The organism is Microtetraspora sp. NBRC 13810, assembly GCF_030268685.1.
Classification (GTDB): domain Bacteria; phylum Actinomycetota; class Actinomycetes; order Streptosporangiales; family Streptosporangiaceae; genus BSRQ01.
In genome coordinates, this window is sequence record NZ_BSRQ01000005.1 from 170,879 (window position 1) to 283,198 (window position 112,320).

General features: G+C 71.9%; 107 protein-coding genes and 1 pseudogene (2 of these 108 only partly in view). 66 read left to right on the forward strand and 42 right to left on the reverse strand.

Annotation, left to right across the window (positions count from 1 at the left end):
• Nucleotides 1-303 carry the 3' portion of a DUF4245 domain-containing protein gene (locus QSK26_RS12565; RefSeq protein ID WP_285775252.1) on the forward strand. The gene continues 246 nt to the left of window position 1, outside the view, so the window shows 303 of its 549 coding nt (coding positions 247-549); its start codon lies off the left edge, out of view; its stop codon occupies nucleotides 301-303.
• 81 nt (nucleotides 304-384) lie between these two features.
• On the opposite strand, the gene QSK26_RS12570 is transcribed toward QSK26_RS12565, so the two are convergent.
• From QSK26_RS12570 to QSK26_RS12580, 3 genes are read right to left on the reverse strand one after another with little or no spacing between them, the layout of a single operon-like run.
• The gene (locus QSK26_RS12570) at nucleotides 385-618 is read right to left on the reverse strand and encodes an exodeoxyribonuclease VII small subunit (RefSeq protein ID WP_285775253.1); all 234 of its coding nucleotides are present in this window, start codon (nucleotides 616-618) and stop codon (nucleotides 385-387) included.
• Nucleotides 619-627: 9 nt separating this feature from the next.
• Entirely contained in the window at nucleotides 628-1,860 is a 1,233-nt protein-coding gene (gene xseA / locus QSK26_RS12575) for an exodeoxyribonuclease VII large subunit (RefSeq protein ID WP_285775254.1), read from the reverse strand.
• Between the two features lie 47 nt (nucleotides 1,861-1,907).
• Nucleotides 1,908-3,116, reverse strand: coding sequence for a hypothetical protein (locus tag QSK26_RS12580; protein WP_285775255.1), 1,209 nt, complete (start codon nucleotides 3,114-3,116; stop codon nucleotides 1,908-1,910).
• A gap of 101 nt (nucleotides 3,117-3,217) precedes the next feature.
• Between QSK26_RS12580 and QSK26_RS12585 the strand changes: the two genes are divergently transcribed.
• Nucleotides 3,218-4,183: a 4-hydroxy-3-methylbut-2-enyl diphosphate reductase gene (locus QSK26_RS12585; protein ID WP_285775256.1), complete on the forward strand. Its 966-nt coding sequence runs from the start codon at nucleotides 3,218-3,220 to the stop codon at nucleotides 4,181-4,183.
• A gap of 24 nt (nucleotides 4,184-4,207) precedes the next feature.
• Here QSK26_RS12585 and QSK26_RS12590 read toward each other — a convergent pair whose 3' ends face one another.
• The 4 genes from QSK26_RS12590 to QSK26_RS12605 all read right to left on the reverse strand — a co-directional run bounded on the left by QSK26_RS12590 (nucleotide 4,208) and on the right by QSK26_RS12605 (nucleotide 7,851).
• Entirely contained in the window at nucleotides 4,208-5,131 is a 924-nt protein-coding gene (locus QSK26_RS12590) for a sugar kinase (RefSeq protein WP_285775257.1), read from the reverse strand.
• On the reverse strand, nucleotides 5,128-5,745 hold the full coding sequence (locus tag QSK26_RS12595; RefSeq protein ID WP_285775258.1) for a bifunctional 4-hydroxy-2-oxoglutarate aldolase/2-dehydro-3-deoxy-phosphogluconate aldolase: 618 nt from the start codon (nucleotides 5,743-5,745) through the stop codon (nucleotides 5,128-5,130). The genes QSK26_RS12590 and QSK26_RS12595 overlap by 4 nt, the downstream gene beginning before the upstream one ends.
• A gap of 81 nt (nucleotides 5,746-5,826) precedes the next feature.
• Nucleotides 5,827-6,444 (reverse strand): DUF6542 domain-containing protein, encoded by a 618-nt coding sequence (locus QSK26_RS12600; RefSeq protein ID WP_285775259.1) that lies wholly within the window; start codon nucleotides 6,442-6,444, stop codon nucleotides 5,827-5,829.
• 93 nt (nucleotides 6,445-6,537) lie between these two features.
• Nucleotides 6,538-7,851, reverse strand: coding sequence for a DNA recombination protein RmuC (locus QSK26_RS12605; protein WP_285775260.1), 1,314 nt, complete (start codon nucleotides 7,849-7,851; stop codon nucleotides 6,538-6,540).
• Nucleotides 7,852-7,978: 127 nt separating this feature from the next.
• Between QSK26_RS12605 and ychF the strand changes: the two genes are divergently transcribed.
• Nucleotides 7,979-9,067 (forward strand): redox-regulated ATPase YchF, encoded by a 1,089-nt coding sequence (gene ychF / locus QSK26_RS12610; protein ID WP_285775261.1) that lies wholly within the window; start codon nucleotides 7,979-7,981, stop codon nucleotides 9,065-9,067.
• Nucleotides 9,068-9,081: 14 nt separating this feature from the next.
• On the opposite strand, the gene QSK26_RS12615 is transcribed toward ychF, so the two are convergent.
• A complete protein-coding gene (locus QSK26_RS12615; RefSeq protein WP_285775262.1) occupies nucleotides 9,082-9,522 on the reverse strand; it encodes a cytidine/deoxycytidylate deaminase family protein in 441 nt (146 codons plus the stop codon).
• Nucleotides 9,523-9,575: 53 nt separating this feature from the next.
• On the reverse strand, nucleotides 9,576-10,250 hold the full coding sequence (locus QSK26_RS12620) for a RibD family protein (RefSeq protein ID WP_285775263.1): 675 nt from the start codon (nucleotides 10,248-10,250) through the stop codon (nucleotides 9,576-9,578).
• A 535-nt stretch (nucleotides 10,251-10,785) separates the two neighbouring features.
• Here QSK26_RS12620 and QSK26_RS12625 point away from each other — a divergent pair.
• The 9 genes from QSK26_RS12625 to QSK26_RS12665 all read left to right on the forward strand — a co-directional run bounded on the left by QSK26_RS12625 (nucleotide 10,786) and on the right by QSK26_RS12665 (nucleotide 26,761).
• Nucleotides 10,786-11,802, forward strand: a complete 1,017-nt coding sequence (locus QSK26_RS12625) for a conjugal transfer protein (RefSeq protein WP_285775264.1) — start codon at nucleotides 10,786-10,788, stop codon at nucleotides 11,800-11,802.
• A gap of 83 nt (nucleotides 11,803-11,885) precedes the next feature.
• Entirely contained in the window at nucleotides 11,886-12,152 is a 267-nt protein-coding gene (locus QSK26_RS12630) for a hypothetical protein (protein ID WP_285775265.1), read from the forward strand.
• A gap of 125 nt (nucleotides 12,153-12,277) precedes the next feature.
• Complete coding sequence (locus QSK26_RS12635; RefSeq protein WP_285775266.1) at nucleotides 12,278-15,409, forward strand: TcpE family conjugal transfer membrane protein; 3,132 nt, start codon at nucleotides 12,278-12,280, stop codon at nucleotides 15,407-15,409.
• 31 nt (nucleotides 15,410-15,440) lie between these two features.
• Complete coding sequence (locus tag QSK26_RS12640; protein WP_285775267.1) at nucleotides 15,441-17,927, forward strand: ATP-binding protein; 2,487 nt, start codon at nucleotides 15,441-15,443, stop codon at nucleotides 17,925-17,927.
• Nucleotides 17,924-20,353, forward strand: a complete 2,430-nt coding sequence (locus QSK26_RS12645; RefSeq protein ID WP_285775268.1) for a type IV secretion system protein — start codon at nucleotides 17,924-17,926, stop codon at nucleotides 20,351-20,353. The genes QSK26_RS12640 and QSK26_RS12645 overlap by 4 nt, the downstream gene beginning before the upstream one ends.
• Before the next feature lie 2 nt (nucleotides 20,354-20,355).
• Nucleotides 20,356-21,024, forward strand: a complete 669-nt coding sequence (locus tag QSK26_RS12650) for a hypothetical protein (RefSeq protein WP_285775269.1) — start codon at nucleotides 20,356-20,358, stop codon at nucleotides 21,022-21,024.
• Nucleotides 21,021-22,106, forward strand: a complete 1,086-nt coding sequence (locus QSK26_RS12655) for a C40 family peptidase (protein WP_285775270.1) — start codon at nucleotides 21,021-21,023, stop codon at nucleotides 22,104-22,106. The genes QSK26_RS12650 and QSK26_RS12655 overlap by 4 nt, the downstream gene beginning before the upstream one ends.
• 14 nt (nucleotides 22,107-22,120) lie before the next feature.
• Nucleotides 22,121-22,510, forward strand: coding sequence for a (deoxy)nucleoside triphosphate pyrophosphohydrolase (locus tag QSK26_RS12660; RefSeq protein ID WP_285775271.1), 390 nt, complete (start codon nucleotides 22,121-22,123; stop codon nucleotides 22,508-22,510).
• 2,688 nt (nucleotides 22,511-25,198) lie between these two features.
• A complete protein-coding gene (locus QSK26_RS12665) occupies nucleotides 25,199-26,761 on the forward strand; it encodes a hypothetical protein (protein WP_285775272.1) in 1,563 nt (520 codons plus the stop codon).
• Between the two features lie 288 nt (nucleotides 26,762-27,049).
• Here the strand turns inward: QSK26_RS12665 and QSK26_RS12675 are convergent, their stop codons facing one another.
• Nucleotides 27,050-27,640: a TetR/AcrR family transcriptional regulator gene (locus tag QSK26_RS12675; RefSeq protein ID WP_285775273.1), complete on the reverse strand. Its 591-nt coding sequence runs from the start codon at nucleotides 27,638-27,640 to the stop codon at nucleotides 27,050-27,052.
• Nucleotides 27,641-27,866: 226 nt separating this feature from the next.
• On the opposite strand from QSK26_RS12675, the gene QSK26_RS12680 reads away from it, so the two are divergent.
• The 3 genes from QSK26_RS12680 to QSK26_RS12690 all read left to right on the forward strand — a co-directional run bounded on the left by QSK26_RS12680 (nucleotide 27,867) and on the right by QSK26_RS12690 (nucleotide 29,959).
• The gene (locus tag QSK26_RS12680) at nucleotides 27,867-28,667 is read left to right on the forward strand and encodes an alpha/beta fold hydrolase (RefSeq protein WP_285775274.1); all 801 of its coding nucleotides are present in this window, start codon (nucleotides 27,867-27,869) and stop codon (nucleotides 28,665-28,667) included.
• A gap of 113 nt (nucleotides 28,668-28,780) precedes the next feature.
• A complete protein-coding gene (locus QSK26_RS12685; protein WP_285775275.1) occupies nucleotides 28,781-29,257 on the forward strand; it encodes a quercetin 2,3-dioxygenase in 477 nt (158 codons plus the stop codon).
• A gap of 126 nt (nucleotides 29,258-29,383) precedes the next feature.
• Nucleotides 29,384-29,959 carry a dihydrofolate reductase family protein gene (locus QSK26_RS12690; protein ID WP_285775276.1) on the forward strand — a complete coding sequence of 192 codons (576 nt, stop codon included), beginning with the start codon at nucleotides 29,384-29,386 and terminating at the stop codon, nucleotides 29,957-29,959.
• Between the two features lie 115 nt (nucleotides 29,960-30,074).
• Here QSK26_RS12690 and QSK26_RS12695 read toward each other — a convergent pair whose 3' ends face one another.
• A complete protein-coding gene (locus QSK26_RS12695) occupies nucleotides 30,075-30,677 on the reverse strand; it encodes a TetR/AcrR family transcriptional regulator (RefSeq protein ID WP_352244320.1) in 603 nt (200 codons plus the stop codon).
• 166 nt (nucleotides 30,678-30,843) lie between these two features.
• Here QSK26_RS12695 and abc-f point away from each other — a divergent pair, with 166 nt between their 5' ends.
• Both abc-f and QSK26_RS12705 read left to right on the forward strand, forming a co-directional pair.
• On the forward strand, nucleotides 30,844-32,445 hold the full coding sequence (abc-f, locus tag QSK26_RS12700) for a ribosomal protection-like ABC-F family protein (protein ID WP_285775277.1): 1,602 nt from the start codon (nucleotides 30,844-30,846) through the stop codon (nucleotides 32,443-32,445).
• Nucleotides 32,442-33,326 carry a Vgb family protein gene (locus QSK26_RS12705; RefSeq protein ID WP_285775278.1) on the forward strand — a complete coding sequence of 295 codons (885 nt, stop codon included), beginning with the start codon at nucleotides 32,442-32,444 and terminating at the stop codon, nucleotides 33,324-33,326. Before abc-f ends, QSK26_RS12705 begins: the two co-directional genes overlap by 4 nt.
• 2 nt (nucleotides 33,327-33,328) lie before the next feature.
• Here QSK26_RS12705 and QSK26_RS12710 read toward each other — a convergent pair whose 3' ends face one another.
• Complete coding sequence (locus QSK26_RS12710; protein WP_285775279.1) at nucleotides 33,329-33,760, reverse strand: ATP-binding protein; 432 nt, start codon at nucleotides 33,758-33,760, stop codon at nucleotides 33,329-33,331.
• A 172-nt stretch (nucleotides 33,761-33,932) separates the two neighbouring features.
• On the opposite strand from QSK26_RS12710, the gene QSK26_RS12715 reads away from it, so the two are divergent.
• Entirely contained in the window at nucleotides 33,933-34,790 is an 858-nt protein-coding gene (locus QSK26_RS12715) for a helix-turn-helix domain-containing protein (protein WP_285775280.1), read from the forward strand.
• Complete coding sequence (locus QSK26_RS12720; RefSeq protein ID WP_285775281.1) at nucleotides 34,783-34,986, forward strand: DUF397 domain-containing protein; 204 nt, start codon at nucleotides 34,783-34,785, stop codon at nucleotides 34,984-34,986. Before QSK26_RS12715 ends, QSK26_RS12720 begins: the two co-directional genes overlap by 8 nt.
• Before the next feature lie 47 nt (nucleotides 34,987-35,033).
• Here QSK26_RS12720 and QSK26_RS12725 read toward each other — a convergent pair.
• A pseudogene (locus tag QSK26_RS12725) lies at nucleotides 35,034-35,180 on the reverse strand (succinate dehydrogenase/fumarate reductase iron-sulfur subunit); the annotation flags it as partial.
• Between the two features lie 485 nt (nucleotides 35,181-35,665).
• Between QSK26_RS12725 and tgmA the strand changes: the two are divergent.
• From tgmA to QSK26_RS12745, 4 genes are all read left to right on the forward strand, one after another.
• Nucleotides 35,666-35,887, forward strand: coding sequence for a putative ATP-grasp-modified RiPP (gene tgmA / locus QSK26_RS12730; RefSeq protein WP_285775282.1), 222 nt, complete (start codon nucleotides 35,666-35,668; stop codon nucleotides 35,885-35,887).
• Nucleotides 35,874-36,836: an ATP-grasp ribosomal peptide maturase gene (tgmB, locus tag QSK26_RS12735; RefSeq protein WP_285775283.1), complete on the forward strand. Its 963-nt coding sequence runs from the start codon at nucleotides 35,874-35,876 to the stop codon at nucleotides 36,834-36,836. The genes tgmA and tgmB overlap by 14 nt, the downstream gene beginning before the upstream one ends.
• Nucleotides 36,833-38,005 carry an ATP-grasp peptide maturase system methyltransferase gene (gene tgmC, locus QSK26_RS12740; protein ID WP_285775284.1) on the forward strand — a complete coding sequence of 391 codons (1,173 nt, stop codon included), beginning with the start codon at nucleotides 36,833-36,835 and terminating at the stop codon, nucleotides 38,003-38,005. The genes tgmB and tgmC overlap by 4 nt, the downstream gene beginning before the upstream one ends.
• Nucleotides 38,006-38,126: 121 nt before the next feature.
• On the forward strand, nucleotides 38,127-38,249 hold the full coding sequence (locus tag QSK26_RS12745) for a DUF397 domain-containing protein (RefSeq protein WP_285775285.1): 123 nt from the start codon (nucleotides 38,127-38,129) through the stop codon (nucleotides 38,247-38,249).
• A gap of 78 nt (nucleotides 38,250-38,327) precedes the next feature.
• On the opposite strand, the gene QSK26_RS12750 is transcribed toward QSK26_RS12745, so the two are convergent.
• From QSK26_RS12750 to QSK26_RS12770, 5 genes are all read right to left on the reverse strand, one after another.
• Nucleotides 38,328-39,092, reverse strand: coding sequence for a succinate dehydrogenase/fumarate reductase iron-sulfur subunit (locus tag QSK26_RS12750; RefSeq protein ID WP_285775286.1), 765 nt, complete (start codon nucleotides 39,090-39,092; stop codon nucleotides 38,328-38,330).
• 2 nt (nucleotides 39,093-39,094) lie between these two features.
• Nucleotides 39,095-41,005, reverse strand: coding sequence for a fumarate reductase/succinate dehydrogenase flavoprotein subunit (locus QSK26_RS12755; RefSeq protein ID WP_285775287.1), 1,911 nt, complete (start codon nucleotides 41,003-41,005; stop codon nucleotides 39,095-39,097).
• A 13-nt stretch (nucleotides 41,006-41,018) separates the two neighbouring features.
• Nucleotides 41,019-41,822: a succinate dehydrogenase subunit SdhC gene (gene sdhC / locus QSK26_RS12760; protein WP_285775288.1), complete on the reverse strand. Its 804-nt coding sequence runs from the start codon at nucleotides 41,820-41,822 to the stop codon at nucleotides 41,019-41,021.
• Between the two features lie 346 nt (nucleotides 41,823-42,168).
• Entirely contained in the window at nucleotides 42,169-43,353 is a 1,185-nt protein-coding gene (locus QSK26_RS12765; RefSeq protein WP_285775289.1) for a PP2C family protein-serine/threonine phosphatase, read from the reverse strand.
• A gap of 32 nt (nucleotides 43,354-43,385) precedes the next feature.
• Nucleotides 43,386-44,321 carry a LysR family transcriptional regulator gene (locus QSK26_RS12770; protein ID WP_285775290.1) on the reverse strand — a complete coding sequence of 312 codons (936 nt, stop codon included), beginning with the start codon at nucleotides 44,319-44,321 and terminating at the stop codon, nucleotides 43,386-43,388.
• A gap of 196 nt (nucleotides 44,322-44,517) precedes the next feature.
• On the opposite strand from QSK26_RS12770, the gene QSK26_RS12775 reads away from it, so the two are divergent.
• Genes QSK26_RS12775 through QSK26_RS12785 form a run of 3 tightly spaced genes read left to right on the forward strand, consistent with a single transcriptional unit; the run spans nucleotide 44,518 to nucleotide 47,929 of the window.
• Nucleotides 44,518-45,273 (forward strand): succinate dehydrogenase cytochrome b subunit, encoded by a 756-nt coding sequence (locus QSK26_RS12775; RefSeq protein WP_285775291.1) that lies wholly within the window; start codon nucleotides 44,518-44,520, stop codon nucleotides 45,271-45,273.
• Nucleotides 45,273-47,198 carry a fumarate reductase/succinate dehydrogenase flavoprotein subunit gene (locus QSK26_RS12780; RefSeq protein WP_285775292.1) on the forward strand — a complete coding sequence of 642 codons (1,926 nt, stop codon included), beginning with the start codon at nucleotides 45,273-45,275 and terminating at the stop codon, nucleotides 47,196-47,198. Before QSK26_RS12775 ends, QSK26_RS12780 begins: the two co-directional genes overlap by 1 nt.
• On the forward strand, nucleotides 47,195-47,929 hold the full coding sequence (locus tag QSK26_RS12785) for a succinate dehydrogenase/fumarate reductase iron-sulfur subunit (RefSeq protein ID WP_285775293.1): 735 nt from the start codon (nucleotides 47,195-47,197) through the stop codon (nucleotides 47,927-47,929). The genes QSK26_RS12780 and QSK26_RS12785 overlap by 4 nt, the downstream gene beginning before the upstream one ends.
• 75 nt (nucleotides 47,930-48,004) lie before the next feature.
• Here QSK26_RS12785 and QSK26_RS12790 read toward each other — a convergent pair whose 3' ends face one another.
• From QSK26_RS12790 to QSK26_RS12805, 4 genes are all read right to left on the reverse strand, one after another.
• On the reverse strand, nucleotides 48,005-48,526 hold the full coding sequence (locus QSK26_RS12790; RefSeq protein ID WP_285775294.1) for a hypothetical protein: 522 nt from the start codon (nucleotides 48,524-48,526) through the stop codon (nucleotides 48,005-48,007).
• 78 nt (nucleotides 48,527-48,604) lie between these two features.
• Entirely contained in the window at nucleotides 48,605-49,483 is an 879-nt protein-coding gene (locus QSK26_RS12795; RefSeq protein ID WP_285775295.1) for an SDR family NAD(P)-dependent oxidoreductase, read from the reverse strand.
• 338 nt (nucleotides 49,484-49,821) lie between these two features.
• On the reverse strand, nucleotides 49,822-50,370 hold the full coding sequence (locus tag QSK26_RS12800) for a Clp protease N-terminal domain-containing protein (RefSeq protein ID WP_285775296.1): 549 nt from the start codon (nucleotides 50,368-50,370) through the stop codon (nucleotides 49,822-49,824).
• A 3-nt stretch (nucleotides 50,371-50,373) separates the two neighbouring features.
• On the reverse strand, nucleotides 50,374-50,607 hold the full coding sequence (locus QSK26_RS12805; protein WP_285775297.1) for a helix-turn-helix domain-containing protein: 234 nt from the start codon (nucleotides 50,605-50,607) through the stop codon (nucleotides 50,374-50,376).
• Between the two features lie 103 nt (nucleotides 50,608-50,710).
• On the opposite strand from QSK26_RS12805, the gene QSK26_RS12810 reads away from it, so the two are divergent.
• On the forward strand, nucleotides 50,711-52,399 hold the full coding sequence (locus QSK26_RS12810; RefSeq protein WP_285775298.1) for an ABC transporter ATP-binding protein: 1,689 nt from the start codon (nucleotides 50,711-50,713) through the stop codon (nucleotides 52,397-52,399).
• 1 nt (nucleotide 52,400) lies between these two features.
• Entirely contained in the window at nucleotides 52,401-54,143 is a 1,743-nt protein-coding gene (locus QSK26_RS12815; RefSeq protein ID WP_285775299.1) for an ABC transporter ATP-binding protein, read from the forward strand.
• On the opposite strand, the gene QSK26_RS12820 is transcribed toward QSK26_RS12815, so the two are convergent.
• A complete protein-coding gene (locus tag QSK26_RS12820; RefSeq protein WP_285775300.1) occupies nucleotides 54,136-56,202 on the reverse strand; it encodes a S9 family peptidase in 2,067 nt (688 codons plus the stop codon). The two genes, QSK26_RS12815 and QSK26_RS12820, sit on opposite strands and share 8 nt — an antisense overlap.
• 68 nt (nucleotides 56,203-56,270) lie before the next feature.
• Here QSK26_RS12820 and mshB point away from each other — a divergent pair, with 68 nt between their 5' ends.
• From mshB to QSK26_RS12845, 5 genes are all read left to right on the forward strand, one after another.
• On the forward strand, nucleotides 56,271-57,179 hold the full coding sequence (gene mshB / locus QSK26_RS12825) for an N-acetyl-1-D-myo-inositol-2-amino-2-deoxy-alpha-D-glucopyranoside deacetylase (protein WP_285775301.1): 909 nt from the start codon (nucleotides 56,271-56,273) through the stop codon (nucleotides 57,177-57,179).
• Nucleotides 57,180-57,190: 11 nt separating this feature from the next.
• Nucleotides 57,191-57,637: a DUF6113 family protein gene (locus tag QSK26_RS12830; RefSeq protein WP_285775302.1), complete on the forward strand. Its 447-nt coding sequence runs from the start codon at nucleotides 57,191-57,193 to the stop codon at nucleotides 57,635-57,637.
• Nucleotides 57,638-57,790: 153 nt separating this feature from the next.
• Entirely contained in the window at nucleotides 57,791-58,207 is a 417-nt protein-coding gene (locus QSK26_RS12835; protein WP_285775303.1) for a hypothetical protein, read from the forward strand.
• Between the two features lie 327 nt (nucleotides 58,208-58,534).
• Nucleotides 58,535-59,476 carry an MBL fold metallo-hydrolase gene (locus QSK26_RS12840; protein ID WP_285775304.1) on the forward strand — a complete coding sequence of 314 codons (942 nt, stop codon included), beginning with the start codon at nucleotides 58,535-58,537 and terminating at the stop codon, nucleotides 59,474-59,476.
• 53 nt (nucleotides 59,477-59,529) lie between these two features.
• Nucleotides 59,530-59,901 carry a VOC family protein gene (locus QSK26_RS12845; protein ID WP_285775305.1) on the forward strand — a complete coding sequence of 124 codons (372 nt, stop codon included), beginning with the start codon at nucleotides 59,530-59,532 and terminating at the stop codon, nucleotides 59,899-59,901.
• Here the strand turns inward: QSK26_RS12845 and QSK26_RS12850 are convergent.
• Nucleotides 59,892-60,722: a TrmH family RNA methyltransferase gene (locus QSK26_RS12850; RefSeq protein WP_285775306.1), complete on the reverse strand. Its 831-nt coding sequence runs from the start codon at nucleotides 60,720-60,722 to the stop codon at nucleotides 59,892-59,894. The two genes, QSK26_RS12845 and QSK26_RS12850, sit on opposite strands and share 10 nt — an antisense overlap.
• Nucleotides 60,723-61,051: 329 nt before the next feature.
• On the opposite strand from QSK26_RS12850, the gene QSK26_RS12855 reads away from it, so the two are divergent.
• From QSK26_RS12855 to QSK26_RS12880, 6 genes are all read left to right on the forward strand, one after another.
• A complete protein-coding gene (locus QSK26_RS12855; RefSeq protein WP_285775307.1) occupies nucleotides 61,052-62,815 on the forward strand; it encodes an ATP-binding protein in 1,764 nt (587 codons plus the stop codon).
• Nucleotides 62,812-63,228 carry a roadblock/LC7 domain-containing protein gene (locus QSK26_RS12860; protein ID WP_285775308.1) on the forward strand — a complete coding sequence of 139 codons (417 nt, stop codon included), beginning with the start codon at nucleotides 62,812-62,814 and terminating at the stop codon, nucleotides 63,226-63,228. Before QSK26_RS12855 ends, QSK26_RS12860 begins: the two co-directional genes overlap by 4 nt.
• Nucleotides 63,225-63,587, forward strand: a complete 363-nt coding sequence (locus QSK26_RS12865; RefSeq protein ID WP_285775309.1) for a DUF742 domain-containing protein — start codon at nucleotides 63,225-63,227, stop codon at nucleotides 63,585-63,587. Before QSK26_RS12860 ends, QSK26_RS12865 begins: the two co-directional genes overlap by 4 nt.
• On the forward strand, nucleotides 63,565-64,170 hold the full coding sequence (locus QSK26_RS12870; protein ID WP_285775310.1) for a GTP-binding protein: 606 nt from the start codon (nucleotides 63,565-63,567) through the stop codon (nucleotides 64,168-64,170). The genes QSK26_RS12865 and QSK26_RS12870 overlap by 23 nt, the downstream gene beginning before the upstream one ends.
• Nucleotides 64,167-65,405: a cytochrome P450 gene (locus tag QSK26_RS12875; protein ID WP_285775311.1), complete on the forward strand. Its 1,239-nt coding sequence runs from the start codon at nucleotides 64,167-64,169 to the stop codon at nucleotides 65,403-65,405. Before QSK26_RS12870 ends, QSK26_RS12875 begins: the two co-directional genes overlap by 4 nt.
• A 96-nt stretch (nucleotides 65,406-65,501) precedes the next feature.
• Nucleotides 65,502-65,861 (forward strand): YciI family protein, encoded by a 360-nt coding sequence (locus QSK26_RS12880; RefSeq protein WP_285775312.1) that lies wholly within the window; start codon nucleotides 65,502-65,504, stop codon nucleotides 65,859-65,861.
• Between the two features lie 48 nt (nucleotides 65,862-65,909).
• On the opposite strand, the gene cysS is transcribed toward QSK26_RS12880, so the two are convergent.
• The 5 genes from cysS to QSK26_RS12905 all read right to left on the reverse strand — a co-directional run bounded on the left by cysS (nucleotide 65,910) and on the right by QSK26_RS12905 (nucleotide 77,003).
• On the reverse strand, nucleotides 65,910-67,304 hold the full coding sequence (cysS, locus tag QSK26_RS12885) for a cysteine--tRNA ligase (RefSeq protein WP_285775313.1): 1,395 nt from the start codon (nucleotides 67,302-67,304) through the stop codon (nucleotides 65,910-65,912).
• Nucleotides 67,305-67,361: 57 nt separating this feature from the next.
• Complete coding sequence (locus QSK26_RS12890; RefSeq protein ID WP_285775314.1) at nucleotides 67,362-69,185, reverse strand: sigma factor-like helix-turn-helix DNA-binding protein; 1,824 nt, start codon at nucleotides 69,183-69,185, stop codon at nucleotides 67,362-67,364.
• Between the two features lie 73 nt (nucleotides 69,186-69,258).
• Complete coding sequence (locus QSK26_RS12895) at nucleotides 69,259-71,337, reverse strand: UvrD-helicase domain-containing protein (RefSeq protein ID WP_285775315.1); 2,079 nt, start codon at nucleotides 71,335-71,337, stop codon at nucleotides 69,259-69,261.
• Nucleotides 71,338-71,355: 18 nt separating this feature from the next.
• The gene (locus QSK26_RS12900) at nucleotides 71,356-76,098 is read right to left on the reverse strand and encodes a hypothetical protein (protein WP_285775316.1); all 4,743 of its coding nucleotides are present in this window, start codon (nucleotides 76,096-76,098) and stop codon (nucleotides 71,356-71,358) included.
• A gap of 155 nt (nucleotides 76,099-76,253) precedes the next feature.
• Nucleotides 76,254-77,003, reverse strand: a complete 750-nt coding sequence (locus tag QSK26_RS12905) for a class I SAM-dependent methyltransferase (RefSeq protein WP_285775317.1) — start codon at nucleotides 77,001-77,003, stop codon at nucleotides 76,254-76,256.
• Nucleotides 77,004-78,903: 1,900 nt separating this feature from the next.
• Here QSK26_RS12905 and QSK26_RS12910 point away from each other — a divergent pair.
• The 3 genes from QSK26_RS12910 (at nucleotide 78,904) to QSK26_RS12920 (ending at nucleotide 80,745) form a co-directional block, all read left to right on the forward strand.
• Entirely contained in the window at nucleotides 78,904-79,809 is a 906-nt protein-coding gene (locus QSK26_RS12910; RefSeq protein ID WP_285775318.1) for an N-acyl homoserine lactonase family protein, read from the forward strand.
• Entirely contained in the window at nucleotides 79,806-80,264 is a 459-nt protein-coding gene (locus QSK26_RS12915) for a MarR family winged helix-turn-helix transcriptional regulator (protein WP_285775319.1), read from the forward strand. Before QSK26_RS12910 ends, QSK26_RS12915 begins: the two co-directional genes overlap by 4 nt.
• 73 nt (nucleotides 80,265-80,337) lie before the next feature.
• Nucleotides 80,338-80,745, forward strand: a complete 408-nt coding sequence (locus QSK26_RS12920) for an SRPBCC family protein (protein WP_285775320.1) — start codon at nucleotides 80,338-80,340, stop codon at nucleotides 80,743-80,745.
• Between the two features lie 81 nt (nucleotides 80,746-80,826).
• Here QSK26_RS12920 and QSK26_RS12925 read toward each other — a convergent pair whose 3' ends face one another.
• Nucleotides 80,827-81,909, reverse strand: coding sequence for an ABC transporter substrate-binding protein (locus QSK26_RS12925; protein WP_285775321.1), 1,083 nt, complete (start codon nucleotides 81,907-81,909; stop codon nucleotides 80,827-80,829).
• An 82-nt stretch (nucleotides 81,910-81,991) separates the two neighbouring features.
• Complete coding sequence (locus tag QSK26_RS12930) at nucleotides 81,992-82,213, reverse strand: putative acetyltransferase (RefSeq protein WP_285775322.1); 222 nt, start codon at nucleotides 82,211-82,213, stop codon at nucleotides 81,992-81,994.
• 107 nt (nucleotides 82,214-82,320) lie between these two features.
• Here QSK26_RS12930 and fdxA point away from each other — a divergent pair, with 107 nt between their 5' ends.
• From fdxA to QSK26_RS12945, 3 genes are all read left to right on the forward strand, one after another.
• Complete coding sequence (gene fdxA, locus QSK26_RS12935) at nucleotides 82,321-82,647, forward strand: ferredoxin (RefSeq protein ID WP_285775323.1); 327 nt, start codon at nucleotides 82,321-82,323, stop codon at nucleotides 82,645-82,647.
• A gap of 64 nt (nucleotides 82,648-82,711) precedes the next feature.
• On the forward strand, nucleotides 82,712-83,791 hold the full coding sequence (gene dapC / locus QSK26_RS12940) for a succinyldiaminopimelate transaminase (protein ID WP_285775324.1): 1,080 nt from the start codon (nucleotides 82,712-82,714) through the stop codon (nucleotides 83,789-83,791).
• An 11-nt stretch (nucleotides 83,792-83,802) separates the two neighbouring features.
• A complete protein-coding gene (locus QSK26_RS12945) occupies nucleotides 83,803-84,459 on the forward strand; it encodes a DUF4178 domain-containing protein (protein WP_285775325.1) in 657 nt (218 codons plus the stop codon).
• Here the strand turns inward: QSK26_RS12945 and QSK26_RS12950 are convergent.
• On the reverse strand, nucleotides 84,434-85,840 hold the full coding sequence (locus QSK26_RS12950) for a hypothetical protein (protein ID WP_285775326.1): 1,407 nt from the start codon (nucleotides 85,838-85,840) through the stop codon (nucleotides 84,434-84,436). The genes QSK26_RS12945 and QSK26_RS12950 overlap by 26 nt on opposite strands.
• A 152-nt stretch (nucleotides 85,841-85,992) precedes the next feature.
• On the opposite strand from QSK26_RS12950, the gene QSK26_RS12955 reads away from it, so the two are divergent.
• Nucleotides 85,993-86,649 carry a response regulator transcription factor gene (locus tag QSK26_RS12955; RefSeq protein WP_285775327.1) on the forward strand — a complete coding sequence of 219 codons (657 nt, stop codon included), beginning with the start codon at nucleotides 85,993-85,995 and terminating at the stop codon, nucleotides 86,647-86,649.
• On the forward strand, nucleotides 86,646-87,812 hold the full coding sequence (locus tag QSK26_RS12960) for a sensor histidine kinase (protein WP_285775328.1): 1,167 nt from the start codon (nucleotides 86,646-86,648) through the stop codon (nucleotides 87,810-87,812). The genes QSK26_RS12955 and QSK26_RS12960 overlap by 4 nt, the downstream gene beginning before the upstream one ends.
• Here the strand turns inward: QSK26_RS12960 and QSK26_RS12965 are convergent.
• Entirely contained in the window at nucleotides 87,800-88,636 is an 837-nt protein-coding gene (locus QSK26_RS12965) for a hypothetical protein (RefSeq protein ID WP_285775329.1), read from the reverse strand. The genes QSK26_RS12960 and QSK26_RS12965 overlap by 13 nt on opposite strands.
• Before the next feature lie 118 nt (nucleotides 88,637-88,754).
• On the opposite strand from QSK26_RS12965, the gene QSK26_RS12970 reads away from it, so the two are divergent.
• From QSK26_RS12970 to QSK26_RS12985, 4 genes are all read left to right on the forward strand, one after another.
• Nucleotides 88,755-89,588 carry a 2,3,4,5-tetrahydropyridine-2,6-dicarboxylate N-succinyltransferase gene (locus tag QSK26_RS12970; protein WP_285775330.1) on the forward strand — a complete coding sequence of 278 codons (834 nt, stop codon included), beginning with the start codon at nucleotides 88,755-88,757 and terminating at the stop codon, nucleotides 89,586-89,588.
• 94 nt (nucleotides 89,589-89,682) lie between these two features.
• Nucleotides 89,683-90,738 carry a succinyl-diaminopimelate desuccinylase gene (gene dapE, locus QSK26_RS12975; RefSeq protein ID WP_285775331.1) on the forward strand — a complete coding sequence of 352 codons (1,056 nt, stop codon included), beginning with the start codon at nucleotides 89,683-89,685 and terminating at the stop codon, nucleotides 90,736-90,738.
• 228 nt (nucleotides 90,739-90,966) lie between these two features.
• A complete protein-coding gene (locus QSK26_RS12980; RefSeq protein WP_285775332.1) occupies nucleotides 90,967-91,761 on the forward strand; it encodes an LOG family protein in 795 nt (264 codons plus the stop codon).
• Nucleotides 91,762-91,793: 32 nt separating this feature from the next.
• Nucleotides 91,794-92,375 (forward strand): LOG family protein, encoded by a 582-nt coding sequence (locus QSK26_RS12985; RefSeq protein ID WP_285775333.1) that lies wholly within the window; start codon nucleotides 91,794-91,796, stop codon nucleotides 92,373-92,375.
• 47 nt (nucleotides 92,376-92,422) lie between these two features.
• On the opposite strand, the gene QSK26_RS12990 is transcribed toward QSK26_RS12985, so the two are convergent.
• Nucleotides 92,423-92,812, reverse strand: coding sequence for a hypothetical protein (locus QSK26_RS12990; protein WP_285775334.1), 390 nt, complete (start codon nucleotides 92,810-92,812; stop codon nucleotides 92,423-92,425).
• An 81-nt stretch (nucleotides 92,813-92,893) separates the two neighbouring features.
• Between QSK26_RS12990 and QSK26_RS12995 the strand changes: the two genes are divergently transcribed.
• Nucleotides 92,894-93,607: a hypothetical protein gene (locus QSK26_RS12995; protein WP_285775335.1), complete on the forward strand. Its 714-nt coding sequence runs from the start codon at nucleotides 92,894-92,896 to the stop codon at nucleotides 93,605-93,607.
• Between the two features lie 30 nt (nucleotides 93,608-93,637).
• The gene (locus QSK26_RS13000) at nucleotides 93,638-94,219 is read left to right on the forward strand and encodes a DNA-3-methyladenine glycosylase I (protein WP_285775336.1); all 582 of its coding nucleotides are present in this window, start codon (nucleotides 93,638-93,640) and stop codon (nucleotides 94,217-94,219) included.
• 99 nt (nucleotides 94,220-94,318) lie between these two features.
• Here QSK26_RS13000 and QSK26_RS13005 read toward each other — a convergent pair whose 3' ends face one another.
• Together QSK26_RS13005 and QSK26_RS13010 are read right to left on the reverse strand one after the other, a co-directional pair.
• Entirely contained in the window at nucleotides 94,319-95,107 is a 789-nt protein-coding gene (locus tag QSK26_RS13005) for an enoyl-CoA hydratase-related protein (RefSeq protein WP_285775337.1), read from the reverse strand.
• Nucleotides 95,108-95,117: 10 nt separating this feature from the next.
• Nucleotides 95,118-95,900: a PaaX family transcriptional regulator gene (locus QSK26_RS13010; protein WP_285775338.1), complete on the reverse strand. Its 783-nt coding sequence runs from the start codon at nucleotides 95,898-95,900 to the stop codon at nucleotides 95,118-95,120.
• A 181-nt stretch (nucleotides 95,901-96,081) separates the two neighbouring features.
• Here QSK26_RS13010 and QSK26_RS13015 point away from each other — a divergent pair, with 181 nt between their 5' ends.
• Together QSK26_RS13015 and QSK26_RS13020 are read left to right on the forward strand one after the other, a co-directional pair.
• On the forward strand, nucleotides 96,082-96,249 hold the full coding sequence (locus QSK26_RS13015; RefSeq protein WP_285775339.1) for a DUF3117 domain-containing protein: 168 nt from the start codon (nucleotides 96,082-96,084) through the stop codon (nucleotides 96,247-96,249).
• Nucleotides 96,250-96,373: 124 nt separating this feature from the next.
• On the forward strand, nucleotides 96,374-97,798 hold the full coding sequence (locus QSK26_RS13020; protein ID WP_285775340.1) for a leucyl aminopeptidase family protein: 1,425 nt from the start codon (nucleotides 96,374-96,376) through the stop codon (nucleotides 97,796-97,798).
• On the opposite strand, the gene QSK26_RS13025 is transcribed toward QSK26_RS13020, so the two are convergent.
• Nucleotides 97,782-98,432 carry an O-methyltransferase gene (locus QSK26_RS13025; RefSeq protein ID WP_285775341.1) on the reverse strand — a complete coding sequence of 217 codons (651 nt, stop codon included), beginning with the start codon at nucleotides 98,430-98,432 and terminating at the stop codon, nucleotides 97,782-97,784. The genes QSK26_RS13020 and QSK26_RS13025 overlap by 17 nt on opposite strands.
• Before the next feature lie 170 nt (nucleotides 98,433-98,602).
• On the opposite strand from QSK26_RS13025, the gene sigE reads away from it, so the two are divergent.
• From sigE to QSK26_RS13050, 5 genes are all read left to right on the forward strand, one after another.
• Nucleotides 98,603-99,301: an RNA polymerase sigma factor SigE gene (gene sigE / locus QSK26_RS13030; RefSeq protein ID WP_285775342.1), complete on the forward strand. Its 699-nt coding sequence runs from the start codon at nucleotides 98,603-98,605 to the stop codon at nucleotides 99,299-99,301.
• Entirely contained in the window at nucleotides 99,298-99,963 is a 666-nt protein-coding gene (locus QSK26_RS13035) for an anti-sigma factor family protein (protein ID WP_285775343.1), read from the forward strand. The genes sigE and QSK26_RS13035 overlap by 4 nt, the downstream gene beginning before the upstream one ends.
• On the forward strand, nucleotides 99,960-101,042 hold the full coding sequence (locus QSK26_RS13040; RefSeq protein ID WP_285775344.1) for a sigma-E factor regulatory protein RseB domain-containing protein: 1,083 nt from the start codon (nucleotides 99,960-99,962) through the stop codon (nucleotides 101,040-101,042). The genes QSK26_RS13035 and QSK26_RS13040 overlap by 4 nt, the downstream gene beginning before the upstream one ends.
• A gap of 80 nt (nucleotides 101,043-101,122) precedes the next feature.
• The gene (locus tag QSK26_RS13045) at nucleotides 101,123-102,865 is read left to right on the forward strand and encodes a S1C family serine protease (RefSeq protein ID WP_285775345.1); all 1,743 of its coding nucleotides are present in this window, start codon (nucleotides 101,123-101,125) and stop codon (nucleotides 102,863-102,865) included.
• A 113-nt stretch (nucleotides 102,866-102,978) separates the two neighbouring features.
• A complete protein-coding gene (locus QSK26_RS13050) occupies nucleotides 102,979-103,323 on the forward strand; it encodes a sec-independent translocase (RefSeq protein WP_285775346.1) in 345 nt (114 codons plus the stop codon).
• A gap of 135 nt (nucleotides 103,324-103,458) precedes the next feature.
• Here the strand turns inward: QSK26_RS13050 and modA are convergent, their stop codons facing one another.
• Nucleotides 103,459-104,268, reverse strand: a complete 810-nt coding sequence (modA, locus tag QSK26_RS13055; protein WP_285775347.1) for a molybdate ABC transporter substrate-binding protein — start codon at nucleotides 104,266-104,268, stop codon at nucleotides 103,459-103,461.
• A gap of 224 nt (nucleotides 104,269-104,492) precedes the next feature.
• Here modA and QSK26_RS13060 point away from each other — a divergent pair, with 224 nt between their 5' ends.
• Nucleotides 104,493-105,191 (forward strand): FAD-dependent monooxygenase, encoded by a 699-nt coding sequence (locus tag QSK26_RS13060; RefSeq protein WP_285775348.1) that lies wholly within the window; start codon nucleotides 104,493-104,495, stop codon nucleotides 105,189-105,191.
• Here the strand turns inward: QSK26_RS13060 and QSK26_RS13065 are convergent.
• Nucleotides 105,173-106,168, reverse strand: a complete 996-nt coding sequence (locus QSK26_RS13065; RefSeq protein ID WP_285775349.1) for an ArsR/SmtB family transcription factor — start codon at nucleotides 106,166-106,168, stop codon at nucleotides 105,173-105,175. The genes QSK26_RS13060 and QSK26_RS13065 overlap by 19 nt on opposite strands.
• Nucleotides 106,169-106,412: 244 nt before the next feature.
• Here QSK26_RS13065 and QSK26_RS13070 point away from each other — a divergent pair, with 244 nt between their 5' ends.
• A complete protein-coding gene (locus tag QSK26_RS13070) occupies nucleotides 106,413-107,606 on the forward strand; it encodes an MFS transporter (protein WP_285775350.1) in 1,194 nt (397 codons plus the stop codon).
• Nucleotides 107,607-107,665: 59 nt separating this feature from the next.
• Here QSK26_RS13070 and QSK26_RS13075 read toward each other — a convergent pair whose 3' ends face one another.
• Nucleotides 107,666-108,298: a TetR/AcrR family transcriptional regulator gene (locus tag QSK26_RS13075; RefSeq protein WP_285775351.1), complete on the reverse strand. Its 633-nt coding sequence runs from the start codon at nucleotides 108,296-108,298 to the stop codon at nucleotides 107,666-107,668.
• A gap of 86 nt (nucleotides 108,299-108,384) precedes the next feature.
• On the opposite strand from QSK26_RS13075, the gene QSK26_RS13080 reads away from it, so the two are divergent.
• The 4 genes from QSK26_RS13080 to QSK26_RS13090 all read left to right on the forward strand — a co-directional run bounded on the left by QSK26_RS13080 (nucleotide 108,385) and on the right by QSK26_RS13090 (nucleotide 110,859).
• Complete coding sequence (locus QSK26_RS13080; RefSeq protein ID WP_285775352.1) at nucleotides 108,385-109,323, forward strand: zinc-binding dehydrogenase; 939 nt, start codon at nucleotides 108,385-108,387, stop codon at nucleotides 109,321-109,323.
• Nucleotides 109,324-109,538: 215 nt separating this feature from the next.
• Complete coding sequence (locus QSK26_RS41785; RefSeq protein WP_352244323.1) at nucleotides 109,539-109,754, forward strand: VOC family protein; 216 nt, start codon at nucleotides 109,539-109,541, stop codon at nucleotides 109,752-109,754.
• Nucleotides 109,673-109,915, forward strand: a complete 243-nt coding sequence (locus QSK26_RS13085) for a VOC family protein (protein ID WP_285775353.1) — start codon at nucleotides 109,673-109,675, stop codon at nucleotides 109,913-109,915. The genes QSK26_RS41785 and QSK26_RS13085 overlap by 82 nt, the downstream gene beginning before the upstream one ends.
• A gap of 62 nt (nucleotides 109,916-109,977) precedes the next feature.
• Nucleotides 109,978-110,859: an arylamine N-acetyltransferase family protein gene (locus tag QSK26_RS13090; RefSeq protein ID WP_285775354.1), complete on the forward strand. Its 882-nt coding sequence runs from the start codon at nucleotides 109,978-109,980 to the stop codon at nucleotides 110,857-110,859.
• Nucleotides 110,860-110,909: 50 nt separating this feature from the next.
• Here the strand turns inward: QSK26_RS13090 and QSK26_RS13095 are convergent, their stop codons facing one another.
• Both QSK26_RS13095 and QSK26_RS13100 read right to left on the reverse strand, forming a co-directional pair.
• Nucleotides 110,910-112,049 carry an Mrp/NBP35 family ATP-binding protein gene (locus QSK26_RS13095; protein ID WP_285775355.1) on the reverse strand — a complete coding sequence of 380 codons (1,140 nt, stop codon included), beginning with the start codon at nucleotides 112,047-112,049 and terminating at the stop codon, nucleotides 110,910-110,912.
• Between the two features lie 75 nt (nucleotides 112,050-112,124).
• Nucleotides 112,125-112,320, reverse strand: partial view of a DUF1003 domain-containing protein gene (locus QSK26_RS13100; RefSeq protein WP_285775356.1) — the final stretch only. The gene runs 290 nt beyond the window's last position; only the last 196 of its 486 coding nucleotides appear in the window; the start codon falls outside the window, past its right edge; its stop codon occupies nucleotides 112,125-112,127.

A 112,320-nucleotide genomic window follows, 5' to 3' on the forward strand; every position in this document is an offset into this window, starting at 1 on the left:
TGGCGGCTCGGGTTCGCCACCGCCGCGCGCTCGCACGCGATGCTCGCGCAGAGCGACGAGAAGCCCACCGGCGAGTTCGCCAACCGGATGGCCAACAGCGACAAGTCCGTCGGCACCCAGACCATCGGCGGCGCCACGTGGGAGCGCCGCGTCCGCGAGGACAAGGACCAGCGCTCCCTCGTCCTCATCACCCCCGACGCCACCGCCGTCGTCACCGGCCAGGCCGACTGGACCGAACTCACCACCCTGGCCGCCACCCTCCACCGCCAGCCCATCCCCACCCCCACCCCCACGCCCTCCTGACCGGCGAAAAAGGGGAGTCACCGGCCGCCGCGCGCCGAAGATCATCGAAAAAGGGGAGACACCGGCCGCCGCGTGCGAAGGTCAGAAGGGCGTCGCGTCGTCGTCGCGGGTGGGGTCGGTGCGGCGGGCCACGGCGGCGGCCAGTTTGACCCTGGCTCCCTGGAGCCACTCCTCGCACACCGCCGCCAGCTTCTCGCCGCGCTCCCACAGCTCGATCGACTGCTCCAGGGTGAGCCCGCCGGTCTCCAGGCGGCGCACCACCTCGGTCAGCTCCTCGCGGGCCTGCTCGTATGAGGGCGCCTTCTCGTCTGCCACGCCCTCACCCTAGCCCGGCTCCCCGGCGGCCTGGGGGACCGTGCCCGGGTGGACGACGGTGATCCGGTCGTCGGGGAAGCGGATGGTGAGCTCGTCGCCGGGGGAGACGTCGTGCGCGCGGCGGACCACGTCTCCCTCGGGGCGCTGCACGATCGCGTAGCCGCGTTCCAGGGTGGCGGCGGGGGAGAGGGCGACCAGCCGGGCGCGCAGGTGCTCCAGGGAGTCCTCGGCGCGGTCGAGGGAGCCGCCCAGGCAGCGGCGGGCGCGGTCCCTGAGCTGGTCCACCTGCTCGGCCCGGCGCTCGATCTCGCGGACCGGGTCGGCCAGCGACGGCCGGGTGCGCACCGACGCCAGCCAGGCCAGCTCGCGGTCGAGCCAGCCGCCGACCGTACGCCGGCCGCGGTCACGGAGCTGGCGGACCAGGGTGAGCTGCTCGCCGACGTCGGGCACGACCTTCTTCGCGGCATCCGTCGGCGTGGAGGCCCGCACGTCCGCGACCAGGTCGAGCAGCGGGCTGTCCTGCTCGTGCCCGATCGCGCTCACCACCGGCGTACGGCAGGCGGCCACCGCCCGGACCAGCGTCTCGTCGGAGAAGGGCAGCAGGTCCTCCAGCGAACCCCCGCCGCGCGCCACGACGATCACCTCGACCTCGCGGTCGGCGTCGAGCTTGCGCAGCGCCTCGGTGACCTCGGTGACCGCGTACGGCCCCTGCACGGCCACCTCCTCGACCTTGAACCGCACGGCCGGCCAGCGGCGCCGCGAGTTCTCCAGCACGTCGCGCTCGGCGGCCGAGTCACGGCCGCAGATGAGCCCGACCGTGCCGGGCAGGAACGGCAGACGGCGTTTGCGGTCGGTCGCGAAGAGTCCCTCGGAGGCGAGCACCTGGCGCAGCCGCTCCAGCCTGGCCAGCAGCTCGCCCACGCCCACCGGCCGGATCTCCAGGGCGGTGAAAGCGAACGAGCCCCTGTTGACCCAGAAATCCGGCTTGACGTGCACGACGACCCGCGCGCCGTCGGCCGGGCGCGGCACGGCCACCTCGTAGACGCCTCGTGGGCAGGTGACCCGCGCCGACACGTTGGCCACCGGGTCGCGCAACGTCATGAACACCGTGCCACCACGGGCGGACAGGTCCGTGATCTGGCCTTCCACCCAGATGGTGCCGAGCTTGCCGATCCAGCCGGCCACCATCTGCAGCACGGTCCGGACCGGCAGCGGCTGCTCGGGCGAGGTTTTCTGCGCCATGCCGGGCAGCCTACGGGTACGGAGGGGTCATCGCCCCTCGCCGTGGGTCAGTTGGCCTCGGCGAGCTTGGCGAGACGGTTCTCGTACATCTTGATGATGTTCGCCCGGTCCAGCGTGGCCTTCTCGTACGCGAGCAGGTCGTTGACCTCGTCCGCGGTCTTGCCCCTCAGACGGGCGCGCAGCGAGGCCAGCGTGAGATCCGCGTACCCGGGCATCGGCTCGGCCGGCGCGACCGAGGCGGTCTCGGCGGTTTCGGCAGGGCTCGCCGTGGTCTCGGTGGGGCTCGCGGCGGTCTCGGTGGGGGCCGGGGCCGGGGTCGGCTCGGCGGCCGGGGTCTTCGGCTTGGCCTTGGCCCTCGGCTTGGCCGCCGCCTTGGCCGCCGCCTTGGCCTTCGGCGCACTCTCGGCCTTCGGGGCGGAGGTCTCGGCCTTGGGGGCGGGGGTTTCGGTCACCACCGTCTCGGCGGGCTCGGCGGCCGGCGCCGGGGCCTCGGCGACCTCGGTCACGGGCGCCTCGACGACCGCTTCCGGCTTGGCGGGCTCGGCCACGGACTCCTCGGCCACGGGCTTGGCGGCCTCGACGGGCTCGGGCTTGGCGGGCTCGATGGACTCGGTCTTCGGCCGGTCGGCGGGCTTCTCCGCCTCGGCGACCGTTTCGACCACGGGCTCGGCCTTCGTTTCGACCGTGGGCTCGGTGGTGTCCTCCGCCTTGGCCGGCTCCGTGGCAGGAGCCTTGACCTCGGCGGCCTTGACCTCCGCCACCGGGGCCTCGGTGGCCTCCGCCGCCGGCTTGGCGGTGGCGGGCTGCTCGGTCGCCGTCTCCTTGGCCTGCTCCTCGGCCTTGGCGGGGGCTTCCGGCTTGGCGGGCTGTTCCGGCTTGGCCGGGGTGAAGATGACCGGGTCGGGGTGGGAGGAGGTGCCGTTGGGCTTGGTCTCCTCGGTGGTCTGGGGGCGCGGGGCGAAGATGACCGGCTCGCGGCGGGCGGGCTTCGCCTCCTCGGCGACGGGCTCCTGGGCCGCCTCCGGGGCAGCGGGGGACTTCGCGGCGCCCTCGGCCGCCTCCTCGCCGCCCTTGCCGACCAGGCGCTTGAGCGTCCCCCGGACACGGTCGCCCAGCAGCAGAGCCTGGCCGACCCCGCTCAGTGTGCTCTGCAGCGCGTACGTCGGCAGATCCTTCGCTTTTTCCTTCGCATCGCGGCCGCCGAACGTATCGCGAACGGACTTGGCGACGTTGCGAACGACGTCGGTGAGAGACATGCCGACTCCTTGGGAGGTGTGATATTAGACGCCTAGTCGCAAAGACTGGCAGAAAGAGCAGGGTGACGGAGCCCGTCTGCGGCTCCACGTAGCATAGAAACATGACGACACAGACCCCCGCGACCCGACGTGTACTCGTGGCCAAGCCGCGTGGTTACTGCGCCGGGGTGGATCGCGCGGTGCAGGCCGTGGAGAAGGCGCTCGACCGGTACGGCGCGCCGATCTACGTGCGGAAGCAGATCGTGCACAACACGCATGTCGTCAAAACACTTGAGGAGCGGGGCGCGGTCTTCGTGGAGGAGACCGAGGAGGTGCCCGAGGGCGCGATCGTGGTGTTCTCCGCGCACGGCGTCTCCCCCGCGGTGCACGAGGAGGCGGCCGGCCGCAAGCTGCGCACGATCGACGCCACCTGCCCGCTGGTCACCAAGGTGCACAATGAGGCCAAGCGCTTCGCGGCCAAGGACTACGACATCCTGCTGATCGGCCACGAGGGCCACGAGGAGGTCGAGGGCACCGCGGGTGAGGCGCCCGACCACATCCAGCTCGTCGACGGGCTCGACTCGGTGGCCGGCGTCCAGGTGCGCGACCCGAAGCGGATCGTCTGGCTGTCCCAGACCACGTTGTCCGTCGACGAGACGACCGAGACCGTGGCCAGGCTGCGCGAGCGGTTCCCCAACCTCATCGACCCGCCGAGCGACGACATCTGCTACGCCACGCAGAATCGCCAGGTCGCGGTGAAGGAGATCGCCCAGGACTCCGAGCTGGTCATCGTGGTCGGCTCGGGCAACTCCTCCAACTCCAAGCGCCTGGTCGAGGTCGCCCTCGACGCGGGGGCCGACGCGTCCTACCTGGTGGACAACGCCTCGTTCATCCGCGAGGAGTGGCTCGACGGGGTGACGACGGTGGGCGTCACGAGCGGCGCCTCGGTGCCGGAGGAGCTGGTGGACGAGGTGCTGGCGCATCTGGCGGCGCACGGTTTCGGCGAGGTCCACGAGGTGGAGTCCGTCGAGGAGAACGTCCGCTTCGCCCTCCCGCACGAGCTGCGCCGCGACCTGCGCGCCGGCTGACACCGCCGAGCACCCGCCGGGCGGTCAGCGCACGGTGGAGCCGTCGCCGAGGTCCAGCAGCGCGAGTTCGGCCCGGGTGGGCAGCCCGTGCCAGTCGCCGTGCGCGGCCACCGCGAAGGCGCCCACCGTGACGGCCCGGCCGAGCCGCCCGGCCGCAGGCAGGCCGTCCAGCACGCCCGACAGGTAACCGGCCACGAAGGCGTCGCCCGCGCCGACCGTGCTCACCGCCTGGACCCGGCGCGCGGGCAGCCGTACGGTCTCGCCGCCCGCGACGGCCTCCGCCCCGTCCGCCCCGTGCTTCACGACCAGCTCGCCGACCCCGGCCGCCGCCACCGCCTCCCGCCCGCCCACCAGGGCCAGCTCGTCGCCGGAGGCGAACAGCAGGTCGGTGTACGGCAGCAGCCCGGCGAGCACGGGCGCGGCCGTCTCCGCGTCCCACAGCCGGGCCCGGTGGTTCACGTCCAGGCTGACCCGGACGCCCGCGTCCCGCGCCAGCCGTACGGCGTGTTCGACGGCGGCGCGCGGGGCGGGGCCGAGGGCCGGGGTGATGCCGGTGACGTGCAGCAGCCGGGGCGGGTCGGCGAGCGCGGCGGAGGCGTCGGCGGCGGACAGGGTGGCGCCCGCCGAGCCGTCGCGGTAGTAGTGGACGCGGGTGATGCCGGCGATCCGGTTCTCCTGGACGATCAGGCCGGTCGGGCGGCCGGGATCGACGCGCACGGCGGTGTCCACCCCTTCGGCGCGCAGCGTGCGCGTCACCAGCAGCCCGAACTCGTCGTCGCCGACCACCCCGGCATACCGCGCCGCGTGCCCCAGCCGGGCCAGGCCGATCGCGACGTTGGCCTCGGCCCCCGCGACGCTCAGGGAGAGCGCGCCGCCCATCCGCAGCGGCCCCTGGCCGTGCAGGGAGGCCATCGTCTCACCCAGCGTGGTCACCTCCGGGCGGCTCATCGCACCGCCGCCAGGAACCGCGCGGCCCGCTCGCGCAGGGCGCCGAGGTCCCCGCCGCGTACGGCGTCGCCGACCAGCGGGGAGCCGACGCCGACGGCGACCGCGCCCGCGTCGAGATAGTCGCCCGCCAGCTCGGCGCTCACCCCGCCGACCGGCACCAGCGGGATCCCGGGGAACGGGTCGCGCAGCGCCCTGACGTGGCCGGGACCGCCGAGCGCGGCGGGGAAGACCTTCACCGCCGCCGCTCCCGCCCGTGCCGCGTGCCACACCTCGGTCGGGGTGAACGCGCCGATCAGCGAGGGCAGGCCCAGCTCCACCGACCGCAGCGCGCCGGGCCCGAGGGCGGGCGTCACGGTGAACGCCGCCCCGGCCGCCGCCGCGGTGTCCGCCTGCTCCGCCGTCATCACCGTGCCCGCGCCGAGCATGACGCCCGCGCCCGTCGCCGCGCCGGCGCGTTCGATCACCGCGGGCGCGTCCACGCCGGTCAGCGACACCTCAAGAAGGGTCACCCCGGCCTCGGCGAGGGTGAGCACGGTGGCGGCGCACGCCGCCGGATCGGCGCCGCGGACGATCGCGACGAGCCGTTCGCGGCGCAGGATGTCGAGGAAGTCCACGATCACACTCTGCCAGGGAGCCGCCGGGCGGGCCGGAGGCGCTCGTCACGCCCTCCTCCGCCGTCGCGGCCGGGAAACGCGTTACTCGGCCGGGTCGCGGTGCTTGCCGTACACGCGGGGCTCGAAGTAGCCCTCCGGCTCCGGGGCGAACGCCTCCTCGTCGCTCACCCGGGGACGCGGCACGTCGGGTCCGCCGCGCGCGCTCCGCAGGTCCTCGCGCAGCGCCCGGACGTTGGACCGCAGGCCGCGGCGCAACGCGACGCCCAGCACCAGGGCGGTGCCGGCGAAGAGCCACGGCGCGCCGCCGGACATGGCGGTGAACAGCCCGAGCCCGAGCGCCTGGAGCATGGACTCCGCGCCCACCGCGCGGACCGCCTCGACGGCCAGCGTGGCCACGAAGAAGACCAGCGGCGGCGTGACCACCAGCGACAGCAGGTCGCGCGGGTTGACCAGGCACACCGCGAGCAGGCAGCCGGCCACGAAGGTCAGGCCGGCCACGTAGGACGCCCCGACGAGGCCCGAGAGCAGGTGGCCCACCAGCGAGGACGCCAGCACTACCGCGATCGCCCCGCGCGCGGTGACCTTGACCCGGATGCCCTGGTCCGGCTTCCTGCCCCGCCCGCCGGTCCCCCGCTGCCCGTCGCGGACGGCCGGCGGCTCGGGCGTGGCGCGGTCACCTCGCTCCCGCCGAGTGCTCATGGTCGCCCCCTCCAGCCTGCCGTCATCCCGTCCATCCCCGTGTCCGCCCCCGCCCGCCCTGAACCGCCTCCGGTGGCGGGCCGGGAACGGGCATCATGACAGGTCGTTCGCCAACTTACCGTTTAGGCTCGCCACCGGGGACGAGCTTGGGTTCTCCATGTCGACCAGCTCAGGGGTGGTGAGCGTACGCGGCAGATCGTCCACCATCTGCGGCTGCTCCAGCTCTCCGTCCACCAGGCCGAGGTCGTTCAGCTTGCGGGCGCTCACCATGACCCGGCTCTCCAGGGAGCCGACCGTCTTGTTGTAGGCGTCCACGGCCCGGGTCAGCGCCCGGCCCAGTGTCTCGACGTTGCGCCCCATGCTGCCCAGCCGCTCGTACAGCTCCTTGCCCAGCTCGAAGACGGCCCGCGCGTTCTCCGTCAGGGCGGCCTGCTGCCAGGCGTAGTGCGCGGTGCGCAGCATCGTGATCAGCGTCGTCGGCGTCGCGATGTGCACCCGCTTGGCCATCGCGTACTCCAGCAGGCTCGGGTCGCGCTCCAGCGCCGGGGCGAGGAACGCCTCCCCCGGGATGAACAGCACCATGAACTCCGGCGCGGGACTGAACGCCTGCCAATAAGCCTTCGAGGCCAGCCGGTCCACATGCTCGCGCAGGTGCCGGGCGTGCGCGTCCAGCCGTACGGTCTGGGTGGACGGGTCCACCGCCTCGGCCGCCTCCAGATAGGCGGCCAGGGAGACCTTGGAGTCCACGATGATGTTCTTGCCGCCCGCGAGCTTGACCACCATGTCCGGGCGGAGCACGCCGTCGGGCGTGGTGACCTGGGCCTGCTCGTCGAAGTCGCAGAACCTCGCCATCCCGGCGATCTCGGCGACCCTGCGCAGTTGCAGCTCGCCCCAGCGGCCCCGCGCCTCCGGGCGTTGCAGCGCCCGCACCAGCGCGCTGGTCTGGGCACGGAGCTGGTCGTTGCTCTGCCGGACGAACTCGATCTGCTGGGTGAGCTCGGCCTGGGCGGCGCGCTGGCCGAGCTGGGTGTCGCGGAGCTGCGCCTCGACCTTGTCCAGGCTCTCCTTGAGCGGGCCGATCATCAGCTCGACCGCCTGCTTGCGCTGCTCCATGTCGCCCGCCGCCTCGGCCCGCGTGATGGCGAGCCTGGTCTCGGCGAGTTCGAGGAAACGCAGGTTGTTGACGTCGAGGGCGCGGGCCGACAGCGCCTGGAACCGGTCGGCGAGCTGCTCCTCCACGTAGGCGACCTTCTCCTCGGCCGCTCTGGCGCGCGCCTCCGCCGCCGCCACCCGGGCGCCCGCCTCGGCGACCGAGGCCGCCGCGCGGGCCCGGCCGAGGAGGAACCCGATGGCCAGTCCGGCGGCGAGGCCGATGAGGAGTTGCAGGGCCAGTGCGGTGACGTCCACACCGGCATGATTCCAGCCCGCCGTGAGCCCCGGCCCTCGCGACACGCCCCGCGCGGCAGGGGATCGGGCCCCCGGGAGGGGGTCACGAGGAGCGATCACCCGGCCGGGCACCGTAAACTCGGCGAACGTGAGCCTGAGCATCGGCATCGTCGGCCTGCCCAACGTCGGCAAGTCCACGCTTTTCAACGCGCTGACCAAGAGCGGCAACGCCCTGGCGGCCAACTACCCGTTCGCCACCATCGAGCCCAACGTGGGCATCGTCGGCGTGCCCGACGCCCGGCTCGCCAAGCTGGCCGAGATCTACACGTCCGTGAAGATCATCCCGGCGAAGGTCGAGTTCGTGGACATCGCGGGCCTGGTGCGCGGCGCCTCCGAAGGGCAGGGCCGGGGTAACCAGTTCCTCGCCAACATCCGCGAGACCGACGCGATCTGCCAGGTCATCCGGGTCTTCAGCGACCCCGACGTCACGCACGTGGACGGCGACGTCGCCCCCGAGCGCGACATCGAGACCATCAACACCGAGCTGATCCTCGCCGACCTGCAGACCCTGGAGAAGGCGCTGCCGCGCCTGGCCAAGGAGTCGAAGTTCAACAAGGACCGCAAGGCGGCGCTCGACGCGGCGGAGGCGGCGGTCAAGGTGCTCGACTCGGGCACCACGCTCTACGCCGGGGCCAAGGCCGCCGGCATCGACCCGGCCGACCTGCGCGAGCTGCACCTGCTCACCGCCAAGCCGTTCCTCTACGTGTTCAACCTCGACGCCGACGAGCTGACCGACACCGGGCTGCGCGAGCGGCTGTCCGCGCTGGTCGCCCCGGCGGAGGCGGTCTTCCTCGACGCCAAGATCGAGTCTGAGCTGGTCGAGCTGCCCGACGACGAGGCGCTGGAGCTGCTCCAGTCGGTGGGCCAGGAGGAGTCCGGCCTGTCGCAGCTCGCCAGGGTCGGCTTCGAGACCCTCGGCCTGCAGACCTACCTCACCGCCGGTCCCAAGGAGACCAGGGCGTGGACGATCCGCAGGGGCGCCACCGCGCCGGAGGCGGCCGGGGTCATCCACACCGACTTCCAGCGCGGCTTCATCAAGGCCGAGGTCATCTCCTTCGACGACCTCGTCGAAGCGGGCTCGATGACGGTCGCCCGGTCAGCCGGCAAGGCCCGCATCGAAGGCAAGGACTACGTGATGCGCGACGGCGACGTGGTGGAGTTCCGCTTCAACGTGTAGTTCCGCTTCTCTCGTCAGAGCAGGTGGGCGTTGGGGGCCTTCGCGGCGGGGGCCAGGGCGGGGAGCTCGACGACCTGGACGCCGGCCGCGGTGAGGAGTTCGGTGCCCTGGCTGCCGGTGACGAAGAGGTCGGGCTCGCGCCAGGCGATCACCACGCGGCGGACGCCGGCGGCGAGGATGAGCTGGGTGCAGGTGCGCGGGCGGGAACGGCGCCGGGAGCAGGGCTCCAGGGAGCTGTACACGGTGGCGCCGGGCAGGCGCGGGTCGTCGCCGGCGAGTTTCGCCAGGGCGGACTCCTCCGCGTGCACGTGCGGGTCGGTCTCCCTGCTGTAGCCGCGGCTGATCTCCTCGCCCCCGGCGTCCACGATGATCGCGCCGACGGAGAAGGCCGTCTCGGCGGGCGGGCACAGGGCGGCCAGGTCGATGGCGGCTCGCAGCCACTCCTCGTCGGTCACCGGCCGGCCTCCTCAGTCGTGTGATGGATCAGGTGTCTTCGGGCGCGTAGGGGTCAGGTGTCTTTGAGGGCGTAGCGGATCAGGACGACGTCGCCCGCCATACGGGTGTCCAGGAGGCGCAGACGGCGGTTCGTCCCGCCGGGGTACTCGGCGGGGTGCAGGAAACGCGGGGCGCCGGGCTGGCCCACCAGCAGGGGGGCAACGGCCACGTGCAGCTCGTCGGCGAGCCCCTGGGCGAGGAAGGCGGTGTGGATCCGGCCGCCGCCCTCCACCAGCAGCCGGGTCACCCCGCGCGCGCCGAGGTCGTCGAGCACGGCCCCGAAGGCGACCGCGTCCCCCATGGCGACCACCTCGGCCGCGTCCCCGTTCAGCGTCTCGCGCAGCCGGGCCGCGCCCGTGTCCGTGGTGTAGACGATCTTCGGGCCGCCGCCCTGCCAGAGGCGGAGTGTGCGGGAGAGGTCGCCGGTCGCCGTGATGGTGATCTTGAGCGGGTGTTCCGGGCGGCCCGCGGCGAGCCGGGCGGCCCGCCGGGCGGGGTCGCGGACCAGCAGCCGGGGGTCGTCGCGGCGCACCGCCTCGGCGCCGACCAGGATCGCGTCCGACTCGGCACGTACCTGGTCGACCCGGTCGAAGTCCTCCGGCCCGGAGAGCAGCAGCCGTTCGGGAGAGGTGTCGTCGATGTAACCGTCGATCGACGTCGCGACGCTCAACAGGACATAGGGGCGCATCAGTCAGGCACGGTACGCCATCCCCGCGCGACCCGGACGCGCGACCCGCCGGTACGCCGCCGGGGTGCGGGGCGGTTTGGAGCGGGTGAGGGGCCTGGCAGGCGACTCGCCGGTGTGTCGCGCGGGTGGGCGGTGTGGGGTGGGTGCCGTCAGGGGGTGTTACGGGCCGGGCGGGACGGTGGTTGTGGCACGGTCCCTGGAGCGCTCCGGGGGGTCGGACGTCGTCCGGGCGGTGGGTGAAGACGCAGGTCGCGACACTCCGGGAGCCGTTTGGACAGCAAGACCTGGCCATTAGGTAATGGACAGGAGCTCTGGCCTGGTATGACCTGCTTTCGGTGGCACCTCGGAGCAGACGGGGACGGCCACCCGAGATGGAGACCAAGTTTGCTCGGTTAGGGTGATGCCTGCAGCATGGGCGTGGCTTTCCTGGAACAATTGGCGGGGCCGCTAGGGTGAATGCTTCACCACCGATAACAGGATCGATAGTAAGACGACACCGCGCCATGCCGGCGGGATCGGCGCGAGCGGAGGCGTGATGGCTCGAAGGTCGATCGTCCAGCAGGATCCTCTGACCGCTGACGACGCGGAGCTGTCGGCATACCCGGAGGAGCCCGAGGAGCGCGCCAAGGGGCGCGGCCGCGGCGCGCCGCGCCGGGGGCGGTGGTCCGGCGGCGGCGGGCGGTGGCTCGTCTGGACCGGCCGGGTGATCCTGTGGGCGCTCATCGTGGTCATCGTCGTCAACGGCGTACGCGCGCCGTTCGAGCGATTCACCCAGGGCCCGGCGGTCACCGGTCCGCAGACCTCGTCGGCCGAATCCGAATTTCCCTCGGACCGCGCCTCGGCATTCGCCAACCAATTCGCCGCGGTTTATTTGAATTTCAATGCCGCGACACCCGATGAAAGGGCGGGAAGGCTCGCCCCCTATCTTCCGGACGGCGCCGACCCGCAATTCGGCTGGGACGGCATCGGCCGTTTGGCCGCGGGCGCGATTCAGCCTTATGGCGTCGAGGTGCTCGGCGCCGCCGACGGAGTGGTCACGCTCACCTTCCAGTCCGGCAACCGGCGGCTGCTGCTCTCCGTGCCGGTGCACTACGCGAACGGGAACTTCGTGGTCTCCGCGCAGCCCGCGGTGCTGCCCGCGCCGGCGCCCGCGCCGCTGCCCCAGCCTCCCGAGCCGGACCGCGACGAGGCCACCGCCAACGAGCTGCGTCCCCAGCTCGCCGGCTTCTTCACCGCCTACGCCTCGGGCGACACCGTCCAGCTCCAGCGCTATGTCGCCGTCGGCGAGACGCTGGACAGCTTCGCGGGCGCGTTCACCTACAGGGACCTCAAGGACGTCGTGGTGCCACCCGGTGGCACCACGAGAGAGATCACCGCGATCGTCGTGTGGGGAGTACCCGCGGGCGCCACGCCCGTGGCCCAGCCCACGGAGGCGGCCGACCCGGCCGCCATGGCCGGCACCCTGGAGCAGGCCTACCGCCTCACCGTCGAGAAGCAGGGCGACAAGTGGTTCGTCAAGGACATCCGTGGCGCCGGCCGGTCCCTGGGTTGAGAGATGACAGAGCCAGGCCCAATCGTGGCTGATCGGTACCCCCGGGAGGACGAGAATTGACTTTCAAGACCATATTGCTGAGCGTGCTGGACCTCGCGGCTCCCGCGTCTCCGACCGCTCCGGCCACCGGTGTGAACACGGAAGGGCTCGCCGACTTCCTCCGCAGCTTCTTCGCGCCGCTGTTTCTCGTGATCGTCTCGGTGGTGGCCCTTTTCTTCCTCTTCACCCGTGAGATCACGAGGTTCGTACAGTTCATCATTCTCGCCGTGGCGATCGGTGTGATCTTCTACGTGCCCAACATCATCGAGGTGACGGCGAGGGCGATCGCGGGAGCGCTAGGCATCGAATGAGGGTTGGAACCGGCTCGGCGCGGTCATTGAAGGATGGGCGACTCTGCGCACCGGAGGGCATGTGACGAGCCGGGCACCAACGAGGGAGCACGACCTTAGGCCCGAGGGGCGGAGAGGAGGACCGCATGGACCTGCCCACGTATACCAACATCTGGCGAATTGAGAAGCGGCTCTACAAGCTGTACGACCTCAAGCTGCCGATGCCGCTCCCGATCGTCTGGATCGGCGTCTTCGCGGGCGTGCTGGTGCCGTGGTCGCTCCTGCTCCTGCTGGTCGGCCTGCCCTTCGAGGCTCCGTGGCACGTGGTCTACCTCGTACCGCCCGGGGTGGTGACCTGGCTGTCCACCCGGCCGGTCATCGAGAGCAAGCGGCTCACCGAGCTGTTGCAGTCGCAGTTGCGCTACATGGGCGAGCCGCGTACCTGGTGCCGTATGGCCCCGGACGCCGAGCCCGCCGAGATCGCGTTCACCGCCCGGGTGTGGCGGGCCGCCCCCAAGCCCGCCGGGGAGCGGGCCAAGGCCAAAGCCAAGGCCCCGCGCCGGGCCAGGCACGCCGCCACGGTGCGCCGCGCCCAGCGCGCCACCGTCAAGGCCCGCCAGGTGCGTCCGGCGGTGGCCGCCGCCGCAGCGGCCGCCGCGACCGCCCCGGTCACCGAGAGCGCCGCGCCGCCCCCTTCCAGGACCCGCCTCGGCTGGGGTTCCCGCGAGGCCGAGGCCGCCGCCCAGCCCCGCGCCGCCTCCCGCGGCACGGGGGAGCCGGCCCGCGCCCGTGGCACGGGGGAGCAGACTCGCGCCCGCGACGCAGGGGAGCCGACTCGCGCCCGTGGCGCGGGGGAGCAGGTCCGCGCCACCTCGCGCGGTGCGGCGGAGGCGCGTGGCAGGGGAGAGAGCCGCGGTCCGGGCGTCCGGGGTACGGCCGGCGCGCGCCGCGAAGGCGTGGCCCCCGCCCTGTCGTCCTCGGCCGCACCACCCATGCCCGAGACCGGCAAGCCCGTGTCCCCGGAGACGGGGACGCCCCTGACCTTCCGCGAGGCGGGCAAGCTGGTGATCTCGCCCGCACTCGACCCCGGCGGGCCGCCGCGCGACACCACGGCGCCAGGCCGGGGCGTGCCCGTCGGGAGCGGTGTTCCGGCCGGGGAGTCGCCGCCCGAGCTGCCCGAGCCGCCCGGGACGGTGGCCGACGCCGACACGGCCGCGCGCACGGATCCTGGCAACCAGGATGCCGGGCGCGCGGGTTCCGGTGAGCCGGTGGTTTCCGGGGGCGTGGAGGGTGAGGAGGGCGCGCTCGCGAGTGGGGCCGCCGCTCCGGAGGGGGCGGAGGCCGCCGCCTCGCCCGCCGGGCCGATCGGAGTGGAGGCGCTGCGGCGGCTGCGCAGGCTCGCGGCCTCCGCCGGTGTGGACGACCTGGACTCGGGCGGCGAGGAGGACGCCAGGGAGAGCCACCGCCGAGGCCAGCCGCCGCGTCCGGTGACCCGCCTCCCCAAGGTCCCCGACGCCCGCCGGCCCCAGCCCGCCGACCTCGGGCCGGGGCACGAGGAGAGCGCCCCCGAGCCCGCCACGTTCCCACTGCGCGTCCCCGCGGCCGGCCGGCCCGGCGACGACCAGGAGCGGCACGAGGAGACCGCCCGGGAGGAGCAGGCCCCCCAGCCGCCCTCCCGAGCCCCGAGAGCCCTCCGCCCCGTCCCCCACCCCACCCCCCAGCACAACCCCGAAGCCCCACAACCGTCGCAAAGCACACACGGCACCCAGGAGCCGCCCCGCAGCACACCCCACGACCGTCAGCCGGCCCAGGCCGCCCCCGGCGCCCAGGCGGCGGAGCACGTCACGCGAGACCCGGGCCACGCCGGCCAGGAGGCGGCGGGGCACGTCACGCGGGACCCGGGCCACGGTGGCCGGGAGGTGGCGGGGCACGTCACGAGGGACCTGGTGCACGGTGGCCGGGAGGTCACGCCGGACTCGGGCCACGGTGGCCGGGAGGTGGTGGAGCACGTCGTGTCCGAGGCGGTGGAGGGTGTTCCCGCTGCCCGGGAGGTGGCGCAGCGTGTGACGGGCGACCCGGGGCGGGAGGTGCCGTGGGCCCGGGAGCCTGTGCAGGGTGTTCCCGGTGCGCGCGTCGGGCAGGACGCGACGGTGCAGGGCCGGGAGGCCGGGCAGCAGGACGGGCGGGAAGGCGCCGACGTGGTGGTGCCGCGGGTGTCGATCCGGGCGGTGCCCGCCGGTGGCGGCGCGGTGCAGGCCGGGCCTGCGGCGGTGGCCGGAGGCGGGGCCGTACAGGGCGCCGGGCCCTCGGCGGGTGAGCGGGAGCCCGTGCGGGAGGCGCCGCCCAGGCCGCGCCGGGTGGAGTCGGTGGTGGGCCGCGATCCCTCGGGCGGCTGGCGCAGGCTCGCCCAGGTGGTCATCGGATCCGGCGGCAGCCGTACGGACGGGTCGGAGATCGACGAGGCGCGGACCCGGGCGCCGTTCGAGGGCGGGCGCCGGGTCGTGGTGCTGGGCTGCACCGGAGGCGCCGGGCAGAGCACGACGGCGCTGATGCTCGGCCACACGTTCGCGCAGTACCGCGAGGACCGGGTGCTCGCCGTGGACGCCAACGTCGGCGCCAGCACGCTGACCGGCAGGATCCCGGTCGACTCGCCCGAGACGCTCAGCTCGTTGCTGGGCGGCCTGGACCGGGTCGGCGGCAGCTACCTGGCGATGCGCACCTACACCTCGCGTACCGCCTCCGGCCTGGAGGTGATCGCGGGCGACACCGACGCGGGCGCCGAGCAGCGCATGTCGGACCGGACGCTCTTCTCCGACCAGCGGCTCGGCCAGGCGATGGACGTGCTGGACCGGCACTACAAGCTGGTCGTGCTGGATCCGGCGGCGGCGCTGGCCGCGCGGGTGCTGCCGTACGCGGACCAGCTCGTGCTGGTCGTGCCGGCCAGCGAGGACGGGCCCGACGCGGTGGCGATGACGTACGACTGGCTGGACGGGCACGGCTGCGCGCACCTTCGCCGCAGGGCGATCATGGTGGTCAACGGCGTGAGCCGGCGCAGCATGAACGACGTGGAGCAGGCCGAGGCGGTGGCGCGGGGCAGATGCCGTGCGATCGTCCGGGTGCCGTGGGAGGACGATCTGGCTCCGGGTTCGCCGGAGGTCGTCGAGCCCGTGCGGTTGCGCGCGGCGAGCCGCAGGGCCTATCTGGCCCTGGCCGGTGTCGTGGTCGCGGGTTTCGTCACACCCCAGACGAGAAAGAACGAGGAGGAAGTGGCCCAGTGATCCGGGGGCGCGAGGGAACGGTGATCGGCCGATGAGCAGGTCGTCGCGGGCGCGTAGCCGATTGGCCGTCCGGTATTTCGACGACCGCGTGCTTCTCACCGACTCCGCTGCGTGGGCATATTTCCGTCTTCCGACGGTGAGCTATGAATTCGTCACTCCGGAGGAACGCGAGGCGCTGGCCACCAACATCACGATCGCGCTCGCCGCGATCCGCATGTCGGACGCCGAGGTGCACCTGAGGGTGGCCCACCGGACCTACCCCGCCGCCGAGTGGGCGATGGCCCTGAACGCGACCTCCGACGAGGGGCCGGGCTGGCGCGACTACCTGGAGGACATGTACCGGCACGTCTGGGCGAAGGACTTCTGGAGCAAGGAGGTCTACCTCGGCGTGCGCCTCGGGCCGCGCGGGGCGCAGCTCGGCACCGGCGTGCTCTCCCAGCTGTTCGGCTTCTACCAGCGCAGCGAGAAGGTCCTCGGCCTGGAGGACGACCACGTCCAGGACAGCGAGATCGCCAAGTGGACCGACCAGGCCGAGCGGCTCGGCAGGGCGCTCGCCTCCAGCGCGCTCTACGCCAGGCACGCCACCTCCACCGAGATCGCCTGGCTGTTCCAGCACGCGGTGACCGGCTCGCTCGGCGACCCGCCGCCGTCGGCCAGCCCGAAGCGCCGGTGGGGCAGGGGCGAGATCGAGGGGCTCGTCGAGGGCCAGATCCACAACGGCCGTTCGATGCTGCGCATCGAGCAGGTCGCCGGCGACTCCTACGTCGCGCACCTGTCCTTCGCCCGCTTCCCCGACCTGATGCCCTTCCCCGACGGCGAGCCGTGGACGCACTTCGCCGACCAGCTCCCCTTCCCGGTCGAGGTGTCCAGCCGGATGCGGCTGATCCCGCCGATCAAGGCGAGCAAGGACGTCGCCCGCAAACTCGCGCACGCCCGGGACATGGACATCCACATCCGGGAGGCGGGCGCGGAGGCGCCGATCGCGCTGGCCGAGCAGATCGACGCGGCGCGCATGCTGGAACACGGCATCACCAAGGAGCGCCTGCCGTTCGTGTACGGCTGGCACCGGCTGATCATCACCGCGCCGACCGAGGAGATCTGCGCCCAGCGGGTCGAGGCGGTCGTGGAGCACTACCGCGACCTCGGCATCGACATCGTCAACTCGACCGGCGACCAGTTCTCGCTGTTCTGCGAGGCGCTGCCGGGCGAGCGGGTGCGGGTCAACGCCTACGCCCAGCGGCAGCCGCTGCGCACGATCGCGGGCGGCATGGCCACCGCGACCGTGGACCTCGGCGACCGGCACGACGAGTCCAAGGAGGGCTGGGTCGGCCCCTACATCGGCGAGACGGTCGGCAGGGCGCGCAGCATCGTGCACTTCGACCCGCTGGTGGCGGCGGTCCGCAACCGGCCGACCGCGATCGCGATCACCGGTGAGCCGGGCGGCGGCAAGACCACGCTGGCCCTGCTGCTGATCTACCAGATGGCGTTGCGCGGGGTGACGGTCGCGGTGATCGACCCCAAGGGTGACGCCGAGTCGCTGGTCCAGTTGTTGCAGATGCGCGGCAGGAAGGCGCGGATCATCCCGCTCGGCTCGGCGGCGCCCGGCCTGCTGGACCCGTTCTCGTTCGGCGACGACATCGCGGCGAAGAAGACGATGGCCACCGAGACGCTGCGGCTGCTGCTGCCCCGGATGTCGGAGGAGCGCGAGTCGGCGATGATCCAGGCCGTGGCGGCGGTGTCCAACGCGGAGGATCCTTCGCTGGGCAAGGTCGTCGACTACCTGGAGCAGGCCGACGACCCGGCGTCCAAGAATCTCGGGGCCGTGCTGCGGTCGATGTCGGAGATGCACCTCGCCCGGCTGTGCTTCGACCCCTCCGGCGGCGACCAGATCGACAGCGAGGGCTGGACCACGGTGTTCACCCTCGGCGGGCTGACCCTGCCCGACGTCGCCACCGGCCGCGACGACTACTCCTACGAGCAGCGGCTCTCGGTGGCGCTGCTCTACCTCGTCTCGCAGTTCGCCAGGCGGCTGATGAACGGCCTGGACCGGCGGGCGCCCAAGGCGATCTTCCTGGACGAGGCGTGGGCGATCACCTCCACGCCCGAGGGCGCCAAGCTGGTGCCCGAGGTCAGCCGCATGGGCCGGTCCCGCAACACCGCGCTCGTCCTGGTCTCGCAGAACGCCGGAGACCTCCTCAGCGAGCAGGTCACCAACTGTCTCTCCTCCGTGTTCGCCTTCCGCTCCACCGAGCGGGTCGAGGTCGAGCACGTCATGGCACTGCTCGGTGTCGACGCCTCAGAGGAGCACAAGGCGGTGCTCCGCTCGCTGGGTAACGGCGAGTGCGTCTTCCGGGATCTGGACGGCCGCGCGGGGCGTATCGCGGTGGACCTGATCTCCGAAGAACTCCTGAGATGGCTCGACACGAATCCGACGCACGACAAGCCCGGCGAGAACGGGCATGATCGGTCTGGGGGCATCGGCAGCCCGGGGACGACGGCGCAGGAGGTGCGGTCATGAGGGTTCCCCCCAAGGGACGGCGGCGGCGCGGGCGACTACGCAGGCGGCTCGCGCTCGGTCTCGTCGTCTTCCTGGGATTCATCACGCTGCCGCTGGTGCTGCCCTCGGGCACCGCCGTGGCGGCCGGCCCGTGCGACCTGTCGGCGAATCTCACGCCGGACATCGTCGACGGCGGCGTGGACGGCCTGTTGCAGCCGCCGCCCCCGCCGGGCGCGGTCTCGACGTCCCCGGGCGCCCCCGCCCCGCCGGGCGCCCCGCCCCCGCCGACGGCCGAGACGAACTACGACCGGTACGGCACCGCCGGGCAGTTCTGGCACACCTACCAGCTCGGCTGCAGCGACGTCGTCGCGGTCCTCGGCAACGCCTGGGCCAACACGGTCTTCCTGTGGGCCAAGTCGGTGGACCGGATCACGATCAGCACCTACCAGGCGGCGGCCACCGAAGGCCCGCTCCAGTCGATCAAGGACGTGGTCGACGACATCGTCACCAACCTCGCCGACGCGATGTACTGGCCCTACCTGCGGCCCATCGTGATCCTCGGCGCGATCTGGCTGGCGTGGTACGGCCTGATCCGCAAACGGGCGACCACCACCGCCGAGGGCGTCATCTGGATGGTGCTCGCGGTGACGGTCGCGGTGTGGTTCTTCTCCCGGCCGGGCGACTTCACCGGCCTCGGCAAGATCGTCACGGACAAGACGGGCGAGGTCGTCAACTCGGCGTTCGCCGGGCTGCCCGGCGCCGGCGGCGCGACCTGCCTGCCGACCAAGGGCGACGCCAGCCCGGATGCCCGGCCCGGCGGCTACGGCCAGAGCGGCACCCCCGGCGTCGACCAGAACGCCGACGCCCTGTGGTCCACCCTGGTCTGCAAGCCGTGGCTGATGGGCCAGTTCGGCACCGCCGACTCCAACGCGCCCGTGGTGCGCGACTTCGGGGCGAAGGTGCTGGACATGCAGGCCATCGACCGGGAGGAACAACGGTCCACCCAGGCCGTCGCACCCGACGCGTACCAGAAACGGTTCGTCGAGGAGTTCGCCACCCCGCTGCAGAACACCGCGATCTTCCCGCTGATCCAGGGCAAGGACTGGACCAGCAGGCTCGGCATCGCGATCGGCGCGCTGATCGCGGCGATGGTCGCCGGTCTGCTGATCTTCCTGGTGGCGGTCTCGCTGCTGGTGCTCAAGGTCGGCTTCCTGTTGTTGCTGATCCTCGCGCCGGTCTTCCTGCTGATCGGGGTGCACCCGGGGTCGGGCCGGATCATCGCCATGCGCTGGGTGGAGATGCTGGTCGGCACGCTGCTCCGGCAGGCCGTGCTCGCCCTCGTGCTAGGCGTGCTCGTGTACGGCTACGCCCTGATCATCTCCTCGGCGATGCCGTGGGGCATGCAGATCCTCTTCATGGCACTGCTGACGATCGCCGTGTTCTTCTACCGGCGGCCGTTCCAGCACCTGTTCTCGTCGATGGACGGGCACACGCTCACCACGCGCATGCTGGGCGAGGCCGCGAGCGCGCCCACGTTGTCCCGGGCGGCCAACGCGCTGCCGCCGGTCGCGGGCTACCGCGTCGGGCGCTGGGGCATGCGCAAGGCGGAGCCGCTCATCCAGGCCGCGGCGATGGCCGGCGGCGCGGGAGCCTCGGCCGCCGCGTCCGTGGCCCAGGGCAAGGTCCGGGGCGAGGAGGGCGGGCCGGGCACGCCGTCCGGCGCCCGCGTCCCCGCGGGGGCGCCCGCGCCGCTGGACACCGATCCCGCGTCCGGCCGGCGCAGGGGCTCCGCGGGCACCACGGTCCCGCGCACGGGTTCCGCCCCGCCGCTGAACCTCTCCGGCCGCGCCGGCGGCGCCCCCGACGGCGGCAGCCGTACGGGGAGCCCGGTCGGGACCGGAACCGGGACCGGGAGCGGGAGCGGGGTCTCGGGCGGCGGTGGCGCGGCGGGCGGCGGGTCCTCCGGCGGCTGGTTCGGCGGGCGGTCCGGCGGCGGCTGGGCGCGCGGCGGCTCCACCGGCGGCGGCACCCGCAGGACGGGCGGCACGGCGCCGCGCACCGGCGGGTCGAACGGCCGGGCCGGCTCGGGTTCCGGCGGCGGCCTGTTCGGCGGCCGGTCCGGCGGGTCCTCCGGCGGCGGCTCCAGGCCACGCGGCTCGAACGGCTCCTCCCGCGGCTCGGGCAACGGCTCCGCGCGCGGTTCCGGCGGCTCTTCGCGCGGTTCCGGCGACGGCGGCAGCCTGTTCGGCGGCGGGTCGGGGCGGTCGGAGGGCGGTGGCTTCTTCGGCGGCTCGCGGAACGGCTCGTCGCGCGGTTCCGGCGACGGCGGCTCGCACCGGGCGTCCGAGGCGCCGCCGCTGTGGCTGCCGAGCCGCTCCGGCGGCAACGCGGAGGAGAACGCCGAGGTGCCGTTCTGGTTGCGCCCGTCGAGCCCTGACAAGGACTGAGCATGGCACGACAAGCCGGAGACCGGCGGGTGGTCTTCGTCGGCCTCGTGGTGGTCCTCGCCGCGGTCGGGATCTACCTCACGATAGGGGGGACCGGCGGCGGCGAGAGCGAGGCGGAGCCGGTCGCCGAGCAGGCCGCGCAGAGCCAGGGGGCACGGCAGGAGCAGGTGACCGCGCCGGAGCCGACCGTCGTGCCGACCGCCAGCGGGGCGCCGTTCGACATCTACTCCTTCCTGCCCATGACCAAGGAGCAGCTCTCCGCCGCCGCCGACATCGCGCAGCGGTTCACGGCGGCGTACGGCACCTACCGCTTCGACGAGGACCCCGCCGCCTACGCGACCCGGCTCCAGGGGTTCACCACCGCGGAGCTGGGCGCCGACCTGGCGCGCACGGTGACCTCGCCCGGCACCATCGAGCAGAACCGCGCCGAACAGCTCGTCGCCACCGGCTCGGCGCAGGTGAAGGAGATCCGCGAGATCGACCGGTCTTCGGTGATCTTCGTGGTGACCGGCACCCGGCAGGTCACCACCAAGGCCGGTCCGGCGAACCGTACCGAGGAGTGGGCGGTCACGCTCACCCAGGTCGGCGACGGCTGGCGGGTGTACGACATCCAGCCGGCCGACGCCGGCCAGGAAGGTGACCCGGGCACGGGCGCGGAGGGGGTGGAATGAGGACCTCGCGGGCCCGGATCGTCCTGATAGGCGCCCTGGCGGGGCTGGTTCTCCTGACCCTGGTGATGGCCCCCATGTTGATGAGCACCTTCCCCACGGTTCTCGGCGGCGGCGGTGCGGCGTCCTGCGAGGAGACGCCGGCGGACGTCGACGACCTGTCGCAGACGGCCGCCTCCGACATCCCCGAGGAGTACCTCGACCTCTACAAGAAGAACGGCCAGAGGATCGGCGTCCAGTGGAACGTGCTGGCCGCCGTCGGCAAGCGCGAGACGAACCACGGCCGGTCCACCCTGCCCGGCGTCAGCAGCGGCACCAACTCGGCGGGCGCGGCCGGGCCGATGCAGTTCCTGATCAGCACCTGGGGCGGCGCCGCCAAGATCAAGATCCCGTCGCAGTTCAACGGCTACGCCAGCGACGGCGACGGCGACGGCTGGGCAGACGTGTACAACCCCGCCGACGCCATCCTCGGCGCCGCCAAGATGCTCAAGCGCAACGGCGCCCCCGAGGACATACGGCAGGCGCTGTTCGTCTACAACCGGGCCTGGTGGTACGTCGACCAGGTGCTGGAGATCGCCAAACGTTACGCCAGCACCGGCGAGCTGGTCCTGCCGCCCGAGGCCGACCCGGCCTGCGACGAGCCGCTGGTGGACGCCGCGCCGAACGAGACCGTCGCGAAGATCCTCGACTACGCGCTCGCCCAGCGCGGCAAGCCGTACCTGTGGGGCGGCACGGGACCGGACGCCTTCGACTGCTCGGGGATCATCTACATGGCCTACCGGTCCGTCGGGCTGAGCATCCCGCGCACCACCTTCGGGCAGTGGCCCTTCGGCGTGCGGGTGTCCGCCGGCGACGAGCAGCCCGGCGACCTGGTCTTCTTCAACTCCGGCCCGGGAACCGGCCCGAACCGGCCCGGACACGTGGGGATGGTCGTCACCAAGGGCAAGATGATCGAGGCGCGCTGCCGGCTGTGCGGCCCGATCAAGGTCACCTCCTACACGGAGCGGAGCGGCATCGTCGGCTTCACCCGCCCGCTGGAGAACGAGGCGGTGCTGGACCAGCTCCGGCGCCAGGCGCAGGGTTGAGAACATTGCTTCCTGTGAAACGTGTCGTCGTGGGCGCAGCCCTGGTCGAAGGCGGGAAACTGCTCGCCGCGCAGCGAGCCGACCCGCCCGAGCTGGCGGGCGGCTGGGAGTTCCCCGGTGGCAAGGTCGATCCCGGCGAGACCGACCACGAGGCGCTGATCCGGGAGTGCCACGAGGAGCTCGGCGTCCTGGTCACCGTGGGTGACCGGGTGGGCGGCGACTGGCCGCTCGCCGGCGGCGCCGTGCTGCGGGTGTGGCTGGCCCGGATCGCCGACGGCGTACCCGAGCCGAAGGAGCACCTCGAACTGCGCTGGCTCACCCGGGACCAGCTTTTCGACGTCTCCTGGCTGCCCGCCGACCTGCCGATCGTGCATGCGGTCAAGGATCTGCTCGGCGAGGATTGAGCCGCTACTCTCCGTGACATAACAACTCCGTGCCGTAGTCGTTGCAGGCCGGGGGAAGCGCAGTGGTTCGTTGCAGGAGATGTGCCGTGTTCATGTCGGCGTTCGGGGTGGGCGCCCTCGTCCTGGCCGGCGGCCCGACCCGCGCCACATCCGCCCTCGACCCCGCCTCCGGGCCGTCCGCCTCGGCTTTCCCGGCGCTCGGCGACTCCTCCCGCGCGGCGGCCGCGCTCGGCGCGCTCGCCGGCCGGTCCGCCCTGCTCGGCGCGGCCGCGGGCGGAGCCCGCACGCCCGGTCGGGCCCCCGCCGCCTCCCTCGGTACGGCTGCCGCGGTCTCCCTGGGTACGGCTGCCGCCGACTTTCTTCGCCTCGCCCGGTCGTTGAGGTCGGCGAGGCTCGGTGATCCGGACGACTCGTGGACCCGGTGGATCCGTACCGGGGACGCGTTCCAGTTCCGCCTGCACCTCACCGGCCAGGCCGAGGACGCCCGCGTCGCCGTCGCCGCCGACCCTGCGGGCGCGCTGTCCGCCCTCGAATGCCCGCGTCCCCGCCGGGTCACGGGGCCGGGCGGCTGGGCCGAGTGCGATCTCGGGCGTCTCTCCAGCTCCGGCGCGATGGACGTGTGGGTCGACGTGCACGACGAGCAGGTCCGGGACGTCTCCCTCACCGCCGTGATCCGCGCCCGCAGCGGCCGAGGCGCCCCCGTCACCCGCACCGCCCGCGCGCTGGTCAGCGGCGCTCCCGCAGGCCGCCCCTCCGGCGCCCCTGCGACTTCCCACGGTCGGGCCGGTGACAGGCGTGGGGAGAGTGGGCTGTCTGCCGTGGATCTGCCTGTTGGCGCGGGTGGGCGGCCCGCCGGTGGTCATGGCGCCGGTGGGCGTACCGGTGGTGGAGGGGCTGACGGCGGGGGTGCTGACGGCTGGGGGGAGGCCCGTGAGCGGGCCGAGAGCTTCGGCGATTCCGGTGTCCTCGGTGCGTCCGGTACCGGTGCCGGTGCTTCCGATGCCTCTGGGGGTTCCGGTGGTTCCGGTGTCGGGGAGGGGCGGGTGCCGGGGCTTCGGGACGGCGGGGTGGAGGAAGGCGAACTGCGGTTGAGCTGGGAGGCCGTGCCTGGGGGTGGGGCGGTTCCGGCGCATGTTCACGGCCATGCCCGGGGTGGTGTCGCCGCCGGTGACGGGGCTGGTGGCTGGGGAGACGGCGATCGTCCGGCGCCGCCCGGGGTCGAGGGCGGGGGCGCTGTGGGTGGCGGGCGTGACTCGGGGAGGCAGCCGTCCGAGCGGTCGGCGTCGGCGCGGGCGGACGGGCGTGAGGGCGGAGACGGGGGTGCCGCCGATCCGCGGGCCGGTGGAGGGCACACCTCCGGTGACGGGCGGCGGGCCGATGGCGCACCGGCCGGTGGTCAGCGCGGCGGCGGGGGTGCGGAGCAGGGCAGGCCGGAGGGCACTACGGGTGCTTTGTCGGTCGAGCGCCACGACGGCGTCCCGCCGCGATTCGGCTCCACCGGCTCCACCACCCTGAACCACGGGGCCGCACACGGCCAGGGCGAAGCCGGAGCGGCCGGACAGCGTGACGGTGGCGCCGGCTCCACCGGGCGCGCGGAAGGCGGCGCCGGGGTTGCGGGGCCGGTGCAGGTGCGAGGACAGGCGCAGGCGCAAGGACAGGAACAGGCGCACGGGCAGGCGCACGGGCAGGGACAGGGGCAGGCGCAGGGGCAAGGGCGGGGTGGTGCTCGGTGGGGTGGTGCGGAGTCGCGGGGGGTGCGCGGGCAGCGTGGCGGTGAGTCGCGGGCCGGGCGTGGGCGTGCCGGGGAGGCCGGGCGCGGAGGCGCCGAGTCGCGGCGGGCTGCCGGACGCGGTGGCACCGGCCTGCCGAACGGCTCTGGGGCGCCGCAGAACGGTGCCGCGTGGCGAGGTCCCGATACGGCGGCCGCCGTACAGCCGCGGCCCCTGCCCGAGGTGCGGGTTCCCGCGGTCCCGGCGCCCGCGGTGGCGTTCCCACCGGCCGGTTCCACAGCGAACACCCCGTCGGCGGGCTCGAAGAGCCCGCTCGCCGGTTCCACAGCGAACAGCCCGTCGGTGGGCTCGAACACTCCGCTCGCCGGTTCGGTCGCGAACAGCCCGTTGGCCGGTTTCGGTGAGCACAACCCGCCGGCCGGTTCGGTGGCGCGGAATCCGGCGACCGGTTCCGCCGCGAACAGTCCTGGGGCGGTGGATCCGTCGGTGACGTCAGGGGGGCTGCCGGTCGTGCCGCCTCCGGCGGGGATCGCCGAAGGGGCGCTGCCGACGGCTGGGACATATGACAATAATTCGCCTGTATTCGGATATACCGGATCGGGCGAAGGGGTGCCGCCCAGGGCGGGGGAGCAGTCCTCGGCCGCTCCCGTGGTGCCGCCGGCGGGACAATTCCGTGCGGTCGTGCCGGCGGAGTCGGGGGAGGAGGCCGCCGAAGCCGGGGCGCTGACCGGCGTTCGCGGACCGGTCGCGGCCCTGGTCGCGGTACTGTTCTTGCTCGGTGCCCTCTGGGTGCAGACATCCCTGCGGCGACGCCGGACAGATCGACGGCTCTAAGCGGTGTTCTGAAACGGACTTTGCCGTTACTTTTGTCCAACTAGTATTTCCCTTGACTTGTTCGCTCGGGAATCATCGGAGGGCACCGGTGGCGGCACGCGGGCGCTCGGCGGCAGTGTCCGCCGTGGCCATTACCCTCGGCCTGTCCGGGATGGGGCTGCTGGGCGCGGCCTCGCTCAACGGGCCGATCGCGAACGCGGCGAGCGGGCAGGGCTCTCCCCCTGTCCCCGACCAACTGGAGCCCACGGACAACGTCGGGTCCGAGATCCCGCCCCTGGAGTCCGACCCGATCGTGACCGTCACGATCACCACGACGCCTCCTCCGGAGCCCACGTCCGTGACGACCACGGTGACCGTCACGCCGACGAAGACGTCGAAGGCCCCCACGCCGCCGCCCGAGCCCGCGGAGCCGGTGGAGACGACCACCCAGGCTCCCGCGCCCCCGCCGGTCGAGCAGCCTCCGCCGATCGCCCCGACCACCGCCGAGCCGACCGACGAGCCCGCGGTCACGCTGCCGACGGCCGAGGGCCTGCCTCAGCCCTCGGTGCCGCCGACGCCGACGGTGTCGCCCACGTCGGAGCCGAGTTCCGACTCGGTGCCGATCCAGTTGCGCGGGGCGCCTCCCGAGTTCGACGAGGTCACGCTGAGCAGGCAGCTCGGCATCCCGGCACTGATCCTGGTGCTGCTCGCGCTCTTCGCGGTGCTCATCTTCGAGGGCAGGCTGCGCAGGCTCGCGCACGCCGCCGCCGTACGCAAGGCGGGTCCCCGCCCGGCAGGCCGGCACCGCGGCGGCGCGGGCACGCCCGCCGTGCCCGGGTACGAGGGTTACCCCGCGGGCCCCGGCTACGCCTCCGGTTACGCGCAGGCGTCCTACCCCGGCGGCACCGCCTACGCGCCGATCATCAGCTTCGTCCCCGTGCAGACCTACCCGGTCGCCTACCAGCAGCAGCCCTACCCCGGGGGCCAGGGCTACCCGGCCCCCGACCAGGCGCCGACCACCCCCGAGTACGGCGCCGTCCCCGGCCACAGCGCCGCCTCCGGCCACAGCGCCGTCCCCGGCCACGGCCCGGATCCCACGGCCCAGTACGGCACGGCGACCGTCCCCGAGCACGCCCCCGGCGCCGTGCCGGACCCCACCGGCACGCCGGGACACGGCACCGCGTCCACCCCTGACCAGGCCCCCGGAGCCCTGTTCGACGGCACGACGGCGCCGGCATCCGTGCCGGAGCAGGCCGGTGCCGGTCTCGCGGCCGAGCGGGGCGGGGTGCCCGAGTCTCCGTCGCACGGCGGTGAGCCCGTGTCGCCGCAGGGGGGCGCCGGTGTGACGGCGGGTCTCGCGGGTGCGGCGGAGCCGGTTCCGGGCGGGCCCGCGCCGGTGCCGCTTCCCGGTGGGCTGGCGGCCGTTCCCGAGGTCCCGCCCGCGGTGAGCCCCTTCAGCGCCTTCACCCCGTATACGGAGTCCACCCCAGGAGCGGGACAGCCCGCCGAAGCGCCTGTGACGCCGGAGACCGTCCCGGCCAAGGACGCGGAGCCCCGGCAGAGCGGGGGACCGCAGGCCGGCACGGGACCGGACGGCACCGCAGTCTTCACCATGCCGCCGATCGACCAGCCGACCGCCGAGGACCCGAAGCCGGACCCGAAGCCGGACCCGAAGCGCGGCCGGAACAAGCGCGGCCGGAAGAAGTAAGCACCCGACGGGCCGCGGTCCCGCGACGGTGAGCCGAGGCCGCGGACCAAGCGTGTCGCGGGCCGAGGCTGCGGGCCAAGCGTTGCGGGCCGGGGCTGTGCGTTGCCTGTGGCTACCTCGGCGGCTCCGGCCCGCCGAGTACGAGAAGCACCGCCTGTGGCGTCGCGCTACCTGAGGGACTGCTCCCCGCGCCGATCTTCACCCCGGGGACCAGGGCAGAGGTCGGCGAGCATGACGAGAACGTCTGCTACGAGGCCGAAGTCGCCGTCCGGCCCGACGATGTGGGCGTCAAGCTTCTTGTCGTAGGTCGGCTTGCTCCAGGCCCGCGAGCCAGCGGGTGACGACGGCTTCGATGAACTCTTCGGTGACTTCGCGTCGGTCGAAGTAGAGGCGGGCGAGGACGGGTGCGTAGAGGAGTGTGTATTCGTCTTCCGTGATCTGCCGGCCGGAGGGTTCCAGCAGCTTGTTGAGGGCCGCGCGGCGGTCGGTACCGATCTCGACGAGGGCTTGGGCGCTGTCCGGGTCGCGGTCCGCCTCGGCGGCCACGGCGGGCACCGCGATGCGGGCTGCCGGAACGTTCAGGCCCGCGGCCAGGCTGGTGAGCCATGCGATGGCGACGGTGCGCAGGTCGGTGCCGGGCTGGGGATAGCCGACGTCGGGGCCTTCGAGAATGAGGTCGAAGAGCAGGGCCGCGCGGGTGGGCCAGTGCCGGTAGAGGGTCTGGCGGGTGATGTCGGCGCGTTCGGCCAGCAGGGTGTACGTCAGTCCGGTGGGGCCGACCTCGGGCAGCAGGCTGCGGGCGACGGCCAGTGCGTGGGCGCGGGTGCGCTGGACACGGGGGTTGCCGGCTTCCGGACGGCGGCGGTGGACAGACGTCATCTCCCGCATCATACCGCGCAACTCATACGCATTGTGTGATTGACTTCACACCGACAATCACACAATGTGTGTGATATATCTTTGGGTCATGGATCATACGGATTGTGTGATTCATGACCCCACACCACACCGGCGCGCGGGCACCGCTTCCCGCGACCAAGCAGATCCGTGCGGGCAGCGCACCACCACGCTGCTCCACCATTGATCACTCGACGGAAGAATCCCCATGTCAACACGCGTCCTGCCCGAGCCGACGTTCGCCCGTACCCGGCTCGGCTCCGGCCCCGCACTGGTCGTCGCCCACGGCGCAAGCAGCAGCTTCGAAGGCACCTGGGGGCCGATCCTTGAGGGCCTCACCGCCCACCACACCGTTGTCGGCATCGACTACCCCGGCAGCGGCGTCACCCCCCGCTCCGAGACCCCCCTGTCCCTGGACGACCTGGCCGACCAAATGGTCGCCGCGGCGGTCGCCGAAGGGCTGGACACCTTCGCCCTCGCGGGCTTCTCCCTCGGCGGCCCCGTCGCGATCCGCGCCGCCGTCCGCCATCCTGAGCGCGTCAGCGCCCTCGTCCTGACCGCCGCCTTCGCCCACCCGGACAACAACCTTGCTCTGATCGGCTCGGTCTGGAAACAGCTGGCCGAATCGGGCGACCGCGAGCTGCTGGCAGAGTTCCTCCTCCCGGTCGCCCTCGGCTCCCGGGCGCTGGAAGCACTTCCGGCCGACCGATTGCGGGCGACCCTCGGCTACACGGCCGCTTCGAGTGCGGACGGCACCCCGGAGCAGGTCGCCCTCGTCATACGAGCCGACGTCCGGGACGACCTCGCCAAGATCCATGTCCCCACCCTGGTGATCTCCACCACGGCCGACCGGACGGTCGCCCCCACCCTGCACCACCAACTCGCCGAGCAGATCACCGGCGCGCAGCTCGCCGAGATCGACGCCGGCCACGTCGTCGGGCTTGAGCGCCCCGAGGAGTGGCTGCGACTCATCACCGGCTTCCTCAACAGGCAGGACCACAGCGCCTGATCACCAGCCGCCGTCGCAGTGGCACCGCCTGACGGGAGTCGGCCGCGCTCTCCCCCAGGGACTGCGCATCGCCGCCGCGGCGGACACGAACACGAGAGAAAGCACCTGAAAGCATGACCATCGCCAATCCCTTCCTTGTCAGAGCCGACGAAGGACAGTACGTCTGGCGTCTGGGCGCCATGATGAGGCTCCTCGCCGTCGGAGCGCAGACCCAGGGCCGGTTCTGGCTCTCAGAGCTGACCGCCCCGCAGGGCAGCGGCGCCGGCCTGCACCTGCACACCCGCGAGGACGAGACCTTCATGGTCGCCGAAGGCGAACTCACCGTGCGGGTGGGCGACCAGCCCCTGGAACTGGGACCGGGGGACATCGCGTACGGCCCGCGGAATCTGCCCCACAGCTACCGCGTGGAGTCGCCGAACGCCCGCTTCTACGTCCTGGGCACGCCGGCCGGCTTCGAGAACTGGTTCTTCGAGACAGGCACCAAGGTGGACGACCCGTCCTCCTTCCCGCCTCCCGGCTTCGTGGAGGAGTTCCCCGACCCCGCCACGCTGGCGGCCTCACTCGTCAAGTACGGCGCCAAGGTGCTCTAGCCGTGGGACGGCCGCGGCGGAGAGTTCCGGCGGGCGGTGCGCGGCCCGCTGTCACAGGCGTCCGACCGGACTGCACAGAACACCCCTGACCATCAACCACCCTTACCGCTTGTGTGGAGGAACACCATGAGAAAGATCACCGCCAGCCTGTTCGTCGCGCTCGACGGCGTCGTGGAAGCGCCCGACCAGTGGCACTTTCCGTACTCCAACGACGAGATGGGCCAGGCCGTGGCCGGGGTCCTCGGCGCGGCCGACACCCTCCTGTTCGGCAGGAAGACCTACGAAGCCTTCGCCGAAGCCTGGCCGGGGCGGGAGGCGGCCGACGGCCCGGAGGCGGACTTCGCCAAGAAGCTCGGCGACGTCCGCAAAATCGTCGCCTCGCGGAGCGATCTGACGTTCACCTGGCGGAACTCCGAACAGCTCAAGGGCGACCTGATCGACGCCGTGACCGCCCTGAAGAACGAGCCCGGCGGGGAGATCTCCCTCAGCGGCTCGGTCTCGGTCGTCCGCCAGTTCCTCGCCCACGAACTGCTGGACGAACTGCACCTGCTGGTGCACCCGATCGCGGTTCGCACCGGCATGCGGCTGTTCGACGAGGGCGACCAGCCGGTTGCCCTGCGGCTGGTGGCGTCCACGACGTTCCGCACCGGCGTCCTCCACCTGGTCTACGCACCCGCCGGGACGGCCGCCGACGCCACCTGAGGCGTGACCGCGGATCTTTGACGGCGGTTCCGGCGCAGCTCATCGCCCGAGCTCAGCTCGGGCGATGACTGCGTTCCGGGCCGGCTCGCAGGTCGGGTGGTCGTCCCGGGTGAGGTCAGGTGAAGACGCCGGCGCGGGCCGCTGCCAGGGCGGCGTCGGCGGCTTTGACGGCCGTGCCGGCATCGACGGGTTCGCCGGTGATGAAGAGGCGGTAGTAGATCGGGGCGACGGCGGTTCGTACCGTTTCGGCGGGGTCGGTGCCCTCGGGGAGCTCGCCGCGGGCGATGGCACGGCGCACGATGACGGCGGACTGCTCGTGGCGGGCGGCGAAGAAGGCGTGCAGGGCCTGGGCCGTCGCGGGGCTTCGCACGGCCGCCGAGACGAAGGCCCGGGACACCGGCCCGGCGCCGGGGTCGGCGAAGCCGGACACCACCAGCCCGACCAGGGCGCGCAGGTCGCCTTCGATGCCGCCGGTGTCGGGCAGCGGCCACGGCTCGCCGCTCGCCAGGTCGAGGGCGTCGGCGGCGAGCGCGGCCGGGGTGCCCCAGCGCCGGTAGACCGTCGTCTTGTGCACGCCGGACCGCTCGGCGACCGCCTCCACGGTGAGCCCTTCGAAGCCCTTCTCGGCCAGCTCGGCGAGGGTGGCCTCACGCACGGCCCGGCGGGTCTGCGCGGTCCTGCCGCCCGGCCGGGCCGCGCCCGGCGTGATCGTGGACACGCGCCCTCCAAGGAAACCCGGTTGCTACGACGGTACCGGCTCTGACATCATCAGCTTAACGCAACAAAGTTGTGTTAGCAGTCGGCAACCAGAGGAGCGCAGCAGCGATGGTCCTTTACCCCGATCACCGTGTATCGGCCGCCCACACCGTGTTTCGGAGGTTCGCTTGTCCGCTCAACTCGCCCTGCGGGGCGTCTCCAAGTCCTACGCCGACCGGATCGTCCTCGACGACGTCTCGCTGACCGTACGGCCCGGCGAGCACGTCGGCCTCGTCGGCGAGAACGGCTCGGGCAAGTCCACCCTGCTCCGCCTCATCGCGGGCCTCGAACCACCGGACGACGGCACGATCACGGTCTCGTCCCCCGGCGGCGTCGGCCACCTCGGCCAGACCCTCGACCTCCCGGACGACCACACCGTCCAGCAGGCCGTGGACGCCGCGCTCGCCGACCTCCGCGCCATGGAGCGCCGGATGCGCGAGCTGGAGGCCGACCTCACCGAGGACCGGATGGCCGAGTACGGCGACCTGGTCGGCGCGTACGAGGCGCGCGGCGGTTACGAGGCGGGCGCGCGTACCGACAAGGCGCTGCACGCCCTCGGGCTTGGGCACCTCGGCAGGGACCGCACGCTGGGCGGGCTCTCCGGCGGCGAGCGGGCCCGGCTCGGCCTGGCCTGCCTGCTGGCGGCGGCGCCCGAGGTGATGCTGCTCGACGAGCCCACCAACCACCTCGACGACGCCGGCCTGACCTGGCTGGAGGACCGGCTGCGGGAGCACCGGGGCACGGTGGTCGCCGTCTCGCACGACCGGCGCTTCCTGGACCGGGTGGCGACCGCCGTCCTGGAGGTGGAGGCGGGGGCGGTCGTCCGGTTCGGCGGCGGTTACGGCGGCTTCCTCGCGGAGAAGGCGGCGGCCAGGCAACGCTGGGAGCAGGCTTACGCCGAGTGGTGCGCCGAGGTGGCGCAGGTCGAGGAGTTCGCCGCGACCACGGCGCACCGGGTGGCCCCCGGCCGGGTGATGAAGGACCGCAACAAGATCGCCTACGACCGTGACGCCGGGCGGGTGCAGAGCTCGGTGGCGAGCCGGGTCCGCCAGGCCCGGGAGCGGCTGCGCCGGCTGCACGAGCAGGCCGTGCCGAGGCCGCCGGACCCGCTGCGGTTCGCCGGCGTCTTCGCGGGCGGCGGCTCGCAGGGCGTGCTCGCCGCCCTCGAAGGGGTGCGGGTGGGCGACCGGCTGCGCGTCGGCTCGTTCGCCGTCGCGCCGGGGGAGCGGTTCCTGGTGACCGGGGCGAACGGCGCGGGCAAGTCCACCTTCCTGCGCCTCCTGGCCGGCGAGCTCACCCCCGACGAGGGCACCGTACGGCTGCGCGGCCGGATCGGCCACCTGCCGCAGGAGACGGTCTTCCCCCGGCCGGAGCTGACGGTGCTGGCCGCCTTCGCCGACGGCCGCCCGGGATATCCCGACGAGCACCGGGACCGGCTGCTCGCCCTCGGGCTGTTCCGGGCTGACGCGCTCGGCGTCCCGGTCGGCGCGCTGTCGGTCGGGCAGCGCCGCCGGCTGGCCCTGGCCCGGCTGCTGACCGGCGAGGCCGACCTGCTGCTGCTCGACGAACCCGCCAACCACCTGTCGCTCACCCTGGTCGAGGAACTGGAAGAAGCCCTCGACGCCTACCGGGGCGCCCTGGTCGTCGTCTCACACGACCGGACGCTGCGCGACCGTTTCACCGGCCGCGAGATCGAGATACGTGACGGCCGTCCGGCCGGAGAGGAATGACGTTGCACATCGAAGAGATCCAGGTGTCCGACCGCGAGGCCGGGCCGTACGCGGTCACCGTGGGACCGGACGGGGCGCTGTGGTTCACCCTGGTGCACGCCGGGCGGATCGGACGGCTGGCGCCCGGCGGCGTGCCGTACGAGGTGACGGGTCACCCGCTGGACCCGGCCGCCGGGCCGACGGTGATCACATCGGGGCCGGACGGCGCGCTGTGGTTCACCGAGTACCGGGCGCACCGGATCGGCCGGATCACGACCGGCGGCGAGGTGACCCGGTTCGACCTGCCGACCCCGGCCGCCGGGCCGTACGGCATCGCGGCGGGGCCGGACGGGGCGTTGTGGTTCACCGAGATCAACGTGGGGGCGATCGGCCGGATCACCGTCGCCGGGGAGGTCACCGAGTATCCGCTGCCGGTCGAGGGCGCCTACCCGTCCGCGATCGCCGCCGGACCGGACGGGGCGCTGTGGTTCACCCTGAACCAGGCGGACGCGATCGGCAGGATCGACGCGCACGGCGAGATCGCGATCCACCGGCTGCCGACCGCCGGGGCCGCCCCGGCCGGCATCACGGCCGGGCCGGACGGCGCCCTGTGGTTCACCGAGATCGGCGCGGGCGCGATCGGCCGGATCACCGTCGCCGGCGAGATCACCGAGTTCCCGCTGCCGGACCGGACCGCCCGCCCGCACGCGATCGCGCCCGGCCGCGACGGCACCTGCTGGTACACCGCCTGGGCCACCGCCAGGGTCGGCCGCATCGACGCCACCGGAAAGATCGAGGAGTACGACCTCACGCCCGGTTCGGAGCCGCACGGCCTGACCGTGACCCCGGACGGCGCGGTCTGGGCGGCTCTGGAGACCGGCTCCCTCGCCCGGCTCACCTGACCTTATGAGTGACCCTGCTTCACGGTCATCGGGACGAGCACCCACACCCCGCGCCGGTCCCCCCGAAGCAGCCGTACGCCCCACTCCCGGGACAGGGCCTGCACCAGCCACAGGCCCCTGCCCGACTCATCCGGCGTCTCGTGGTCGGGTTCCCGTGGAGCGGGGACCGTCGCGGCCCCCTCGTCGATCACCTCGATCCGGGCCGTCCCGTCACCCCGGTAGCCGATCAGCACCGTGAGATGCCCGCCGGGGTGGCCCGACCGCGTGTGCCGTACCGCGTTGGCCACCAGCTCGGTCGCCATCACCAGCGCGTCATCGACCACAGGACAACCGGCCGCATCAAGCACCAGCCGCACCCAGTGCCGCGCGACCGGCACGGCCATGCGCGTCCCCGGCACCGTCATGATCATCCCCGCCCGCTCAGCACTGCTCACGCGGTCACCCCTCCCGACTGCCGTGTAACACCTGACCCAGGCGCCGGATGCGGAGAGCGGCGCATGGCTATGGTGGTGGTAGACGAATCGAGGCGTCAATGCACTGTGCAGATTTTGTTTACTTAACGTATTCGGATGGCGACAGTTCTGAGGTTTCGGCAGACTATGTCGCATGTCTCCAACGCACAGTCCCACGGTGAGACTCCGCCGCCTGGCCCGCGAACTACGCAGGATGCGTGAAGACAGCGGGTTGACCCCGGAAGCCGCCGCCGCTCAGCTCGGCTGGAACCGCAGCAAGATCAGCCGGATTGAGACTGGCCGCACCCGCGCCAGTACTGCGGATGTCGCCGCTGTTTGTGATCTCTACGGCGTCGATACTTCGGTGCGCGCCGCGCTGATCGAGCTTGCGAAGGAAGCGCGCCGGCGCGGATGGTGGACGGCTTACGCCGACGTGTTCACCGGCTCGTACGTCGGCCTCGAAGACGAGGCATCGGTGATCCGCCAGTGGGAGGTGCAACTCGTGCCGGGTCTCCTGCAGACGGAGAACTACGCACGGGCTGTGATCAGCGCCGGGCGGCCCGATCCGCAGGACCCCGACGACATCCACAAGCGAGTCACGGGGCGTATGGCGCGGCGTGCGCTGCTGAGTCGTCCCGACGCACCCCAACTCTGTGCAGTGCTTGACGAGGGAGTTGTCCACCGGCCGATCGGCGGTCGTGATCTGATGCGCGAGCAACTGGAAGCTCTGCTGATCACCATGCGCCGGCCGAATGTGACCGTTCGCATCTTGCCCTTCAGCGTGGGAGCACACGCGGGCCTGGAGGGGACCTTCACCATCCTGTCCTTCGCCGAGGACGTCGACCCTGACGTGGCCTACGTGGAGGGGACGGCCGGTGACGTATATGTCGAGGGTTCGGAACAGGTCGAGCGCTATAAAGTGGCATTCGAGCGTATATGCGACGCTGCCCTGTCCCCTGAGGAGTCCCACGGGCTCATCACTGAGGCAAAGGAACGCTGGTCCCATGGTTGACCTGACGTATGCACACTGGCGTAAGAGCACTCGCAGCGGCAGCGGAAACAACTGTGTCGAGGTGGCCGGCAACCTGTCGGGCATAGTCGCCGTGCGTGACAGCAAGGACCCGAGCGGACCGGCGTTGATCTTCACGCCGGGCGAATGGCGGACCTTCGTCTCCGGGGTCAAGGCGGGCGAGTTCGACCGGGCGTAAGGTGCGTGCCGGGACCAGGAACGGCCCCGGCACGTGATGAGCGGACCTCAGCGGGTCTTCGAGTCCGACCGCTTGAAGATCTTGTTGCCCAGCCACACCAGCGGGTCGTACCTGCGGTCGACGACGCGCTTTTTCATCGGGATCAGCGCGTTGTCAGTGATCTTGATGTGCTCGGTGCAGCACTTGGTGATGTTGCGGGACCGTCCCGGTCGCGGGATGTCGGGGTTCGCGGCCTGATCGCTGGGGGTGCCGGTCGTGTCCTGCGGGCAGAGGCGACCGGCACCCCGGTTGTCGCGGGTGGTATGCCGGTAGGGCCCGTCTCCGGGTGGCGTGCCGAGGAGCCTGGGCCGGTAAGGGTGTGCAGGGTACCGATACCTGTTCAGCGGTTTCAGCACGGAGAGCGGTATTTCTCTACGCCAGATAAATGTGACAAAGTGCGGTATCAAGCTCACCCTTTTGACTGAAGGGGATCGCCGGGTCGGGGCGGCCGAGGTAATATCGATCCGCGCGGCAGCACAAAAGAAGATCGGCTTGGAATTTCCCGTGATCACGGCGCGGTCGGATGCCCCTTGAAAGGAGCCTTCCGGAAATGTTTAGCCACGCAGACCGAATCCCCATGTCCCGGCCCACCCAAACACAGGGTGGACCCACAGTCATGCAGCCGTGGGGAGTTTTCCGCATGTCCCCCTATCCGGACGTCATCGAATTCCCCGAATACACGGTCACCATTGACCCTGTGACACAGACCGGCCGGTACGTCGATGAGCACGGCGTAGTCGTAGAGATGAAGCACAAGAAGTCCAATACCGGCACCGAGCAAAAGACGCGGGCGTCAAAGGGCGACGGGAGTTCGCCCAAGGCATTCGATCAGGACATGTCGCAGGACAGTGACCAAGACTAAAGACAAACGACCGGTAATGGTGGTCACCCAAGCGGACGACATGACTGCTGATCTGGTGATTGCCGAACTGCATTTCCGCAACGTGCCGGTTGTGCGCTTTGATTCCGCAGACTTCCCACACGATCTCACCATGTCAGCGGAAATCGGCGATGGGTGCGGACTGTCGGGACAGTTGGCCACAGCGACACGGGAAGCCGACCTTTCAGCGGTGCGGTCCCTGTATTACCGCCGCCCCTCCGGATTTGCCTTTTCCGGCCTTGACGGTCAGGACGCACGATTTGCGACCCTCCAAGCAAGGTACGGCTTGGGTGGCGTGCTGGCTTCCCTGTCGGATTGCCTTTACGTGAATCATCCCCATGCGATCGCAGACGCGGAATTCAAACCAGCGCAACTCTCAACGGCGATCGCATCGGGATTCGATGTCCCTCCGACCCTCATCACCAACGATCCCGACAAGGCTCGCAGGTTCGTAAGAGACCATCGGAGAGTCGTTTACAAGCCCCTCCGCTCAACCGAGTACGAAATCAACGGGACAGCCGTCACGGTATGGACACAAGAAGTGTCTGCCGACGAAATAGACGACAGGGTCGCCGGGACCATGCACCTATTTCAACGGGCGGTGCCCAAGAAATATGATCTGAGGATCACCGTTGCCGGGGACGCCATGTTCGCCGTGCAGATTCATTCCCCTTTGCTCGACTGGCGGCAAGACTACGAGCAGATAGAATACCGGGTCATGCAAGTTCCCGACAAGATCGCCGACAAGATACACCTCTACCTGGATCACTTCCGCCTCGTGTCGGGATGCTTTGACTTCGCCATTGATGCCGACGATCGGCCCGTATTTCTGGAATGCAACCCAAACGGGCAATGGGCTTGGATGCAAGCTCCGACCGGACTGTCCATGGCAACCGCATTCGCCGATCTCCTGGAAATGGGCCGATCGTGAACGAAGCACAACTGCGCCGCCGGCTAGCCGACCAGCTACAAGAATCCGGCGCCCTCAGATCGCCGCAGTGGCGCGCAGCCGTTGAAAGAATCCCCCGCCATCTGTTCATTCCGGAATTCTTTCGCTCCGTCATCACCTCCGAAGGTATGATGTGGGAATCGGTCACACCGAAAAGCACCGGAATCGACGAGTTGATGACACTCGCCTACGAGAACAAAACCTGGGTCACGCAGATCGACGGACATATTTACCCGGGGGAGACGGAAAAACCGGTTCCCGCCGGAAACCCCACCTCGTCATCGACACTTCCCGCACTCGTGGTCGCGATGCTCGAAGACCTGGACGTAGGCGATGACAGCAAAGTCATGGAAATCGGAACCGGTACCGGGTACTCAACAGCGCTCTTGTGTGAGCGAGTCGGCGCCGAAAACGTCGTCAGCATTGAAACCGACGCCGGCCTTGCCGCGCGTGCGGCCCGCGCGATTCATCAGACCGGACACAATCCTACGCTTATCACGGGCGACGGGCTCGACGGATTCCGGCCTCGGGCACCATATGACCGGATCATCGCGACCTGCTCAGTCCGACACATCCCCGCCGCATGGATTGCACAAAGCAAGCCGGGCGCAACCATCCTGACCACACTTTCCGGCTGGCAATACGGCTCCGGATACGTCAGGCTCACCGTTGAAGCGGACGGAACCGCCTCCGGCCGATTCTTGCCCGACACCTACTCATTCATGCCGGCCCGCCCCCACATGCCGCCACCGGTCGATTTGGGGGACACCAAAGAAATAGATGCCGGCGAACCCCGGCCGGCCGTCGTCCACCCTGACACCCTTCACGATTGGACTGCGCAATTCGTTGCGCAACTCGCGACCCCCGGCGCCCAATGTGTCGGAAAGAGCGTGGACGGCGGCCCGTGGGTCGACTACTACGTGGACGCCGCCACGGGTTCTATCGCCGCCGTCACTCCGCAAGACGACGGAATGCCCCTTGTCCGGGAAATTGGTCCCGTCGCGATCTGGAGCAGCATCGAGAGCGCGATAACCGACTGGCGGGAGATCGGATCGCCCGGGATCGACGAATTTCGAATCATTGTCACCCCCGGCCGGCAGACCGTTTTGATTCCCGCCCATGAGTCGTTTACGTGGCGACTCCCGCAATAGGACGGGAAGCGTCACCGCGTGGTGACCGGCTGGCTTTCGGCGACTTCGCCGACGTGTTGCCCAGCGGCACCAGCGACTGGCTGACCCACCGTTCCAGGTATCGGCCGTTCGGAGCGGGGGCGTGCTTCGGCGCGTCGGCGTACGTGACAGCAAGGACCCGAGCGGACCGGCGTTGATCTTCACGCCGGGCGAATGGCGGACCTTCGTCTCCGGGGTCAAGGCGGGCGAGTTCGGCCGGGCGTAGGCCGGCGCCACCTTTCGGGCTTCATGGGGAAAGCGCGTGCCGGGACCGGGAACGGCCCCGGCACGTGATGAGCGGACCTCAGCGGGTCTTCGAGTCCGACCGCTTGAAGATCTTGTTGCCCAGCCACACCAGCGGGTCGTACCTGCGGTCGACGACGCGCTCCTTCATCGGGATCAGCGCGTTGTCAGTGATCTTGATGTGCTCGGGGCACACCTCGGTGCAGCACTTCGTGATGTTGCAGTAGCCGAGGCCGTGCTCGTCCTGGGCGATGTCCTTGCGGTCGGCCACGTCGTACGGGTGCATGTCCAGCTCGGCGATCCGCATGAGGAAGCGCGGGCCCGCGAAGTTCGGCTTGTTCTCGTCGTGGTCGCGGATCACGTGGCAGACGTTGTTGCACATGAAGCACTCGATGCACTTGCGGAACTCCTGGGACCGCTCGACGTCGACCTGCTTCATCCGGTACTCGCCCGGCTTCACGTCCGCGGGCGGCGTGAAGGACGGGATCTGCCGCGCCTTGTCGTAGTTGAACGACACGTCGGTGACGAGGTCCTTGATCACGGGGAACGTGCGCATCGGCGTCACCGTGATGGTCTCGTCCTCCTCGAAGGTGGACATCCGGGTCATGCAGCCCAGCCGCGGCTTGCCGTTGATCTCCATCGAGCAGGAGCCGCACTTGCCCGCCTTGCAGTTCCACCGCACGGCCAGGTCCGGAGCCTGGGTCGCCTGGAGCCGGTGGATGATGTCGAGGACGACCTCGCCCTCGTTCACCTCGACGGTGAAGTCCTCCAGCTTGCCTTCGCCGCCCTCGCCGCGCCAGACGCGGAACTTCGCCTTGTAGCTCATCATCACTCCTTGACCGCGGCGACCGCCGCGACCGCGGCGTCGTACTCGGCCAGCTCTTCGTCGGTGAGGTATTTGCTCAGCTCGTCCCGGTCGAACAGGGCGATGAGGTCGGCGCGCATCGACGGCTGGAACTGCTCCTCGACGGTCACCGTGTCGCCGTCGTCGGTGGCCGAGCAGACCAGCAGCCTGCGCCGCCACTCGGGGGACATGCCGGGGAAGTCGTCGCGGGTGTGGCCGCCGCGGCTCTCCTGCCTGATCAGGGCGGCGCGCGCGACGCACTCGCTGACCAGCAGCATGTTGCGCAGGTCGAGGCAGAGGTGCCAGCCCGGGTTGTAGATCCGGGTGCCGGCCGCGCCGACGCCCCTGGCCCGCTCCTTGAGCTTCTCCACGGCCTCCATGGCCTCGGCGACCTCGTCCGCCTTGCGGATGATGCCGACCAGGTCGTTCATCGTGCGCTGGAGCTCGTGGTGCACCTCGTACGGGTTCTCCCCGGCGCGCTCCAGCGGGGCCAGGGCCTCGTTCCTGGCCTCGGTCAGCGTCGCCTCGGACGCCTTCGGGCGCCGCGCCAGGTCGTCCACGTACGAGGCCGCGCCCGCGCCCGCCCGGCGGCCGAAGACCAGCAGGTCGGACAGCGAGTTGCCGCCGAGACGGTTGGAGCCGTGCATGCCGCCGGACACCTCGCCGGCCGCGAACAGGCCGGGCACGGACGCCGCGCCGGTGTCCGCGTCCACCTCGACGCCGCCCATGATGTAGTGGCAGGTCGGCCCCACCTGCATCGGCTCGGTGGTGATGTCGACGTCGGCCAGCTCCTTGAACTGGTGGTGCATCGACGGCAGCCGCCTGCGGATCTCCTCGGCCGGCAGCCGGGTCGAGACGTCGAGGAAGACGCCGCCCTGCGGTGATCCGCGCCCGGCCTTCACCTCGGCGTTGATCGCCCGCGCCACCTCGTCACGCGGCAGCAGCTCCGGAGGCCGGCGGTTGCCCGCCTGGTCGGTGTACCAGCGGTCGGCCTCCTCCTCGGTGGTGGCGTACTTGTCCTTGAACACCTCGGGGATGTAGTCGAACATGAACCGCTTGCCCTCGGAGTTGCGCAGCACCCCGCCGTCGCCGCGCACCGACTCGGTGACCAGGATGCCGCGCACCGAGGGCGGCCACACCATGCCGGTCGGGTGGAACTGGATGAACTCCATGTTGATCAGCTTCGCCCCGGCCAGCAGCGCGAGCGCGTGGCCGTCGCCGGTGTACTCCCAGGAGTTGGAGGTCACCACGTAGGACTTGCCGATGCCGCCGGTCGCGAGGACCACGGCGGGCGCGTCGAAGGCGATGAGCGAGCCGTTCTCCCGCCAGTAGCCGAAGGCGCCCGCGATCGCGTCGCCGTCCTTCATCAGCCGGGTGATCGTGCACTCGGCGAAGACCTTGATGTAGGCCTCGTAGTCGCCGTGCACCGCGTAGTCCTCCTGCTGGAGGGCGACGACGCGCTGCTGGAGGGTGCGGATCAGCTCCAGGCCGGTGCGGTCGCCGACGTGCGCCAGCCGGGGGTACTCGTGCCCGCCGAAGTTACGCTGGCTGATCTTGCCGTCCTTGGTGCGGTCGAAGAGCGCGCCCCACGCCTCCAGCTCCCACACCCGGTCGGGCGCCTCCATGGCGTGCAGCTCGGCCATCCGCCAGTTGTTGAGGAACTTGCCGCCGCGCATCGTGTCGCGGAAGTGGACCTGCCAGTTGTCGTTCGGGTTGACGTTGCCCATCGCCGCCGCCGCGCCACCTTCGGCCATGACGGTGTGCGCCTTGCCGAACAGCGACTTGCACACGATCGCGGTCTTCTTGCCCTGCTGGCGTGCTTCGATGGCCGCCCTCAGCCCGGCTCCGCCCGCGCCGATGACGACGACGTCGTACTCGTGACGTTCGATTTCCATGGTCAGGGCTTCCTTAGAAGAACGTGATGTCCGTGATGACGGTCTTGGCCACCAGGCGGACGTAGAGGTCGGCGATCATGACGGAGAACATCGACACCCACGCCAGTTGCTGGTGCTTGGCGTTGAGCTTGGAGACGAACATCCACATCCGGTACCGCATCGGGTGCCGGGAGAAGTGGTTGAGGCGTCCCGCGGTGATGTGCCGGCAGGAGTGGCACGACAGCGTGTAGGCGACGATCAGGACGGCGTTGACCACGAGGATCAGCGTGCCGAGCCCCATGTGCCCCCACTCGCCCTCGTGGTTGCGGAAGGCGAGGACCGCGTCGTAGCTGAGCACCGCCGCGATGAGGATGGCCGCGTAGAAGAAGTAGCGGTGCACATTCTGGATGATCAGCGGGAGGCGGGTCTCACCGGTGTACTTCTTGTGCGGCTCGCCCACGGCGCACGCGGGCGGCGACAGCCAGAACGACCGGTAGTAGGACTTGCGGTAGTAGTAGCAGGTCAGCCGGAATCCCGCCGGCAGGCCCAGGATCAGGATGCCGGGCGGCAGCGGGAACCAGTCGCCCACCGGTGCCCACCCGAACAGCCGCGCGCCCTCGGGGCAGGCCGTGGTGAGGCAGGGGGACGAGAACGGCGCGATGTAGGGCTCCACGAAGTAGCTGGAGTCGAAGATCGCCCAGAACCCGTACACAAGGAATGCCGCAAGCGCGGCGAACGTTACCGCCGGAGCGAGCCACCATCGGTCTGTCCGCAGGGTGCGCACCTTGAGTTGCGCCCGCTGCCTTCTGGCAGTGCTCTCGGCTGTTGTCTGGGTCATCTTTGACCTCTCCACCTCCCGCGGACCCTGCTCGCTTCGGGGTCCGGGTTCCGTCCTGTCGTGCGCGCCGGCTGAGGGTCGCGCCGAATCTCACGCCGACGCCGCTGTTGGTGGCAGATACGTTACGACTCCCACCTCGCATTGTGTGAGCACGGTCACTCACTTTTTGGTCACCCAGGTGTGATGTCTGTCACGTAGCACCGGCGCCTCGCCCCGAGCGTGGCAGTTTGCCCACTGTCACGGAATTCGTCGATGCAGCGGACTACCCGAATGAACCCATTCAAATCTACCGGCTCGCCCGAGTGCGCGTTCGCGCTGGTCATCGGGGGAAAGGTGTGGTGTGGCGTCAGGGGCGCACGCGGCGGACGAGCACCACGGCCAGGTCGTCGTTCAGCGGCGCGCGTCCCCGCTGGGTGACGGTGTCCACGATCCGGTCCAGATCGACGCCGCCCTGCTCGCGGATGAGGTCGAGCAGCCCGTCGGTGCCGAGCAGGTCGCCGGGTGAGCCGACGGTGGCCTCGATCAGGCCGTCGGTGTAGAGGAGCACCGTCCACTCGTCGCCCAGCGGCACGTCGATGGGGGTCCAGGTGGAGTCGGGGAACACGCCGAGCGGCGGTCCGGAGGGGGTGCCGGGGACGACGCCGGGCGCGCCGCCGCGGATGAGGACGGGCGGCGGGTGACCCGCCACGTACAGGCGGGCGTGGTCCAGCCCGGGGGAGACGACAGCCGTGCACAGGGTGGTGAAGATCTCCGCCGACTTGCGCTCAAGCCGTAGCACGGTGTCCAGCGTCCGCAGCAGGTCCTCGCCGGTGTGCCCGGCCAGCACCAGCGTGCGCCAGGCGATCCGCAGCGCGACGCCGAGCGCGGCCTCGTCCGGGCCGTGCCCGCACACGTCGCCGACGACCACGTGCACCGAGCCGTCCGCGGCCTGCACCGTGTCCAGGAAGTCGCCGGCGAGCAGCGACGCCTCCCGGCCCGGCAGGTAGCGGCTGCGGTGTTCGAGGGCGTCGGTGCGGAGCAGGGCCACCGGCAGCAGCCCGCGTTCCAGCCGGGCGTTCTCGGCGGCCAGCATCTCGGCCTCCATGAGCCGGCGCTGGGCCCGCCGCTGGGCCAGGTCGGCCCGTTTGCGCTCCATCGCGTACCGCACGGCCCGGCCGAGCAACCGTTCGTCCACATCCTGTTTCACCAGGTAGTCCTGCGCGTCCGCGGCCACCGCCGCCGCACCCACGTGCGCGTCGTCGAGCCCGGTGAGCACCAGGACGGCCGCGTGCGGTGCCAGCGTCAGCACCTGTTCCAGCGCCTGAAGACCGGTGGCGTCGGGCAGCGACAGGTCCACGAGCACGCACTGGACCTCGGCGGTGAGCCGCGCCCTGCTCTCCGCCAGGTTGCGCACCCAGGTGAGCTTCACGGGGATGCCGGTGTCGTTCAGCACGTCCTCGACGAGGAAGGCGTCGCCCTCGTCGTCCTCGATGAGCAGGAGCGCGAGCGTCTCCGGCGACGCCGCTGCGGCGCCCGGCAGGGAGGCGGTCACTGGCTACCTCTGGAGAGTCGGGACGGGTGGGACTAACCGGCGGTACTGGCCAGCTCGACTCCCTGGGGGAGGATGCCCTCGTGGGCGGCCTCGGTGAGGAAGAAGAGCAGGGTCGCCCGGAAGGCGTGCGCGGCGCGGGTGGGCTCGACGTCCTTGCGGTGGGCGAGCGCTATCGTACGGCTCAGCCCGGGAGGCGCGAGCGGGGTCCCGGACAGGCCGGGGCGGCCGTCCAGCACCATCGACGGGACCACCGCGACGCCCAGCCCGGCTTCCACGAAGCGCAGCACCGCGTCCATCTCGCCCCCCTCCACCGCGAAGCGCGGCTCGAACCCGGCGTGCCGGCACGCGCTGAGCGTCGCCTCGCGCAGGTCGTAGCCGCGGCGGAACATCACCATCGGCCGCCCGCGCAGCTCCTCGATGCGCAGGTACGGCTTGCGCGTCCGGGTGTGCGACGGGGAGACCACGACCAGATTTTCCCTGAGGATCTCCTCGGTGACCAGCGACGGATCGTTGCTCTGCAACGGCAGGATGATCAGCGCGAGGTCGAGCTGCCCCCTGGCGAGATCCTTCACCAGGTCCCGCGAGCCGCCCTCCTCGACCAGCAGTTCCACGCCCGGATAGTCCTTGTGGTACCTCGCCAGGGCGTCGGCCAGCAGCCCGGCGCACAGGGACGGGGTGGCGCCCAGCCGTACCCGGCCGCGGCGCAGCCCGGCCAGTTCGGCGACCTCCCTGCGGGCGGTGTCGGCGTCGGCGAGCATGCGCCGGGCGAGCGGCAGTAGCGCCTCGCCGGCGGGGGTGAGCGTGACGTTGCCCCGGGCGCGGCTGAACAGCGGCGCGCCGAGGTCGGCCTCCAGCGCCCTGATCTGCTTGCTCAACGACGGCTGCGCGACCCGCATCCGCTCGGCCGCCTGCGTGAAGTGCCGGGCCTCGGCCACGGCCAAGAAGTAGGCCAGTTGCTGGAGCTGCACATTTCCATAGCGTAGGGCTATCGTTTCGGCCGCCTGACAGCGCCCCACGGCATCAGGTGAGGATGTGAAATTGGTCGCAGATCCCCGCGAACGGGAAGCGTGGCACGGCCCGAAGCTGAGCCCATAGCCGGATGCTATGGAAACCAGACGCGCGATGACTTGGACGGATGACGGACCCCTTCGTAGCGTCCGGTATGTGACAGCCACGATCAACCGCGGATCAGCCACGGCGCCGGTGAGCCCGCCGACCCCTGGCAAGCCCGTGCACACCGCACCGCCCGGAAAGCTGGGCTCCTCCAACGGCAAGAAGGCCGTGATGGCCGTCACGGGCGCGATCATGGTCCTGTACCTCGTCGCCCACGTCGTCGGCAACCTGAAGATCTTCTACGGCGCCGACACGTTCAACGAGTACGCGCACTGGCTGCGTACCGTCGGGGAGCCCGCGGTGCCGCCGCGCACGGTGCTGACGATCGTGGAGATCGTGCTCAGCGTGAGCGTGCTGCTGCACATGTGGTCGGCGATCTCGCTGGCACGGCGGGCGCGCAGGGCGCGGCCGGTGAAGTACGCGGCCCGGCGCAAGTCGCAGGCGTCCGGCTACGCCGTGCGCACCATGCGCTACGGCGGCGTGATCATCCTGCTGTTCCTGATCTGGCACCTGCTCGACCTGACCTTCGGGGCCGTCAACCCCGCCGGCGCGGAGGGCCTGCCCTACGACCGGATCGTCCAGGGCTTCGCGGCCGGCCGCTGGCCGGTCACCGTGTTCTACGTCGTCGCGCTGGTCATGCTCGGGCTGCACCTGCGGCACGGCATGTGGAGCGCGTTCCAGACGCTGGGGCTGGCGCACGGCCGCGGCTACCGCCCGCTGAAGGTGACCGCCGCCGCGGTGGCGGTCGTGCTGGTCCTCGGGTTCCTCTCGGTGCCCCTCGCCGTGACGTTCGGAGTGGTCAAGTGATGCATTACACCGTGGGTGACCCGATCAAGGACGCCAAGGCGCCCGAGGGTCCGATCGAGGACCGCTGGGACAAGCGCCGCTTCTCCGCCAAGCTGGTCAACCCGGCCAACAAGCGCAAGCTCACCGTCATCGTCGTGGGCACCGGCCTGGCGGGCGGCTCCGCCGCGGCCACCCTGGGCGAGCTGGGCTACAAGGTCAAGTCCTTCTGCTACCAGGACTCCCCGCGCCGGGCGCACTCCATCGCGGCCCAGGGCGGCATCAACGCCGCGAAGAACTACCGGGGCGACGGCGACTCGATCTACCGGCTGTTCTACGACACCGTCAAGGGCGGCGACTTCCGCGCCCGCGAGTCGAACGTCTACCGTCTCGCCCAGGTCAGCGTGAACATCATCGACCAGGCGGTGGCCCAGGGCGTGCCGTTCGCCCGCGAGTACGGCGGCCTGCTCGACACCCGGTCCTTCGGCGGCGCCCAGGTCTCGCGCACCTTCTACGCCCGCGGCCAGACGGGCCAGCAGCTTTTGCTCGGCGCCTACCAGGCGCTGGAGCGGCAGATCGCGGCCGGCACGGTCGAGATGCACACCCGGCACGAGATGCTCGACCTGGTGATCAGCGACGGCCGGGCGCGCGGCGTCATCGTCCGCGACATGGTCACCGGCGAGATCGAGACGCACCTCGCGGACGCCGTGGTGCTGGCCAGCGGCGGCTACGGGAACGTGTTCTTCCTGTCCACCAACGCCAAGGGCTGCAACACGACGGCGATCTGGCGGGCGCACCGCCGGGGCGCCTACTTCGGCAACCCGTGCTACACCCAGATCCACCCGACCTGCATCCCGGTCAGCGGCGAGTACCAGTCCAAGCTGACCCTGATGTCGGAGTCGCTGCGCAACGACGGCCGGGTCTGGGTGCCGCTGCGCAAGGGCGACGAGCGCCCGCCGGCGGAGATCCCCGAGGACGAGCGCGACTACTACCTGGAGCGCATCTACCCGGCGTTCGGCAACCTGGTGCCCCGCGACATCGCCTCCCGCGCCGCGAAGAACGTCTGCGACGAGGGCCGCGGCGTCGGCCCCGGCGGCCTGGGCGTCTACCTCGACTTCGCCGACGCGATCCGGCGGCTCGGCCAGCACGCCGTGGAGCAGAAGTACGGCAACCTCTTCGAGATGTACGAGCGCATCACCGGCGAGAACCCGTACAACGTGCCGATGCGCATCTACCCGGCCGTCCACTACACGATGGGCGGCCTGTGGGTGGACTACGACCTCCAGTCCACCATCCCCGGCCTGTTCGTGATCGGCGAGGCGAACTTCTCCGACCACGGCGCCAACCGGCTCGGCGCCTCGGCGCTGATGCAGGGTCTCGCGGACGGCTACTTCGTGCTGCCCACCACGGTCGGCGACTACCTCGCCGCCGGGCCGTTCGGCGAGGTGGACGCGGAGGCGGTGGACGAGGCCGTCGGCCAGGTCCGCTCCAAGATCGACCGGCTGCTGGCGGTGAACGGCGACCGCACCGCCGACTCCTTCCACCGCGAGCTGGGCAAGCTCATGTGGGACTACTGCGGCATGGAGCGCACCGAGGAGTCGCTGCGCAAGGCGCTGGAGCGGATCCCCGAGCTGCGCAAGGAGTTCTGGGAGAACGTCAAGGTGCCCGGCGACGGCGAGGGGCTCAACCAGGCGCTGGAGCGGGCCGGCCGGGTGGCCGACTTCTTCGACCTCGCCGAGCTGATGTGCGTCGACGCCCTGCACCGCACCGAGTCCTGCGGCGGCCACTTCCGCGCCGAGTCCCAGGACGCCGACGGTGAGGCGCTGCGCGACGACGAGAACTTCGCCTACGTCGCCGCCTGGGAGTTCCAGGAGGAGGGCGGCCCGGTGCTGCATCGCGAAGACCTGAACTACGAGTACGTCAAGATGACCCAGCGGAGCTACAAGTGAAACTGACCCTAGAGGTCTGGCGGCAGAACGGCCCGGCGGACCGCGGGCGCATGGTGACGTACCAGGTGGAGGACGTGTCGCCGGACATGTCGTTCCTGGAGATGCTGGACGTGCTCAACGAGCGGCTGATCCTCAACGGTGAGGAGCCGATCGCGTTCGACCACGACTGCCGCGAGGGCATCTGCGGCATGTGCGGCATGGTCATCAACGGTGTCGCGCACGGCGAGCAGCGCGCCACCACGACCTGCCAGCTGCACATGCGGCACTTCGAGGACGGCGAGACCGTCACCATCGAGCCGTGGCGGGCCGCGCCCTTCCCGGTGGTGAAGGACCTGGTCGTGGACCGCTCCGCGTTCGACCGGATCATCCAGGCCGGCGGGTTCATCTCGGTCCCGGCCGGTTCCGCGCCGGACGCGCACGCCGTACCGGTCAGAAAGGACGACGCCGACGCCGCGTTCGACGCGGCCACCTGCATCGGCTGCGGCGCCTGCGTGGCGGCGTGCCCGAACGGCTCGGCCTCCCTCTTCACCGCCGCCAAGATCACCCACCTCGGCCTGCTCCCGCAGGGCCAGCCGGAACGCGACGCCCGCGCCAAGGCCATGGTGGAGCAGATGGACGTCGAGGGCTTCGGCGGCTGCACCAACACCGGCGAGTGCACCGCGGTCTGCCCCAAGGGCATCCCGCTGGACACCATCGCCCGGATGAACCGGGACTACCTCAAGGCCAGGTAGGTCCTTCCCCGCCACCCCCGGTGACCGCTGGTGCGCACCGGGGGTTTCCGGGCTCCGGACCCGTTTCTCCGGGACCTATCTGGGGCCGAGGCGCAGGACCGCCATGTCGCCGTCCACCGCGACGACGGTCACGGCCACCGAGTTCATGATCGACGTCTTGCCCGGGGCCTGCCCGCCGAGGGTCAGCATGATCCCCGGTCCGGTGCCGACCACCGTGACCCGGCCGTCCTCGATCGACTCCACCCGCATGACCTCGACGCCCACCGGCCGGGAGAAGTCGATCTCGTCCTGCGCCGACACGAGAACCTCGCACCGCCCGTCGGCGCAGCTGCGCAGGTCGTCGCCGTCGGACGCGGCCGGCAGCTCGCCCGTGCCGGGCGCCGGCGGGGAGTCCGCCGCGGGCACGGAGGACGTGGAGGTGGGGGTGGGCGCCGGCGGGTTCGGCCGGGCGGTGGTGGGCGCCGGCGGGTTCGGCCGGGCGGTGGTGGGCGAGCGGGACGCCTCGACGCCCGGCGGCCCCGCCGTGCCGCCCGCCCCGCAGCCCGCGGCGGTGGTGGCGGCCAGTGCGATCGTGAACGACGTGACGGTGCGGCGCATCGTTCCTCCTGTGAGACGGCTCAGCTTTGCGTTACCCCACCGGAGGTTCACGTAACGTTCCGTGGCGGGCCGGGAACGTCACGCTTTCTGGCTGAGTGGGTCAAGCTCGGCGGCGGTCACGTCGTCGTGGTCGGTGCTGACGGTCAGGTCGTGCCAGCGGGCGTCCTCCTCCGCGCGGGCCCGCGCGACGGCGGTGCCGTAGGCGTAGGCGTCCGTGCCGAGGAGGAGCCGCACCGGCGGCTCCGCCAGCCCGGCCACGGTCAGCACGACCTGCGCGACCTTGGCGGGGTCGCCCGCCGCGTTGCCGGTGCCGGACCGCAGCAGCCGCGCGATGGCCCCCACCGTCCCCTCGTACGGCTCGCCGACCGGCGGGATCGTCATGGACGCCCCGGCCCAGTCGGTGCGCATGCCGCCCGGCTCCAGCACGGTGACCTTGACGCCCAGCGGGCCCACCTCCTGGGCGAGCGCCTCGGAGAACCCGCCGACCGCCCACTTGGCGGCCTGGTAGGCGGACAGCCCCGGCGTCGTCACCCGCCCGCCCACGGACGAGATCTGGATGATGTGCCCGGACCCCTGCGCGCGCAGCACCGGCACGGCCGCCTTGGACACGTTGACGACGCCGAACAGGTTGGTCTCGATCTGGGCCCGGAAGCCCTCCGGGGTGATGTCCTCCAGGGAGGCCAGGTCGGCGTAGCCGGCGTTGTTCACCACCACGTCGAGCCGGCCGAACGTCTCGACGGCCGCCCGCACCGCCGCCTCCGCCGCCTCCGCGTCGGTGACGTCCAGCACGACGGGGTGAATTCGCTCGCCGTACTTCGTCGTGAGGTCGGCGAGCCGCTCCGGCGTGCGGGCGGCGGCGACCAGGCGGTGCCCGGCGCCGAGCACCGCCTCGGCGATGTGCCGCCCCAGGCCGCGTGCGCTTCCGGTGACCAGGAAGACCTTGTCGTCGGCGGACATGTGCGAACCTCCAAATGAATACTCACTCAATAGCTCTCAGTCAGGGAACCACCCGCCGGTGCGAGTTGTCAACTAAACGGATATTTATATCGTTGGACGTCCTCTGAGCTGGTGGAACGCCTGTCAGTGGGGCTGTGGAAGGGCCATCCGCCGCCCGGGGGGAAGGCGGCCGGGCCCGTGCTCCGCCTGATCGCCGCACCCGTGGCCTACGTGGCGGGTCTCGTCGCGGACCCGGCGATCAGGCGGGGCGGCGGCAACACCGCCGGCGCCCACCCGGAGCGGCTCTCGGCCTGTGCCGCGCCGCCGGGCTGGACCTGGGTCCCGCCGGGGGCGGTCAGTCAGGAGCGGTCGATGAGGTGGGGAAGGAGGTGGGTGCGGACGGTTTCCGGGGCGATGCCCTTCTCGACGATGATCTTCATGGCCAGGCCCTCGCCCTCGCGCAGGATGCCGAGCAGGATGTGGCCGTCGGCGATGTGCTTGTGCTTGAGGCGGAGGGCCTCGCGCAGGGAGAGCTCCAGGGCCTTCTTGGCGCGCGGGTTGAAGGGGATGTGCCCGGTCGGTGACCGGCGGGCGCCACGGGGACGGTCGAGGGCGCCGGGGCCGAAGGTCTCCTCGATCTTCTCCCGTACGGCGCCGAGGTCGATGCCGATCGAGCCGAGGGCGTCGGCGTCGAGGTCGTCGGAGCCGACATATCGCAGGATCGCGGCGGTCGCCTCCGCGTGGGTGAGGCCCAGCTCGCCCAGGATCCGGGCGGGCGGGCGGTCGGTGGCCCGGAGCAGGGCGAGCAGGAGGTGCTCCGTGCCGATGTGGCCGTGGCGCAGCGCCCGCGACTCCACCTGGGCCTCGGTGACCACGTGCCTGGCCGCCGTGGTGAACCGCTCGAACATCGGTCAGTCCTTCCTTCTCAGTAGTCCACGGCCGCCCGCGTACTTCTTGTGCACCGCCTGGCGGGTCACGCCCAGATGGGTCGCGATCTCCTGCCAGGACCAGCCCATCTCGCGGGCGTTGTCCACCTGGAGTGCCTCCAGTCGTTCCACCAGCGTGCGCAGCGCCCGCACGGCGCGCAGGCCGATCGCCGGGTCGCGGCTGCTGGCGTCGGAGGCCAGTTGCGCTGTATCGCTCATAGATGTCAATGTAGGTTGACGCCGAGGCGATGTCAACCCTGGTTGACATCGCGCCGAATTCAAGTTGTCGGCCAGGACCGGATTTGCCAGGCTGGAGGGTGCTATGCGCTCGCTACCAGTCGCCGATCCCGGCACGCCCGACGCCCGTGGACCCATCCGCTACCTCACCTGGGTAGCCCGCAGCCAGGCGGGCCCCCTGGCCCTCGGCGTCGGTTTCGCGACCTTATGGTGGCTCGGCCAGGCACTCGTCCCGTGGGTCGTCGGCGCGGCCGTCGACGCGATCGACGCGCGGGACGTCCGTGCCCTGGCCGAATGGGCGGGAGTGCTGCTCGTGCTGGGTGTCGGGCAGGCGGCCTTCGGCGTGATGCGCCACCGGCTGGCCGTCTACAACTGGCTGGCCGCCGCCTACAGCACGGTCCAGGTGACCGTCAGGCAGGCCACCCGCCTCGGCGCCACCCTGCCCAAGCGGCTGTCCACCGGCGAGGTCGTCAGCGTCGGCAACAGTGATATCGCGCACATCGGCAACGCCATGGACATCCTGCTCCGCGGCACCGGCGCGATCATCGCCATCGTCGCGGTCACCGTCATCCTCCTCGGCACCTCGCCGCCGCTCGGACTGATCGTGCTGGTGGGCGTGCCGGTGATGATGCTGGCCCTCAGCCCGATGCTCAAGCCGCTGCACCGCCGCCAGCACCGCCAGCGCGACCTCCAGGGCGACCTGTCCAGCCGGGCCGCCGACATCGTGTCCGGCCTGCGGGTGCTGCGCGGCATCGGCGGCGAGCAGGTCTTCGCCGGCCGCTACCGGGACGAGTCCCAGCGGGTACGGCACGCCGGCGTGCGGGTGGCCGTGGTCGAGTCGGTGCTCGAAGGCGCCCAGATCCTGCTGCCCGGCCTGCTGGTGGCCGGCGTGACCTGGCTCGGCGCCACCTTCGCCCAGCGCGGCGAGATCACCCCCGGCGAACTCGTCGCGTTCTACGGCTACGCGGTCTTCCTGATCGCACCGCTGCGCACGCTGACCGAGGCGGCCGACAAGCTGACCAAGGGCCACGTCGCCGCCCGCCGCGTGGTGCGCATCCTCGGCCTGGAGCCGGAGATCGGCGGCGGCACCTCCCGGGTCCGGGGCGGCCCGCTGGCGGACGCCGCGTCCGGGGTGACCGTGCGGCCCGGCGCGTTCACCGCGATCGCGGCCGGCACCCCCGAGGACGCCATCGAGATCGCCAACCGGCTCGGCCGCTACACCGACGGCGACGTCACCTTCGGCGGCGTCCCGCTGGCCGGGCTGCCGGTGGCCGAGGTGCGCCGGCGGATCCTGGTCGCCGACAACAACGCCGCGCTGTTCGCCGGACGGCTGCGCGACGAGCTCGACGTGCTCGGCACCGCCTCGGCGGAGGAGATGCGCGCGGCGCTGCACGCCGCCGGCGCCGAGGACATCATCGACGCGCTCCCGGACGGCCTGGACTCCGTCGTGGCGGAGTCCGGCAGGGAGTTCTCCGGCGGCCAGCGCCAGCGGCTCAGGCTGGCCAGGGCGCTGCTCGCGAACGCCGAGGTGCTCATCCTGGTCGAGCCGACCAGCGCGGTCGACGCGCACAGCGAGGCGCGCATCGCCGACCGGCTCGCCAAGGCGCGCTCGGGCCGTACCACGGTCGTGTGCACGACCAGCCCGCTGGTGCTCGACCAGACCGACCACGTGATCTACGTCGCGGACGGCGTCGTGCGCGCCGAGGGCACCCACAGGGAACTGCTCGCCGCCGAGCCCCGCTACCGGGCGACCGTGACCAGAGAAGAGGGCTGACATGGCCAGGCAGATCCTGCCGGTCGCCGACCGGGCACAGGTGCGCTCCTACGCCCGGCGGCTGGTGTTGAAGTACCCGCGCGAGCTGGGCACGGCGCTCGGCCTGCACGGCCTGGCGGCGGTCTCCGGACTGGCCGCGCCGCGCCTGCTCGGCGACCTGGTGCAGGACGTCCGCACGCAGGCGGCGGTCGACGTCGCCGGGGTCGCCCTGGCCATCGGCGCCTTCATGGTCGTCCAGTCCGTGCTGATCGGGTGCGCGGTCTACGCGTCCTCCCGGCTCGGCGAGAAGGTGCTCGCCGAGCTGCGCGAGGAGTTCGTCGACCAGGTGCTCGCCCTGCCGCTGTCCACCGTGGAGAGCGCCGGATCCGGCGACCTGATCACCCGCACCTCACGGGACGCGGACGCGCTGTCCCGGTCGGTACGGCACGCCGTGCCCGAGACGCTGATCGCCGTGGTCACCGGTGTCTTCGTGGTGGGCGCGCTCATCCTGAACGGCCCGCTGTTGGTGCTGCCGGGCCTGATCGCCGTGCCGCTGCTGTGGTTCTCCACCCGGTGGTACCTCAGCCGGGCCAGGGACGGTTACCTGCGGGAGAACGCCGCGTACGCGGACATGACCGAAGGGCTGGCCGAGACCGTCGAGGGGGCGCGGACCGTCGAGGCGCTGGGACTCGCGGCCCGGCGGCACGCGCGCACAGACCGCGACATCGCCACCTCCTGGCGGGCCGAGCGGTACACGCTGGGCCTGCGCACCGTCTGGTTCCCCTCGGTGGAGATCGGCTACGTGATCCCGGTGGTGACCACGCTCTTCGTCGGCGGCCTGTTCTACATCGAGGACTGGGTGACCATCGCCCAGGTGACCACGGCCACGCTCTACGTGCAGCAGCTCATCGACCCGCTGGACCGGTTGCTGAGCTGGATGGACGAGCTCCAGGTGGGCGGGGCGGCGATGGCCAGGCTGCTCGGCGTGGCCGACGTGCCCGACGACCGGGTGGCGGGTTCGGCGCGGCCCGACGGCGAGGACCTGGCCGCCGCCGATGTGCGCTACGCCTACCGGGAGGGCCACGACGTGCTGCACGGCGTCGATCTGACGGTCGCGCCCGGCGAGCGGCTGGCGATGGTGGGGCCGTCGGGGGCGGGCAAGTCGACGCTGGGCCGGCTGCTCGCGGGCATCCACGGGCCGCGCACCGGCGAGGTGGCGGTGGGCGGCGTGCCGCTGGTGGACCTGCCGCTCGGTGACCTGCGTGGCCACGTGGCCCTGGTGACCCAGGAGCACCACGTCTTCCGCGGCACCCTGCGGGACAACCTGCTGATCGCCAGGCCGGACGCCGACGACGAGCGGATCATCGAGGCCCTGCGCGCGGTGGACGCCTGGGAGTGGGCCGAAGGGCTGCCCGACGGGCTGGACACCGTCGTCGGGTCGAACGGCGCGGCCGTGTCGCCCGCCCAGGCCCAGCAGATCGCGCTGGCCCGGCTGGTGCTCGCCGACCCGCACACGCTGGTTCTGGACGAGGCGACCTCGCTGATCGACCCGAGGGCGGCCAGGCACCTGGAGCGTTCCCTCGCGGCCGTCCTGCACGGCCGTACCGTGATCGCCATCGCGCACCGGCTCTACACCGCGCACGACGCCGACCGGGTCGCGGTCGTGGAGGACGGCCGGATCAGCGAGCTGGGCTCACACGACGACCTCGTCGCGGAGGGCGGCTCCTACGCCGCCCTCTGGGACTCCTGGCACGGGGTCAGGTGAGCGCCTTCTTCAGGAAGTCCACCTGGAGCAGCAGCAGGTTCTCGGCCACGACCTCCTGAGGGGTCATGTGGGTGACGCCCGACAGCGGCAGCACGCTGTGCGGGCGGCCCGCGGCCAGCAGCGCCGACGACAGCCGCAACGTGTGCGCGGCCACCACGTTGTCGTCGGCCAGGCCGTGGATGAGCAGCAGCGGACGGTCGAGCTTGCCCGCGTCGGCGAGCAGGCTCGACCGCTCGTACCTGGCCGGGTCCTCCGCCGGGTCGCCGAGGTAGCGCTCGGTGTAGGCGGTGTCGTAGAGGCGCCAGTCGGTCACCGGCGCGCCGGCGATCGCCGCGTGGAAGACGTCGGGCCGGCGCAGCACGGCGAGCGCGGCGAGGAAGCCGCCGAAGGACCAGCCGCGGATGGCGACCCGGTCGAGGTCGAGGTCGCCGGGGTGACGCTCGGCCGCGCCGCGCAGCGCGTCCACCTGGTCCTCCAGGACGGGCGTGGCGAGGTCGTGCCGCACGGTCCGCTCGAAGGCCGGGCTCCGGCCGGGGGTGCCCCGGCCGTCGGCCACGACCACCGCGAAGCCCTGCTCGGCGAACCACTGACTGGTCAGGAACGTGCCATTGGCGGCCAGCACGCGCTGGGCGTGCGGCCCGCCGTACGGGTCCATCAGGACGGGCAGGCGCCGGGAGCCGGGCTCGTGCCAGGACGGGAGCAGGACGGCGGTGGACAGCTCCCGCTCGCCGGTCCTGAGCAGTGAGACGCGCAGCTCCAGGCCGGGACGCGCGGCCAGCGAGCGCACGGGCCGGGTGTCCCCGCCGGGCCGGCGGACCGTGGTGACGACGCCCTCGCCGTCGAGGGTCTGCGCGGTCACGACGGTCACCCCGGCGGCCAGCTGCCCGTTGTACACGCCGGAGCCGGAGGTCAGCGGGGTGATCGAGCCGTCGGCCCAGGTCCACAGGTGGATCTCGGACGGGTCGCCGCCGCTCGCCCGGAACAGCACGGTATCGCCGTCCACGCTCGCGACGGACCGCACGTAGAGGGAGGGCGGGGTGACCGGCTCGCCGCCGATCAGCAGCCGCCGGCCGCCGTCCGCGTTGGTCACCCAGACCGGCCGGCCGTCCGTTAGGTGCGCGGGCACGCCGGGCGTGATGTCCACCCAGGCGGGATCGGTGTCCTCGCGGACCACCGTGGTGGCCCCGGTCGCCGGGTCGGCGTCGAGCACCCGCATGGTCCGCTGGTCGCGGGACAGCGTGACGATCGACAGGCCGTGCGCGTCCCAGGCCGCGGTCACGACGTACTCGTGCTCGTACGGCACCGCCACCCGCGACCCGTCCAGCCCGAGCACGAACAGCTCCACCACGGCGTTGGGCGTGCCCGCCGACGGATAACGCTGCTCGGCGGCGGGACGGTCCGGGTTGGCCGGGTCGGCGATGTGCCAGAGCTGGACCGGCTCCTCGTCCACCCGCGCGGCCAGCAGCTCCCGGCCGGAGGGCGCCCACCAGTGGCCCCGGAACCGCTCCAGCTCCTCGGCGGCGACGAACTCGGCCAGGCCGTAGGTCACGGTCGGGGACTCGGGGGAGGCCAGCGCCTCGTCCCGGTCCGAGGCCAGCTCCCTGACGCGCAGGGCGCCGCCGGTCACGTAGGCGACGTGTGTGCCGTCGGGGGAGACCCGGGGGTCGAGGACCGGGCCGGGGGTGGACAGCTCTCGGGTGGCGCCGGTGCCGAGGTCGGTGACGTACAGCGTGCCGGACAGGGTGAAGGCCGCCACGGTGACGGCTCCGTCGGTCGAGTAGGCGACGACGCCGCCGGCCACCTCGCGGCTGCGCTCACGCCTGGCGCGCTCCTCGGCCGGCAGGTCCTCGTCGGCGGCGTCGAGCGAGCGCGGGTCGACGATCAGCCGCTCCGCCCCGGTCTCGACGTCTAGCTCCCACAGGCAGTTCACCGGGTCGGTGCCGTCCTTGGCGCGCTGGAAGATGATCCGCCCGCCGTCGGGAGCGATGGTGAAGCCTCGCGGGACGCCGAGCGTGAAGCGGCGGGTCCTGGCGTGGAGGCGGGGAAAACTCTCGCTCATGCCTCCTCATATTGCCAGCAACACATCACCGTGGCCGTGCCGTCACCTGCCCACGTTAGGCTCGGATCGTGAAAGATCGGCGCTTGCTGCTCGTACACGCCCATCCCGATGATGAGACGATCACGACGGGCGCGACGATGGCCAGGTACGCGGCGGAGGGCGCGCACGTCGCGCTGGTGACCTGCACCCTCGGTGAGGAGGGCGAGGTCATCCCGGAGGAGCTGGCGCATCTCGCCGCCGACCGGGAGGGCACGCTCGGCGAGCACCGCGTCGGCGAGCTGGCGGCGGCCTGCGCCGCGCTGGGCGTGACCGACCACCGCTTCCTCGGCGGGCCGGGCAGGTTCCGCGACTCGGGCATGATGGGCGTGGCCTCGAACCACCATCCGCGGGCGTTCTGGCAGGCCGACGTCGACGAGGCGGCGGCCGAGCTGGTGCGGGTGATCCGCGAGGTGCGCCCGCACGTCCTCGTCACCTACGACGAGAACGGCTTCTACGGCCATCCCGACCACATCCAGGCGCACCGGGTGTCGTGGCGGGCGTTCCGGCTGGCCGCGGACGCCGGCTTCGGCTCCGGGGAGCCGTGGCGGATCGCGAAGTTCTACCACACGGCCACGCCCAGGTCGGTCCTGGCGCGGTCGGCCGACGCGCTGCGCGAGGCGCGGAACGCCCCCTTCGTCCCGCAGGACGTGGCCGACCTGCCGTTCGGCTGCAAGGACCAGGACGTGACGACCGAGATCGACGCCCGCGCGCACCTGGCGGCCAAGGCGGCGGCGATGCGCGCGCACGCCACCCAGATCAGCGTGGCCCCGCCGTGGTACGCGCTGTCCAACGGCATCGGGCAGGAGATCCTCGGCGTCGAGCACTTCATCCTGCGCGCCGGAGTGCCCGGCGCGCCCGGCGCCGGGGCGCCCTTCGAGGCGGGCGGGCTCGGCGAGCCGCACGCCCGGGAGGACGACCTGTTCGGAGGTGTCCACTAACCTTGCAGGTCATGGGGGAGACGGTGGCCGATCTCGACACCACGCCCGCGCCCGGGCGGGGCCGGACGGGCCCGGTGCTGACCGGGCTCGCCTATGTGGTGCTGGCCGTGCTCGGCGTGGTGATGGCCGTGGTGGGCGGGTTCCAGCACGCGCTCTACCTCGGGGCGGTCCCGCTCGCGGCGGCCGGCTGGGTCCTGCTGCTGTTCGCGGTGGTGTACGGCATGGCGCGGATGACGGCGGGCAAGCTCGGGGCGCTGGTGCCCGGCGTGGCGTGGATGCTCGTCTCGATGGTGCTGTCCGGGGAGCGGGGCGAGGGCGATCTCGTCATCGCGGCCAACCTCGCCGGATATATCTATCTTTATGGTGGTTTTGCGGTAATTGTGCTGGCGGTGTTGCTCGCGCCGTCCCACGGCACCTCCTGGCTGCTCCGCGAGCACGGCATCACCCGGAGCCGGTGAGCCGGCGGCCCGCCACGGACCCCGCGCCACGGACCCCGCGCCACGGACCCCGCGCCACGGACCCCGCGCCACGGACCCCGCGCCACGGACCCCGCGCCACGGACCTGCCATCCGGTGCTGGCCGGACGGCCGCGTGCGGCTCACAATCGGGGCATGACCAGGTGGCAGCGGTTCCGGCAGGTGGTCAACTTCGTCAACCTCTCCACGCCGCTCGGCCTGCTCGTGGCCGTGCTGGGCCGCGCCAGGCTCACCCCCGGCCCGGACGGCCTGGTGTTCGCGTACGGCTACCGCATCCCGTTCCCGGTGGCCAGGGCTTTCACGCTGGGCAACGTGGTGCTGACGAAGTACGACGCGGACTTCCTCGGCGGGGTTCTGCTCCGGCACGAGTCCCGGCACGCCACGCAGTACGCCTGCTGTCTCGGCGTGCTCATGCTCCCGCTGTACGTGCTCGCCGTCGTGCTGTCCGTGGCGATCTGCGGCCACCACGGCTCGTGGAACCTCTTCGAGTGGCTGGCCGACCTGGACGAGGGCGGCTACGAGCGGCGATCGCCCTGGTGGATCAAGAAATAGCCGCATATAGGCATAAATCTCTGTGTGTGGGGATCATCAGCGGTGAGTCCGGTTCCCCGGTCCGGGGGCCGGCCGGAGTGTTCACGGGAGCACCGTGCGCCACGGGGGCGAGCGGCCGATGATCCAGGGGGAGCGCCCATGTCGCCGACGATCCACCCGCAGTCCACCACCGCCGCCCCGGCCACCCCGCCACCGGGTTCCCCACCACCGGGCTCCCCGGCACCGGCGTCCCTGGCACCGGCCGCCCCGGCACCGGCGTCTTCGTCACCGGCAGCCCCGGCATCGGACGATCGGCCCGGGGGGCTCGCGCGCGTCGAGCCGCTTCCGGTGCGGCCGGACCGGCGGCGGACGTGGCCGCGGAGCTTCCGCAACCGCCTCGCCTCGCCGCTCCCGGAGCTCAGGGAGGCCCTGAGCGCGGTCTGGCACGGCGGACTCCGCCCGCACGTCGGCGACGCCGACCAGATCCCGGTACGCCGGTCCGGCCTCACCCCGGTCACCGCGTTCCAGGCGATGGTCACCTGGGTCGGCCACGCCACCTACCTGCTGCGCATCGGCGGCCTGACCGTGCTCACCGACCCGGTGTGGTCCGCGAGGATCCCCGGCGTGCGGCGCCGCCGCCTCACCCCGCCCGGCGTGGCCTGGAGCGACCTGCCCCCGGTGGACGCCGTCCTGATCAGCCACAACCACTACGACCACCTGGACATCCGGACCCTGCGCAGGTTGCCGCGGAACACGCCGTTCTTCGTGCCCGCCGGGCTCAGGCGGTGGTTCGCCCGGCGCGGGTTCCGGCGGGTGGCCGAGCTGGACTGGTGGGAGCGGGCCACGCTGGGCGGCCTCTCCTTCGACTTCGTGCCCGCCCACCACTGGAGCCGGCGCGGCGTCTTCGACACCTGCAGGACGCTGTGGGGCGGCTGGATGATCTCCGGCGGCGGGCACCGGATCTACTTCGCCGGCGACACCGCGTACGGCGAGCGGTTCCTGGAGATCGGTGAGCGGTATCCCGGCATCGACCTGGCGTTGATGCCGGTGGGCGCCTACGAGTCCCGCGGTTTCGTGGACGAGACCCACGTGGACCCGGCGCAGGCCGTACAGGGCTGCCTGGACGTGGGGGCGCGGCGGATGGCGACCATGCACTGGGGGACCTTCGTGCTGTCCGGTGAGCCGCTGCTCGCCCCGGTCGAGCTGGCCCGGCGGGGATGGGCCGAGCACGCCAGGCCGCGCGCGGACCTGTGGGACCTCGCCATCGGTGAGTCCCGGCTCCTGAGGTGAAGGCCCGGCCGGGGCGGGTACATGAAGGGTTGCCTACACCGGGGAGGACGCCCATGTCCGTGGAGCTGAACCACACCATCGTGCCGAGCCGGAACAAACAGGAGGCGGCGGAGTTCATCGCCTGGATCCTGGGGCTGGAAGCCGGGCCGCAGTGGGGGCCGTTCGTGCCGGTCGAGACGGCCAACGGGGTCACCCTGGACTACATGGACGCCGACGACTTCCGGGCCAACCACTACTGCTTCATCGTGACCGAGCCCGAGTTCGACGTGATCTTCGATCGGATCAGGGAGCGCGGGATCACCTACTGGGCCGACCCGCACCATGACAAGGAGGGTGAGATCAACCACCTGTTCGGCGGCCGGGGGTTCTACTTCGACGACCCCAGCGGCCACAACATGGAGGTCATCACCAAGCCCTACGCCTGAGGCCGGCCGAGCGCCCGCTGCCTGGCGGCCTCGTAGAGGACCACCGTGGCGGCGCTGGCGGCGTTGAGCGAGCTGGCCGAGCCGGTGATCGGGATGCGCGCCATGGTGTCGCACGCCTCCCGCCAGCCCGCGCTGAGGCCGCCGGTCTCGTTGCCGATGACGACGAGGGTGGGGCCGGTCAGGTCGTGGCCGGCGAGGTCGGCCTCGCCCTTCTCGTCGGTGCCGACCACGGTCACCGGCAGGCCGCCGGCCCGCAGCCCGGTCACCCAGTGGAGCACCTCGCGGTGCGAGGCCACCCGCACCACCGGCACCGCGAAGAGCGAGCCGGTGGACGCCCGCACCGACTTGGGGTCGTACGGGTCGGCCGCGTGCCCGGTGACGACCACTCCGGCGCCGCCGAACGCGTCGACCGAGCGCACCAGGGTGCCGATGTTGCCCGGACCGGTCGGCCGGTCGAACACCACGCCGAGGAACGACGGGCCCACCGGGATGCGGGACAGGTCGTCGGCGGGCAGCCCGACCACGGCCACCAGCTCGGGCACCTCGTCGCTCTTGCCGCTCAGCTCGCCCAGCAGCTCGGCGGACATCGCCACCGGCCGCGCCCCCGCCCGCGCCAGGATCGAGGCCGCCCATCCCGACAGCTCCCGCCCGGCGTCGTAGAGCAGCGCGCGGACCGGCCAGCCGAGCTCCACGGCGAGCTGGATCGGCCGGACCCCCTGGACCAGGAACTCGCCCGCCCGCTGCCGCTTGGTGCGGTTGGCCAGCAACGCCTGCCACTGCTGGAAGTGCGCGTTGCGCTTCGTGATCCGCAGCGTGTCCATCGGCCCTGACGCCCCCTTCGTGACCGGTCAAGTCTTCCACACGACCGCACCCGCCTGAGGTGCCGCCGACCACACCAAGTCAACCTTTCCCGGGATGCTTCCTGACATAAATTGATAAATGCCGCAAAGGGGATAAAAAGTGATAATTCACTGTTGATCAGTTGAAGCTGGGACGTACGGTGTTAAGCCGGTGGGCCCTTTTCGGGCGTTCTCTTGAGCGAATTACCGGGGGGAGGGTATAGGTTTCCTCCCGTTCGCCGCTTCACCCGTGCTATCCCCGCTGCCGACCTGATCGTCCGTCCGTTTGTCGCTATCGTCCGAGGGTGGTCATGACCCCAGCTCCATCGCCCGTCACCGCGCCCCCCTCGGAGCGGCCGGGACCTGACACAGCGCCGTGGTGGTCGGCCGCGCGGATCGCGGTCGGCGGCGCCGCCGTGCTGCTGGTCGCCGGGTTCCTGCTGGAGGCGGGTTTCGGCCTCGACACCGGCTGGATGAGCCTGCTCGCCGCGGTGCTCGCCGGTGTCGCCCTCGTGGCCATGACCCGGGTCGGCAGGGGGCGTGACGCGGGGACGCGGGCGCTGGCCGATCTGCGGCTGGAGGCGCAGCGCCGGGAGGAGGCGTCCCAGCATCGGCTGCACCAGCTCGACATCCGCTGGCGGACCCACTCCGACGCGTGCGCCGCGGCCTTCGAGGAGGCGGCCAGGCATCTGGTGGAGGTGCAGTTGCCCGCGGCCGTGAACGCCGCGGAGGTGCCGCCCGCGCCGGAGAACCAGTACCTCGACAAGTCCGTCGCCGCGCTGCTGGCCAAGGCCGTCGACGAGATGGGCGCGGCCGGCGTGCGGCAGCGCGAGCGGATGGAGTCGCTGCGGGTCGCCGTGGTGTCGCTCTCCCGGCGGGTGCAGACCTCCTCGCACCAGATCCAGGAGACCGTCTCCCTGATGGCCGAACGCCACACGGGCAACCCCGACGTCCTGGAGTCGAGCTGGTACGTCGACCACGCCGCCGCCCAGCAGGGCCGGCTCGCGCAGAGCCTCGCCGTGCTGTGCGGCGAGTGGCCGGGGCAGCAGTGGCCCAAGCCGCTGGCCCTGGTGGACGTGGTCAAGGCGGCGGCCTCCCGGATCGTCCCCTACAAGCGGGTCAAGGTGTCCGGCGACCCGGACACCGCGGCCGCGGCCCCCGTGGTGGAGCCGCTGATCCACATGGTCGCGGAGGCGCTGGCCAACGCCACCCAGTGCTCCCCGCCGGCCACCGACGTGCTGGTGGCGGTCCGCAACGTGCAGCGCGGCGCGGTCATCGAGATCGACGACGGCGGCGTCGGCCTGGACGAGCACAGCCTGGAGAAGGCCCGCGAGGTGATCTCCGGAACCCGCCCGGTGGGACTCGACGAGGTGGGCGAGATCCCGCAGACCGGCCTGGCCGTCATCGGCGGCTACGTCCGCAGGTACGGCTTCACCGCCGACCTCATGGAGTCGCCGTACGGAGGGCTGCGCGTGGTGATCCGGGTTCCGGCCGAGACGGTGGAGACCCTGGTGCCCGCCGGCACCGTACCGGCCGCCACCTTGCCCAGGACGAACACCGGCCGCCCGGCGCCGATCCCGCCGCCCCCCGTCTCCGGTCCCGCTCCGACGCTGCCCGCCCCCGCTCCGCTGCCCAGGCAGGCCCCGCCGCCCGCCCAGAGTCCGGTGCCCGCCCAGAGCCCGGTGCCCCCGCCGGCGCGGCTGCCCGAGCAGGGACCGCAGGACAGGGCGGTGCCGCCGGCGCGCGCCGCCGAGGCGGAGCAGGGCAGGACCGTGCGCGGGACCGGCGCGGAGGCGACCGGGGAGGACGCCCTGCGCCAGCTCCCGCACCGGCGCTCCCGGCGCGAGGAGCGGCGGGCGCGGCGGGCCGAGACCGGGCTCCCCGGCCAGGGGACCACGCCCCCCGGGCTCGGATCAGCGCCGGGGGCGGGCCCCGGTACGGGCACGCCCGCGCAGGGTCCGCCGGCGCAGACGCCCGAGCAGGCGAGCGCCTGGATGCAGGCGTACTTCAACGGCAGGCAGGCCGCGGAGGAGCCGGGGACCGCCCCAGGCGACGACGACCGCGACGCGGGATGACGGAGGTTTCCGACGTGCAGCAGAACCAGGACTGGATGGTCTCCGAGGTCACCAAGGTGAAGGGGGTGCGGCACGTCATCGTGCTCACCGCCGACGGCCTGCTGAAAGCGCGCTCCGCGGGCCTGGAACGGAACGCCGCGGACCGGCTGGCGGCGGCCTGCGCGGGACTCCAGTCCCTATGCGACAGCGTGGCCGTGGAGTTCGGCACCGGCAACCGGGCCGTGGACCAGCTCATGGTGGGTTACGAGGGCGGCTATCTGTTCGCCCGCTCGGCGGGTGAGGGGTCACACCTGGTGGTGGTCACCGAGGACGTCGTCGATCCCGGTCTCGTCGCCCACCAGATGCAGGTCCAGGTGATGAAGATCGGAGAGCGGAACTACAGCACTCCGGCCCGTGGGGCCACCGGGCCATGAGCGGCGGGGACGAGTACCGCGACAGCCCGGTCCGGGCCTACGTGATCACGGACGGCCGGGCCCGGCCGTCCCGCAACACCATCGGCATCGACACCCTGTTGCTCGCGGTCGATCCGGACAAGCCGCTCCCCATCACGACGAGCCGGCAGCACCACGAGCTGCTCCGCATGTGCCGGCGGCTGCTGTCGCTGGTCGAGGCGGCCGCCTATCTGGAACTGCCGGTGAGCGTGGTCGGCGTCCTGGCCTCCGACCTGGTCGACGCCGGCCGGTTGGTGGCCCGGCCCAGCATCCCCGAGGCCACGGGTCTCGACCTCAACACCCTGCAGGAGGTGCTCGATGGTCTTCGCAGACTCCGGTGAACGGTACCTGCCGGACACCGTTCAGCAGGCGGTCAAGATCCTCATCCTCGGGGACTTCGGCGTGGGCAAGACGACGCTGATCGGCTCGGTCAGCGAGATCGAGCCGCTGCGCACCGAGGAGACGATGACCCAGGCCAGCGTGGGCGTCGACGATCTCGACGGCCTCCAGCACAAGACCACGACCACGGTCGCCATGGACTTCGGCCGGATCACGATCAGCCCCCGCACGGCGCTCTACCTGTTCGGCGCCCCCGGCCAGCAGCGGTTCTGGAACCTGTGGGCGGGGCTGTCGAAGGGCGCGGTCGGCGCCCTGGTGCTGATCGACACCCGGCGCCTCGAAGGCAGCTTCGACGTGCTCAACCAGCTCGAACTGCAGACGGACATGCCGTTCGCGGTGGCCGTCAACCACTTCCCCGACACGTACGCGCACAGCGAGCAGGAGCTGCGCGAGGCGCTCGACCTGTTGCCGCACACCCCGATCGTCAACTGTGACGCCCGGGACCGCGCCTCGTCGCTGGACGCGCTGATCACCCTCGTCGCGTACGTCTCCCACCTTCTCGTCCCCCAGGAAACGACCTCATGACCAGCACCCCCGGGGCCGCAGGCTGCCCCGCGCACACCTCCGGCGGCCTGCTGCCGCTCTCGGCCACCACGATGACCAGGGAGCCGGAGAAGGTGCTCCAGCGGCTGCGCCAGGACTGGGGCAGCGTCGCCCAGGTGGAGCTGGAACCGGGGGTGCCCGCCTGGCTGGTGATCGGCTACCGGGAGATCCTCACCGTCGCCCGCCGGGAGAACCTGTACTCCCGGGACGCCCGCAACTGGCGGCTCTTCCAGGACGGCACCGTGCCGCCGGACTCGGCGCTGGGGCCGATGATGTTCTACCGGCCCAACGTGATCGGCGCCGACGGGGCCGAGCACCGGCGGCTGCGGCGCCCGCTGGACGACGGGGTGGCCGCCATCGACCAACGTCGGATGCGGCGTGCGGTGGAGGCGCTGTGCACCCGCCTGGTCTCCCGGTTCGTCGAGCGCGGCCACGCCGAGCTGGTGGGCGAGTACGCGACGGTGATCCCGTCGCTGGCGCTGGCCGACCTGTTCGGGTTCGACGCGGGGGAGAGCGACGAGCTGGTCAGCTCGCTGCGCGCGCTGTTCGGCAGCGCCGAGGACGCCCTTGAGGGCAACCGCCGCTTCGAGCGCCTGCTCAGGCGGGTGGTGCAGGACCGTGCCACGGCTCCCGCCGACGACCTGACCACCCGGCTGCTTCAACACCCCGACCTGCGGGACGAGGAGGAGGTCGTCCAGTCGATGGCGATCCTGCTCTCGGTGTCCCAGGAGGCCACCTCCGACTGGATCTCCCAGTCGCTGCGCGTGATGCTCACCGACTCCCGGTTCGTCGGCCGCATGCGCGGCGGCCGGCTGGGCGTGGACGACGCGCTGGACGAGGTGCTGTGGCGGACCCCGCCGGTGAGCAACGTGCCCGCGCGTTACGCGCTCGCCGACACCGAGCTGGCCGGACGGATGATCAAGAAGGGCGACGCGCTGATCCTCGGCGTGGCCGGCGCGAACCAGGATCCGGCCGTCCTCGGCGACGGATCCGCCCAGGAGCAGGGCAACCGCGCGCACCTCGCCTGGAGCGCCGGGCCGCACGCCTGCCCGGCCAGGACGCCCGCCCGCCTGATCGCGCACACCGCGGTGAAGACCGTGTTGCACATGCTCCCCGACATCCGCCTGACCATCCCCGCGGAGGAGATCCCCCTGCACTTCTCCCCCTGGATGTACGGCCCGAAGTCGCTGCCGGTGAGCTTCACGCCTCGATCCTGAAAAAAGTCCGGACGGGAGTGTCGATTCCGGCGTGCGGCGTTCGACGCACAGGTGGGAGGCCGGGAAGCCCGGCCGGGACCACGAGGAGAGGCGACGATGCGATACCTGGCACTGATGAGGGCCGCCCGGCCGGAGACCCCGCCGTCCCCCGAGCTGATGGACGCGATCATGAAGCTCGGGGACGAGGCGACCGGGGCGGGCGTGCTGCTCGACACCGGCGGCCTGCTGCCGAGCGCGGCGGGCGCCCGCGTGGAGGTCTCCGCGGGCGAGCTGAAGGTGCTCGACGGCCCCTTCGCCGAGACGAAGGAGCTCCTCAGCTACGCCGTCTACGAGGTGCGGTCCAAGGAGGAGGCGGTCGAGTGGTGCACGCGCTTCATGAAGCTGCACCGGGACCTGTGGCCGGGCTGGGAGGGCGAGGGCGAGGTGCTCCAGGTCTTCGCCGGCCAGAGCGACTAGGAGCCGGAGCGACGAGGACGGCCGCGGCGGCCTGGGCGCTGAGGCCGCTCAGCGTTCGGGGGCGGCGACCTGGCCTTCCGGGGTGTCGGTGACCCTGACGCCCAGGGCGGCCAGCTCGCCGCGGAGCCGGTCGGAGGCGGTCCAGTCCCGGGCGGCGCGGGCGCGCTCACGCTCTTCGAGCAGCGCGCTCGCGCCGGCGGGCAGCGGAGCGGCGCCGAGCTTGCCGATCTCCGCCGACAGGTCCAGGGCGAGCACCTGGTCCAGGTGCAGGAACGTCTCCAGCCTGGCGCCGGGCGGCAGGGACTCCGCGCGCTCCAGCTCGCGCATGACCCGCAGGGCGAGCGGGGTGTCGAGGTCGTCGTCCAGGGCCGCCTCGACCCGGGTGACGTGGTCGGTGCTCAGCGGCCGGCTCGGCGTCTCGGCCCACTCGGCCACCCGGGTCCGCCAGCGCCGCAGCGTCTTGTCGGCCGCGCGCAGGGTGTCCCAGGTGAGGTTCATCTGGTGCCGGTGGCGGTGCTCCATCAGCGCCAGCCGTACGGCCAGCGGGTCGAGGCCGGCGGCGACGACGTCGGAGAGCAGCACCACGTTGCCGGTGGACTTGGCCATCTTGCGGCCCTCGAAGAGGAGGTGTTCCCCGTGCACCCAGTGGGCGACCACGTCGTGACCGGTGGCCGCGTTGGACTGGGCCCGCTCGTCCTCGTGATGCGGGAAGCGCAGGTCGATGCCGCCGGTGTGCACGTCGATGCGCTCGCCGAGGAAGTGCAGGGACATGGCGGAGCACTCGATGTGCCAGCCGGGGAAGCCGCGGCCCCAGGGCGCGTCCCAGGTCATCTCGCCGGTGGCGGGCTTCCACAGGGCCCAGTCGGCGTGGAAGCGCTTGCGCGGATCGATGCCCTCGATCCGGTGAGCGGGCTGAAGCCGGTCCAGGCGATTTCCGGAAATCTCGCCGTAAGTGGGGAAAGAGATGGCGTCGAAGTAGACCGAGCCGTCCGGGTCCGCGTACGCGTGGCCCTTCTCGATCAGTTTGGCGATCAGCTCGATCATCAGGTCGATCGTCTCGCTGGCCCGGGGCATGTGCTCCGGCGGGCGGAAGTTGAGCGCGGCGGCGTCGGCCCGGAACGCGTCCTCGTAGAACCGGGCGAGCTCGAACGGCGACCGGCCCTCCCTGCGCGACTGGGCGAGCACCTTGTCCTCGCCGGACAGGTCGGCATCGGTGTCGTCGGCGAGGTGGCCCACGTCCGTGATGTTCTGGCTGACCTCGACCCGGACCCGCCGCCGCTCGCACACCCGGCGGATCAGGTCGGACAGCAGGTAGGAACGCAGGTTGCCGATGTGGGCGTGCCGGTAGACCGTCGGCCCGCAGCTGTACATCCGCAGCAGGCGCCCGCCCGCCGGGAGGATCGGCTCTACCTGCCTGCTCCGCGTGTCGTACAACCGCAACATGTATCCGACCCTAGCCCGCCCGCGACCGGGACACACCGATCGCGGCGGGCGGGCGGCTCAGGAGGGGCCTTCGAGGAAGGCGAGGATCTCCCGGTCGCCCCGGTCGCGGAGGCGGCCGAGGACGTCGTCGCGGGCGGAGCCGTCCGGGAGGCCGATCCGGGCGCCGATGAGCCGGATGCCCTCGGCTTCGGAGGCGACGGGGGCGGTGTAGCCGATGAGGTGCAGGGCGCGGTTCAGCGGCGGCAGGCTGGGCAGGGCGGCCTGGAGGAAGCGGGTGAGGAGTTCGCCGCCGTCGGAGACGGTGAGGAAGATGTGGTCGCCCTCCTGCGCGCCGTACTCCAGCAGCACCGGCCGGATCGAGCCCATCGTCGGCTGGTTGTGCCAGCTGATCACCACGTCGCCGGACGGCGCGGAGGCGGTGAGCTGGCCGCCGGGGGCCATGCCGAGGTGGGCGGCGAAGCCGGTCGGCAGCGGGGAGCCGGAACCGCGCAGGTGCTCGGCGTTCACGTCCACCCGGTGCCACCAGCGGCCGTCCCTGCTGCGGAAGCAGCGCCGTGTCTCCGAGACGTCCCTGCGCGGCTGGTAGTCGCCCTGCTCGTGCCCGGCCACCCGGATGAAGCCACGCTGGGTGCGCTCGAAGCCGGGGCCGCCCGCGTAGGCGCGCACCGAGCTCTCGCTCACGTCGTAGCGGGTGGTCAGGTTGGCCACCACGGTGTTCACGGACGCCTCGCCGCCGGCCCGCTCGATCTCCCTGCCGATCATCTCCCGGATGCCGAGATACTGCTCACCGCCCCAGCGGGTCAGGCCGTACTTGTTCCGGTCCACCCGCAGGAAGCGCTCGTCCGCGGTGAGCTGGTTGCGGATGCCGACCAGGCTGTAGTCCTCGCCGATGCGCTCCTGGATCTCCTCCGGCGTCAGCGGGCCGCCGGCGATCGCGAGGACCGCCTCGGCCTTCTCGTTCACGCTGCGCGGCCAGGCCACCACGTGCCCGTCCAGCATCCGCAGGTTGGGCACCGAGACGAGCCACCGCTCGGCGACGTCCTCCCGGACGCCGAGCTGGGCCACGAGGGTGACCGCCTCGCGCACCGGGCGCGGCCCGTCGGTGAACAGCTGCCTGGTCTTCTCCCGCAGCTCGTCCGCGCCGCCGGCCACCAGCCAGCCGTCCACCAGGTCGTAGTCGCCGACCAGCGTGCGCACGAACCGCCACGCCGGGATCTGCAACGACGGCAGGTCGGTGCCGTGCCACGGCGCCGCCGTCGCGAGCTCCTCGGCCGGTACGGCGGAGCCGAGCCGGCCGCGCAGCCAGGACACGTGCGCGACCAGCGGCGCGGCGTCGGCCGAGGCCAGCCATCCGTCCACGTCGTCGCGCAGGTCCCGCTCGATCTGCCTGATCCGCTCCCGGGTCACCGAGAACCGCTGGGCCAGCTCGTCCAGCGTGGCACGCTGGGAGGCGTAGAGCCGGTCCCTGGCGATGCTCCGCTGGCGGTCGTCCAGCCCGGCGAACACCTCGTTGATGAGCTCGGGCAGCGGCCGGTCCGCGCGCGCGGAGGCCAGGCCGATGGGGGCGCGCTCGCCGGGCGGTTCGAGCAGCCGCTCCAGCACGCCGGTGAAGAGCTTGTGCACGACGTCGCGGCCGAGATGCTCGGGCGTCAACGCGGACTCGGCCGGATCGGTGAACCTGACCAGGGGCAGGACGTCGCCGAGGATCAGATGACCCCAGCAGGTCATCGACAGGTCGGCGAGCCGGGCCGCGATCTGAGGCGTGCCGACGGTCTCGCAGGCGCGGTCGAGCGGCAGCGCCTGCCACCAGACCTGCGGCAGGCGTGCGTCATCGGCGATCGGCGCTATCTGACCGGGTGAAGTCCAGCGCAAGGGGGGCACGATATCGCTCAGGCTGAGATTCATTCAGGTCCAACCGGCAATGGTAGGTATCCGCAGTTCAGAGACTATGTGATCAGGGTGGAAGAAACGGACTCGCCCTCCCGGAATGGGACACATATAGCATTTCGCTTGCCCGGGTGCAGGCAACGTACAGCAGCCCGCGCTCGCGCTGCAGGTCATGAGCTCTGGCGGCGGGATCCTCTCCGGCCGGGGTGAGCGCCTCGGGGGCCGGCACGATCCCATCGGTCACGCCTATCACGGCGACCCGCCGGAACTCCAGTCCTTTCATCCCGTGCAACGTCGTGACCCGCACGTCGTGCCCGGCCTCGCGCAACGCCGTACGCGCCTCGCGGACCATCTCGGGCGGGCGCGCGGCCACCCCGACCTCCGCCGCGGGAACGCCGTCCGCCAGCCACTCCCCGACCCGGGCCACCAGCCCGGACAGCTCGGCCTCCGGCGAGTCGTAGCCCAGCACGACCGGGCGCGGGCCGTGCTCGCCGGACCGGAAGCCCACGAGCTGCTGAGCGCCCTCCACGAGCCCGTCGGCCGGGCCGCCGCCGCGCAGCCGCACCCCCCAGGTCAGGATCTCCTGCGGCAGCCGGTAGGAGACGTCCAGCCGGCAGTGGGCCGCGTCGATGCCGACCGAGCCGAGTGACACCCGGGTGTCGAAGATGCGCTGGTGCGGGTCGCCGACGACGAACAGGTCGTCGAGCGCGACGGGCACCGCCGCCCGCAGCAGCCGCCACTGCGCCGGATGCAGATCCTGCGCCTCGTCCACGATGATGTGCCGGTACGGCTCCCGCGCCGGACCCTGCTCCTCCAGCAGGTCGCCGGTGGTCTGGCCGAGCAGCGTGGACGCCTCGGCGGCGAGCTGCAACAGCGTCCTGCGCCCGCTCTCCCGAAGCCGCTCGGTCACCAGCCCGATCGCCTCCCAGACCGCGGTGCGCTCGTCGTCGTCCAGATCGACGCTGCGCCCCGGCCGGTCGGCGGCGAGGTACTCCTCCAGGGTCGTCAGGTTCTGCGCCAGCACGACCTGCTCCCACTCGCGCAGCAGGAACGCCGTGCTGTGCCGCTCGCTGCTGTGCCCGGAGACCGCCTCCTGCCACAGCGTGGCCAGCTCGGCCGCGCCGACCAGGGTGGGCTGGCGGCCCTCCGCCTCGGTCACCAGGCGGTGCGCGATCCGGTCGACATTGCCCACCTCGACCCGCTTGCGCAGCACCTCATCCGGTATGAGCACGTCCAGCTTCGCCGACAGGTCGTTGCTCAGCCCCTGGGAGAAGGTCACCAGCAGCACCGTGCCCCGCCCATAGGCGGCGAGGTGGGCGGCCCGGTGCAGCGCGACGAACGTCTTGCCGGTGCCCGCGCCGCCGGTGACCAGCACCGGCCGGTCGTAGTGCGGGGTGCGGGCCAGCCGGTGCTGGGGCGGGTGCAGGAAGACGCACCAGCTCGGCGCGCCGACCACCCAGTCGAGCTGCTCCTTGTCGGTGACGAACACCGCGCGGTCCGGGCTGCGCAGCAGCGCCGCCGCGATGTCGTCCGCGTCGATCGGCTCCGGCCCGGTGACAGCCGTACGGTACTCGCCGAGCGCCCGCCACGCCGCGGCCAGCGAGGCCCCGCGGGCCAGCTCCGCCAGCGGCGCGTACTGCGTCGGCGGCAGCAACGGCTCCAGCGCCTCCAGCACCGCCTCGGTGGTGATCAGCCTCAGGTACGGCAGCAGCCGGGCGTCGATGCCCACCGAGGCCAGGTCGTTGTCGCAGATGTCGGCGAACAGCCGCACCGGCGACGACTCGGCCGACCGGCGCAACGCCGGCTCGACCCGTTCCAGCGCCTCGGCGTCCCACATCTCGATCACGCCGATCTCCGGGTTCACCCCGAACCCGAACCGCTGCGCGTAGGCCCACGCATCGCCGTCCGGCAGCACGGTGAGCAGCCAGTACACGTCACGCTGGCGCAGCACGACGCCGCGGTGCCGGTCGGTCAGGCGCAACGTCGCCACCCGGCCGTCCCTGGCGTTCCTGACCCGTTCCGGGTGCGGCGCGGCCGGCACCTGGTGCAGGAACCGGCGCACGGCGACCACGACGTCCCGGCGCACCGGCTCAGCCAGGGCGCGCAGTTCCGCGGGGAACGCCGGGGAGATCGCGAGCCGGGGCAACGAAGGGGTTCCTCTCGGCTAGGCCAGCAGGGACAGCAGGTCGCGGTCCCCGCGCTCACGCAGCCGGACCACCAGGTCGGCCTTGGCGACGGGTCCGGTCATGCCGATCCGGGTGGCGATGATCCGCGCCGTCTGCTCGGGGGTGCCACCGGGCGCGGTGTACCCCACCAGCAGCAGCGCGTGCTCCATCGGCTCCACCCCCGATGCCGCGGCGGGCAGGTGCCTCGCTCTCAGCACACCCTCGTCCGACAGCGTGAGAAACAGATGATCGCCCTCCTCGGCCTTGACATCCTTGAGCAGATGCCGCAGGGACTCCACCACCGGCCGGCTCTGCCACGTCATGGTCAGCTCTCCGGCGGCACTTCTGACAGTAAGGCTCTGGCCTGGGGCCAGTCCCAGATACGCGGCGAATCCGCTGGGCAGCGCGCACTCGGAGCCCTCAAGGTGATCTCCGGTGATGTCCACCCTGAGCCACCACCGGCCATCCGGCTGCCGGAAGCATCTCCGGGTCAGCGACACGTCCTTCAACGGCCGGTACTTGCCCGCGTCCCCGCGCCCCTGGCCGCCTGCCTCCGGCGTACCGTCCTCGGCCGCCTCCCCGTGCGGGGCCCGGCCCTCGACGCCTTCCGGGTGGGCCGCGTCGCCGTCCGGGTCGGAGTCGTCGCCCTCCGCGTCGTCCCCGCCGCTCCGCCGGCCGCCCGAGCCGCCGTCGGCGGGGAAGAGGATGCGCAGTTGCGGCACGCTCTCCAGCCACTCCCTGGCGACGTCGGGATGGATGCCGAGCGAGGAGACCAGCTCCAGGGCCCGGCCCACCGTCGGCGGCTGCTCGGTCTCGCCGATGAGCTTCCGCGTCCTGTCCTGGAGGTCCGTCAGGTCGCCCTCGACCAGCCAGCCGTCCGTCAGCCGGTAACCGGGCAGCGACGCCAGCACGAACTGCCAGGCCGGCACCTCCAGCGAACGCACCTCACGCCCGTGCCAGTCGGCCGCCGCCACCAGCCTGGCCTGCGGCGAAGCCTTGCCGAGCACCTTCTGCACCTCCGCGAGATGCGTCCTGTACGGCTTCGCCTCGTCGCTCACCAGCCACTTCTTCAACCGGACCCGGAGATCGGCCTCCACCTCCTCGATGTCCGACGTGGACACCGCGAACAGCTTCGCCAGCTCCTCCACGGCCCCCGGGGAGTCGGTGAACACCCGGTTCTGCGCCACCGCCCAGGTCTTGTCGTCCAGGGCGGCGAAGGCGTTCTCGATCAGGGCGTACAGGTCCGTGTCCTCCGGCTCGGGCTCCTCGTCCTGCGCCCCGAACGGCTCGAAGAACGACCGCCCCCCCGGCCCACCCTGATGCGCCCCGGGCGCCGACCCGTTGATATGCGCCAGCATCTCGGGAATCTGCGCCAGCCCGGGAATCTGCGCAAGCCCCGGAATCGAGGGAATGTCCGGTACGGCAGGCCGCGACCGCCCCCCACCGGCCCCCCCGGCAGAAGACGAATTCCCAAAGGGCTGCTGACCGGGCCCCCCAGCCGGAAACCCTCCCGGCGGCCCCCCGGGTCCCCCCGGCATCCCCGGCTGCCCTCCAGGCGCCCCCGGCGTCCCTGGCACTCCAGGCGCCCCCGGCTGGCTTCCCGGCACTCCGGGCATGGCCCCCGGCACTCCGGGCATGGCCCCCGGCACTCCGGGCATGGCCCCCGGCGCTCCGGGCATGGCTCCCGGCTGGCTTCCCGGCACTCCAGATGTCCCCGGCACCCCAGGCATGGCTCCCGGCGACCCCGGCTGGCTTCCCGGCGTTCCGGACGTTCCGGGCGTTCCGGGCGTGGGGCTCCCCGGAGCGGTGTGCGGGGCTCCCGGTGTCATCGGCGCTCCGCCGGAGGAGCCTGCACCCGGCCCGGCGGCGACCCCGGGGGGAGGCACGGCCGGGGTACCGGACGGGGAGCGCTTGGGCAACCCCGCCGGAGGCGTACCGGCTGACGCCGCCGGAGGATGTCCCGTCTGCCGCTTGGGCAGCTTCAGCGGAGCCTGCTCCACCGCGGCCACCGCCTCCGGCGACTCCTGCCCCCGCCCCGGCCCGTCCTGCCCCGCCGCCACCGGCAGGTCCTGTCCTGCGAGCACAGGCATGTCCGGCCCCGCCACCGGCACCTCTTGCCCCGGCACGTCTTGCCCCGCCACCGGCACGTCTTGCCCCGGCACGTCTTGCCCCGCCACCGGCACGTCTTGCCCCGCCACCGGCAGGTCCTGTCCCGCCGCCACCGGCACGTCTTGCCCGGCCGCCACCGGCACGTCTGAACCGGCGGCCAGGCCGGGCACTTCCTCGCCCACCGCTCCGACCGGCACGCCCTGTCCCGCCACCGGCGTGCCCTGCCCGGCAGCCTCTACGCCCTGACCAGCCTCCACGCCCTGTCCGGGAGCCTGCGCGCCCTCGCCAGGTACGGCCTGTGCAGCCGCCGCCAGCACGTCCTGACCGGCAGCCGATATCCGCGAGTCCCCGCCAGGCCCTGCGGACGGCACCCCCTGCTCCGGGGCAGCCGCCGGCACGCCCTGCCCCGCGCCCGACCCCGTCAAATCCTTACGCGCACCCGCCACGGGCAGGTCGTGCCTCCCACCGGTCGCAGGCAGGTCGTGGCTTCCACCGGCCGTGGGCAGGACGCGGCCCCCACCCGCCACGGGCGGCAGATCCTGGCCTCCACCGGTCGCGGGCAGATCCTGGCCCTCACCGGCCTCGGGCAGGTCGTGACCCGTGGCCGAGGTGTTCTGGCCTGCGGGCAGGTCGTGGCCCGATGTCGGCGCGTGCTGACCTGCCAGGGGGTCGTGGCTCGCGGCCGGCAGGTTCTGAGCTGCTGCGGGCAGGTCGTCATCCGGGGTCGGCAGGTGGCTCGCTCCGGCGTCCGCCACCGGAAGGTCCTCGCTCTGACCGGGCACCGGCTCGACCGGCACGCGCCTGCCCAGCGGATCCGGACGGCCCAGGGCGTCCTTGGGGAAGTCCGGCGCCCGCCGGGTTCCGCGACGGTCGTGGGAAGCGGCGGGCGGGTTCGCGGCAGCCGGGCGATCGGGGGCCTGCGCATCATCGAAGAGGTCGCCCGGCTCCTCGGCGGACCCACCCACCGAAGCGTCAGGCTCGCCCAGCGCGGCCTTACCAGACACGGCCCTGCCAGACACAGCGGCGGCCTTGTCCGACGCGGCCTTGCCAGATGCGGCCCCGCCAGATGCGGCAGCGGCCTCGCCCTGCGAGGTGTCAGGCATGCCGGCCGAGGCCCCCGGCTCTTGCGCCGAATTGCCGGCCGCGTCCGTCGTGGCGGCGAGTCCCTCGGGCAGGGCGGCGACCGCGTTCGCCGGATCGGAGGTCACGTTCGGCGAGGCGGCGAGCTCTCGCGCCGAAGCACCGGCCGCGTTCGCCGAAGCACCGGCACCCTCCGCCGGAGCGGCGGCCACGTTCGCCGAAGCGGCGAGGGGGGCCGGTGAGGCGGCGCCCGCGTTCGGTGTGGAGGCGGGGTCGTTTCGCGAGACCGCGGGCTCGTTCCGCGAGGCGACGGTCTTCGCCGGGGAAGCGGAGTCGTTCCGTGAGGAGGCGGGCTCGTTCCGCGTGGAGGCGGGGAGGCCGCGTTCTTCGTCGCGTGGGTCGGGGGATCGCCGGAGGGCGGCGGGGGCTTCTCCTGCGGGGCCGGGAGGTTCGGGGGAAGCGCTTGCGGCGGGCTCCTCGTGCTCCTGACGGGCGCCGGCATGCAGCTCGGCATGCTCGGCCGGGACGCCGGGAGAAGCGAGCGAGTCGCCAGGCGAAGCCAGCGGGTCACCCGGAGAGGCGAGCGCGTCGCCAGGAGAGGCGAGTGGGCCGCCAGGTGAAGCTGGCGCGTCGCCCGGAGAGGCGAGCTGGTCGCCAGGGTGGCTACGGCGAGCGCCGGAACGACGTGGGGAAGCGGCGTCGGCGGTCTCGGGGCTGTCCTGAGCCGTCGCGGAGCCTCGTACGTCTTCGGCGGGCCGGGCGTGCGCGGACTTCCGCCGCGAACCCCCCGACCCGGCCCCCTCGGGCTTCGCCGCCGCAAGACCGCGATCATCGGCCGGCACACCGCGATGCCCCCTGCCGGGCTCAGCCCCACCCCGGCCCTCGACCGGCTCAGCCCCACCCCGGCCCTCGACCGGCTGGGTCTTGCCTGGAACCTCGACAGGCTGGGCCTTACCCGGAACCTCGACCGGCTTGATTCCGCCAAGCGCGTCAACCGCCTCGCCCCGGTCGGCGACCTTGGCCGGCTCGGTTCCGCGACGCCCCTTGCCCGGCTCCTGGTCCTGGGTCCAGTGCTGCGCGGGGGCCTGTTCGCGGAGGGGGGGCGCCTCGGAGTGGCGGAGGTCGGGGGAGTCGGGCTCCCCGTGGGAGGAGCCGCTGTCGATGCGGGTGAAGACGGCGGTGAAGAGGGTGGTGAGGATCGGGCGGGCCTGGATGAACGGCTGGTCCAGCATGTCCCGCGCGGTGAGGGAGAGCAGACCGGGCCAGGAACCGGCGCGGTCGAGGGCGATGGCCGTGTGCGGGTCGTCGGCCTCGTCCGGGTCCAGGACGTGCAGCGCGGGAAGGACGTCCCCGACGGCGGCGGCCGGCCAGTGACCGATCGCGAGTTCGGTGATCAGCTCGCCCAGCGCCTCGGGCGACAGCACGTCGAGCACCCTGTGCATCGGCAGGCTGCGCCACCACGCGTCCGGCAGACCGGGCTCGTGGAGAGCGGAGATCGCCGACGCGTCGCTCCAACGTAGCGGCGGTACGAGGTCACTCAGACAGAAGTTCATCCCGTTCCCTCTCCGGCTGTCTCACCGATACCCAGCCCCCTTATGCGCCGCGTCAACCGTGCTCCTGCCGTACCGTCCCGAACGCCCACGCAGCTGCGGACGAGCACATCGGAACTGACCATAGTCTGGCAAATCGCCCCCATGAATCGGGCCGATTACCGGCGAACGGCTGCGAACCTGAGCCTGACGTAGTCGGCCATCCAGCCGGTCTCCCTGCGCAGGGCGGGGGCCGCGAGTTCGTTCACCCGGCGGAGCAGAGGCTCGACGATCTCCGTCGGCAGCCCCGCGAGCAGGGACGCGCCGAACACGCGCACCCAGTCCGCGGCGCCGCCGGGGGAGTCGTCGAGGGGGGTGGGGCGGTCGAAGTACTCCAGCAGCCGTACGGCGAAGCCGCCCTTCTCCAGGAGGGTGGCGTACTCGGCGGGCGTGGGGAAGAACCACGGGAGCTCCGGCTCGCGCAGGCCGTACTCCCGCCAGGCCGTGAGCATCGCGGCGATCAGTTCGGCGCAGTTGCCGGCTCCGCCCAGCTCGGCGACGAACCGCCCGCCCGGCTGGAGCGCGTCGCGCACGCTCGCGATCACCGCCATGGGGTCGCGGCCCATCCAGTGCAGGGCCGCGTTGGAGAACACCGCGTCGTACCGGTCGGCGACGGTGAAGTCGTGCCCGTCGCCGACGATGAAGGTCATCCCCGGGTGCAGGGCGATGGCCTTCTCGATCATCGCGGGCGAGCCGTCGATGCCGAGCACCTCGGCCCCGCGCCCGGCGATCTCGGCGGAGAACACTCCCGTGCCGCACCCGAGGTCGAGGATGCGCTCACCGGGACGCGGATCGAGAAGGTCGACCAGCGGTGCGCCCTGGGCCGACACGTATCCGAATGAGGAGTCGTAGCGCCCGTTCCACCGCATCAAGCTCGGCGTATCGTATCGCAAAACGACCAGCTCACATTCTGAGACAACCTGTGGGGACCCAACGGTTAAGACACTTTAGAGCCTGGAGCGGCATACGACATATCAGTCCCAACCATCACTCAGACCTCTTCAGTCACACCAGTAACAATCCACGCTACCGGCCAGACGTCGGAGGTGTCTTCGCGATCTTCTCCACCGAGGCGGGGAGGTGCGCCGCCGCTTCGGGGCTGAACTGCGGGAACGCTTTCCCGCCGGATGGGTACGGCACCGCCAGGCACCGCCCCGCACGGGCCCGAGATCCTACGGCTTCCGCTTCACGCGAGGAGGGCGGGCCGTGTCGTCGCCGGCGTCTACATGGGATGACGACCCCCGTCGAGGCAGACTTCCCCCGAGGGAGAACTCCCTCCACTCCACGTATGAAGTCCTTCCTCCCCAGAAGAAGATCCTTTCCTCCTACGAAGGCCCACAACGCCCTCGTCAAAGCCGTGGAACGCCTCCTCGGGAGTGTGAAACGTCCTCCAACGTCCTCCTCGAAGTGCGGGACGCCCCCTCGGCGGTGCGCCCCACCGCGCTCACGTCCTCCTCGGTTACGGGAACGCCGAAGCTCTCCTCTGTGCCGAACCTCTCCTCCGTGCCGAAGTCCTCCGCTGTACCGAACCGCTCTTCTGTACCGAAGCCCTCCATCGCACCGGGGTCCTCGTCCGCTTCTCTTGCTCCCTTGTCGGTGGGCTTCCCTCTGGCTCGGTTCGCCTCGGGTGTTCCTGTCCGATGTGGCGCTTCGGGTTGTCGGCATCGTCCCTGGTTGCACTGGTGGCGCGCCGTACGGAGGCGCCGGGTGCCGCCGTGTGGGTTCTCGCCGTCGCGGCGCCTTGGGGGGCGGTCGAGGAAGTGTCGGTGTCTTCCGCTGCTTCTTGCGAGGTGTCGAAGGGCGCACCTTGGAGGTGGGGTGCCGGAGGGTGCTGTTGGGGGTGGTGTCCGTGGGTGCTGCGTGGGGCTGTCGGAGGGATTGTTGGGTGGGTATCCGAGGTGGCTTTCTGGGATGTTGGAGGGTTTTCGTATTGGGGATGCTTGTCTGCTTGGGCTGGCTTTGATCCTTGTGTGTGGTTTGCCTCGCTCTGGGGTGGTGGGAGTAGGGGGCCGCGGATGACGGTGGCGTAATCCAGGCGCACCCTGAAGGCACATCCCCTCAAGGCGCGGCGGCGGCGAGGAGTGGTGCGGCGGTGCCCGGCGCCTTTGTGCGGTGCGTGACCACTGCTCGGGCCCCTCGGTATCTCCCTGATCGTGTGCCGCCACTGGGCAAGCACCGCCTACGGCGGATCCGTGGAGAACAGCCGTACGACGATGGTGAGTGTGCCGGGGAGGCTGACTCCCGCCGGCGCCTTTGAAGGCGAGATCGCCGCGTAACGGATGTGCCAGAGGTAGCAGGCTTCTGTGGGGGAGTGGAACTCGTCCAGCGGAAAGGCTTGCGTGCGTACGTAGTGCACCGCCGTGGCCGCCCAGGCGGTTCACCGGCTGCGCTCCGCCGTACGGCCGACGACACGCTCGCCCGAGCACCGAGCACCGAGCACCGAGCACCGAGCACCGAGCAGCGGGCAGCGGGCAGCGGGCAGCGGGCAGCGGGCGCCCAGCCGCGTGTCGGGCCGAGCATCGGGCCGCGTACTGAGCCGCTGCCTGTCCGACCGTGCCCTCGGCGCCCAGCAGCCTCGATGCCGCCACCCGACCGATGCGCCTTGGCCGTGCGCCACCCCCGATCAATGCCCCTTGGCTGCGCCACCCCGGCCGATGCCCCTTGGCCGCGCGCCACCCCGTACGGGTACCTCCCGGGGCGCAGCGGCTGAGAAGAGGGGTGCCTCCAGGAATAGTTGACACGACATGCATGTCGTGTAATCTATTGAGCATGAGAAGCGAACTGAAGAGTGTGGGAAGTTCGATCAAGCAGGTGGCTGTGGTCAGTACTGGGACGGTGGCGATTCATCCGGAGCATGTGGGGCCTACCCGTAAGCCGTTGTACTGGTGGTTGTTCACCTCGCGCCGGTGGACCCGTCCGTTGCCGATCAACGTTTATGTGATCGAGCATGACCAGGGGCTGGTGCTGTTCGACACCGGGCAGGATCGGGCGTCGGTGACCGAGGCCGACTACTTTCCCGGTGGTGTCACCGGGGTGGTGTTCGACAAGCTGGCCCGGTTCGACATCGGGGCCGAAGAGACGCTCACGGCGCGGCTGGCGGGCATCGGTTACGACATCGCCGATGTGCGGATGGCCGTGCTCTCCCACCTGCATCAGGATCACATCGGGGGGCTGCCCGAGCTGGCCGGTGCGGAGATCGTGATCAGTCGTGAGGAGTGGCGCAGCCTCGACGGGCCGCTGCCCGGTGCGCGCGGGCTCCTCCGCTCTCACATCGATCTTCCCGGGTTGCGCTGGCGTCATGTGGATCCCGGGCCCATCGACGATCCTGCGGTCGCGCCCTTCACGACCGGCCACGACCTGTTCGGCGACGGCAGCATGGTCCTGCTGCCGACTCCCGGCCACACCCCCGGCTCGCTGTCGATGCTGGTGCGAGTTCCCGGGCAGCCGCCGTTGCTCATGGTGGGCGACCTGACCTATGACGCGCACCTGCTGGAAGAAGGACACGTGCCGGGCGTCGGGAAGAAGCGGCAGCTTGACGAGAGCACCAGGGCGATCAACCTGCTGCGGGAGCGGCACCCGGACCTGGTGGTCCTTCCCGCCCACGATCCGGGGGCGGCGGCGCGGCTGGCCCCGGTGACCAGGGCCCTGGCGGGGAGGCGGGAGGTCGCCGCGTGAGGCCCGCGGAAGAGCTCCGGTACCTCATCCTGGCCGCCCAGCGCGAGGGCAACAGGATGCTCGCCCAGGCCCTGCGGCCGCTCGGCGTCACCCCCTCGCAGGCCGAGGTGATCCGCATCCTGCAGGATCGTGGGCAGCTCACCCTCAACGGCCTCGGCGACCTGCTGGTCTGCGAGAGCGGCAACAGTCCCAGCCGGCTGATCGACCGGCTCGCGTCCGCGGGCCTGGTCAGCCGCCAGGTGTCGGCGTACGACCGCCGCCACGTCGAGCTGTCCCTCACCGAGGAGGGGCTGCGCCTCGCCGGGCAGATCATCGCGATCGAAGAAGAGCTCTATCGATCCCTCGACGCCGCGGCCGAAGGCCACGACCTGGAACCGCTCACCGGTTTCCTCCGGGCCTTCGTCGCCGGCCGCCCGGCCGGCGAGGCCCTGGCCCGTCGCCGAGACGCCGAATGACGCTCACACGACACCGAACATCGACACCGAACCCGAGACGCCGAACCACCACAACCGAGCAAGGAGCCCCGTCATGACCTCCCAGGCAAGCACCCGGTACGTACCCGCGCCGCTGTCCCGTGTTCGTCAGGTGCTGCTCGATCCGCTGGCGTTGCCTGACTGGAACTCGGCCTTTCTCACCCTCGCCGGGCCCGCTCACGCCGCCACGGGCGTCTCGTATCCCATCACGGTGCGCGGCGGGTTCAGTGGAAGCTGGGAGTACACGAAGATCACGGATCGGCGGATCGACGCGGACTGGCGCTTTCCGGGATTCCTGGAGAACGGCACGTGGCGGCTGCGGCCGCATGGCGACGGCACCGTGGTGACGCACGAGTTCCGGCACCAGGGGCCCATGGCGCGCATTCTGAGCAAGGCGTATCGCGGCGTCGCCGAGCTGCGGCTCGATCGTCTCGTCCAGCGGGTCGCGCGGCCGGGCCGGTGACGCCGCCCGTGGGAGGCCGCGCCCGGCCGGCGGTGGCCTCCCCCCATACCGCCCGCCCCAGCGGGGGACGGCCGGCTGCGGTCAGCCGACGGACCTGGTCCAGTGGGATTCGAGGTAGGACTTGGCGGTGTCGGTTTCCGGGATGGTGAGGAAGACGGGCTTGGCCGGGGCCGGGGGCAGCTTGGCGGCGGCCTCCCGGTCCACGGTGCCGCGCATCTGGAGGGCTTCCAGGCGGGCCGGGCGGGCGTGGCCCTTGAGGAAGAGGTTCTGGCCCTCGTCGGAGTAGAGGAACTCCTGCCACAGGCGGGCCGCGGCGGGGTGCGGGGCGCCCCGGTTGATGGCCTGGACGTAGTAGGAGCCGATGGCCGAGGGGCCGGGCAGCGCGACCTTCCACGCCTTGCCGCCGTCCATGGCCATCCGTCCGGCGTTGAGGTACTCCCAGTCGATGACGGCGGTGGGCGTCTTGCCGGAGAGCGCGAAGTTGCCCGCCTGCCTGAGCCGCGAGAAGAATTTCACGCCGCGCTCGGCGGAGGCGCTCTCGCCGGACAGGGAGGCGGCCATCACGCCGTTGAACGCGGCGGCGGTGCGCAGCGGGTCGCCGGGCAGCGCCACGACGTAGCCGGGCTTGAGCAGGTCGGCGTACGTGGCCGGCGGCCGCACCTTGCGCGAGTCGTAGCCGATCGACATATAGCCGCCGTAGGCGCCGTACCACTTGCCGGAGTGGTTCTTCAGCTGGTCGGGGATGTCCTGCCAGTTCTGCACCCGGTAAGGGGCGAAGAGGCTCTCGTTGGCCACGGCGACGTCCACGCCGAGGTCGAAGACGTCGGGCACGTGGGCGCCCGGCTTCGGCTGGGTGGCGGACATGATCTCCTGGTGACTGCTCGCATTGGGTTCGAGCTGTTCGACCTTGATGCCGTACTTGTCGGAGAAGGTGTCCAGGATCTCACCGTAGTTGGCCCAGTCCCTGGGCAGGCCGATGACGGTGAGCGTCCCTTCCTTCCTGGCCGCCTCGACCAGGCGCTCCATCGAGGAGAAGCCCTCTCGCAAGGAGGCGGCCTGCGGGTTCACCGGTGGGAGCTTCTTGGGGTCCGTCGCCGGTGCGCCACAGCCGGCGAGTGCGCTGGCGAGGATCACCGTCGCTGCGGCGCGGGTGCTAAGTGTCACGAGATGAATACTTACCGCTATACTTCCAGGCGTCGAGTAGGCGCGGCCGGTGACCTGTGAAAGACCGGTGACCTGGAAGGACTCAGAGGGGTGGCACCACTTTGGCGGCTGCGAGCGTCTCTTCGGCGATCTCGACGAGCTCGCCGTTCCGCCTGCGCACCGTGAGCACCCCGTCGCACCACGACACCAGCTCGCCCACGGTGTCCCGGAAGCCCTCGGCGGTGCTGCGCCGCACGGTCACGCGTTTGCCCACGTCGGCGGGCGCTATCGCGACGACGAGGCGGGCGCCGAAACGCGGTGGCATCGAGTTTGCCCCCCTCCGTTTCAGACATTCCCCGGACACGGCAATACTAGGGCGTATAAACCCGCGGTCGGAGTCGCGCCTAGGTGCGGAGAAGTAAGGAGCCCGAGGTGACCTACGTCATCGCGCAGCCTTGCGTGGACGTCTTGGACAAGGCGTGCATCGAGGAGTGCCCTGTCGATTGCATCTACGAGGGCGAGCGCATGCTTTACATCCACCCCGACGAATGCGTGGACTGCGGCGCGTGCGAGCCTGTCTGCCCCGTAGAGGCGATCTTCTATGAGGACGACCTTCCCGAGCAGTGGAAGGACTTCTACAAGGCCAACGTCGACTTCTTCGAGGACCTCGGCTCGCCCGGTGGCGCGTCCAAGGTGGGGAAGATCGACAAGGACCACCCGACCGTCGCCGCGCTGCCGCCACAGGGCGAGGACCACTAGCTGATCGCCGTCCCCCTGCCCGCCGCGGCAGGGGGCGTCGCCACCTACCCCTGGGGGAGAGTCGTTGAACGGGCTGCCGGATTTTCCATGGGACAGGCTCGCGCCGTACAAGGAGCGGGCACTGGCACATCCCGACGGCATCGTCGACCTGTCGGTCGGCACCCCGGTCGATCCGGTGCCCGAGCTCGTGCGACAGGCCCTCACAGCCGCGGCCGACAGTCCCGGCTACCCCCAGACGTACGGCACGGCCAGGCTGCGTGAGGCGGCCGCCGGTTGGCTGCGCCGCCGGCACGGCGTGAGTGTCGATCCGGCGGCCGTGCTCCCGGTGATCGGCTCCAAGGAGCTGGTCGCGTGGCTGCCGACCCTGCTGGGCGTGCGGCCGGGCGAGCGGGTGGTCTTCCCCGAGCTGGCCTATCCCACCTACGACGTGGGGGCGCGGCTGGCGGGGGCGGAGCCGTTCGCGGCCGACGGGCTGCTGTCGCTCGGGCCGGAGACGGTGCCGCTGGTCTGGGTCAACTCGCCGTCCAACCCCACCGGAAAGGTGCTGCCCGCCGAGCACCTGCGCAAGGTCGTCGCCTGGGCGCGGGAGCGCGGCTGCGTGGTCGCCTCCGACGAGTGCTACATCGAGCTGGGCTGGGAGGAGCGACCCGTCTCCATCCTGCATCCCGATGTCTGCGAAGGCAGCCACGAGGGGCTGCTCGCGGTGCACTCGCTGTCGAAGCGTTCCAACCTGGCCGGTTACCGGGCCGCGTTCGTGGCGGGCGATCCCGCGCTGGTCTCGCGGCTGCTCGAGGTGCGCAAGCACGCGGGCATGATCATGCCGGAGCCGGTGCAGGCGGCGATGGCCGCGGCGCTGGACGACGACGCGCACGCCGAGGAGCAGCGCGGGCGTTACGCGGCGCGGCGGGCGGTGCTGCGGCCCGCCCTGGAGGCCGCCGGCTGGCGGATCGAGCACTCGGTGGCCGGCCTGTACCTGTGGGCGTCCAACGGCGAGAGCTGCTGGGATCAGGTCAGGGAGCTTTCCGGAAAGGGGATTCTGGTCGCCCCCGGTGAGTTCTACGGAACCGCAGGTGAGCGCCATGTCCGCATCGCCGTCACGGCGACTGACGAGCGGATCGGTGCGGCCGTGGAGCGACTCCAGTAAGATCCGGCTGCATGACCTCTGCGGTCGTTCTCGGACTGAGCGCCGCCCTGCTCGCTCTTCTGCTCGGCGCCTTGGTCGTCACCATGCGACAGGACAGGAAGCGGTCCACCGCTCCCGTCCCCCAGCCCCTGCCGGGGCCAGTCGACGATCCGGCGCAGCCCGGTACGGGCCGGGTGGGCACCGACTATCCGGATCCGCGCACCATCAAGGTGGGGGACACGGTCGACTGCCCCGGCGTGCGCGCCCGGGTCCGCGGGGCGTTGCACGTGTCCTGGCGTGGCAAGCAGTGGACCGAGTACCGGCTGGACGACAAGGCGCGGCAGTACCAGTGGCTGTCCGTCGAAGAGGTCCAGCACGAGTTCGGCGACGTCCCCTCCCATCTGGAGGTGCTGCTGTGGACCTCGGTGCCCACGATGGGCATGGTCCCGGCCAAGAGCACACTGATCATGGAGGGCGTGGAGTTCGCCCCCGAGCAGCGGGGCACGGCCGCCTTCCGCTCCGAGGGGGACACCGGCCATCCTGAGCGCGGGTTGCTCGACTTCGCCGAGTACCGCGCGCAGGACGGGCGGCTGCTGTCCTTCGACCGGGTGCAGGGCGACGCGTGGGGCGCGTCCTACGCCAGCCCGCTGCCCCCCGGCTCCATCAAGATCGAGCGCGCCCCCGCCTAGGGAGGGACCGTCGCAGGGCCGCCGCGCCCAGCCCCGCGGCGAGGCAGGCCATCGGGATCGCCGGCAGGATGTAGCGGTGGTCGAAGCTCAGCGCGGCGACCGGCCCGACGAGCAGCGTCATCGCGGCCGCCCAGGGCAACAGGGCGGCCCGCCGCCGTCCGACGGAGCCGATCCCGCCCACGACGAGCAGCACGGCGAACAGCGGCCCGTACAGCACGTTCGGATACCGGTAGGCGGACATGACCGTGGCGTACGGTTCGACGGAGGACAGGCCGCGGATGTCCGGGTCGTACGTCCGGCGCACCTGGTCGATCAGCGGGAAGCCGGGCAGCGGCCAGGAGCCGGAGGGGAACGACAGGGCGGGTGCGACCCGATCCGGATGGCGTACCGGTGTCCATCTGAACGCGAGCGTGGTCTCCTTGACGACGTCGGCGAGATAGTCGAGCGGCTGGGCGGCGATCGCGCGCAGGGCGAAGGAGCGGGCCAGGTCGTTGTGCGAGAAGCGGCTGCCCGGCAGGAGGTTGAGCGAGGCGCCGGCGGCCCACACGTACTCGGAGGAGGCGTCCACGACGGTGCCGTTCGGGCACAGCTTCGCCTCCGGGGCCGGCGGTCTGATCACGGAGCAGTCGGCGAAGGTCATCGTGCGGGCCCACAGCGCCACCCCGTCCGAGCCGCTGATCGCGAACCGCCCGTGGTGCTGCTGGTACCAGGCCGCGTATCCGGCGAGGGGCAGCAGCCCGGCGGCGGCCGTCGCGACCACCCGCCGCCACCCGGCCCGGCGCAGCAGCAGGTGCGCCAGGAAGAGCACGAGCAGCGGCGCGGCAGCCGTACGGGTGAGCGTGGCCAGCGCCAGCAGCGTGCCCGCGAGGGCGCCCGCCCGCGCGGACGGCACCGGCCGCCACATCATGACCGTCATCGCCGCCACCGCGAAGAAGATCACCTGGGTGTCCGCCAGTACGGCGTGCTCCAGCCGGACGAACGCCGGGTTGAACAGCACCGGCAGCGTGACCAGGGCCGCCCCCCACGCGGGCAGCGCGTGCCGGCGGAGCACCAGGTAGATCATCACCGCGATGCCGAGCCCCATCACGTGCTGTATGGCGGCGACCAGTTCGACGCTGTGGAAGGGCAGCAGCAGCCGCAGGAAGGCGGAGTAGCCGGCCGGGTGGAAGCCGTCGGCCGGGCGGAAGTGGACGGCGCGGTCCATGTAGGTGAAGGAGTCGTACCAGTAGACCTGGGCGGTGTCGTAGCCGAGCATGACCAGGCCGCGCAGGGCGGCGGCGAGCGCCAGCACGACCGCGAAGAGGCCGTGGCCTTCTGCGAGGAAGGAGCGCCGCCCCCGAGGTTCGGCCCCCGTCCTGACCTGGGTGGGTGTGACGAGCATGGAAGATCCCCCGGCCGGGCGCCGGGACGGCCCCGGCGACGATGAGAGGGATTCCAGCGATCTATCGATAACCTTGGCGTCACCTGATCCGGTTACGCGTGCGTTATGGCCTTCCTGGAAGGCTGACGCGATCAGAGGGGGATGGAGGCGCTTTGCGGGTCTTGGTGGCCGAGGACGAGCGGATGCTCGCCGACTCGATCGTGGAGGGGCTGCGCGCGGAGGCGCTCGCCGTGGACGTCGCCTACGACGGGCACGCCGCCCTGGAACGGCTCGGCGTCCACGACTACGACGTCCTCGTCCTGGACCGCGACCTGCCGGGCGTGCACGGGGACGACGTGTGCCGGACCGTGGTCGCGGACGGGCTCCTGGTCCGCGTCCTCATGCTCACCGCCGCCGGGGACGTCCGCGCCCGGGTGGCCGGCCTGTCCCTGGGCGCCGACGACTACCTGCCCAAGCCGTTCGCCTTCGAGGAACTCGTGGCCAGGATCCAGGCGCTCGGCCGCAGGGTTCGGCCGGCCGACCCGCCGATGCTGGAACGGGCGGGCGTCCGGCTGGACCGGGCGCACCGGCAGGTGTTCCGGGACGGTCGTTACGTGCCGCTGGCCAGGAAGGAGTTCGGCCTGCTGGCGGAGCTGCTGCGGGCCGGCGGGGCGGTGGTGTCCAGTGAGGCGCTGCTGGAGAAGGTGTGGGACGAGCACATCGACCCGTTCACCAACACGGTCCGCACCACGATGATGAAGCTGCGCCGCAAACTCGGCGACCCGCCGGTCATCGAGACCGTCCCCGGAGTGGGGTACCGGATTCCGTGAAGTCCAGCATCCGGCTGAGGTTCGCCCTGGCCTGCGGCGGCGTGTTCCTGGTCGCCGGGCTGGCGGTGCTCGGCGGCGTCGCCGTGATCGTCCGGCAGAGCCTGGAGCCCAGGGACGGGCTCAGGGCGCCGTCATGGATCAAGGTCGCCGGGCGGGTCGTTCCGACCTACACCGACCAGTACTACATCGCCCAGCAGCGGGTGGCCCAGGTCCGGCGGATCTACCAGGCCGACACGGTGCGCAACGTGCTCGTCACCGGCTCCCTCGTGCTCGTCGCGGGCGGCGGGCTCGCGATGCTGGGCGGCTGGCGGGTCGCCCGCTGGGCGATGCGGCCCATCGGACCGATCATCGGCGACGCGCGCCGCGTCGCCCAGAGCCACGACCTGGCGGGCCGCATCCCGTACCAGGGGCAGGACGACGAGATCAGGGAACTCGTGGACGTCGTCAACGTCATCTTCGGCCGGCTCGCCCGATCCTTCGACGGGCAGCGGCGGTTCATCGCCAACGCCTCGCACGAGCTGCGCACCCCGCTCACCATCAACCGCACCCTGGTGGACGTGGCGGTCCGCCGGCCGGACGCGACCGACGACGTCAAACGGCTCGGCGAGTCGCTGCTGCTGGTCAACACCCGGCACGAACGGCTGATCGACAGCCTGCTCGCCCTGGCCGAGGGCGAGCAGGCGATCGTGGACCGGCGCCCCTTCGACCTGGCCGACGTCACCGAGCACGTGCTCGACCTCGCCGCCGAGGAGGCGGCCGAGCACGAGGTGGTCTTCCACCGGCTGCTGGACCCGGCGCCGACCTCCGGCGAGCCGGTGCTGGTCGAACGCCTCGTGCAGAACCTCGTGGAGAACGCGATCCGGCACAACAACGCGGGCGGCCAGGTGTGGGTGACCACCCGGCACCGCGCCGAACGCGTCGAGCTGGTGGTGGCCAACACCGGGCTGCCGGTCCCGGCGTACGAGATCGAGACGATCTTCGAGCCGTTCCGTAGGCTGCACGGGGACCGGCTGCGCTCGGACCGGGGCAGCGGGCTCGGGCTGTCGATCGTCCGGGTCGTCGCCGAGGCGCACGGCGGGACGGTGACCGCCACCGCGCGCGAGGAGGGCGGCCTCACGCTCACCGTCGAGCTGCCCCGCGCCCGGCACCCTCAGATGATCTGAACGTGCCGAGAGGTCGCCTCCGCGTCGTCCAGCCAGCCGTCCTCGCCGCCGTCCGCCGACCAGGCGAGCCCCGCGAAGCGGACCTTGCGCAGGCCGTACGGCTGGGCGTGCGCGACCGACCACGAGGCGATCAGCCAGCCGCGCCGCGACGTCGGCGCGCTGATCCGGTCGCCGGACGTGGCCGTCTCGCCGAGCGCCCGCACCAGCTCCGCCTGGGCCTGCTCCGGGCGCGGCGGCGCGGGCGACTCCTCGGTGGGCGGCGGGAACCAGCAGCGCACGGCCTTCGGGACCCGGCCGGTGAACGCGTCGGCCAGGATGCGCGCGCTCACCTCGTGCGGGGCGTACGCGCTGCCGTCGGCCGACCGCTGCACCGCCTGCGCGGCGTCGTGCAACGCGAGCTTGCGGTAGCCCTTGACCTTGACCAGCGCGGCGAAGAACCGGTTGGTCGCGTAGACCGGGTCGAGCAGCTGCTCGGCGCTGCCCCAGCCCTGGGAGGGCCGCTGCTGGAAGATGCCGACCGAGTCGCGGTCGCCGAACGGCAGGTTGAGCAGCTTCGACTCCTGCAGCCCCGTCGCGTAGGCGATCACCACGGCCCGCTCGGGCAGCCTGCGCCGCTCGGCCACGGCGGCGATCGTCGAGGCGATCTGGGCCTGTTCGAGCTCCAGGCTCAGCGTGCCCTGCGGGGTGACCACCTCGCAGTGCTCGCCGAGCGCGAACGGCTCGGTCTGCCTGAGCAGCAGGTAAACCCCGGCGTAGATGGACACCGCCAGCACGACGACCACGATCGCGATGGTGATGACCGCTCGGGAATATCGTCGCCGCACGCTGAAAACCTACCTGCCCGGCGGAGTGCCGCGAGTACGGTCGGCGGCCGGGCCACGCCGGGACCACGCCGGGACACTGTGAAAGCGGGCGGTCCGGACACCACTAAGCTCCCGTTTCATGAGCCAGAGCTTTTCCAGCCCGCTGCCGGCAGCCATCGACGAGCTGTGGGAGCGCCGCGCCGACCTGAGTCCCGACGACACGGAGGCGCGCGGAGTCGTCGTCGGCGCCGTCGACCTGCTCGACACCGGCAAGGCCCGGGTGGCCTTCGTCGACGAGGCCGGCGAGGTCGTCGTGGACGAGCGGGCCAAGCGGGCGATCCTGCTCAGCTTCCGGGTCCTCGGCATGGCGCGGTCCCAGGTGGGCGACTTCCAGCACCACGACCGCATCCCGCTGAAGACCACGCTGGACGGTGTGCGCGTCGTGCCCGGCGCGATCGCCCGGTGGGGCGCCCACCTCGCCCCCGGCGTGGTGCTGATGCCCTCCTACACCAACATCGGCGCCTACGTGGACTCCGGCACGATGGTGGACACCTGGGCCACGGTCGGATCGTGCGCCCAGATCGGTAGGAACGTGCACCTGTCCGGCGGCGTGGGCATCGGAGGCGTGCTCGAACCGCCGAACGCCGTGCCCGTCGTCATCGAGGACGAGGCCCTGATCGGCAGCCGCTCGATGATCGTCGAAGGGGCGAGGGTGGGCAAGGGGGCCGTCGTCGGCGCCGGGACGATCCTGTCCGCGTCGATGCCGGTCATCGACGTCGAGACGGGCGAGGAGATCAGCAGGGGCAGGATCCCCGACTGGTGCGTGGCGGTCGGCGGCACCCGGCAGAAGGAGTTCCCCGGCGGCACCTTCGGCCTGCCCTGCGTGCTCGTGCTCAAGCGTCTGGAGGAGGGCCAGCGGCACGACAAGGCGACGATCAACGACGTGCTGCGCCAGCACGGCGTCAACGCCTGAGCCGCACCGCCGCCCCGCTCCGTGACCTCCCGCACCGCTCCGTGGCCTCGCCGGTCGCGGAGCGGGGCGCCGGCTGCCGATAGGCTCGGCGGACATGGAGCTGGATCTGACGCGCGACGCCGGCACCCTGGCGGCGCGGATCGTGGACATCGAGTCGGTGAGCGGAAACGAGCGGGAGCTCGCCGACGCCGTGGAGAAGGCGCTGCTCCGGCTCGGGCATCTCAAGGTGACACGCGACGGCGACGCCGTCGTCGCCCGCACCGAGCTGGGCCGCGCCGAGCGCGTCGTGATCGCCGGGCACATCGACACCGTCCCGGTGGCGGACAACCTGCCCAGCCGGGTCGAAGGCGACCGGCTCTACGGCTGCGGCACCTCGGACATGAAGAGCTCCGTCGCGGTGGCCCTGCGGCTCGCCGCCGCCCTCACCGAGCCGAGCAGGGACATCACCTACATCTTCTACGACTGCGAGGAGATCGAGGCCGAGCGCAACGGGCTGCGCAGGCTCAGCCGTACCCACCCCGACTGGCTGCGCGGCGACTTCGCGGTGCTCATGGAGCCCACCGACGGCCTCATCGAGGGCGGCTGCCAGGGCACGCTGCGCGCGGAGATCGTCTCCCGCGGGACCCGTTCGCACAGCGCCAGGTCCTGGCTCGGGGTCAACGCCATCCACGGCATCCAGCCGATCCTCGCCGCGCTCACCGCCTACGAGCCGCGCCGGCCGGTGGTGGACGGGCTGGAGTACCACGAGGGGCTCAACGCCGTGTGGGTGCGCGGCGGCGTGGCGGGGAACGTCATCCCCGACGAGTGCGTGGTGACCGTCAACTACCGTTTCGCCCCCGACCTCGACCTCGCCCGGGCCGAGGAGCACGTGCGCGAGGTCTTCGCAGGACACGAGGTGCGGGTCACCGACGGCGCCCCCGGCGCCCGGCCCGGTCTCACCCACCCCGCGGCGGCGGCGTTCGCCGGAGCGGTGGGCGGGCAGCCGCGGGCGAAACTCGGCTGGACCGATGTGGCGTTGTTCTCATCACTGGGTATCCCGGCGGTGAACTATGGCCCGGGAGATCCCAATCTGGCTCATCAGCGCGCGGAGTTCGTCTCGCTGGAGAAGGTCGCGGCCTGCGAGCGGGCGATGCTCGCCTGGCTCGGCTGACCTGCCCGGGAAACCCGCACAATATGAAAGTGGCTTTCCTCGCCGGCCATTTGGCGGGGAAAGCCACTTTCAGTCCCGAGCAGCACCCTCGTCACTTAGACGCAGCCTCCGCGATTACCGGTTCCGCGGGTTCCGGGAGTTTTTCAAGATTCTTCCGGCGGGAGTCCGGACCGGACGATGATGGGGATCCGGGCACACTTTGGGCCCCGCGCCGGTTAGCGTGACCGCATGAAACAGATCCGTCCCGAGCGCCGTCAGGGAGCCTCCGTGGTCCGTGGCAGCCTCGTCCCCGATTCCACCCACGACCAGCGCCTTCTCGACCGGCAGGGGCCGGCCGAGTGGCTGCACATGGACCCGTGGCGGGTGATGCGCATCCAGGCGGAGTTCGTCGAGGGCTTCGGCCAGCTCGCCGAGCTGCCCCCCGCCGTCACCGTCTTCGGCTCCGCGCGCACCCCCGCCGACTCGGCCGAGTACCGGATGGGCGTCCAGGTCGGGAAGGCGCTCGCCGAGGCGGGTTACGCGGTCATCACCGGCGGCGGGCCGGGATGCATGGAGGCGGCCAACAAGGGGGCGGTGGAGGCGGGCGGCGTCTCCGTGGGACTCGGCATCGAGCTCCCCTTCGAGCAGCGGATGAACGACTACGTGGACCTCGGCATCGAGTTCCGCTACTTCTTCGTGCGCAAGACGATGTTCGTGAAGTACGCCAGCGGCTTCATCGCCCTGCCCGGCGGCTTCGGCACCATGGACGAGCTGTTCGAGGCGCTGACCCTGGTCCAGACGCACAAGGTGACCTCCTTCCCGGTGGTCCTGCTCGGCTCCTCCTTCTGGGGCGGCCTCCTCGACTGGATCCGCGGCCCCCTCGTGGACACCGGCAAGATCTCCCCCCAGGACCTCGACCTCCTCCAGGTGTGCGACGACGTGGACGAGGCGGTGAGCGCGATCGTCAAGTCCGACGAGGAGCGCAACGGCCGGGTGGCCGAGGAGGCCGAGTCGGTCGCGCGGACCGTGGCGGACGCGCAGTGAGCGGCCCGCCGTCCGGCCGTTAGGCTGTCGGCGTGTTCGTCTGTGTGTTCTGCGCATCGAGTCAGAAGATCGATCAGAAGTATGTGGATCTGGCGGCGGAGGTCGGCGACCGGCTCGCGAAGCGCGGGCATTCGCTGGTCAGCGGCGGGGCCAGGGTCTCCTGCATGGGCGCGGTCGCCCGCGCCTGCCGGGCCGCCGGCGGGCACACCGTCGGGGTGATCCCGCAGGCGCTGGTGGACATCGAGGTCGCCGACGAGGACTCCGACGAGCTGATCGTCACCGGTGACATGCGGGAGCGCAAGGGCGTCATGGACGCGCGCGCCGACGCGTTCCTCGTGCTGCCCGGCGGCATCGGCACCATGGAGGAGCTGTTCGAGATCTGGACCACCCGCATGCTCGGCCTGCACGAGCGCCCGCTGGTGGTCCTGGACCCGTGGGGCCTCTACGACCCGCTCCGCGAGCTCGTCTCCGGCATGTACGACCAGGGCTTCACCCGGCCGCACGTCTTCGACGCGGTCTCCTGGACGACGACCACGGACGAGGCCCTCGACCGGATCGAGGCCGTCACCGCCCGTCTCACCCCCAGCGCCGAGGAGCTGGCCGAGGCCGAGTAGCCCTCCCGGAGGCGGTCAGGCCGGGAAGGCGGTGGCCGGGAAGGCGGTCAGGCCAGGCCGCGGCGGGTGAGGGCCGGGGGTCTGCGGCCGGCGAGGCTCTCCGTCATCCGCAGGGCCATCCGCACCTGCTCGGGCCGCGCCGTACGGAAGACCCGGGCGCCCAGCCAGGCGCACACGCAGGCCACCGCGATCTCGGCGGCCTCGGCGTCATCCGCGCCCCCGGCCTCCCCGGCGCCCTCGGCGTTCCCGGCCCCGGCTTCCTCGGCGTCCCGGGCGGCGCGACCGGCGGCGGTCGCCAGGGCGGCGGTCGCCAGAGCGGCGGGGGTGACGGCGACGGTGCGGCCCTCCCGGACCAGGGTCTCCAGCTCCGCGATGCTGCGGGCCTCGGCCCAGCCGGGACCTGCGGGGTCGGCAAGGCCGATGACCAGGGGTTCCATGCGTCCGATCGTAGGGCAGCGGAGCGCCCGCGTAGATCGGTGGGCCCCTCCGGTCCGGTGAGTTTGTGGCACCATGCGTATGTGCTCGTCGTACTCGCCCTGGCCGCGCTGGCCATCCTCGCCGGTGTGGTCGCGGTCGCCATGGGACGCGGTGGTGAGCTGAAGGAGTTCCCGCCGGACGTGCCGCCGCTCGACCTTCCCGAGGCCGGGCAGCTCTCCGCCGTCGACTTCGCCGCGCTGCAACTGCCGGTCAGCCTGGTGGGGTACCACACGCAGAGCGTCGACGAGACCCTCCAGCGGGCCGCCGTGGCGATCAGCGCCCGGGACACCAGGATCGCCGTGCTGGAGCAGCGGGTCACCGAGCTGCTCGCCGGCCGCCTCCAGGCCCGCCAGGAGGCGCAGGCCGTGCCGCCCCGGCTGGCCCACGAGCCCGGCGCCCCCGAGACCCCGCGCCCGCCCGCCCCCTGGACGGAGCCCGCGCCGGAACCCCGGGACGCCCCCTCCGCTCCCGCTCCCGCCGCCGACCCCGCTCCCGCCGACGCCGCCGGGGCGGACGCCGAGGACGCCCGCCGTCGCGCGACCGAGGACGCCCGCCGTCGCGAGGCGCCCGGGGCCGTCGTGGAGGCGGCGGACGCCGGGACGGGTGACGCTGAGAAGGGCGAGTCCCGCGAGGACGGGGAGCCGGAGGACGAGGTCCCGGCGAAGAGCGACGGCAAAAAGTTCGAGTTGAGGGAGTCCCCCGAGTCCTATGGGGGATGGGCGGGGGACCGGTCCGACGTTGAAGAAGCTCGGTGACCCGTTCCCGACGCCTTTGGAGTACCGCACATGACCGGACCGGATATCCGGACGCCCGCCGCCGACCTGATCCGCTGCCCGTGGGCCACCTCCGCGCCTGACTACATCGCCTACCACGACGACGAGTGGGGGCGCGAGGTCCGCGGCGACGACCGGGTCTTCGAGCGGATGACGCTGGAGGCGTTCCAGTCCGGCCTGTCGTGGCTGGTGATCCTGCGCAAGCGGGAGAACTTCCGCAGGGCCTTCGCCGGGTTCTCGCTGACCGAGGTCGCCGCCTTCACCGACGCCGACGTCGAGCGCCTGCTGGGCGACGCGGGCATCGTCCGCAACCGCGCGAAGATCGAGACGGCGATCTCCAACGCCAGGGTGGCGCTGGAGGTGCCGGAGGGCCTGTCCGAGCTGGTCTGGCGTTATGCCGACGCCGGCGCCCCGGTGCCCAAGGCGATCGGCGACGTGCCCGCGCAGACCCCCGGCTCCAAGGCCCTCGCCAAGGACCTGAAGTCACGCGGCTTCCGCTTCGTCGGCCCCACCACCGCCTACGCCCTCATGCAGGCCATCGGCCTCGTCAACGACCATCTGGCCGACTGCTGGGTGCGCACCGCCCGCCCGTGACCCCGGCGCCGACGGTCCGCGAGCGGCCCGCCGGCGCGGCGAGGGGCCACGACCCCCTCGTCAGTGGCCTATGTCAGTGGCCTATGTCAGTGGCCTATGTCAGTGGCCTTCGAAGGCGGGCTGCCGCTTGTCGAGGAAGGCGCGGGTGGCGTTCAGGTGGTCCTGGGTGGCCGCGGAGGCTTCCTGGAGGTCGGCTTCGAGGTCCAGGGACTGGTTCAGCGGGTGGGAGGCGGCGAAGGCGAGGGCGCGCTTGGTGGCCGCGTAGGCGCGGGTGGGGCCCTGCGCCAGCCGTACGGCGAGCTCGCGGGCGGTCTTGGGCAGGTCGGCGGCGGGGACGACACGGGTGACCAGGCCGAGTTCGAGCGCGCGGGTCGCCGGGACCGGCTCGCCGAGCAGGAGCATCTCGGCGGCGACCGCGGGGCCGGCGAGCCGCTGGAGCGTCCAGGAGGAGCCGGAGTCGGGGGCCAGGCCGATGCCGGAGAACGCCATCGCGAACTTCGCGTTGTCCGCGGCCACGCGCAGGTCGCAGGCGAAGGCCAGGGCCGCGCCCGCGCCCGCCGCGACCCCGTTGACCGCGGCCACCACCGGCTTGTCCATCTCCACGATCGCGGACACGATCGGGTTGTAGTGCTCGCGCACGGTGTTCGCCAGGCCCCGGCCGGCCTCCAGATTGTCGGCGTGCTCGCGCAGGTCCTGGCCCACGCAGAAGGCCCGGCCCGACCCGGTGATCAGCACCGCCCGCACGTCGTCGTCGCCCGCCGCCCGCTCCAGGGCGTCACGCAGCTCGACCTTCATCGCGGCCACGAGCGCGTTCATCGCGTCCGGCCGGTCGAGTGTGATGGTGGCGACGTGGTCTGAGACTTCGTGCCGCACGTAACGGTCACTCACGGTGGCTCTCCTACATCTCGGCGAGGTTGCGGTCGACGAACGCGGCCGCGGGGGGCAGCAGGCGGGCGGCTTCCCGCTCGAAGTAGGCCCGCGCCTTCTCACCGGGCCACTCGGACGGCAGTAGCTCGGCGGGAAGCCCCGGATCCCGGAAGAGGAAGTTGCGCCACCCGTGCACCAGTCTGCTCCTGGTCGCGAACACCTGATCGGCGGGGGCGTCGTCGGACAGCCCGCCCACGAGTTCCACGGCCTGGGCCAGCCAATCCTCGTATGCCCTCGCCATGCCCGCCAAATCCCACGCGCGGGCGACCAGCTCCCGCGGGTCGCCGTCGAGCGCGGCCAGGAACAGGTCGGCGCGCACCCGCTCGGCGGCGAAGAGCGTCGCCAGCTCCGCCGAGGGCCGCGGACCGATCCAGGTGGTCTCGGAGAGCGGGGCGTAGCCGAAGAAGGCCAGGTCGGCCCGGAGCCGCGCGCGCCTGGGCCGGTCCCGCACCGGCTCGACCACCACGAGGTGCCACTGCCCGGACCATGTGATCGTCCCCGCCCGGTAAATTCTCAGAGCCGTCTCGTCCAGCCTCCGCACGCACTTGGGCGTCACCGCGTAACCCGGCCCCGGCGGCAGCCGTACGGGGGCGAGCCAGCCCTGCCGGACCATGCGCGAGATCGCCGTCCGCACGGCCGGGGCGGCCACTCCCAAGGGCGCCATGAGGCGCACGAGCGCGGCCACGGAGGCCCGTCCGCCGCGGGCGCGCAGGTGGTCGCCGTACAGGTCGAAGAGCGCGGCGCGGGCGTTCACGAGCACCAGTTTGGCCGTCTGCAGGGGGCCCGACAACGCATTCTGGGAGGAGATCGTTACCCGGCAGCCACCGGGAGGCGGGATAATAGGACATCACAGAAGACGTGAATGCGTCGGCCGCCCATCCAGGCGTCGGCCGAAGATCGCAACCGCGGAGCCCGAGGCAGGAAGGGATGCACGCATGGCGGCGATGAAGCCGCGGACCGGCGATGGTCCGCTGGAGGTCACCAAGGAAGGACGGGGCATCGTCATGCGGGTCCCCCTGGAGGGTGGCGGCCGGCTGGTCGTGGAGCTCTCGGCCGACGAGGCCGGTGCCCTCGGCGATGCGCTCAAGCAGGTCGTAGGCTGACGGACGCACGTTTCGTCATCCAGTGACGGCCCTGGCCAGCGGGTTCTCCATGTCTGGCGGGGGGAGAGACCGGGGTCGTCACCTTTCGATCCGCCACCCGGGCGGACAGTAAGAAGGAGCCCCCTTGCCCATCGACACCTCGGTCACCCTTACCGCCCAGCCTGCCCCGGACGCGCTTCTGCTGGCCTTCCCCTTCGACGCCGACCTGGCGCCCGACGCCCCCGACCTGCCGGTCCCGGTGGCCGGCCTGCTCGCCCACCACGAAGCCAAGGGTGAGGCCGGGGAGATCGTGGAGGCTCCGTTCGCCCGCGGTGAGACGGTCGGCCGGGTGTTGTTCTACGGCATCGGCGACGGTGGGGCCGCGGCGTTGCGCAAGGCGGGCGCCGCGGTGGCCCGCAGGGCGAAGGGCCGCCCCGCGTTGAGCGTCGTGCTCCCCCAGGGGGCGGGGCAGGTGTCCGCGCTGGTCGAGGGCGCACTGCTGGCCACCTACGCGTTCCGGATCGGCGAGAGCCGTACGAAGCCGGTGGCCGCGGTCGAGTTCGTCACGGCGGCCGAGGGCGCGGCCGAGGGGGTACGGCGGGGCGAGACGATCGCGCGGGCCGTGGCGGTCGCCCGCGACCTCGCCAACACCCCCTCCTCGACGAAGAATCCCGCCTGGCTGGCCGAGCGGGCGGGCGAGCGGGGCGTGGCCGTCCGGGTGTGGGACGAGGACGCGCTGAAGGCGGACGGCTTCGGCGGCATCCTCGCGGTCGGCCAGGGCTCGACGCAGGAGTCCAGGCTCATCCAGCTCTCCTACGAGCCCGAGGACCACGACGGGCGGCACGTGGTGCTGGTCGGCAAGGGCATCACCTTCGACAGCGGCGGCCTGTCGCTGAAGCCCACCGACAACATGAAGCTGCAGAAGACCGACATGGCGGGCGGCGCGGTCGTCATCGCCGTTCTCGGCGCGCTGCGCGAGCTCGGCGTGCGGGCCAGGGTGACCGGGCTGGTCGCCGCCGCCGAGAACATGCCGTCGGGCACCGCCCAGCGGCCCAGCGACGTCATCACCCACTACGGCGGGCGCACGGTCGAGGTCCTCAACACCGACGCCGAGGGGCGGCTGGTGCTCGCCGACGCGCTGGCCTACGCCGACGCCGAGCTCGACCCCGACCTGGTGGTGGACATCGCCACCCTCACCGGGGCCATCACCGTCGCGCTCGGCCGCAGCGTCGGCGCGATCTACGCCAACGACGACGACCTCGCGGCGGCCCTGGTGGACGCGGGCGGCGCGAGCGGCGACCCGCTGTGGCGGATGCCGCTGATCGACGACTACGCGCCGGCGCTGGAGTCGGCGGTGGCCGACCTGGCCAACGTGGAGTCCGGCGGCACCTACGGCGCCGGTTCCATCACGGCCGCGCTCTTCCTGCGCGAGTTCGCCGGCAAGCGGGCCTGGGCGCACCTGGACATCGCCGGAGTCGGCCGCAGCATGGCGGACGAGGGCGTCCTGAGCAAGGGGGCCACCGGGTTCGGGGTCCGGCTGCTGCTGGAGTGGCTCACTCGGAGATCTTGAGCGCGGCCAGCAGCCCGTCACCCAGCGGGATCAGCACCGGGCGCAGCCGGTCGTCGGAGCGGACCAGCTTCGTCAGCTCGCGGATCGCCACCGTGTCCGGGTCCCGCTGGGCAGGGTCGGCCACGCGGTGCTCCAGGAGGGCGTTGTCGAAGGCCACGATGCCGCCCACGCGCAGCAACCGCACCGACTCGGCCAGGTAGTCCGCGTACTCGTGGGTGACCGCGTCGGCGAAGACCAGGTCGTAGCCGCCGTCGGACAGGCGGGGCAGCACGTCGAGGGCACGCCCGGTGATGAGCCGGGTGCGCCCGCCGGCGAACCCGGCCTGGGAGAACGCGATCCGGGCCAGCCTCTGATGCTCGGGCTCGACGTCGACGCTGGTCAGCGTCCCGTCCGGGCGCATGCCCCGGAGCAGCCACAGCCCCGATACGCCGCATCCGGTGCCGATCTCAACGACCGCCTTGGCGTTGATGGCCGTCGCGAGGAAACAGAGCGCGGCACCTCCGCCCGGGAGGATCGGGGGAGCTCCGACCTCCGCGGCGCGCTGCCGCGCGGCCCGCAGGATCTCGTCCTCGACGTGGAACTCCTCGGCATAGGCCAGAGTGGCCTCCACCGGACTGTTCGGCATCGGGTCCATTGGCCTCTCCTCCCTGCTTTCGCCGTACGCACTCTTTGCTCGCTGGTCGCAGCCTAGGGGAGGGAAGCCCGAACGGGAACTCATGTGCCCCCCGGTGCGTTGCACGGTTTAAGCGGCCTTTGCCGGATCGCAGGGCAGTCCGTACGCATGAAGGGACGAAACCAGGCACTATGGCGATAGCGGTGGTCCCGGAGAGAGGAGCGCTGGTGGACGACCACCAGTCGGAAACTCCAGTGTCCGAATGGACTCCTCCCACGTGGGAGGAGGTCGTCCGGACACACTCGGCGCGGGTGTATCGACTCGCCTACAGGCTGACCGGCAACGTGCACGATGCGGAGGATCTCACACAGGAGGTCTTCGTCAGGGTCTTCCGTTCGCTGTCGAGCTATACGCCCGGCACGTTCGAGGGCTGGCTGCACCGGATCACGACCAACCTTTTCCTCGACATGGCGCGGCGCAAGCAGCGGATCAGGTTCGAGGGGCTGGGTGACGACGCGGCCGAGCGGCTGCGCGGGCGTGAGCCTTCTCCGGCGCAGGTCTACGACGACACTCATCTGGAGCCCGACATCCAGGCGGCGCTCGACGCGCTCGCCCCGGAGTTCCGCGCGGCCGTCGTGCTGTGCGACATCGAGGGCCTGTCCTACGAGGAGATCGCGGCGACGCTCGGCGTGAAGCTGGGCACGGTCCGCAGCCGTATCCACCGAGGCCGCTCACAGCTGCGGGAGGCGCTGGAGCACCGCGCGCCCCGCGGCGGACATCTCCCCCCGACGACGATCCAAGGGGAGGACTTCGTGAACGAGCGCGGCGACAACCACGTCAACAACCCTGGCGAGGGCCACGGCGAGCCGCTGGGCGGGGAGCGGGCATGAGCCATCTGGGAGAGCGCGTATCGGCGCTGGTGGACGGTGAACTCGGCCACGTCGAGCGGGAGCGCGCGCTGGCACATCTGACCTTCTGCGCCGACTGCCGGTCAGAGGTCGAGGCCGAGCGGGCGCTGAAGAACCGGCTGCGGGCGCTCGACGGGCCCGCGATGCCGGCCGACCTGACCATGTCCCTGCTGCGGATGTCGGAGCCGGGAGGCCCGCTGCCGCCCAGGGTGCGGCCGTTCCCGGACGCGTCGCGGTCCTTCGGCGGCGTTCCGCTGCCGGGCATGCACAGCGGCGGCCCGCCGGACAACCGGCCGCGCGGCAGGGCGCAGAGCCGTGGCGGGCGGGCCAGGCGGGCCGGTTACGTCGCGGTCGGCCTGACGTCCGCGGCGGTGGCGTTCGGCACGATGTTCGTGGTCGGCGGGCTCGGCGCCACTCCGGCGGTGGTGCCGCAGATGGAGAAGTTCGCCAACCAGCACAAGACCACCGCGCCCTACGGCCAGCTCAACGTCTTCGGGTCGGCCTCCACGCCGCCCGCCGTGCCGTACGAGCCGGCTCGCGGGGACGGCGCGCCGTACGCCCGGTCCGCGCACGACACGCCCACGCCCACTCCGCGGCCGGCCACTCCGGCACCCGGGACGCCGTCGACGCCGCCCCTGAGGTGAGCCGGTCGTCGCTCGGCGTGCTGGTGGCGGCCGTGGTGCTGCTGAGCCTGGCGGTGAGCGCCAGGGCCGGCACGGTACCGCCACCGGACCAGGAGGGCGACGACACGGGCCTCCATCTGCTGCGTGAGGCCGCGGCGGCGGCCCGCCTGCAGGATTACACCGGCACGCGTTTCGTCACGTCCTGGGGGATTTCAGGGGCTTCCTCCACGCTGTTTGACGTGCGTCACACGGCGGCCGGCGGCCTCTTCGTGGACGACGTCTCACCTCGGGAGCCGGGCCGGTGGGTGGACCCCGGCTCGCTCGCCGGCGGGATGGCCTCCCCGCCCGAGGGGATGCTGCGGACGCTGGCCGGCAACTACCGGGTGGTGCCCGCGGGCGGCGGCGTCGTGTGCGGCCGGGACAGCCTGATCGTGGAGGCGCTGCGCCCCGACGGCACCAGGGCGGCCCGGTTCTGGATCGACGAGCTGAGCAGGCTGCTGCTGCGCAGGGAGATCCTGGACGGCGCCGGGCGGGTCGCCTACGCCGACACGTTCCTCGACCTCACCCTGCCGGACCCGCGCCCGGTGCCACCGGCGACCGGCTCGGCCCCGGCCGAGCCGCCGCGGGTCCCGTCGCCATCCCCGTCGCCATCCCCGCCGCAGTCCTTGCCGCAGTCCCCGCCCGGCCCGGAGGAGCTCGACCGGCTGCGTGCCAGGGGATGGGAGTTCAGCGGGTCGCTTCCCGGCCGGCTGAGACTCTTCAGCGCCAGCGATGCGGCGAGAGATTACCTCTATTTGGGGTACTCAGATGGTCTGTCGGTCGTGTCGGTCTTCATCCAGCCCGGCGACCTCGACGAGACCCGGTTGAGGGGGTGGCATGCGCAGTCGCTTGACGGGCATACGATCTGGATTCGGGACTCCGTCGAGCGGGAGGCGATCTGGGCCAGTGGGGGGCATGTCTACACCGTCCTGGCCGACGCTCCGGCGGACATGGTCGACGCCGCCATCGCGGCGCTGCCCCACGAGGGCGAACCCGGCCTGTGGCTGCGCATGGGCAAGGGTGCCGCGCGGCTTCTGTCCTGGATCAACCCCTTCGAGTAAAGACCCCTTTTACATCTCTCGTATGTCCACGAGAAGAGAATCATCGTGTCACATACGAGCCAAGGAGTGGTGAGGCAGCGATGACCGACGAGCAGCGGGCTCAAGCCCCCCAGGAGGATGCCTGGGTCGGCTCCGCCGGAGGCGGGGATCGCCGGCCGTCGGAGCTCCAGGAGCCCCTGGGCGGGCGCGATCAGGCGCTCGCGCAGGACACGGCGTCCGGCGACCGGGCCGCGGCCCCCGGCCTGGGCGGCCCCGCCAAGCCCGACTTCCTGCCCGCCGACCACGTTTCCGCCGACCAGGTCGCCGGTGACCGCTTCGCCGGTGACCGCGACCGGGCGGACGACCGCTGGTCCGCGTCCGGGCCGGAGCAGTCCGGCGGGTCGTCCGGCTGGGGCGACCCGTCGGGGGACCTCTCAGGCGGCCGTGACTCCGGCTGGGGCGACCCGTCCGGAGCCCAGCGCGACTCCGGCTGGCAGGCCGGCGACACCGGCGCCTACGCCCACCAGGCGGACGCCGGATCCACGGACACCGCCGCCTACCCCGCCGACATCAATCCGATGCACGGGCCGACCCCGCCCCCGCCGCCCGCCAGGGCCTTCGGCATGGGGCCGGGCTGGGCGCCGCCCCCGCCGGGCGGTCCCGGCGGTCCGGGAGGCCCCGGCGCGTTCGGCGCCGCCCCCGGCGTGGCCGTCATCAGGCGCGGGCCGCGCACCGGATTCCTCATCGTGCTCGCGATCGTCATCGCGATCATCGCCTCGGCCCTCGGCAGCATCGGCACCTACGTGCTCACCAGCGAGGACGGCGGCCCCGACCCGTCGTACAACCTGGGCTCGGCGCCGACCGGCACCGTGGACCGCGCGCCCGACTCCGTCGCGGGGGTCGCCTCCCGGGTGCTGCCCAGCGTGGTCTCCCTTGAGGTGGAGGGCAACGGCGAGGCGGGCACCGGGTCCGGGTTCCTGATCAAGGGCGGATACGTGCTCACCAACAACCATGTGGTGGCCGTCGCCGGTCAGGGCGGGGACATCAAGATCCAGTTCAACAACCGGAAGGTCACCGCGGGCCGCATCGTCGGCCGCGACCCGGCCTCCGACCTCGCCGTGGTGAAGCCGGACGACGACTTCGGGATGCCGCAGATCGCCCTGGGCAACTCCGACAGCGTCGTCGTCGGCGACCCGGTGATCGCCATCGGTTCCCCCCTCGGCCTGTCCGGCACGGTGACCACCGGCATCGTCAGCTCGCTCAACCGGCCGGTCGTCGCCGGCGGCGAGACCGGCCCGACGGACCAGAGCTACATCAACGCCATCCAGACCGACGCCGCGATCAACCCGGGCAACTCCGGCGGTCCCCTGGTCAACAGCGCGGGCCAGGTCATCGCGGTCAACTCGGCGATCGCCACGCTCACCGGCAGCCGCTCGGCGGAGAGCCAGGGCGGCAGCATCGGCCTCGGCTTCGCCATCCCGGTCAACCACGCCCGCCGGGTCGCCGAAGACCTCATCAGCACCGGCAGCGCCAAGACCTCGCGGATCGGCGTCAGCATCGACCCCTTCTACCAGGGCCAGGGCGTGCGCATCGCCTCCCAGGTGGAGAACGGCCAGGCCCCGGTCGAGGCCGGCGGCCCCGCGGACAAGGCGGGCCTCAAGCCCGGCGACGTGATCCTGGAGGTGAACGGCACGCCGGTGACGACCGACCAGGAGCTGATCGTGCTGATCAGGAGCAAGGCGCCCGGTGACAGGCTGTCCATCAAGTATCAGCGCGGTGGCCAGGAGAAGACGGCCGAGGTCACGGTGCAGGCCAGCGCCCTGCCGAGCCCCTCGCCCTCCTGAACAGTAGGGACAGGTGGCGCACCGGCGGCCCGGGCGCCGGAACAGGCTATTAGTCTGGGATCCGTCCGGGCCGTTTCAGGTGGGCGGCCCGATGGTTCGTGGTAGGAGATCACGTGTTCGGACTCGGCGGCTTTGAGATCGTGGCGCTGGTGGTGATCGCGCTGCTGGTGTTCGGGCCGGACAAGCTGCCACAGGCCGCCTCGCAGGCGGGGCGTACGCTCCGCAACCTGCGCCGCATGGCCAACAACGCGAAGGACGACCTGCGGTCCGGGCTCGGCCCGGAGTTCCGCGACTTCGACCCCGCAGATCTCAACCCGCGTACCTTCGTCAGGAAGCACCTGATCGACGACCTGGAAGACGACTGGAACCGCCCGGCCGCCGATCCGATCAACGACCTGGAGCCGACGTCGGAGCTCAAGTACGGCGAGATCCCGCCGTACGACAACGAGGCCACCTGACCTCGGCGGCGGGGCATCGGCACGGTGACCGTGCCGATGTCCCGCCGGATCTGGGTGAGCACGCCGTGGCAGGGGCCGCCCAGGCAGATCGCGTTGGTGACCGGCGAGCTCATGCCCGGGTGAGCGTCGTTCCGGTCACGGAGCCTCGAAACCGGCCTTGGTCAGCACAGTCTCACCCGGCTGCGACAGCACCAGATCGACGAAGCGCCTGGCGAGGTCCGGAGCCGGGGCGCCGGTCAGGGTGGCGATCGGATAGTCGTTGATCGCCTTGTCGGCCTCGGGGAAGGTGATGCCCCGCACCTTGCCCGCGGAGGCGATCACGTCGGTCCTGTAGACCAGGGCGGCGTCCACCTCGCCGAGCTCCACCTTGGTGAGGGTGGCCTTGACGTCCTGCTCCAGGGTGACCGGGGTGACCTTGAGCCCGGCCGCGTCCAGCGCCTTGACCGCCGCGGCGCCGCACGGCACCTGCTCCGCGCACAGCGCGACCTTCACCTTCGAGTCGGCGAGGTCCTGCAGGTCGTCCACCTTGGCCGGGTTGTCGGCCGGGACGGCGATCTCCAGCTTGTTCCGGACGAACGTCGTCGGAGTGCCGGCCAGCGAGGCGTCACTGACGGTCTTCATCGTGGCCGGGCTGGCCGCGGCGAACACGTCGGCGGGGGCGCCCTGCACGATCTGCTGGGCGAGGGTGGCACTGGAGCCGAAGTTGAAGGTCACCTTCGTGCCGGGGTTCTCCGACTCGAAGGTCTTGCCTAGCTCGGTGAAGGTCTCGGTGAGCGAAGCCGCCGCGAAGACCGTCAGCGAGGTGGCGGCGGGGGCAGTGGAGGCGGCCGAGCCGGAGGCGGCCGGAGCGGCGGTGTCGCCGGAACCGGTACCACAGCCGGCCAGGCCCAGCACCAGCGCGAGGGCGGGCGCCGCGAGGGCCCACCGGTGAAGACGGCTGCGCACTGAAACTCCTTACTGACTCGCGATGCGAGTGCGATCGGGGATTTCCACGAAAGAGCTGGTGGAAGACGGCCGGGTCGGCGCGGCCGTCTTCCGGTGACCTCGCCGGTGCGGAAAGGGGGACGGCCGGTGGCTCGGAGCCCACCGGAATTCGCGCCCGCCCCGAATGGCGCAGCGACCGTCCCTGATCCGAAACGCCGTCACGAGCGAAACCCTACATCTCGCACTTGCTGAATCAAAGACCGGTATGCCTTCGCAAGAACGAGCTGGCGAGGTGTGCTTATATCGCATATAAGAGACTCAATGTCGAGGGTGCCCGCCAGCCGGACCGCTGTTGTGGGGCTGCGCACCCGCCGAATGCGGGCCGCCCCTGTCCACGCCGGCATCGCCATGGGGGGTCGCCCCAGGCCGGTCTGCCGGCTGAGCCGTCGTGCACGATCCACGACTTTCTCAGGGACTTCCGAGGTGACACCGTCCACCCCTCCACGCTGGAGCTGATCGCCGAGCTGGGATGGATCGATGAGTTCCTCCGCCTTCCGCACACCAAAATGCCCTATGTCACGGTCAACCTGGGCGGCAAGGACGTCACCTTCGCCGACTTCAGCCGCCTGAAGGTGCGCTGCCCCTACATCGCGTTCATGCCGCAGTGGGACGTGCTGGACTTCCTGGCCGGCAAGGCCGCGGCTTACCCTTCCTTCCGCCTCCTGCGTCGCGCCGAGGCGACGGAGCTGGTCACCGAGCGAGGACGGGTGACCGGTGTCCTGGCCGACACCGCCGACGGCCGCGTGGAGGTGCATCGGCATGGGCGCCCGCCCGGAACACATCGCCGCGTAGTCATGGCTCACGAGAACCAGGCCGGACCGGCCCGAACACAGGCACGGAGCCTCATCGGCACGGGCCCGGGGGCTCACATCGCCCGGCTGTGATGCGGGCCGGCCAGTCGGTCGCCGAGGGGGCTGCGGCGGTACAGCATCTGCCGTCCGTCGCGGGCCCGGCTGACCAGTCCCGTGGCGTGCAGCACGCGCAGGTGCTGGGACACGGCGCTCGGGGTCACCTTGAGGCGGCGGGCGATCTCGATCGTGGGCAGCGGCTCCTCCAGCAGGCCGAGCAGCCGCGCCTTGGGCGGGCCGAGTAGGGACGCGAGGGCGCCGGGGTCGGCCTTCGGCGCCTCGGCCCACAGGGTCGCCGCGCCACGGCAGGGGTAGGCCAGCAACGGGGGTTCCGCCGGGTCGAGCGGCGGGACGGGCTTGTAGGCGAACAGCGACGGGATCAGCAGCAGCCCCCGGCCGGACACCGCGACATGGTGCCCGCCGATCATCTTGTCGATGCGCAGCACCCCGTCCCGCCAGCGCAGGTTCGGATGCATGTCGGCGAAGAGCAGGCGCGCGCCTCCGGTGGCGAGTCGCCGCGCCCGATAGGTCATGTCGGTCTCCAGGACGAGCCGCATCCGGGACCAGGCAGGCTTGAGGGCGACGTCCCAGTAGTGCTGGAGAGCCTCGCAGACGGCGTCCAGGAGCTCGCGGACGGGTTCGTCACCGGGCGCGGTCACCTGGCGGAGTGCGCCGGGGAGTTCGCCGCCCGCGTGCGTCGCCAGAATGTCGCGGCGGACAAGGCCGGGTGAGGTGCCGCGCACGGTGGCCAGCTGGTCTTCGAAGACGGGTGCGAAGGTCTCCGGGCGCGGGGTCAGGAAGTCGGGAAGGGCGAGGCTGCCGCCGACGAGGGACAGCAGGAGGCGGGTGTCGACCGCGGCGAGCTCGCCCAGCACGGATCTGCGCCACGGGAGGTGTACGGCGTGCCGGCCGGGGTCGCGCAGCGCCCACAGGCTGAACAGCGTCTCCTGCACCGGCGAGATGGCGAACCGGGTGTCCGCGAGGTCTTCGACGCCGAGTTCGAAGCTCATCATTAAGCTGCAGGCTACATTCTTTGACCGGACGAACGCCTCCGGTGTGAGCTTCGGCCCATGACAGAGATCAGGCGCACAGCGACCGTGACGAGGGTGGCTCCGTGGTGAGCGACATGCCCTTCGCCACCGGCCGCAGGCCCGGCCGCGACTTCGGGGCGCGCACGGCCGGAGGACAGCGCCTGCACCGCGGCGGGGTTCGTCTCCGGCCGGGTCATCCGGCCGGGGGACCGGGGTGAGCCGCCGGATGGTCCTGCTCCTGGCCATGACCTGCGCCGTGGCCGTGGGCAACATCTACTTCCCGCAGGCGATCAGCCCGCTGGTCGCCGCCGGGCTGAACGTGTCACCCGATTCGGCCGCCCTGGTGGTGACCGCGACCCAACTCGGCTACGCGGCCGGGATCTTCCTGCTGGTGCCGCTCGGCGACCGGCTCCCGCACCGCCCGTTCATGGTCACCCTGCTCGCCCTCACCGGCCTGGGCCTGCTCGCCGCGGGCAGCGCGCCGGCCCTGCCGCTTCTCGTCGGCGCCAGTGCCCTCGTCGGCGTCACGACCGTGGCCGCGCAGATCGTCGTCCCGCTGGCGGCCGGACTGGTGGCCGACGACCGCCGCGGAGCGGTGATGGGCACCTTGCTGAGCGGGTCGATCGGCGGCATGCTGCTGGCCCGCACCTTCGGCGGCGCCCTCGGCGAATGGCTGGGGTGGCGGGCGCCCTATCTGGTGGCGGCGGTCCTGGTCCTGCTCATCGCGACGGCCCTGGCCTTCGCGGTGCCGGTCACGACCCCGCCCTCGCGGCAGCCGTACCCCGCGCTCCTGGCCGAGTCGGTGCGTCTGCTGCGCACGGAGCCGGAGCTGCGCCGCTCGTGTTTCTACCAGGCGACGGTCTTCGCCGGGTTCTCGGCCGTCTGGACGTGCCTCGCACTCCTGCTCAACGGTCCGGTGTACGGCCTGGGCGTCCAGGCGGTCGGGATGCTCGCCCTGGTGGGCGGGGCGACCATGTTCTGCACCCCGTTCGCCGGGCGTCTGGTGGACCGCCGGGGGCCCGATCCGGTCAACCTCGTGTGCATGCTCGGAGCGCTCGCCTCGGCCGCGATCCTCGCGGTGGGCGCGCTGGGCGGCGCGCCGGGCCTGGCCGCCCTCGTCCTTGGCACGCTGCTGCTCGACGTCGCCATGCAGTCGGGCATGGTCGCCAACCAGGCGCGGGTCCTCGCCCTGCGTCCCGACGCCCGCAGCAGGCTCAACACCGCCTACATGACCTGCGCCTTCCTGGGCGGCAGCGCGGGCTCCTGGCTCGGTGTGCGCACCTATGCCCAGGTCGGATGGTGGGGCGTGTGCGTCCTCGTGGCCGTGCTGGCCGGGCTCGCCCTGACCCGTCACCTCGTGGCGCGGTACGGCAGAAGCCCGCGGTCCGCCGGGGAGAAGAAGGTCCCCCTGCGACAGTGATCAGAGACGGGGGGACCAGACGGGGCAGATGACGACGACATCCCCGGCGTGCCCGCATCTCACAGCGTCATCGTGACGCTGCCCGGGATCGCGGCGAACGCATCGCGGAGGCGGGCGGTGAGGTCGTCGCGGTTCGCGGGGCCGGGTTGGAACGTCAGCTCCTCCAGCGCGCAGTGGAAGGCCGCGATCAACATGTCGAGGGCCAGCCGGGGCCGCAGGTCGTGAGGGTCGGCCAGGCCGAAGCGCTCCTTGAGGATCGTGATCGCGGCGCGGGTGGTGCGGTCGCAGAACTGCAGTCCGTGCGCGTTCATCGACGGCGTCCGGGCGGCCAGCCGGCGGGTGAGCAGGACGCGGTCCACCCAGCCCTCGTCGGGCATCCTGCCGAGCGCGGTGAACAGCGTTTCCTGAAGCTGCGCCAGAAGCGTGCGGCCGTCCGGTCGCCAGGTCCGGAGGTCTTCCAGAAAGGCGGTCCACAGATCCTGCGTGGGCGCCATCGCGACGTCTTCCTTGCTGTCGAAGTAGCGGAAGAAGGTGCGCTTGGAAACCTCGACGGCGGCGCAGAGCTCGTCGAGCGTCGTGCCGTCGAAACCGCTTTCGGTGAACCGCTCCAGCGCGGTGTCGATCAGCGCCTGGCGGGTGCGGAGCTTCTTGCGCTCGCGCAGCGGCAGTCCACTGGGGATCTCGGTGTTCACCGGCCTGAGTGTATCTCGTGCGCGAACGCCTCCTGTAGTCTTACGCCACTCAGTGGCATATACCTCTCGGTGAAGGTGAGAAACCCATGCGTGCTCTGCTCGTCGACCGTTCCGCGCCCGGCGGCCTGCGACTTGGTGAGGCCCCCGATCCCGTACCCGCCCCGAACCAGGCGCTGGTCCGGGTGACGGCGACCTCGCTCAACCACGGCGAGGTCGCATTCGGCCTCCAGCACGCCCCCGAGGGAACCGTCCTCGGCTGGGACGCCGCGGGGATCGTCGAACGTGCCGCCGCCGACGGAACCGGCCCGGCCGCCGGCACGCGAGTGGTCACGCTCGCCGGCGCCGGAGCCTGGGCCGAACTCCGCGCCGTCGACACCCATCTCGTCGGCGCTGTGCCACGAGACGGCGACCTCGGCGCGATCAGCACCGTCCCGGTGGCGGGCGCCAGCGCGCTACGCGCGCTCCACCGGATCGGCCCGATCCTCGGCAGGCGCGTGCTGGTCACGGGCGCGACCGGCGGAGTCGGGCGGTACGCCGTGCAACTGGCCCACCTCGGCGGCGCCCAGGTGGTGGCCTCCACCGGCGACCCGGCCGCGCACGGCGACAGCCTGCGCGCACTTGGCGCGGATGAGGTGGTGTCCGGGCCGCACGAGGTCACCGAGCCGGTGCACGGCGTCGTGGACCTGGTGGGCGGCGACCAACTGGTGGCCGCGTACGACCGGCTGGCCGAGGGCGGCACCCTGGTCGCCGTCGGGCACTCGGCGGACAAGGGGGAGAACTTCCCCTTCGGGGCCTTCTTCGGCGACCAGGGCCGGCACGATCGCTCGATCGTGACGTTCTTCCTGCTCGGCTGCCAGGACCTGGCGCCCGACCTGAGCTGGCTGGCGGGCCGCATCGCCGCCGGACAGCTGGACCCGCAGATCTCCTGGCGGGGCTCCTGGCACGAGGCCGCCAAGGCGACCGAGGCCCTGCTCGGCCGCCGCCTGCACGGCAAGGCGGTCCTGGACATCGAGTCCGTGTCCTGACCGCCTTAGATGCAACGACGTGGCGGGCCAAAGGCACCTTTCAAGCAGGGCGGCTCACCTGGAACTCCCTTGTAGTGCCCCGGCCGACTCTTCGATCTTCAGCTCGCCCAGGTCCTGTTACCTTCTCCCGTCGGCACTCGTCATAGGTGCGACGACCGAATACGAACGGTCGTCGCATCAACGAGTGAATCGAGAACACCTTGCTGACCGACATCATGTACGTGACGATCTACGTCACCGACCAGGACCGCGCGCTGAAGTTCTACACCGAGGGACTCGGCCTGGAGAGCGGGTCGACTTCTCGGGGCCCGACGGGTGGTTCCTCACCGTCGGCGTTCCCAACAGCCCGGTGCAGATCCTCCTGTGGTCGCATGCGGCGGCCGCGGGACAGCCGGGCGAGGTGGGCGGGCAGGCCACGCCCGGTCCGCTGATCCTCGAATCCGAGGATCTGCGAAAGGATTTCGAGATCCTGCGCCGGCGTGGCGTCACCTTCAAGCAGTCCGAACCCGAGGACTATCCGTTCGGGGTTCGCATCGAGGCGGTGGACCCGGACGGCAACCGGGTCCCGCTCCGTCAGCAGCGCAAGCCGTGACCGCCACCCGTCCGGCCTCCTGACCGAGGGATTGTCACCCGTGCCGCGTAGAGTCTCCGGCTGTGAGGGAACAGGTGGATGTCGCCGGTTATCTGCGCCGGCTCGGGCTCGGCAGGCTCGCCGGTCAGGAGGCGAGCGTCGAGGGGCTGCACGCGTTGCACCGGGCCCACGCCGAGCGGGTGCCCTACGAGTGCCTGGAGATCTGGCTGGGCCGGCCGACGACCGTGGATCCCACGGAGTCGGCGCGGCGGATCGTGCTCGGCGGGGGCGGTTACTGCTTCCATCTCAACGGGGCGTTCTCGCTGCTGCTGAGCGCCCTCGGCTACGAGGTGACGCGGCACGTCGGCGGGGTGCAGGGCAGCGCCGCGGCGGCGGCCGGGGCCAACGCCGACCACCTCGTGATCACCGTTTCCGGGCTGCCCGCGCCGCAGTCGCCGGAGGGCCGCTGGCTGGTCGACCTCGGCATGGGGGACGGCCTGCACGACCCGCTGCCGCTCGTGGCGGGCGTTTATGAGCAGGGGCCGTTCACGTTCGGCCTGCGCCCTTCGGAGGCGGTGCCGGGCGGGTGGCGGTTCGACCACGACGGGCGCGGCAGCTTCCTCGGCATGGACTTCCGCTCCGAGCCCACCGGGATGTCGGCCTTCGCCGGGCAGCACGCCCGGTTGACGACGTCGCCCGACTCCGGGTTCGTCCGGGTCGCCACGGTGGCCCGGCGAGACGCCACCGGGGCCGACATGCTGCGCGGGCTGGTGCTCACCAGGGTCGGCGAGCTGGCCGGCACCCGCACCCTGGAGGAGCCCGAGGACTACTTCACGGCGCTGGCCGACGTCTTCGGGCTGACCCTCTCAGACGTCGGCCACGATGAGCGGGGCGACCTGTGGCGGCGGCTGGTCGCGGCACACCAGCACTGGCTGACCACCCGGGCCGCCGGCCCCGCCGCCTGAGGACGGGGGCCGGCCGGCCTGTAAGACGGGCGGTCGGTGAGACGGGCGGGTCAGCGGCCCGCGGGGGAGAGGTTGAGGTGGCGGCCCTTGAGGCTGCCCGACTTCTTGCTCAGCGAGTCGGCGATCCGGCGCAGCTCGACGGAGGCCGGTGCGTCGGGGTCGGTGAGGACGAGCGGCTTGCCCTCGTCGCCGCCCTCGCGCAGCCGCATGTCGATCGGCACCTGGCCGAGCAGCGGGACGCGGGCGCCCAGGGTGCGGGTCAGCGCGTCGGCGACGGTCTGCCCGCCGCCCTCGCCGAAGACGGAGATGCGCTCGTCGCAGTGCGGGCAGGGCAGCCACGCCATGTTCTCGATCACACCGGCGATCTGCTGGTGGGTCTGCGCGGCGATGGAACCGGCCCGCTCGGCGACCTCGGCCGCGGCCTGCTGCGGCGTGGTCACCACCAGGATCTCGGCGCCCGGCAGCTTCTGGGCCACCGAGATCGCGATGTCGCCGGTGCCCGGAGGCAGGTCCATGAGCAGGACGTCGAGGTCGCCCCAGTAGACGTCGGCGAGGAACTGGTGCAGCGCGCGGTCGAGCATCGGGCCACGCCACACGACCGGCGAGTTGCCCGGCGGCTTGAACATGCCGACCGAGATGACCTTGATGTCATGCGCCACCGGCGGCATGATCATGTCTTCGACCTTGGTCGGCCGGTCGCTGACCCCGAGCATCCGGGGCACCGAGTGGCCGTAGATGTCGGCGTCCACGACGCCCACCTTGAGCCCGCTCGCCGTCATCGCCGCCGCGAGGTTGACCGTGACGGAGGACTTGCCGACGCCGCCCTTGCCGCTGGCGACCGCGAAGACGCGGGTCAGCGAACCGGCCTTGGCGAAGGGGATCTCCTTCTCCGGACCGCGGTCGCCGCGCAGCTTGGTCTGCAACGTCTTGCGCTGCTCGGCGCTCATGACATCCATGTCCACCTTGACGCTCTGCACGCCGGCGACCTTGCCGACGGCGTTGGTGACGTCACGGGTGATGGTGTCGCGCATGGGACAGCCCGCCACGGTCAGGAAGATGCCTACGCGCACTACCCCTTCTGGGGAGATGTCGATGCTCTTGACCATGTCGAGCTCTGTGATCGGCCTGCGGATCTCGGGGTCGTTGACCGTCGCCAGCGCCGCCGTCACCTGCTCCGGGGTAGGTGCCATGAGTCCATGGTATGAACCCTGGGCCGGTATGCCGAACCTGCAGTGCCGTTTTCGCCCCGGTGACCGGGGGAACAGTCAGCGTCCCCGCCGCCCGGGGGAGCGTTCCTCCATGTCGTCGAGCAGCCGCTGGAGCTCCGCGCGCAGGTAGTCGCGGGTCACCACCTCGCTGAGCGCGATCCGCAACTCGGCGATCTCCCTGGTGAGGTACTCCGTCTCGGCCTGGTTCCGGTCGGTGATCAGCCGGTCCTGCTCGTACTGCACCCGGTCCCGG

Bases quoted from the DNA above. Each gene is read 5' to 3' on its own strand.
- xseA (WP_285775254.1), bottom strand. From the start codon at position 1,860: ATGGCGCAGAAAACCTCGCCCGAGCAGCCGCTGCCGGTCCGGACCGTG.
- QSK26_RS12580 (WP_285775255.1), bottom strand. From the start codon at position 3,116: ATGTCTCTCACCGACGTCGTTCGCAACGTCGCCAAGTCCGTTCGCGAT.
- QSK26_RS12585 (WP_285775256.1), top strand. From the start codon at position 3,218: ATGACGACACAGACCCCCGCGACCCGACGTGTACTCGTGGCCAAGCCG.
- QSK26_RS12590 (WP_285775257.1), bottom strand. From the start codon at position 5,131: ATGAGCCGCCCGGAGGTGACCACGCTGGGTGAGACGATGGCCTCCCTG.
- QSK26_RS12600 (WP_285775259.1), bottom strand. From the start codon at position 6,444: ATGAGCACTCGGCGGGAGCGAGGTGACCGCGCCACGCCCGAGCCGCCG.
- QSK26_RS12620 (WP_285775263.1), bottom strand. From the start codon at position 10,250: ATGCGCCCCTATGTCCTGTTGAGCGTCGCGACGTCGATCGACGGTTAC.
- QSK26_RS12625 (WP_285775264.1), top strand. From the start codon at position 10,786: ATGGCTCGAAGGTCGATCGTCCAGCAGGATCCTCTGACCGCTGACGAC.
- QSK26_RS12635 (WP_285775266.1), top strand. From the start codon at position 12,278: ATGGACCTGCCCACGTATACCAACATCTGGCGAATTGAGAAGCGGCTC.
- QSK26_RS12640 (WP_285775267.1), top strand. From the start codon at position 15,441: ATGAGCAGGTCGTCGCGGGCGCGTAGCCGATTGGCCGTCCGGTATTTC.
- QSK26_RS12645 (WP_285775268.1), top strand. From the start codon at position 17,924: ATGAGGGTTCCCCCCAAGGGACGGCGGCGGCGCGGGCGACTACGCAGG.
- QSK26_RS12650 (WP_285775269.1), top strand. From the start codon at position 20,356: ATGGCACGACAAGCCGGAGACCGGCGGGTGGTCTTCGTCGGCCTCGTG.
- QSK26_RS12655 (WP_285775270.1), top strand. From the start codon at position 21,021: ATGAGGACCTCGCGGGCCCGGATCGTCCTGATAGGCGCCCTGGCGGGG.
- QSK26_RS12675 (WP_285775273.1), bottom strand. From the start codon at position 27,640: ATGACGTCTGTCCACCGCCGCCGTCCGGAAGCCGGCAACCCCCGTGTC.
- QSK26_RS12680 (WP_285775274.1), top strand. From the start codon at position 27,867: ATGTCAACACGCGTCCTGCCCGAGCCGACGTTCGCCCGTACCCGGCTC.
- QSK26_RS12685 (WP_285775275.1), top strand. From the start codon at position 28,781: ATGACCATCGCCAATCCCTTCCTTGTCAGAGCCGACGAAGGACAGTAC.
- QSK26_RS12690 (WP_285775276.1), top strand. From the start codon at position 29,384: ATGAGAAAGATCACCGCCAGCCTGTTCGTCGCGCTCGACGGCGTCGTG.
- QSK26_RS12705 (WP_285775278.1), top strand. From the start codon at position 32,442: ATGACGTTGCACATCGAAGAGATCCAGGTGTCCGACCGCGAGGCCGGG.
- QSK26_RS12715 (WP_285775280.1), top strand. From the start codon at position 33,933: ATGTCTCCAACGCACAGTCCCACGGTGAGACTCCGCCGCCTGGCCCGC.
- QSK26_RS12720 (WP_285775281.1), top strand. From the start codon at position 34,783: ATGGTTGACCTGACGTATGCACACTGGCGTAAGAGCACTCGCAGCGGC.
- tgmA (WP_285775282.1), top strand. From the start codon at position 35,666: ATGTCCCCCTATCCGGACGTCATCGAATTCCCCGAATACACGGTCACC.
- QSK26_RS12750 (WP_285775286.1), bottom strand. From the start codon at position 39,092: ATGAGCTACAAGGCGAAGTTCCGCGTCTGGCGCGGCGAGGGCGGCGAA.
- QSK26_RS12755 (WP_285775287.1), bottom strand. From the start codon at position 41,005: ATGGAAATCGAACGTCACGAGTACGACGTCGTCGTCATCGGCGCGGGC.
- sdhC (WP_285775288.1), bottom strand. From the start codon at position 41,822: ATGACCCAGACAACAGCCGAGAGCACTGCCAGAAGGCAGCGGGCGCAA.
- QSK26_RS12780 (WP_285775292.1), top strand. From the start codon at position 45,273: ATGCATTACACCGTGGGTGACCCGATCAAGGACGCCAAGGCGCCCGAG.
- QSK26_RS12790 (WP_285775294.1), bottom strand. From the start codon at position 48,526: ATGCGCCGCACCGTCACGTCGTTCACGATCGCACTGGCCGCCACCACC.
- QSK26_RS12795 (WP_285775295.1), bottom strand. From the start codon at position 49,483: ATGTCCGCCGACGACAAGGTCTTCCTGGTCACCGGAAGCGCACGCGGC.
- QSK26_RS12800 (WP_285775296.1), bottom strand. From the start codon at position 50,370: ATGTTCGAGCGGTTCACCACGGCGGCCAGGCACGTGGTCACCGAGGCC.
- QSK26_RS12805 (WP_285775297.1), bottom strand. From the start codon at position 50,607: ATGAGCGATACAGCGCAACTGGCCTCCGACGCCAGCAGCCGCGACCCG.
- QSK26_RS12810 (WP_285775298.1), top strand. From the start codon at position 50,711: ATGCGCTCGCTACCAGTCGCCGATCCCGGCACGCCCGACGCCCGTGGA.
- QSK26_RS12815 (WP_285775299.1), top strand. From the start codon at position 52,401: ATGGCCAGGCAGATCCTGCCGGTCGCCGACCGGGCACAGGTGCGCTCC.
- QSK26_RS12820 (WP_285775300.1), bottom strand. From the start codon at position 56,202: ATGAGCGAGAGTTTTCCCCGCCTCCACGCCAGGACCCGCCGCTTCACG.
- QSK26_RS12830 (WP_285775302.1), top strand. From the start codon at position 57,191: ATGGGGGAGACGGTGGCCGATCTCGACACCACGCCCGCGCCCGGGCGG.
- QSK26_RS12835 (WP_285775303.1), top strand. From the start codon at position 57,791: ATGACCAGGTGGCAGCGGTTCCGGCAGGTGGTCAACTTCGTCAACCTC.
- QSK26_RS12845 (WP_285775305.1), top strand. From the start codon at position 59,530: ATGTCCGTGGAGCTGAACCACACCATCGTGCCGAGCCGGAACAAACAG.
- QSK26_RS12850 (WP_285775306.1), bottom strand. From the start codon at position 60,722: ATGGACACGCTGCGGATCACGAAGCGCAACGCGCACTTCCAGCAGTGG.
- QSK26_RS12855 (WP_285775307.1), top strand. From the start codon at position 61,052: ATGACCCCAGCTCCATCGCCCGTCACCGCGCCCCCCTCGGAGCGGCCG.
- QSK26_RS12860 (WP_285775308.1), top strand. From the start codon at position 62,812: ATGACGGAGGTTTCCGACGTGCAGCAGAACCAGGACTGGATGGTCTCC.
- QSK26_RS12865 (WP_285775309.1), top strand. From the start codon at position 63,225: ATGAGCGGCGGGGACGAGTACCGCGACAGCCCGGTCCGGGCCTACGTG.
- QSK26_RS12870 (WP_285775310.1), top strand. From the start codon at position 63,565: ATGGTCTTCGCAGACTCCGGTGAACGGTACCTGCCGGACACCGTTCAG.
- QSK26_RS12875 (WP_285775311.1), top strand. From the start codon at position 64,167: ATGACCAGCACCCCCGGGGCCGCAGGCTGCCCCGCGCACACCTCCGGC.
- QSK26_RS12880 (WP_285775312.1), top strand. From the start codon at position 65,502: ATGCGATACCTGGCACTGATGAGGGCCGCCCGGCCGGAGACCCCGCCG.
- cysS (WP_285775313.1), bottom strand. From the start codon at position 67,304: ATGTTGCGGTTGTACGACACGCGGAGCAGGCAGGTAGAGCCGATCCTC.
- QSK26_RS12900 (WP_285775316.1), bottom strand. From the start codon at position 76,098: ATGAACTTCTGTCTGAGTGACCTCGTACCGCCGCTACGTTGGAGCGAC.
- QSK26_RS12905 (WP_285775317.1), bottom strand. From the start codon at position 77,003: ATGCGGTGGAACGGGCGCTACGACTCCTCATTCGGATACGTGTCGGCC.
- QSK26_RS12910 (WP_285775318.1), top strand. From the start codon at position 78,904: ATGAGAAGCGAACTGAAGAGTGTGGGAAGTTCGATCAAGCAGGTGGCT.
- QSK26_RS12920 (WP_285775320.1), top strand. From the start codon at position 80,338: ATGACCTCCCAGGCAAGCACCCGGTACGTACCCGCGCCGCTGTCCCGT.
- QSK26_RS12930 (WP_285775322.1), bottom strand. From the start codon at position 82,213: ATGCCACCGCGTTTCGGCGCCCGCCTCGTCGTCGCGATAGCGCCCGCC.
- QSK26_RS12945 (WP_285775325.1), top strand. From the start codon at position 83,803: ATGACCTCTGCGGTCGTTCTCGGACTGAGCGCCGCCCTGCTCGCTCTT.
- QSK26_RS12950 (WP_285775326.1), bottom strand. From the start codon at position 85,840: ATGCTCGTCACACCCACCCAGGTCAGGACGGGGGCCGAACCTCGGGGG.
- QSK26_RS12970 (WP_285775330.1), top strand. From the start codon at position 88,755: ATGAGCCAGAGCTTTTCCAGCCCGCTGCCGGCAGCCATCGACGAGCTG.
- dapE (WP_285775331.1), top strand. From the start codon at position 89,683: ATGGAGCTGGATCTGACGCGCGACGCCGGCACCCTGGCGGCGCGGATC.
- QSK26_RS12980 (WP_285775332.1), top strand. From the start codon at position 90,967: ATGAAACAGATCCGTCCCGAGCGCCGTCAGGGAGCCTCCGTGGTCCGT.
- QSK26_RS12990 (WP_285775334.1), bottom strand. From the start codon at position 92,812: ATGGAACCCCTGGTCATCGGCCTTGCCGACCCCGCAGGTCCCGGCTGG.
- QSK26_RS13000 (WP_285775336.1), top strand. From the start codon at position 93,638: ATGACCGGACCGGATATCCGGACGCCCGCCGCCGACCTGATCCGCTGC.
- QSK26_RS13015 (WP_285775339.1), top strand. From the start codon at position 96,082: ATGGCGGCGATGAAGCCGCGGACCGGCGATGGTCCGCTGGAGGTCACC.
- QSK26_RS13025 (WP_285775341.1), bottom strand. From the start codon at position 98,432: ATGGACCCGATGCCGAACAGTCCGGTGGAGGCCACTCTGGCCTATGCC.
- sigE (WP_285775342.1), top strand. From the start codon at position 98,603: ATGGCGATAGCGGTGGTCCCGGAGAGAGGAGCGCTGGTGGACGACCAC.
- QSK26_RS13035 (WP_285775343.1), top strand. From the start codon at position 99,298: ATGAGCCATCTGGGAGAGCGCGTATCGGCGCTGGTGGACGGTGAACTC.
- QSK26_RS13045 (WP_285775345.1), top strand. From the start codon at position 101,123: ATGACCGACGAGCAGCGGGCTCAAGCCCCCCAGGAGGATGCCTGGGTC.
- QSK26_RS13065 (WP_285775349.1), bottom strand. From the start codon at position 106,168: ATGATGAGCTTCGAACTCGGCGTCGAAGACCTCGCGGACACCCGGTTC.
- QSK26_RS13070 (WP_285775350.1), top strand. From the start codon at position 106,413: ATGGTCCTGCTCCTGGCCATGACCTGCGCCGTGGCCGTGGGCAACATC.
- QSK26_RS13080 (WP_285775352.1), top strand. From the start codon at position 108,385: ATGCGTGCTCTGCTCGTCGACCGTTCCGCGCCCGGCGGCCTGCGACTT.
- QSK26_RS41785 (WP_352244323.1), top strand. From the start codon at position 109,539: ATGTACGTGACGATCTACGTCACCGACCAGGACCGCGCGCTGAAGTTC.
- QSK26_RS13095 (WP_285775355.1), bottom strand. From the start codon at position 112,049: ATGGCACCTACCCCGGAGCAGGTGACGGCGGCGCTGGCGACGGTCAAC.